Source organism: Streptomyces sp. NPDC107765 (genome assembly GCF_055657085.1).
In genome coordinates this window covers 170,854-285,950 of record NZ_JBVKBL010000010.1, presented here as the reverse complement: position 1 = coordinate 285,950, position 115,097 = coordinate 170,854, and the positions used below count along the sequence as shown (strand labels likewise).

Below are 115,097 nucleotides of genomic sequence, written 5' to 3'. Positions count from 1 at the left end.
CGCCGACGCCGCAGCAGATCGACGCGGCGGTGGCGGCGCTGGGCGAGCGGGACGCGGTGGTGGTGGCCACGTACAACGTGACCGCCGGCTCGCCGCAGCGGAAGCTGGTCGAGGCGCTGCTGGCCACCGGGAAGCCGGTGGTGCAGCTGGCGGTGCGCAATCCGTACGACATCGCGCAGCTGGGCGGCGTCAAGGCGGCGCTGGCGAGCTATTCGTGGACGGACGTGGAGCTGCGGGCGGCGGCCCGGGTGATCGCCGGGCGGCGGGATCCGGTGGGCCGGCTGCCGGTGGCGATAATGCGCGCCGACGTCCCGGACAAGGCGCTGTACCAGATCGGGCACGGCCTGTCGTACTGAGCCGGTGCGGGCGCGGCGCGCTCCCCGTGGTCGCGGGGAGCGCGCCGGCCCGTCGGCACGTCAGCCGGTGAGCCGGTCCGCCCGTCAGGGGCGGAGGATCGGCATCCGGCGGTTCTCCTGCTTGTCCAGCTTCTTGTTGTCCGGGGCCAGCGGGGCGGGGGTGCTGCCCGCGGGTGCCGGGACACCGGCCCAGTCGAGGAGTTCGGCGGTGGCCTTGGTGCGGTCGGCGTCCTTCAGCTTGGCGATGTTGGAGCCGTGGTTGCCGCCGGGGACGGTGAAGACGTACGCGTCACGGGAGCCCTTGCCGACCTCGAAGTGCTCCGAACTCCACGGGTCGTACTCGCCGTTGACGAACATCATCCGCCGGGCGTGGTGGCGCACCCAGCGGTCGATGTCGGGCATCGCGCGCTTGTCGAAGCGCATCGGGATGTCCTTCGGCACGAAGGTGCGGGAGTTGTTGATGCCCGGGTACTTCAGCAGGCCGGCCAGGTTCGGGTAGCCGTAGCCGGGCTCGCCGAGCTGGGTGCCCGCCTGGTAGTAGTACGGCAGGTAGGGCTCCATGCCCTGGTCGGTGTAGCTGTCGAAGCCGCCGACCTTGTCCATCCACTTCCACAGCTCGTCCGTGGAGGCGGTGGGCTTGGGGATCTCGGCGCAGGCGGTCTCGGCGGGCTGGTACTGCCAGAACCCGAACACCAGGTCCGTGACCATGACTTCGTAGGACCGGTCGGCGCTGCCGGTGTTCTTGAAGGTCTGCTTCTCCTTGTCGGCCCAGTCCTGGAAGCGCTTGACCATCTCCCCGCGGCGCAGCAGGGCCTCGCGTTCGACGGCCGCGAGGTCGGCGCGGCACTGTGCGGTGCCGACGTGCTGGAAGAACCGGTCGTAGGCGGAGTCCTCGTCGTTGTTCACGTCGTTGGGCGCGACGTAGGCGACGGTGCCGTTCATGTCGTGCGGGAAGAAGCGGCGGTAGTAGGTGGCGGTCATGCCGCCCTTGCTGCCGCCGGTGTCAATCCAGTTCTTGCCGTAGATGCGGTGCAGCGCCCGGAAGATGCGGTGCTGGTCGGTGGCGGCCTGCCGGATGTCGAGCTTCTTCCAGTCGGTGGGCGTGGGCCGCGACGGGGTGAAGTACCGGTATTCCAGGGAGACCTGGTTGCCGTCGATGATCTTGGTGGGTTCGCTGCGGGACGGTGTGGTGCTGACGTTGTAGCCGGAGGTGAAGAACACCGTCGGGCGGTCCACGGACTTGTGCAGCACGGTCAGCCGCTGCTGGAAGGTCCCCTTGGACGGGTGCTCGTGGTCGATCGGCTGGGTGTAGTTCAGGACGAAGTACCGGTAGCCGTCGACCGGCTTCTCCTCGACGAGGCTCATGCCCGGTATGGCGAGGATCCGGTCCTTGATGTCCTTGGTCGTCGGCTCGGCGGCGGTGGCCGCTCCCGCCTGGGCGCTGCCGGCTGTGGCCGTGCCTATGAGCACGGCGAGCGACAGCAGCCATCTGGTGGCCTTGCGCATGCACCCTCCCCTTGGGATTGCAAAGGTCGGGCTGAACCTATCTGCGCACCGGGGGCACCACCAGCCCCCGGGGGCCGTCCGGGGACCGGCGGCCGGGCGACGGAGGCTCGGGGTGCGGGGGCCGGCGGCCGGGCCAGGGGGCGCAGGGGTTACGGCGGCCGGGCCGCGTCGGGGCCGGCCGCCGCGTCGGGAGCCTTCAGGCCACCAGCTCCTCCTCGCCCTCGCCGGTGAACGTGCGCCACAGCTCGGCGTAGCGGCCGTCACGGGCGAGGAGTTGGTCGTGGCTGCCGTCCTCGACGATCCGGCCGCGGTCGAGGACCACGACCCGGTCGGCGCGGGCGGCGGTGGTCAGGCGGTGCGCCACGACCAGGGTGGTGCGGCGGCCGACGAGGCGGTCGGTGGCCTGGTTGACGACGGCCTCGGTGGCGAGGTCGAGGGCGGCGGTGGCCTCGTCGAGCAACAGCACGTCCGGGTCTACGAGTTCGGCGCGGGCCAGCGCGAGCAGCTGGCGCTGGCCGGCGGAGAGGTTGCGGCCGCGTTCGGCAACCTCGTGGAGGTAGCCGCCCTCCAGGGTGGCGATCATGGCGTGCGCCCCGACGGCGCGGGCGGCGGCCTCGACCTCGGCGTCGGTGGCGTCGGGGCGGCCGTAGGCGATGGCGTCGCGGACCGTGCCGGCGAAGAGGTAGGGCTCCTGGGGGACGACGCCGAGGCGGCGGCGGTAGCCGGTCAGGTCCAGCTCGCGCAGGTCGGTGCCGTCGACGCGGACCGCGCCCGAGGTCGGGTCGTAGAACCGCGCGACCAGCTTGACCAGGGTGGACTTGCCGGCGCCGGTCTCGCCGACGAAGGCCACGGTCTGGCCCGCGGGGACGGTGAGGCTGACCCCGGCCAGCGCGGGGGTGTCCCCCGTGCCGTACCGGAAGTGGACGTCGTCGAAGGTGAGCTCGCCGCGCAGCGCGGGCACCTCCCGGGGGCGTTCGGCGGCGGGGGTGGAGGTCGGCTCGCGCAGCAGCTCCTGGATGCGGCCCAGCGAGACGGACGCCTGCTGGTAGCCGTCGAAGACCTGGGAGAGCTGCTGGACGGGGGCGAAGAACAGGTCGATGTAGAGCAGGTAGGCGACCAGTGCGCCGGCGGTGAGGGTGTTCGCACTCACCCGGTCGGCGCCGACGATCAGCACCAGCGCCGCCGCGACGGACGACAGCAGCTGCACGAACGGGAAGTAGATCGATATCAGGAACTGGCCGTGGACCCGGGCCCGGCGGTAGGCGTCGCTGCGGGCGGCGAACCGCTCGGCGCCGCTGTGCTCCCGGCGGAACGCCTGGACGATCCGCAGGCCGGCGACGCTCTCCTGGAGGTCGGCGTTGACGGTGCTGATCCGCTCGCGGGCGAGTTCGTACGCCTTGACGCTCTGCTTGCGGAAGAAGTACGTGCCGATGACCAGGGGCGGGAGGGTGGCGAAGACGACCAGGGCCAGCTGGAGGTCGATGGCCAGCAGGGCGATGAGTATGCCGAAGAAGGTCAGCATCGAGACCAGGGCGGTGACCAGCCCGGTCTGCAGGAATGTCGACAAGGCGTCAATATCGGTGGTCATCCTCGTCATGATCTTGCCGGTCAGCTCGCGCTCGTAGTAGTCGAGCCCGAGGCGCTGCAGCTGCGCGAAGATCTTCAGACGGAGGGAGTACAGCACCCGCTCGCCGGTGCGGCCGGTCATGCGGTTGCCGCCGAACTGGGCGGCCCACTGGGCGAGGACCACGACGAGGGCGAGCACCGCGGCCGTCCACACACCGGCCAGCACCCCGCGGCGGACGCCGTCGTCGATGCCCTGCCGGATCAGGACGGGCAGCAGCAGGCCGGCGACGGCGTCGACGGCGACCAGGGCCAGGGCGACGGCCAGCGGGGCGCCGAAACCGTGCAGCAGCCGGCGCAGGCCGTAGGAGCGCTCGGGGCGGACGGCCCGGTCCTCGTCGATGTCCGGGGTGTCGGTGGCCGGCGGGAGCGCGGCGACCTGGTCGAGCAGGGTGGGGGTGGCGGGGAGGCCGGCGGTCGCGGCGGCCATGCCGGGGCCGGTGGCGGCCGCCGCGCGGGGCGCCATCCCGGCCGCGCCGGCCTCGGCGTCCTGTTCGCGGCGGACCCACAGCTCGGGGGTGATCTCGGGGGTGAGGGTGTCGTCGGCCGGCCCGGCGGTCTCCGGCTCGGCGCCCTCCGGCACGTCGGTACCGGGTGCGTACGCGTACTCCAGCAGCCCGCTCGCGGCGAATTCGCCGTCGAAGGCGCCGGCCAGCTCGCCCGCCGGGTCCCGCTCGACGCCGCCCAGCTCCTCCGGGTCGGTCAGCAGCGCGCGGTAGAGCGGACATCGCTCCGCCAGCTCCTCCTGGGTGCCGACGTCGACCAGCCGCCCGCCGTCGAGGACGGCGACCCGGTCGGCGAGCGCCAGGGTGGAGGCGCGGTGCGCGATGAGCAGGGTGGTCCGGCCCGCCATGACGCCGCGCAGCGCCTCGTGGATCTCGTGCTCGACGCGGGCGTCGACGGCGGAGGTGGCGTCGTCGAGGACCAGCAGCCGCGGGTCGGTGAGGATCGCGCGGGCCAGGGCGATGCGCTGCCGCTGGCCGCCGGAGAGGGTCAGCCCCTGCTCGCCGACCTCGGTGTCGTAGCCGTCGGGGAGCTCGGAGATGAAGCCGTCGGCCTGGGCGGCGCGGGCCGCCGCGCGGATCTCGGCGTCGGTGGCGCCGGGGTGGCCGTAGGCGATGTTGTCGCGGATCGAGTCGGAGAACAGGAAGCTGTGCTCGGGGACCAGGCCGATGGCGGCGCGCAGCGAGGCGAGGGTGAGGTCGCGGACGTCGTGGCCGCCGACCAGGACACGGCCGGCGGAGACGTCGTAGAAGCGGGGCAGCAGCAGCGAGACGGTGGATTTGCCGCTGCCGGACGTGCCGACCACGGCGACCGTCTCGCCGGGCTCGATGCGCAGGGAGAATCCGTCGAGGACCGGGCGGGCGCCGTCGCCCGTGCCGTAGCCGAAGGTCACCTCGTCGAACTCGACGGTGGCGGGGGCGTCGGCGGGCAGCTCGTGGGCGTCCGGCCGTTCCGTCAGTGCCGGTTCGGTGTCGATCAGCTCGTAGACCCGCTCGATGCCGGCCCGGGCCTGCTGTCCGACGGTCAGCATCATCGCGAGCATCCGGACCGGCCCGACCAGCTGCGCGAGGTAGGTGGAGAAGGCGACGAAGGTGCCGAGGGTGACCTGGCCGCGGGTGGCCATCCAGCCGCCGAGGGCCAGCATCGCGACCTGGCCGAGCGCGGGGACGGCCTGCAGGGCGGGGGTGTAGCGGGCGTTGAGGCGGACCGTGCGCAGCCGGCCGGCGAACAGCCGGCGGCCGGCCTCGCGGAGCTTGCCGGTCTCCTGCTCCTCCTGCCCGAAGCCCTTGACGACCCGGACGCCGGAGACCGCGCCGTCCACGACCCCGGCGACCTCGGCCGCCTGGCTTTGGGCGTACCAGGTGGCGGGGAAGAGCCGGGCGCGGCTGCGCTTGGCGATGAACCACAGGGCGGGCGCGACGGCCAGCGCGATGACCGTGAGCAGCGGGGAGAGCACCGCCATCACGACCAGGGAGATCACGAAGAGCAGGACGCTGCCGATCATCATCGGGAGCATGAACAGCAGGCTCTGGATCAGCTGGAGGTCGCTGGTGGCGCGGCCGACGACCTGGCCGGTGCTCAGCTCGTCCTGACGGCGGCCGTCGAGCCGGGATATCGCGCCGTACATACGGGTGCGCAGGTCGTGCTGGAGGTCCAGGGCGAGGCGTCCGCCGTAGAAGCGGCGGAGGTAGGTGAGGACGTAGACGACCACGGCGGCGGCGATCAGCAGGCTCGCCCAGGGGGCGAGGGCCCGCCGGTGGCTGACGATGACGTCGTCGATGATCAGCTTCGGCACGAGCGGGACCAGCGCCATCACCGCCATTCCGGCCAGCGAGGAGCCGAGGGCGAGCAGCACGTCCTTGCGGTACTGCCAGCAGTCCCTGGTCAGCCTCCGTGCCCAGCCGGCCTCCGCCGTCTGTGTATCCGTGCCCGTCCCCGCCACCCGATGCCTCCCGCGCCTCGACGTCTACCGCAAGGCACCAACACCGCCCGGTATGAATTTCATCCCGCTGCAACAAACCAGCGGTTGCGGGCCGGATCGTGCGCCGTGCGCGGCACGCCGTGCGCCGGCCGGCCCAGGGGGACCGGCCGGCGCGGGCCGTGCTCAACGGGGAGCCGTGATCAGTTCTGCCGCTGCACGGTCAGCTCCGAGATGCCCGGGTGCGGCCGGGGCTTCCCGTCGGCGGCCGGCGTGCGGTCGCCGTGCACCGTGACCCGGACGTACCGGACCGGGCCGTGGCCGGACGGGCCGGCCCCCGTCCAGTGCGTGCCGTCCCGCGACACCTGGACGAGGAAGGACTTCGGACGGGCCGAGGTCCAGTGCGGAGTGATCTTCCCGATCCGGGTGGCCCGGCCGAGGTCGACGGTGAGGGTGCCGTCCGCCGCGTTCGGCACCCAGCCCGTGGTGGCGTTGCCGTCCACCGCGCCGACCGCGTACATGCCGGGCTCCTCGGAGGTGGCGGTCGCCGGGGTGCAGCGGGCGGCGTTCGTGGTGGCGGCCAGGTCGGGCCGGCGGGTCTTGAGGACGGCCGGTACGCCGCGGCTGACGATCTGCTCGCCCTGGGGCGACTCGATCCGCATCGGCGCACCCGAGATCAGCCGCACGGTGGTCTGGTGCGCGCCGATGGCGATGTCGTAGGTCCGCCCCTGCCAGTGCAGCCCGCGCAGGGTGACGCCGTCGGCGAGCTGCGGCGGCAGCAGCGGGTCGAGGTACACCCGGTCCTCGCGCAGCCGCAGCCCGGTCAGACCGTTGGTGAAGGTCTGCAGGAAGCCGCCCTTGCCGGTGAGGAAGTCCTGTGCGGGCCGCCCGGCGTGCGGGTCGTCGGCGCCGGCCTTGTTGCCGCGCGCCTCGGAGAACTGCGCGAACGGGCCGCGCACGAACGGCTTGATGGAGCGGAGCAGGTAGGTGTACGTGGAGCAGCCGGCCTCGCCGATGCCCGCCGCGTCGATGGCGTGCACCGAGTCGGTCATGGCCGGGCCGTCCGGGTCGGTGTGCGCGGCGTAGAAGTCCAGCGTGCGGGCCGCCCGGGCCTGCGACATCGGCCATTCCAGCGGGTACATCAGCAGCACCGTGTCGGCCTGCTTGATGGTGGTGCCCTTGTACCCGGCGTACTGCTCGAAGACCTTCTTCTTCGCGTCGTAGGGGATGCGCAGCTTGTCGGCGATGGCGTTCCAGGAGGCCGGTGCCTTCTCCCCGAGGACGGCGGCGATCCGGGTGGCGTGGCGCAGGGCGGTGGCGGCGCCGGCGTTGGTGAAGACACCGTCGTTGACGCCGTTGCTGTACTCGTCGGGCCCGGCGACGTTCTTGATCGAGTAGCTGCCGTCGGCGTTGCGGGTGGCCCGGGAGGCCCAGAACTGGGCGATGCCCTTCAGGACCGGCCAGCCGCGCGACCGCAGCCAGGCGGTGTCCTTGGTGGCGAGGTAGTACTGCCAGGTGGCCAGGGAGATGTCGCCCATCAGGTGGTTCTGGGTCTTGCAGTGCGGCGGGTCCCAGCTGTGGCACTCGTTCCACAGGTCGCCCTTGCTGCCGCTGGTCCAGGCGTAGAACAGCCCCTTGTAGCCGAGCTTGCGGGCGTTCTCGCGGGCGCCGGCGCGGGTCTTGTAGCGGTAGTCGACGATCGACCTGGCGAGGTCGGGGTGGGTGGCGAGCAGGCCCGGGTACATCCAGGTCTCGGCGTCCCAGAAGATCTCACCGGCGTAGTTGTCGCTGGTCAGGCCGGTGGGACCGATGCTGTTGCGGCTGCCTGCGCGGACGCTGGACAGCAGGCCGTACTGCGCCGAGCGGACCCAGGTCTGCAGGTCGCGCTGCCCCTTGACCTCGATGTCGCTGCGCCACAGCTGCCGCCAGGCGGCGGTGTGCCGGGCGAACAGCTCCTGCCAGCCGCGGCGGGCGGCCCGCCGGGAGGCGGCGTCGGCGTCGGCGCGCGGGTGGCGGGAGGTCAGCGCGGTGTCCACGCCGACGTACTTGGCGAGTTCGTAACTGCGGCCGCTGCGGACCGGGAAGGTCAGCTGCTGGCGGTTGCTGAGGGAGGCGGTCCGGCCGGACCGGGGGGCCGTGGGGGGTGCGGGGGCCCGGACGCCGGGGCCGGGGCGCAGGGTGGAGGCCACCGCGCCCTCGGTGCGGGTGCCGTCCGTGCGGAAGCCGACGTCCATGGTCCCGCCGGCGCCGTCCGCGGAGGCAGAAGGGGTGCCGGAGGCCGTCATCCGGCGGGCGCCGCGGCCGTCGAGGGCGTCGGTGACGGTGGCGGCGCCGCTCCAGTGGGGCGTCATGCGCAGCCGTACGGCACCGGTGTGCGCGTCGGTGCGGTCGGTGAGCACGTCGTAGACCAGGTCGGTGCGGCGGCCGTCGGCGGCCGTCCAGGTCAGCGAGGTGCGGACGAAGCCGCAGCGCAGCGAGAGGGACTGGCGGTAGTGCGAGATCCGGCCGGGTGCGGTGGCCGAGGAGAAGGTGTCGGGGTGGGTGCCGCCGGTGCCGACGTTCAGCGTGGTCCAGGTGGGGAGCGCGGCGATGGCCTGGCGGCCCTGGACGTTCTTGGGACCCTTGGCGTACAGCCCGGAGACGAAGGAGCCGTCGTAGGCGGGCGTCTTCAGGGGCCAGCCGGTCTGGCCGCCGGGGGCCGCGTAGCCGGTGCCGTTGGGCGGTACGCGCTGGCCGAGGTAGCCGTTGCCGACGAAGGCGTGGTAGCTGTCCGCCGGGTCGATCTTGTCGGAGATGGCGGTCCAGCCGTCGCCGTCGTGGCCGGTCAGGCAGGGCCCGTGCGGGCCCGGGGCCGGTTCCGGTGGCGGCCCCCCGGACGGGGCGGCGGCCGAGGCGGAGACCGGTGCGAGGACCGCGACCAGGGCGGCCGCGAGGAGCGGCGCGAGGGTCTTGCGGGAGCGGCGGGCGGGGCGGCCGCGGCGGCCGGGAGGCTGCCCGGCCGGGTCCCGGGAGGGCAGAGGGGTGGGGAGACGCGTCGAATCTTCCATGGTTCTCCGTCATCCATGAAGAGCCCGTGCCGCGGGTCCGCGCCACGGGCACCACGTGAACATCATCAGGCCCCCGCCATGTCGGCACCCTAAGCCGAGTCCCCCGTTCGGGTCACGGCCCCAAGGGCCCGAAGTACCGCGCGCGTTCGCCAAATCTCTCCGATTGGTCATCCGATTGGTCAAAAGGGCCCCAGGTACGGCACACTTTTAGACTGACCAGTCAGACCAAATGGGGAGGGGTTGTGAACACCACCCGCAAGGGGGCGGCGGTCCACGCCACGGGCATAGGAGTACGGGGCCCACGCGGTTGGGCCTTCCGGGGCGTCGACATCACCGCCGAGCCGGGCTCGCTGATCGCCGTCGAGGGCCCCTCGGGCTCCGGGCGCACCTGCCTGCTGCTCGCCCTGACCGGCCGGATGCGGATCTCCGAGGGCTCGGCCACGGTCGCCGGCTTCCCGCTGCCCAAGCGGATGGGTACGGTCCGCAGCCGTACCGCACTCGCCCACGTCCCGGGCGTCGCCGATCTGGAACCGGCGCTCACCGTCGGCGAACACCTCAAGGAACAGGCCCTGTTGGGCCGCCGTCTCACCAACTCCCCGGCACTGCCCTGGGGCAAGCGCCACAAGGAGGCCACCCGGGCCCGGATCGACGCCGCGCTGGCGGCCGCCGGGCTCGACCCCGACACCCTCCCCAAGGGCCTGCGGACCTGTGTCCGCGACCTGGAACGGCTGGAGGCGCTGCGGCTGTCGATCGCGCTCGCGGTCATGCAGGACCCGCATCTGCTCGCCGTCGACGACGTCGACCTCAAGCTGTCCCCGGCCGAACGCGACCTGGCCTGGCAACTGTTGCGGGACCTCGCGCTGGCCGGCATCACCGTGGTGGCGGCCGGCAGCGACGCCCCGGCGGACGCGCTGATCGTCCGCACCACGGCTGCGAACACCGCACGGCCCGCGGCCACCGCACGGCCCGCCGCCCCCGCCCCGGACCGGGACGGCCCGAAGACCACCCCCCACACCACCGAGGAGGAAGCGGCGCATGCGTTCGCCGAAGCTGGCCGCGCTTGAGCTCAGGCGTTTCGGCCGGGGCAAGCTGCCCCGGATCGGGCTGGTCACCCTGATGCTGATCCCCCTGCTCTACGGGGCGCTGTACCTCTGCTCCTTCTGGGACCCCTACGCCCGCCTGGACAAGATCCCGGTGGCGCTGGTCAACGACGACCGGGGCGCCACCGTCGGCGGCAAGAAGATCACCGCCGGCGACGAACTGGCGAAGAACGTCAAGGACAGCAAGACCTTCGACTGGGAGGAGGTCAGCTCCGAGGACGCCGCCAAGGGCGTCGAGGACGGCACGTACTACCTCTCCCTGACCGTCCCGGCGGACTTCAGCAAGCGGATCGCCTCCAGCTCCGGTGACGACCCGCAGACCGGCGCCCTCCGGGTCCGGACGAACGACGCCAACAACTACGTCGTCGGCTCGATCTCCAAGACCGTCTTCTCCGAGATCCGCGCGAAGACCTCGGCGTCCTCGTCGCGGGCCATGCTCGACAAGATCTTCGTGTCGTTCTCGGACCTGCACGACCAGACCGCCAAGGCCGCCGACGGCGCCGGGAAGGTCGACGACGGCGTCGGCACGGCCAAGGAGAAGACCGGCGAACTGGCCGATGGGCTGGGCAAGCTGGACTCGGGCTCCGGCCAGGTCAGCAAGGGTGCCGGCCAGGTCAGCAAGGGCGCCGGCCAGGTCAGCGACGGCACGACGAAGGCCGCTTCCAAGGCCCGGCAGCTCAGCCAGGGCGCCGGTCAGGTCGCGGACGGCACCCAGCAGCTCGCCGAGAAGGTGCAGGGCGTCGCCAAGAAGGACCTGCCCTACCTCAGGGCGCACGGCAAGGAGATCGGCGAGAAGGCGCAGACGGTCGCCGACCTCACCCAGCGGCTGGACGAGGACCTCAGCAAGCTTCCGGGGGACTCCGCCCGGGCCGCCGGCCAGGCGCGCAAGAACGCCGACGACGCGGCGGAGCTGTACCGCGAGCGCTGTGGCGTCGTCGCCACCGACCCCGCCTGCCCCAAGCTCAAGGCCATCGCGGCCGGCACCGCCGTCGCGGCCGACGCGGCGGAAAAGGTCAACGACACCATCGGCCGCACCGACTTCGGGCAGCTGCACACCAAGCTCCGTGATCTGCACCGGGTCGCCGTGTCCGTTGCCGCCCAGGCACCGGGCATCGCCGACCGCGCGGACGCCGCGATCGAGAAGATCAACGCACTCAACTCCGGCGCCCACAAGGTCTCCCAGGGCGCGGGGCTGCTCGCCGACGGCATCAACACCCTCGCCGACGGCGCCGGCAAGGTCGCCGACGGTGCCGGCAAGGTCGCCGACGGCGCCGGCAAGGTCCACAGCGGTCTCGGCACCGCCGCGGACGGCGCCGAGAAGCTCACCGGCGGTCTGTTCAAGCTCAAGGACGGCACCAACGAGCTGGCCGACGGGCTGCACAGCGGCGTCGGCAAGATCCCCGACTACGACAAGAAGGACCGCGACGCGCGTACCGAGGTCATGTCCGACCCGGTCGCACTGGCCGCCAAGTCGCTGCACAAGGCGCCCAATTACGGCACCGGTCTCGCGCCGTACTTCATCCCGCTGTCCCTCTGGGTCGGCGCGATGGTCGCGTTCATGCTGCTGCAGCCGCTGGGCAAGCGCGCCCTGGCCGCGGGCGCCCCCGGCTGGCGGATCGCGCTCGGCTCCTGGCTGCCGGCCTTCGCCATCGGCGTCGTCCAGGTGCTGGCCCTGATGGCCGTGCTCCACTGGGGCCTCGGTCTTCAGATGGCCCGCTCGGCCGCCACCATCGGCTTCCTGGTGCTGGCCACGGCCGCGTTCACCGCCATCATCCAGCTGCTGAGCGCCTTCTTCGGCCCGGCCGGCCGGGTGCTCACCCTGGTCGTGCTGATGCTCCAGCTGACCTCGGCGGGCGGCACCTACCCGGTGCAGACCAGCCCCGGCTTCTTCGCCGCCCTGCACCCGTTCCTGCCGATGAGCTACGTCGTCGACGGGCTGCGCCGGCTGATCACCGGCGGCGACCTCGCCGTCGTACAGCAGGGCAGCGTGGTCCTCGCGGCCTTCACCCTCGGGGCCCTGGCCCTCACCGCCCTCGCGGCGCGCAGCCGCCAGGTCGTACGGATGAAGGACCTGCACCCGGAGCTCAGCCTCTAGGAACCGGTCCTTCGATCCCCGGGTGCGGTGCCGGTCCTCCGGCACCGCACCCGCGCGTTCGGGCCGTGCGGCCCCGCGTCAGGCCGGCAGGTGCGTCGGCGCGAACATCCGCAGCCGGGCCGGCAGGACGACGACCGAGGGGCCCGGGGCGGCGAGCGCCGCGGCCAGGTCCGCACCCAGCCTCTCGGGGTCGGTACGGACCGCGGGGACCCCGAACGACTCGGCCAGGGCGACGAAGTCCGGGCGGGTCAGTTCAGTGCCGGTGGCCTCGCCGAAGGCGTCCGTCATGTACTCGCGCAGGATGCCGTAACCGCCGTCGTCGACGATCAGCCAGGTCACCGGCAGGCCGTACTGGCGCGCGGTGGCCAGCTCGGCGATCGAGTACATGGCGCCGCCGTCCCCCGACACCGCCAGGACCGGCCGCCCCGGATCGCTGACGGCCACCCCCAGCGCCGCCGGGAAGCCGTACCCCAGACCGCCGGCGCCCTGCGCGGAATGCAGCGCGTTGGTGCGCCGCGGATCGAAGGCGGACCAGGCCCAGTAGGCCAGGATCGTCATGTCCCAGCAGCTGACCGCCTCTTCGGGCAGCGCCTCCCGTACGGCGGCCAGCACCCGCTGCTCCAGGCCGAGGTCCTGGGCGGCGAGCCGGTCCCGCACCCGGGCGAGCACCCCGGCCACCGCGGCCTCCGGCGACCCGGCCGCCCCGGGCGCGGGCAGCCCGACGGCCTCCGCGCCGGCCGTCTCCGCCACCAAGGCGGCCAGCGCCTGCCGGGCGTCCGCGTGGATGCCCAGCGCGGCGTGGTTGGACTCCAGTTTGCCGACGTCCGCCTCGATCTGGACGAGCCGGCCGCGCGGTCGGAACGTGTGGTAGTTCGAGGAGAGTTCGCCCAGCCCCGACCCGACGACCAGCAGGGTGTCGGCGTCCTCCAGGAAGTCGGTGGTGTGCCGGTCCTCCAGCCAGGACCGCAGCGAGAGCGGGTGCTCCCACGGGAACGCGCCCTTACCGCCGAACGTCGTGGCCACCGGCGCCCGCAGCCGCTCGGCCAGCGCCAGGAGCTCCGCCTCGGCACCGGCCCGTACGACCCCGCCGCCGGCCAGGATCACCGGGCGGCGGGCCCCGGTCAGCCGCTCGGCGGCCGCACGGACCAGCTCCGGCCGCGGCGCGGGGACCCGCGGGGCCACGGCGAGCGCGCCCACCGGCGGCACGTCGACCGGCGCCAGCAGCACGTCCTGCGGGATCTCCAGCCAGACCGGGCCGTGCGGCGCACTCAGCGCCGACTCCCAGGCGGCGGCCACCGCCGACGGGATCTGCGAGGCGGTGCGGACGGTGTGGACCGACTTGACCACATCGCGGAACGCGGCGCTCTGATCGGTGAGTTCATGCAGATAGCCGTGCCGGCCGCCGCCGATCCCGGCCAGCGGGACCTGGCTGCCGATCGCCAGCACGGCGGCGGAACCGGCCGCCGCCTCCTGCAGCGCGGGCAGCGTCATCAGCGCCCCGGGCCCGGTGGAGACCAGCAGCGGCGCGACCCCGTGCGTCGCCCGTGCGTAGGCGTCGGCCGCGAAGCCCGCGTTGTTCTCCACCCGGAGCCCCACGTACCGCAGCGCGGACCGGCGCAGCGCGTCGAACACCCCGAGCGCGTGCTGGCCCGGCAGCCCGAAGACGGTCCGCGCACCGAGCGCGGCCAGCGACTCGACGACCAGGTCGCCGCCGGTGCGCGGGGGGCCCGCCGGCGAGGGGGCGGGTGCGGGTGTGGTGGTGCTCATCGGCGGGTGACTCTCCGTCTGTTCCGAGGGTGTCGTCTGGGGATGCGGGTTCGTCGTGGCTTCGTCTCGTCGTGTGGCGCGGTGTCCGGTCAAGCGTCGGACGGGCTTGCCTGCAGCCGTGCCCGCCACACCGCGAGCACCGCCGCGTCCGTCGGCCGGGTGGCCAGGCTGACCGCCACGTAGGCCGCGAGGGAGGCGAGCAGGCCGTAGTAGACGGGCTCGTTGGCGAGGATGCCGTAGCCCGCCATCAGGCCGATGACCGCGAGGCCGCCGACCGTCACCGAGGCCAGCGCGCCCTGCACCGTGCCGCGCTTCCACAGCAGCCCGCCGAGGATGGGGACCAGGAGCCCGCCGACGAGCAGGTTGTACGCCACCGTCAGGGCCTCGACGACGTCGTTCAGCGCGATGGCCGTGCCGATCACCGCGAGGCCCATGAGGAGGATGAAGACGCGGTTGCCCTTGACCTCGTCGTGCTCCTCACCGGCGGGCCGTACCGCCCCCCGCAACCGCGACCAGATGTCGTTGTTGGCCACGGTCGCGCAGGCGATCAGCGCGCCGGACGACGTCGACATCACGGCGGCCAGCGCGGCCGCGAGCACCAACCCCCGTACTCCGACCGGGAGTTCGTCCTTGACGATGGTCGCGAAGGCGTCGTCCGGGCTGCCCAGCTTCGGGTACAGCACCTTGGCCGCCGTACCGATGACGGCGCCGGCGAGGGCGTAGGCGAGGCAGTACGTACCCGCGACCGTGCCGCCCCACTTCGCCGTCCGGTCGCTGCGGGCCGTGAAGACGCGCTGCCAGATGTCCTGCCCGATGAGCATGCCGAACGTGTAGATCAGCACGTAGGTGAAGATCGTCTCGCCGCCGATGCCCAGCGGGTCGAAGTACGAGGTCGGAAGCTTGGCCTTCATCTCGGCGAAGCCGCCCGCCTTGACCACCGCGATGGGCAGGAGCAGGAGCAGCACGCCGATCGTCTTGACCACGAACTGCACCATGTCGGTGAGCGTGATCGACCACATGCCGCCGAGCGTCGAGTACGCGACGACGATCGAACCGCCGAGGATGATCGCGACGGTCCGGTTCAGGTCGAAGAGCACGTCGAAGATCGTGGCGTAGGCGATGGTCGAGGTGACCGCGAGCATCAGCGTGTACGCCCACATGACGACACCGGAGATCACGCCTGCCCGGCCGCCGTAGCGCAGGTCCAGCATCTCGGAGACGGTGTAGACCTTCAGGCGGGCGATCCGCGCGGAGAAGAAGACCGACAGGGCGAGCAGTCCGAGGCCGATGGTGAAGACCATCCAGGCACCGGAGAGGCCGTACTTGTAGCCGAGGCCGACGCCGCCGATGGTGGACGCGCCGCCGAGGACGATCGCGGCCATGGTGCCGGAGTACATCGCGGGCCCGAGGCGGCGCCCCGCGACCAGGAAGTCGCTCTTCGACTTGGCGCGGCGCATGCCCCACCAGCCCATGGCCAGCATTCCGGCCAGATAGAGCACGATCACCGCATAGTCGACAGCCATGGGCCATCCCTTCCAGCTGTGCCGAGGGGAGAGGGGTGTGGGGGTGCAGGGGGGTGTGGGGGCGTAGGGGGTGTGGGGTGAGGGAGCGGGGAGAGAGGCGGGCGCGCACGGGGGAGAGCGGCCCGCCTCACGAGAGCTCGTCCTCGATGACTCACCTCGAAGGCTCGTCGTCCCGCGGACTCGTCTCGGGGGTTGACCCTAGGAGGCGGCGCGGCGACGCTGAAGTGTACGTTTCCTCCACTCATCGGCCGCCCCTGTGGAGGGTCCGCACATGCCGCCTCCTGTTCCGTCTCCGTCGGCCCCGGCGCCGCAACCGCCGGCCACCCCGTCGGCGACCACCGCGCCGTCGACTCCTCCGGTCCCGCTGGCCGCGCTCCTCGCGCGGGCGGATCTCGGGCTGCGCCAGCTCGCGGGGCCGCGGGAGGGCGTCACTCTCCACTGGGTGCACACCTCCGAGATGGCCGACCCGGTGCCGTACCTCCTGGGCGGCGAGCTGCTGCTGACGGCGGGCGTGCACCTGGCGGAGGTGACCGCGGGGGCCGCGGGCGAGGACGCGGACGCGGCCCTGGCCGCGTACCTCGACGGGTACGCGGCCCGCACGGTCGCGGCCGGTGCCGCCGCGCTCGGCTTCGGGATCGCGCCGGTGCACGAGGCGGTGCCGCCCGCGCTGGTGGCGGCCTGTGACCGGCACGGCCTGCCGCTGGTGGAGGTGCCGGCCGGCACCCCGTTCACGGCCGTGGAGAGCGCCGTGTGGCAGGCCGTCACGGAGGCCCGCCACCGGGAGCTGACCCGGATCGGCGAGGCGCAGCGCGCGCTGGCCGCGGCCGCCGCCCGGCCGGATCCGGCGCGCGCCGTGCTGCGCGCGCTGGCCCGTCACGTCCACGGCTGGACGGCACTGCTCGGCCCGGACGGCACGGAACACGGTTCCGCCGGGGCCCGCCCCACCGACCGGGTACGGGCCGCGGCCGGACGGCTCGCCCAGGTCGTCGGGGGCGGCGCGGGCGGGAGCGGTGCGGTAGGGGGCGGCGTCCTCGGGGGCGGCGTCCTCGGGGGCGGCGAGGTTGCCGGGCCCTCGGGCGGGGTGCGGGCCGCGGCCGGCGGGCCGTCCTCCGCCACCGACACGCTGCCGGGGACCCAGCTGTCCGCGTACGCCCTGACGGGGCGCGGCGCCGGGCGGGAGGCGTGCGCGCTGGTGGTCGCCGCGGACCCGGACGATCCGCCCGCACACACCATCGCGGGCGTCGCCGCGGTGCTGCTGTCGCTGATCACCGGCCCGGCCGCGGCCCGCGGTGCGGCCGACACCGGGCACGGTGCCGCCCTGGCCCACCTGCTCCTGGGTGCCCGGCCGGCCGACGTCGGCCCGCTGCTCGGCGCTCCCCTCTGGACCGTGGTGCACGCCGAGCGCCGTGGAGGAACCGCCGCTCCGGAGGCGGACGCGGCCGCACTGGCCGCCGCGCTGGGCACCACACTCGTGGCGCCGGAACCGGCGCGGGAACCGGCGCGGGAACCGGCGCGGGAGCCGGCGTCGGCATCAGCGTCGGAGTCGGCGCCGGCCTCAGCACCGGAACCGGCGGAGTCGGCGTCGGCGTCGGCATCGGCATCGTCCGTGCGACGGCTCCGGGCCCTGGTCCCGGCCGACCGGGAGATCGGCGCACAGCCCGGCTGGACCCTCGGCGTCAGCGCCCCGGTACCGGTCGAAGAGCTGCCCGCCGCCGATCGGCACGCCGCCACCGCACTGCGCCGCGCCCTCGCCCACCGCTCCGCCCTCGTCCGCCGCCCCTCCCCCGACCGGCCCGGCCTCACCGCCCTCGTGGACCCCGACGACGCCCACCGGCACGCCCGGACCCTGCTCGCACCGCTCGCCGCCTCCCCCGCCCTCGTCACCACGCTGCACAGCTGGCTCTCCCTGCACGGCAGTTGGGACCGTACGGCGACCGCGCTAGGCATCCACCGCAACACCGTCCGCCAGCGCATCGCCCGTATCGCCACACTCCTCGACACCGACCTGGACGACACCGACGTCCGCATGGAGCTGTGGTTCGCCCTGCGCTGCCTCGACCGCGCCGGCCCGGAGGCTTGAGCGCCGGCCGACCGAGGCCGTCGGTGACAGCGTTGTGACAGTCAACTCCTTGAAGAAACAAGGGAGTCGAGGACTAAACTTTGCGCCACGTTGTCCTGCATCTGCCGACGAGCGTGGGGAACGGGGGCCACAGATGGCCGGAGACGGACTACAGGCGGACATCCCGACACTGAAGTCAGGGGGACGGGACTTCACCAACGTCGGACAGCGTTACCAGTCCGCCGTGGAGAAGCTCAAGAACACCCTGACCGGCCTGGAAGGCCAGGACACCCCGCCGTGGGGTGACGACGACATCGGCGAGAAGTTCGGCGTCGTCTACGAGGGCCTGCGCGACGGCATGTACGAGTCGATGGGCCATCTGGCCGCCAAGCTCCAGGAGATCGGCGGCGCGCTGAACACCATGGCCGACAACCACCAGGCCGACGAGGACTTCAACGAATCGCTGATGAAGCAGCACGTCGCCAACGCCGAGGCGCAGAGCCAGCTGATCAGCAACTTCAAGGCGCCCCAGACCTAGCGGGCACGGACCTCCGCTCCCTCCCGTTCCGCCAGCTCCTTCTCTGCACGCGCGCCGTCATCGCTTGACCGCTTCCACGTACGGGGGATTGCCGCCATGTCGCTCATGCTGCCGGACTGGCTGGAGTGGGTCCTCGAAATGCTCGGCTTCGACTGGCCGACGGGCGACGAGGACAAGATGAACGAGTCCGCCAGCGCCTGGCGGGAGTTCGCCAACGCCGTCGAGCAGTTACAGTCCGAGGGCGTCACCGCCGCCGGCAACGTCCTCTCGGCGAACTCCGGCGACAGCATCGACGGCTTCAGCAAGACCTGGGAGAAGTTCTCCGGCAACGGCTCGGGCTACCTCGACGACGCGCGCACGGCGGCCGAGCTGATCGCCTTCGCGATGGACGCGGGGGCGGTGGTGATCGTCGGGATGAAAGTCGCGGTGATCGCCCAACTGGCGATCCTCGCCGCGGAAATCATCGCGGCACAAGCGGCGGCGCCCTTCACGCTGGGCCTGTCGGAGATCGGCGCGGCGGGCGCCACCCAAGCGACCAGATTGATCGTCCGGCGCATCCTCAAGGAGGCGCGGGAGGCGCTCGTCGAGGCGATCGTGGAGACGGTCAAGGAGCCCGCCGTCTCCGCGCTGGAGGCCATGATCTCCGACGCCATCGCCCAGGGCATGAACATGAACTTCGGGGCGCAGCAGGGCTTCGACGTCGGCCGCAGCCTCAAGACGGGCGCGGACGCGGGCATCGACGCGGCCAAGAACTCCGGCCAGACCTTCACCGAGGCGCTGCGCGACGGCGCGGGCGCCCGCGCCGGCCACCACGCCCGCGGCGGCCTGGACCACGCCGCCGGACACGGCGGGGGCCATGACGGCGGTGGCGGCGAACACGGAAGCGGCGACGGCGAGCACAGCGGGAACAACGGAGACAGCGGGCACAGCGGAGACAGCGGAGACAGCGGGAACAACGGCAGCGGATCGGGGTCGTCCAACGATGCGGCGGGCTCCGGGCACGGGTCGGGGAGTGGATCGGAGGGCGGATCGGGGAGCGGATCGGGGAGCGGGTCCGACTCCGGGTCGGGTTCTGGCTCAGGGTCGGGGTCGGGTTCCGGCTCGGGCTCGGGTTCGGGCTCGGGTTCAGGGGCTGGGAGCAGCTCCGTCTCGGGCTCGGGGAGCGGCTCCGGGAGTTCCGACTCAGGCCACTCCGGCGACGCTACGGGACCCACGCACAGCGACCCGGGCCGCAGCCCGGAAGGCGGCGGCCCGTCCACCACCCCGGACGGCTCCGCCCGTCCGGACGGCGACCACTCGACCCCCCGGGCCCAGCCGCTGCCGCCCCCGGACCAGCGCACCGCCTTCGACGAGGGCTACACGGGCGGCAACAGCCACAACCCTTACGGGAGTTCCCCCACACCAGGACCGGACAGCGGCCCCGCGCCGGGCTCCGGGCACATCCCCGACGCGGGCCCCACTCCCGGCTCCGGGCACACCCCGGACCCCGGTTCCGTAGGCACTCACCCGACGCCCGATTCCGGTCCGGTGGGCACCCACCCGACCCCGGACTCCGGTCCGGTGGGCACCCATCCGACCCCGGACTCCGGTCCGGTGGGCACCCATCCGACCCCGGACTCCGGTCCGGTGGGCACCCATCCGACCCCGGACTCCGGTCCGGTGGGCACCCATCCGACCCCGGACTCCGGTCCGGTGGGCACGCACCCCACACCCGACACCAGCCCCGGCACGACCCCCGACGCGACCCGGCCGCACCCCGGTCCGGACCCGGTCGGTACGCAGCCCACCCCGGGCCCGGCCGTCCACCCGGACGCCGCACCGGCCCACGACCCGGGCCCGGCCCCGCACGCCACACCCACGCCCGACTCCGGACCGGCGCCGCACTCCGCTCCGACACCCGACTCCGGACCGTCGTCCAGCCCGGCCCCGGCTCCGGGCCCGGCCCCCGACCACGCCTCCCCGGGGCAGCCGGCCGCCGCCTCCCACGACACCGGCAACTCCTCGGCCCCGTCTCCGTCCCCGTCCCCTCCCACCTCCACTCCCACCCCCGCGCCCCACTACAGCGACGGCGGCGGCACCCCCTCGCACGACGGAGGCGGAGACAGCTCCCACTCCGGTGCGGGCGGCGGACGTCCGACCACCCCGCACGTCAGCGTGCCCTCGCAGGGCGCGGGCGCGGGGGTGCCGCACGCACCGTCCGCCGGGCCGTCGCCCGCCGCTCACCGGGACCCCTCCGCCGGCGACCCCATGCCGCACTCCCGTGAGGACGACACCACCGTCACCACCCAGTCCGCCGACACCCTGACCGCCCCGCCGCCCACCCCGGCAGCCGATCCCGGGGGCCACTCCGCCACTCCGCCCCAGCAGTCACCGCAGGGCGGGCCGCAGTCGCCGGGACCGGTGGCCGGCATGCCCATCGCCGTGCCCCCGCAGGCCGGGCCGACGGGACCGAACGCGGCACCGCACCCCACCACGCCAAGCGGCACCGGCCGGCCGACACCGACCACCGCACCCCCGCACGGCTCCCAGCCGCCCGCGGGAACCCCGCGCACCACCCCGCCCAACCGCCGCCCGGACGGCACCCAGCCGGTCCACGACATCACCCAGCAGCGCCGCCCGGAGCGCCCCGCCCATGACCCCCGGCTCGACGGGCCGCGCCGCCCGGACGACCCGCGTACGCCCTCCGGCGGGCGCCCCGACCCGCGTCAGCAGCGCCCGGTCCCGTCCCCGCCGCGCCCCGACCCGACCCGCCCGGACACCACCCGGCCCGACACCACGCGCCCGGACCCGACCCGCCCGGACCCCCGGCGCCCGGAGCCGCAGCCGACCCGTACCGACCCGCCCCCGACCACCCCCGGCACCCCGAACGACCACCACGGCCCCGAGGCACCGAACAACCAGCAGAACCCGAACGACCACAACCAGCCCGGCCACGAGGCCCACAACGACACCGACAACACCTCCCACGACGGCCCCCACAACGCCCCCCACGACGATCCCCCCGCCGCCTCCGACACCCGTAACCGCGAGCGCCCCGGCGGACTGGACGGCCCCACCGACGAGCACCAGCAGCACGTCGAGGACGCCATCCCCAAGGACGACAACGGCGACCCGCAACGCCACCCCGACCCCCACGACAGCAACTGGGTCGGCACCATCAACCACCCCGGCCCCGACGCCCCCGGCCGCAACAACAACTGCGTCGACGCCGCCCTCGCCACCGCCGACACCTACGCCGGCAACCCCACCGCCGCCGCCCACCGCACCCCCGACACCCACCCCGACGGCACCCCCTCCGACCGCGGCGAAACCAACGGCCGCAACCGCATCGAAAACACCCTCGGCGCACCCTTCCACGACTACGGAAACGGCCCCGACGCCTTCCACCGCCTCGAAAACGACCTCCGCAACAACGGCCACGGCTCCCAAGCCGTCATCGTCACCCAGGACAACAACGGCCGCGCCCACGCCTGGAACGTCGTCAACCACCACGGCAACATCACCTACGTCGACGCCCAAACCGGCAAAACCAGCAACAAGCCGCTCCACGACGGCAACAACGGCGTCCACGCCATCCCCCTCGACGCCAACCGCCGTCCCACCGCCCCCACACCGGCCGAGCACCACCCCGGTGACCACGACCGCCCCACCGACCCCGGCCGTCGGCCCGCCGCCGAACCCGCCGGCGCCGGCGAGAAGCGCAAACACCCCGGCGAAGCATCCGACATCGAGCGCGACGACCAGCGGCATCCGGTGCACGGCGAGCGGCCCGGCACCCACCAGGACGGCCTGCCGCCGGACGACGCCCAGGACCGGCTCCGGGCGAACGAGAACACCCCGGTCCACCAGATCCAGCACGATGTCCTGGACCGCCAGATGCGGGACTGGGCCAACGACGGGAGCCTCGCCCAGGTCCTGCGGGCCGCGGCCGGGGACCAGCCCGGCGCGGACGGCCCGGTGCGGCTCAACGCCGGCCAACTGGCCGAGCACCTGGACGGGTTCAACAACCTGAACCGCGGTGAGCGGATGGCCGTGGTCGCCACCCTCGGCCGGCTCAGCCACAGCTTCCACCAGGAATACGGCGTCCACTCGAACCCGGTGAACGACGGGAAGAGCTCGGCCGGTGCCGAACTGCACGAGCGGGCCGCCGCCAACAGGATGAACGCGCTGCTCCGCAACGTCGAGAACCCCAGTGAAAACATCGGCAAACACGGTCCGGACCCGACCGGCCGGAATTACGCGGTCATCGAGGTGCACGGCCCCAACGGCGTCGAATACGTCGTGGATTCCTCACACCCGAAGCACGGGGACGAACCGGGAAAACACTCCGAGAAGAACCTCGGTACCTGGCTGAAGGAAGCGAACCGGCTCTCCGGGAACAAGTACACCCTGGCCGGCCTGTATACGGAACGCGAGCCCTGCGGCGACAAGAAGGGCGCACTCGGCAAGCACAACTGTTCCGACTACTTGATCAAACTGGCCAAGGAGCAAGGCGGTGGCCAGCAGGTTCCCGTCTACTACAGCACGGTCTACCGCACGGACGCGGACGTGGTGCAGGAGCGGAACCGGATCCGCCAGGAGGAGATGAAGGCGGCCCGCGAGGAACTGGGCGTACGGAAACTCCCCAAGGAAAGGCTGCGGGAAATCGACGAAGAGGTACGCGCCCGCGTTCCGGATTCACCGGCGATGGTGGAACAGGACCGCCAGTTCGAGGAGCGGATCGACCGCATGCGGAACCTGTGGAGCATCATTGCCACCCAGGTATGACCTCGGCCACCCGAGGTAGGTGCCATGGTGCCGGGCCGTCAGCGGGTCGTCAGCTCGTGGCGGACCGTCAGTAACTCGTCAGCTGGTGAAGGGACATGATGTCGAGCCCCGGGAATTCCTACGAGGACGTCCGTGCCGATGACGCCGTCGAGCGGATCCTCCGATGGTGGCGCGACGGGGAGCGGGAGCCGGTCACCGAACTGGTGGGGGCTCCGGAATCCGGCCGGACCGGGGTGCTCCGGCGGGTCCATGACGCCCTGCCGGCCGCGGTCTGGGTGGACGCCACGGGGCTCACCGCCGAGGAGGTCCTGCAGCGTGTGTTGTCGGCTGCCGGAGTCGATTCCCCGCCGCACCGCCGTGCGGGATGGCGCGGTGAGCTGCGCACGTCGGACCTCGGCGAGCGCCCGGTGTTCCTGGCCAACGCACACCGCGCGGGCCGCACCCGGACCTCCGCCCAGCCGGAGCGCGTGGTCCGCACCCTGGCACGCGACCTGGCGCTCACGGCCCGCACCAAGGTGATGGTGGAGGCCGATCCGCCGCCCCGGACACCCAGGATCCGGGGCCTGTTGGCGCTGCACCTGCAATCCGGGACACCGGCCGACGCTCCCTCTGCCTCCGTGCCGCCCGCCGTGGAGGCCCTGGCGCTCGCCGAGCTTTCGCGGACCCCATTGACCGTGTGGCGCGAGCTGGCCGAGGCAATCGGCGTCCAGCTCCCCTCCGATGACGACGCGTTGGCGGAATTCGCCGGGCAATTCTCCGACCTGCTCACCGTCGAGGGCGCCCGGGTCTCCTTCCTGGACGAGCGGATCGCCCGCCGGATCCGTCGGGGCCTCGACGAGGAGCGGTTCCGCGCGGCCGGCGGCCGACTCGTGGACCGACTGACGGACCGGCTGTCCGCGCCGGGACACCTCACCGGCCCGGTCGGGGAGTACGCCGCGCACGCCCTGCCGATGCACGCCGTACGGGCCGGCCGGTTCGACGACGTCCAGCGCACCGGCGAGGTGCTGGCGCACCTGGACCAGGTGGCGCTGCTGGACGCGGCGCATTACCGGTCGCCGCGCCCCCTCGACCGGCGCTCACCGGCCGGCGACGCCGCCAACCTGTGGCTGAGCGGGGTCGACTCGCTCCCCCAGGGCACCTGGGCGTCCTGGCTGCACCTGATGAGCACCGTACGGGGCGACAGCGAGGTCGCGGCCGGTATCGAGCGCTCGGGCGTCTCGCTCCCCTGGAAGGTCCGCTGGGCGCACTGGCGTCCACCAGGCGGTTGGGATCTCGCACACCTGCAACCAGGCCCGTTGCAGTCCCTCACCGACGTCACGGCCGAGGTGCCGGCCGCCGCCGGCCGGCACGTGGTCGCCGGCCGGGGCGCCTGGGACCGCCGGGTGCGGATCTGGGACGCCGCGACCGGTGAGCAGCTCGGCGGCCCCTGGAGCGACGGCATCCCGCAGCCGGGCCAGTCGGAACCGCTCTGGCCCCGCGACCGCGACCCGCAACTCACCCAGCCGTGGGTCCAGTTGACGAGCTACGGCATCGAACCCGAGCTGCTGACCGACGCCGTCCGCCTCGACGGCCCGGACGGCCCGGACGGCCCGGACGCGCTGGTGGTGGTCGCCGGCCTGGGCGGCATTTTCGCCGTGGAGCCCGCCCCCGCGGGTCCGGACCCGGACCCTTCCGGGAATCCGGCGGGTGCGGTTCCGCCACGGAGCCCGAGGGCCCTGGATGCCTTCGGGCCCCTCCACGGCGAGCCGTTCTTCGCGCCCTTCGGCCGGGTCGACGGCGGCACCGACTGGCCCGCACCCGATACCGCCGTGCTGGCGGAGCTGTTCGGGCCGGGCACCGTACAGCAGGTCCCGGCCGGCGCGCTGCCCGACGGGCTGCGGGACGAGGCGGCGCGCCGGCTGCTGACGGAGACCGGGCTGCCGGCGTTCCGCGGCGCGGAGATGCGGCTGACCGCGCTCGCCGAGGAGCCGCTCGCCGAGCTGTCGGCGGAGCAGGTCTGGGAGTTCACCGAGGACGAGGACGTGCCCGAGTCGGCCGGCCGGGGCGCGTACTACCGGCTCGGCGTCTGGGGCGGCTTCCCGCTCGTCGTCGACGGCGAGGGCGGCGGCGTCTACGCGGTCCCCGCCGAGGAGGGGTACGGGTATGAGCAGCCGCTCGTCGCCAGCAGCCTGCCCGCCTTCGTGGCGATGCTCCAGGGGTACGTCCTGGGGCGGTGCCTCCTCCCCATGGCCGCCGGCCGCGCCGAACGCGAACGCATCCGGCACCTCATCGAGACCGACCTGGAGGCGATCGACGAGGAGGGGGCGGAGTCCCCGGCCTGGACGGACACCCTGTACGACGAGACCGACTGACCGCGCCCTCGCTTCCACGCCCGACGCGGCCTCGCCGCCCGGGCGGAGGACGACGGACGGCCGGCCACCCGTGTGACCGGCCGTCCCGTCAGCGCGTATCCGGCCCGGGCTCAGTCCTGCCGCGCGGCGGCGATCTGCCGCGACATGATCGTGGTCAGCTCGTACGCGGTGTGCGAGGCGGCCACCGCCGTGATCTCGGCGTGGTCGTAGGCCGGCGCCACCTCGACGACGTCGGCGGAGACCAGGTTGCAGGAGGAGAGCCCGCGCAGGATCTCCAGCAGCTCGCGCGAGGTCATGCCGCCGGCCTCGGGGGTGCCGGTGCCGGGGGCGTGCGCCGGGTCCAGGCAGTCGATGTCGATGGAGATGTACAGCGGCCGGTCCCCGATGCGCTGCCGCAGCTGGTCGGCGACCTCGTCGGCGCCGCGCCGGTAGATGTCCGAGGACGTGACGATGCCGAAGCCCATCTTCTCGTCGTCGGTGAGGTCCTTCTTGCCGTACAGCGGCCCGCGCGTGCCCACGTGGGAGAGCGCCGAGGTGTCGAGGATGCCCTCCTCCACGGCGCGGCGGAACGGCGTGCCGTGGGTGTACTCGGCGCCGAAGTACGTGTCCCAGGTGTCGAGGTGCGCGTCGAAGTGCAGCAGCGCGACCGGCCCGTGCTTCTTGGCGACGGACCGCAGCAGGGGCAGCGCGACGGTGTGGTCACCGCCGAGCGTCATCATGCGCGCGCCGGTCCCGAGGAGATCGTCGGCGGCCGCCTCGATGGTCTCGACGGCCTCGTTGATGTTGAACGGGTTCGCGGCGATGTCACCGGCGTCCGCGACCTGCGCCAGCGCGAACGGCGACGCGTCCTGCGCCGGGTTGTACGGGCGCAGCAGCCGCGACGCCTCACGGATCGCGTTGCCGCCGAAGCGGGCACCGGGGCGGTAGGAGACGCCGCTGTCGAAGGGCACGCCGACGACGGCCACGTCGGCCCGGCCGCCGACCTCGTCCAGGCGGGGCAGGCGGGCGAAGGTGGCCGGCCCGGCGTAGCGGGGGATGCGGGAGGAGTCGACGGGGCCGACGGGCTCGTGGGAAGCGCTGGCTGCGGTGGTCATGAGGCGAGGGTAGGGACGGTGAGGGCTCCCCGCCCATGGACATTTTCGCCACCGGACAAGGTGCCGCTTCGACATTTCGTCCAGCGCGGCCGGTGTCCGTGCGCGCTTCCGTCCGGGGTACGGAACTCCCCCGCCCCGGAACATACGTCCGGGCACAATGGCGCTATGCCGATAGCCTCCGCAGCCGCCGTTCCGTCGCGCGCCGAACTCGTCGACCATCTCGTCCGCACCCGGATCGCCGGGGAGGTCGCCACCCCCCGGGAGAACAACCTCTCCCACTACCGCAAGCTCGCCAACGGTGACCGCTACTTCTGGTTCGGCCTGGAATTCGGCGACCGGTGGGCCGACGAGCAGGACGTCCTGGCCGTGATGGCGGAGCGCTGCGGGGTGAGCGACGACCCGCACCACCGGCAGGGCCAGGACACCATCGACCCCGAGCTGACGGTGGACGCGCTGGAGCGGGCGGCGGCGCTGCTGCGCAAGGCGGCGGCCGGCGAGCAGCGGGTGCTGTTCGCGACCGGCCACCCGGGCGGCCTGCTCGACGTGCACCGCGCGACCGCGGCGGCACTGCGCGCCGCCGGCTGCGAGATCGTCGTCATCCCGGACGGGCTGCAGGCGGACGAGGGCATGGTCTTCCAGTTCGCCGACGTGGCGATGCTGGAGCGCGGGGCGACGCTGTGGCACACCCACTCCCCCGAGCCGATGGCCGCGATCCTCGACGGGCTGGAGCGGGCCGGCCGCCCGCTGCCGGACCTGGTGGTGGCCGACCACGGCTGGGCGGGCTGCGCGGGCCAGCGCGGCCTGGACGCGATCGGCTTCGCCGACTCCAACGACCCGGCCCTCTTCCTCGCCGAGGCCGAGGGCACCCTCCAGGTCACCGTCCCCCTCGACGACCACGTCCGCAGCCCCCGCTACTACGACCCGCTGACGGCGTACCTGCTGGACGCGGCGGGACTGGCCTGACTCCTGCCGCGGACCGGCTCTCCGGCGGGGAGGTCCTCTTCGGCTGCCTGCTCCCCTCGGCGCTCAGGGGGCTGCGGGCGTCGCGCGCTGGTCGGTCCCGCAGTAGCGGCACTTGGCGGCACCCGTCGGAATGTCGTCGGCGAGACAGGCCGGGCAGGTGGTGGCCGGTGTGGGGTCACCGAAGACGGTGACCCCACGGCGCGCCTGGACGGCCTTGTACGGGACGACGATCAAGAAGTAGACGGCAGCCATGAAGATGACGAAGTAGATCACGGCGGAAAGGAACGCACCGAGATTCACATAGGTCGACGCGTTCCCGGGATCACCGAGCTGCCAGCCGAGCCCGACCGACCCACCTCCCTGCGCACGGGCGATGATCGGGTCGATGACGTTGTCGGTGAACGCCTTGATCAGCGTGCTGAGCGCCAGCGCGATGATCAGCCCCACGGCCACGACGACGATGTCACCGCGCATCAGGAAGTTCTTGAAGCCCTTGAGCATGGACGCTCCTCGTCTGCTTGCGGGACGGACCAACGCGTCTCGCACCCAGAACAGCCGATCTTGCCCCGGCCCGCAATCGGAACCTGCTCCATGCGGGCCAGCCGGCCGGCGGTGCCCTGAACGGTCCTACGACCGACGGGCCTACCCCTCCCGGGCCGCCGAGGTGAGGGACATGTCCGCGTAGCGCTCGCCCGCCACCTGCCCGGCGATCGGCTCCAGCAGGGCCAGCTGTTCGGCGGTCAGGGTGATCCGGGTGGCCGCGGCGTTCTCCAGCAGTCGGCTCCGCTTACGGGTCCCGGGGATCGGCACCACGGTCAGGCCGTGCACCTCGGCCCGCTGCTGCACCCAGGCCAGCGCGATCTGCGCCGTGGTGGCGCCGTGCTCGGCGGCGATCTTGTGCAGCGGCTCCAGCAGTGCGGCGTTCGCCTTGGCGTTGTCCCCGGTGTAGCGCGGCATCAACTGCCGGAAATCGCCGCCGGAGAGCTCCTTGCCCGCGTCGGTGAAGGCACCGGTCAAGAATCCCCGGCCGAGCGGCGAGTACGGCACGAAGGCGACCCCGAGCTCGGCGGCCGCGCCCACCGCGCTGCGCTCGACGTCCCGGCTGAAGACCGACCACTCCGTCTGCAGGGCGGTGATCGGATGCACGGCGTGCGCCTCGCGCAGCTCCGCACCGGTGACCTCACTCAGCCCCAGGTACTTCACCTTCCCCTCCCGCACCAGCTCGGCCATGGCCCCGACGGACTCGGCCAGCGGAACGGCAGGATCCCGCCGGTGCATGTAGTAAAGGTCGATGACCTCGACGTTCAGCCGGCGCAGACTCGCCTCGACGGCCTTCCTGATGTAGCCGGCATCGTTACGGATGGCCCGGTACTTCGGGTCGTCCGCCCGGTACTCGATGCCGAACTTGGTGGCCAGGGTGATCTCGTCGCGGTGCGCGGCGACGAACGGCGCGAGGAACTCCTCGTTGGCCCCGACGCCGTACATGTCGGCGGTGTCGATGAGCGTGACGCCCGCCTCGACGGTGGCCTCCAGGGTGTCCCGGGCCGCCGCGTCGTCCGTGTCCCCGTACGCGGCACTGATCCCCATGGCCCCGAAGCCCTGGACACCGACGAGGGGACCCCCGGCCCCCAACTCGACCTGACGAATCCGTTCGACGCCGTTGCTCGCAATGGCAGTGCTCGTGTTGTCGTTGCTCATGATGGCGCTCAGGCCCTTTCCGACGCCTCGGGGGCGCCCGCATAAAAGTCGATCTTGGCGTCGAGTACGGCAACGGTGTCCTGCAGCTCCGCCATCCGCGCGAGGACCTCGCGCCGGGTCCGTTCGAGGATCTGCCGCCGCTCGTCGAAGGTTTCCTCACCCCGCTGGACCAGCCGCGCGAAGTGCACCATGTCCGCGACCGGCATCCCGGTCAGCCGCAGCCTGCGCACGAAGGCGAGCCAGTCCAGGTCCCGGTTGCCGAACCGGCGCTGCCCGTTGTGCGACCGCGCCACGTCCGGCAGCAGCCCGATCTCCTCGTACCAGCGAAGGGTGGGCGCGCTGAGCCCGGTGTACGCCGCCACCTCACTGATCGTGTAACGGTCCTGGCCGTCGGGCCGCGGATGCTCCGTCCCCGCGACCACACAAACGTCCACGGGCGGGGATGTCACGGACGTGCTGTCGATCACCGTCATGCCGGCAACGTTAGGAGGTTCAAGTGCACTTGAAGCAAGCACGTTGCACGGACGCCGCGCGCCAACTCTCCGAACGTGCCCGCCTCGTGGCTCCGGCCGCGCTCCTGCCATGGCGCGAAGGTCGCCGTCCCGGTGGACGAAAAATCAGCTGGCACTCATTCCACGTTCAGGCCATTCACTTGCCCGGTCGCGCATCGAGCTGATCTTTCGCGACGCCTTGAGGAACGCATAGTCAACGTTCCCGTCGCCTGACCGCGACCGGTGATTGCCCTTATCCATGATCAGCTGTCGCGTCATCTCAGAGGCATCTTCGCCGAACAAATAGACAACGGCGTCGGCGTCCTCAGCGATCTTTCTGAAATAGACCAGTGCGGCCACGCGCTGCATCCACCTTCTGCTGCCGACGTCGCACGTAACGATAACTTGGACCGGCGGCTTGCCCAGGCGACCGGCCGGTGAGCCCCTCGGCCCACCCCCGCTCCGGGCTCAGCGCACGGGCCTGATCATCGCGGTAAGGACCGGTGAGGCCGCTGAGGGCTGGCTCCGGCCGATGTCCTCGTACCCCCAACCTTTGTAGAGGCGGTGCACCTTTCCGTCCCCGGCGAGGGCATTGACCATGAGACTGACGTACGGCTCGCTGCGCCCGGCGAGGAGGGCGTCATGAATACGCCGAGCTGTGCCCGTACCGCGCCAGGGGACGCGAACGCCGATTTCCTTGAGGGCTACGGCATTCCTGCTGGTGTATTCGGCCGGCGGGGCGGGCGTGACACGCTTCCACCAACGGTCTCCTGAATCCACGGAGTTGGCGTACGCATAGCCGATGGGTTCGTTCCCTTCATAGGCCAGGACCGCCACCCATCCTGGCTCCGTGGAATGGCGGTCGAGGCGCTCCGCGAAGGTAGCGACCGCATAGTTCGGCAGGTGCAGGAGGTCTGCGCGTACATCGGCATAGACGTCCAGAAGATGCTGCCGAGCCGGTCCGAGTGAGTGGAATGTGCGTAGCTCGATGGTGGACGTCATACCGATTCCTTCCCCATGGTGTGTGCGTGCTGATTCCACATTCGGGCGGTGGAGTTCTTTGGCGCCACGGCGGTGATCCTGGCGTTGAAGGCGTGGAGCATTCCGGCGACCCGGGGGTGATGAGCGGCGGCATCTGCCGGGACAGTCATGGCAGTCGAAACGGCCGCTTCCACGTCGCCTTGGCCGAGTTGGGCACACGCCAGGCGAGTGGTGGCAATGGCCTTCGATCGCCGCATGTGGGGACGGAGAGCGGCCAGACATCGATGCGCGTGCGCCTCGGCTGTCTCGTAGTCGCCCAGTGCGAGGTACCCCGTGAGCGCGAGAGAATCCAATTCCGCCTGGTCGTAGAACGAGGTCATCCACACGGGGCGATCAGCGGCAGGATCCGCGCGATTCATCGCGTCCTGGGCCTGGTCGAAGCTGCGTCGAGCAGCTTTGAGATTCCGGGCAAGGCCATGGATGGCGGCCTGCCTGGCGAGCCCCAAGGACGCGAACAACGGATCACGACGCGTGATGGACAGCCCTCGGGCGACGTCATTTGCAGCAATAGCTTCGCCGGGACGGCCCATGTGCCGGTACAACGTCCCGGCGTGTGACCAAATGCGGAATTTGATGGCCGGATCGGCTGCCAATTCGGCGAGTGCTTGCGCTTCCCGCATGTGGACGATCGCGTCGTCGCAACGGCGTCCGTCGATCGCCGCCCACATCGCCGAGGACCGGAAGGCCGCCGCGCATCCGTATACGTAGGCACGTACCCGCTGACTGGCACTCCCGGAGTTCTGCAGGGCCAGGGCCTCGTCGGCGAGCGACGTGGCTTGCTGCTCGATGCCGAGTCGGCCGCCATGGCGGTGGTCACTCGCGATGATCTCGGTGAAACGTTGTTGGAGCCGGACGACATCGCTTATTCCCACGCGGCGGTTGGCGGTTAAAGCTGGTGCGGCGGAGGCGGCAGCCACGGCCGTCCCGGCGGCGAGGAAGCGACGGCGTTCCACGGGGTCCTCCGGCGGTGGGGCGGGGGTGGACGACGGGGCCCGGCCCCGCGGTACGAACCCTAAGGCGGTGGCGGGCAGGCCGGTGACCTTCTCCAGCGCAACGCGGGTCGCGGACTTCGGCCACCGTACGCGGCCCGCTTTCCAGTCCCGGATCGATGAGCCGTCCAGTCCCCCGAATCTGCCGGTGAGGTCACCTACGGCCGAATTCACCGCCTCCGCCAGCGAATTGGAGCTGTAACCGTGCTCCTTCATCCATGCCTCAAGCGTCCTGTTCCGCGAGGAGTTCATGCACGCACGGTAACTCCACGCTCACCGTGCCGTCAGCTAAAGGAGTGGCCAAATCGCCCTAGGCGGCAGGCGAAACAAGATGCCTGATCTCCCTCAGGACACTGCCCTGTTGCCGCGTTAGCTGGTCATGCCAGCAGCGATCTGGAGGACTGACCACGATGCCGACTGCATCAAACGCTCACCGCACCCTCGCCGATACCGCTTCGCGCCCACGTACGGCATCCGCCGCCGTACGCACCGATGCAAGATCTCTTTCGTCCGAAGCCCGCGCATTTCGCCTCCGGCACGGCGACCCCATTGGCTGGGACTCCGGCGAGTGGGCCGCCTATCTCGGTCTGGGAGGTGCGTCATGACCACGGGATGGGACGCCGTTCCGGCCGCCAAGACATGGACGGTTGACGAGATCACTGGTAACGCCTGCCCCTGCTGTCACTGTGGCTACAGCCTGGCGCGGGAGAAGATCGCCGGTCCGGACGGCCTGCACGCGTGCCGGCCGTGCGCCGGCCGGCACGGTGTCTGCACGGAAGCAGAGGCCGTCCTGTGAATCCCGGAAATCCGAATCCCAGAAAGTTGCCAGGAGTTGGCGACGAGGTCGAGTACGCCCCGGGGCGGCTGGCCGTCGTCACCGATATCCGCAAGGGCGTCGTTTACCTGCGGAGGTCAGGAATCAGGGAGTGGCCGGTGGAGGACCCGGCTTCCCTGAGGGTGCGGCGGACCCGGGTCGAGCGGATCGCGGCCGGGGACTTCCACTGAGGTGGAGCCCGCCTTCCGGAGCCCACGGGTGGGTGGCGGGGGTGCCATGCCCTAAGCGGCCGATGGCATCCCTAGGGCCGTACGACCACGTCACAACGCAACCGCGGCCGCTGCCCGGCCGACGCCCGCCCCCACCCAGCGGTGCCGCCCGCGCGCCTACCCCCGCGGCACCCGCACAACCCCCTCTTGGATGACCGAGACCGCGAGTTGGCCGTCCTGGGTCCAGATGCGGGCCTGGCCCAGGCCGCGGCCGCCCGAGGCGGAGGGGGATTCCTGGTCGTAGAGGAGCCATTCGTCGGCGCGGAAGGGGCGGTGGAACCACATGGCGTGGTCCAGTGAGGCGCCGACGACGTCGCCGACGGCCCAGCCGCCGCGGCCGTGGGCGAGCAGGACCGAGTCCAGCAGCGTCATGTCGGAGACATAGGTGGCCAGGCAGACGTGCAGCAGGGGCTCGTCGGCGACCTTGCCGCCCGCCTTGAACCAGACCTGGGAGCGCGGGGCGCGCGGCTGCCCGACGGTGCCCCAGGGCGGGGTGTCCGCGTACCGCAGGTCGACCGCGGCGCGGGCCTCGACCAGCCGTTCGGCGATGTCCGCCGGGAGGTGGCGGGGCAGCATCTCGGCGGCCGTCGGCAGGGATTCCGGGTCGGGCGCGGCCGGCATGTCCGTCTGGTGGTCCAGCCCCTCCTCGTACTCCTGGAAGGAGGCGGAGAGGTGGAAGATCGGCTGGCCGTGCTGGACGGCGACGACCCGGCGGGTGGTGAAGGACCGCCCGTCGCGGATCCGGTCGACGGTGTAGACGATGGGCGCGCCGGGGTCGCCGGGACGCAGGAAGTACGCGTGCAGGGAGTGCGGCGGCCGGTTCTCGGGGACCGTGCGGCCGGCGGCGACCAGCGCCTGGGCGGCGACCTGGCCGCCGAAGACCCGGGGCACCAGCGCCGCCCGGCTCTGGCCGCGGAAGATGTCCTGCTCGATCCGCTCCAGGTCGAGCAGATCGAGCAGGGACCGGAGTGCGTCGTTCACGTGCCTGGGCCCCAACGGCCTTACAGGCCCATGGACTTGGCGATGATGGACTTCATGACCTCGCTGGTGCCGCCGTAGATGCGGTTGACGCGGTTGTCGGCGTACAGGCGGGCGATCGGGTACTCGTTCATGAAGCCGTAGCCGCCGTGCAGCTGGAGGCAGCGGTCGATGACGCGGTGGGCGACCTCGGTGCAGAAGAGCTTGGCGGAGGCGGCCTCGGCCGCGGTCAGTTCGCCGGCGTCCAGGGCCTCCAGGGCGCGGTCGGCAACGGCCTCGGCGGCGTCCACCTCCGCCTGGCAGGCGGCCAGTTCGAACTTGGTGTTCTGGAAGGACGCGACGGTCTTGCCGAAGACGGTGCGGTCCTGCACGTACTGCTGCGCGAACCGGACGGCGGCCTTGGCCTGCGCGTACGCGCCGAAGGCGATGCCCCAGCGCTCCGAGGGGAGGTTCTGGCCGAGGTAGTAGAAGCCCTTGTTCTCCTCGCCGAGCAGGTCCTCGACGGGGACCTTGACGTCGACGAAGGCCAGCTCGGCGGTGTCGGAGGTGCGCAGGCCGAGCTTGTCGAGCTTGCGGCCGATGGAGTAGCCCTCGGACGTGGTGTCCACGGCGAAGAGGGAGATGCCGTGGCGGCGGTCCTCGGCGGTGGGCGCGGCGGTGCGGGCGCAGACGATGACGCGGTCGGCGTGCACGCCGCCGGTGATGAAGGTCTTGGAGCCGTTGAGGACGTAGTGCGTGCCGTCCTCGCTCAGCTTGGCGGTGGTCTTCATGCCGGCGAGGTCGGAGCCGGTGCCCGGCTCGGTCATCGCCAGCGCCCACATCTCCTCGCCGCTGACGAACTTCGGCAGGTAGCGCTTCTTCTGCTCGTCGGTGGCGAGCATCTCGATGTACGGCAGGCCGAGGAGGACGTGCACGCCGGAGCCGCCGAAGGTGACGCCCGCGCGGGCGGTCTCCTCGTACATCACGGCCTCGAACTTGTGCGAGTCGATGCCGGCGCCGCCGTACTCCTCGGGCACGCGGATGCCGAAGACGCCCAGCTCGGCGAGCTTGTAGTAGAACTCGCGCGGGACCTGGCCGGCCGCGAACCACTCGTCGTGGACCGGTACGACCTCGGCCTCGATGAAGGCTCGTATGGTCTCGCGGAACGCCTCGTGGTCCTCGTTGAACACCGTACGGCGCATGGTTACGTCGCCTCCTCCAGGTCACCGGCCCAAATGCCGACCAAGCACCGTCTAAGCGCTTGCTCAGCGAAAAGCTACCGGCCGGTCACCTGGACTGTCCAGACCTCAACGACCAGGTGTGCGGCAGCGCACTACGCGCCCGCGGCCACCGGGCCCCCCGCCGCCGGCCCACCCGCCTCCGCCGCCCCGGCCACCGCACCGAAGGCCCCCAGCGCCAGCCGGTGCAGCAGCTCCGCCATCTCCGTGCGGCCCGGGAGGGAGCCGGGGCGGCCCAGGTGGGGGGTGGAGTTCAGCAGGCCGAAGACGGCGTGCACGGCGGCCCGGGCCTGGGACTCGGAGGGGCCCGGGTGGACCCGGCGGACGACCTCCACCCACAGCTCGACGTACTGCCGCTGGAGCTGGCGCACCCGCTTGCGGTCGGCCTCGCGCAGCCGGTCCAGCTCGCGGTCGTGCACGGTGATCAGCGGGCGGTCGTCCAGCGCGAAGTCGATGTGGCCGTCGATCAGCGCGTGCAGCACCGCCTCGGGGTCCTCGCCGCCCTCCGCGACCCGCATCCGGCCGCCCGCGAGGAGCCGCTCGCTGATCCCCACCAGCAGCTCGGCGAGCATCGCGTCCTTGCCCGCGAAGTGGCGGTAGAGCCCGGGGCCGGAGATGCCCACGGCCGCCCCTATCTCGTCCACGCCGACGCCGTGGAACCCGCGCTCGGCGAAGAGCCGGGCGGCCTCCTTCAGGATCTGCTCGCGGCGGCTGGTCGGGGCGGGGGCCTGCGCATTACTCATGCCGTCGATTGTAGACAGCCGGGTTAGTGGTCGTTAACCTGAAGGAAACGACGTTAACGCCCATTAACCCGGATGCCCGGCGGCCGCACACCGCGGTGGCCGGGCGGACGACCGAGCAAGGGGGCTCGTAGTGATGGAGCAGGCACCGGTGCTGGGAGGCGACGGGGCGTCCCTCGGCCGGAGTCCGAGGGACGATCCGGCCTCCGACTCCTGGCGGGCCAACGAGGCCGCACACCGCGAGCTCGCCGCCGAACTGCGCGAACGGCTCGCGGCGGCCCGCCTCGGCGGCGGCGAGAAGGCCCGGGCGCGGCACACCGCCCGCGGCAAGCTGCTGCCCCGCGACCGGGTCGACGCCCTGCTGGACGCCGGCTCGCCCTTCCTGGAGCTGGCGCCGCTGGCCGCGGAGGGGATGTACGACGGGGCCGCGCCGGCCGCCGGCGTGATCGCCGGCATCGGGCGGGTCTCCGGCCGCGAGGTGGTGGTCGTCGCCAACGACGCCACGGTCAAGGGCGGCACGTACTACCCGATGACGGTCAAGAAGCACCTGCGCGCCCAGGAGGTGGCCCTCGACAACCACCTGCCGTGCATCTACCTCGTGGACTCCGGTGGCGCCTTCCTGCCGATGCAGGACGAGGTCTTCCCCGACCGCGAGCACTTCGGGCGGATCTTCTACAACCAGGCGCGGATGTCCGGCGCCGGGATCCCGCAGATCGCGGCCGTCCTCGGGTCGTGCACGGCCGGCGGCGCGTACGTCCCCGCCATGAGCGACGAGGCCGTGATCGTCCGCAACCAGGGCACGATCTTCCTGGGCGGCCCGCCCCTGGTGAAGGCCGCCACCGGCGAGGTCGTCACCGCCGAGGAACTGGGCGGCGGCGAAGTCCACTCCCGTACCTCCGGCGTCACCGACCACCTCGCCGAGGACGACGCCCACGCGCTGCGCATCGTCCGCACCATCGTCTCGACACTCGGCGAGCGGCCCGCCCTGCCCTGGACGGTGCGGCCCGTCGAGGAGCCCGCGGTCGACCCGGCCGGGCTGTACGGCGCGGTGCCGGTGGACTCCCGGACGCCCTACGACGTGCGGGAGGTGATCGCGCGGATCGTGGACGGCTCGCGGTTCGCCGAGTTCAAGGCCGAGTACGGCACGACGCTGGTCACCGGCTTCGCGCACCTCCACGGCCACCCGGTCGGCATCGTCGCCAACAACGGCATCCTGTTCTCCGAATCCGCCCAGAAGGGCGCCCACTTCATCGAGCTGTGCGACCAGCGCGGCATCCCCCTGGTGTTCCTCCAGAACATCTCCGGCTTCATGGTCGGCCGGGACTACGAGGCGGGCGGCATCGCCAAGCACGGCGCGAAGATGGTCACGGCCGTGGCCTGCACCCGGGTCCCCAAGCTCACGGTCGTCATCGGCGGCTCGTACGGCGCCGGCAACTACTCCATGTGCGGCCGGGCCTACTCCCCCCGCTTCCTGTGGATGTGGCCCAACGCCAAGATCTCCGTGATGGGCGGCGAGCAGGCCGCCTCGGTCCTCGCCACGGTCAAGCGCGACCAGATGGAGGCCCGCGGCGAGGAGTGGAGCGCCGAGGAGGAGGACGCCTTCAAGGCCCCCGTCCGCGCCCAGTACGAGTCGCAGGGCAACGCCTACTACGCCACCGCCCGGCTCTGGGACGACGGCGTCATCGACCCGCTGGAGACCCGCCAGGTCCTCGGCCTCGCCCTGACCGCCTGTGCCAACGCCCCCTTGGGCGAGCCGCAGTTCGGCGTCTTCCGGATGTGAGAGGAATGCCCACGACCATGTTCGACAGCGTCCTGATCGCCAACCGCGGCGAGATCGCGGTCCGCGTCATCCGCACGCTCCGTACGCTCGGCATCCGCTCCATCGCCGTGTTCAGCGACGCGGACGCCGGGGCCCGCCACGTCCGCGAGGCCGACACGGCCGTACGGATCGGCCCGGCCCCGGCCGCCGAGAGCTACCTGTCCGTGGAGCGGCTGCTGGACGCGGCCGCCCGCACCGGCGCCCAGGCGGTCCACCCCGGCTACGGCTTCCTCGCCGAGAACGCCGCCTTCGCCCGGGCCTGCACCGAGGCGGGCCTGGTCTTCATCGGCCCGCCGGCCGACGCCATCGAGCTGATGGGCGACAAGATCCGCGCCAAGGAGACGGTCCGCACGGCCGGCGTCCCGGTCGTCCCCGGCTCCTCCGGCAGCGGCCTGGACAACGCCCAACTGGCCGCTGCGGCACGGGAGATCGGCATGCCCGTCCTGCTCAAGCCGTCCGCGGGCGGCGGCGGCAAGGGCATGCGGCTGGTCCGCGAGGAGGCGCTGCTCGCCGAGGAGATCGCCGCCGCCCGCCGCGAGGCCAGCTCCTCCTTCGGCGACGACACCCTCCTCGTCGAGCGCTGGATCGACCGGCCCCGGCACATCGAGATCCAGGTGCTGGCGGACGGCCACGGCACCGTCCTCCACCTCGGCGAGCGCGAGTGCTCCCTGCAGCGCCGCCACCAGAAGATCATCGAGGAGGCCCCGTCGGTCCTGCTGGACGAGGCGACCCGGGCCGCGATGGGCGAGGCGGCCGTGCAGGCGGCCCGCTCCTGCGGCTACCGCGGCGCCGGCACCGTCGAGTTCATCGTCCCGGGCAAGGACCCCTCGGCGTACTACTTCATGGAGATGAACACCCGCCTCCAGGTGGAGCACCCGGTCACCGAGCTCGTCACCGGCCTGGACCTGGTGGAGTGGCAGCTGCGGACCGCCGCCGGCGAGCACCTCCCGTACGCCCAGGACGACATCACCCTCACCGGCCACGCCGTCGAGGCCCGGCTCTGCGCCGAGGACCCGTCCCGCGACTTCCTGCCGACCGGCGGCACGGTCCGTTCGCTCCACGAGGTCGACGGGGACGGGGTGCGCACCGACTCCGGCCTCACCGAGGGCGGCGAGGTCGGCAGCCGGTACGACCCGATGCTCGCCAAGGTCATCGCGCACGGCCCGGACCGGGCGAGCGCGCTGCGCCGGCTGCGGGCCGCGCTGGCCGACACCGTCACCCTCGGCGTGACGACCAACGCCGGGTTCCTGCGGCGGCTGCTGGCCCACCCCGACGTGGTCTCCGGCGAGCTGGACACCGGTCTGGTGGAGCGGGAGGCGGCCGGCCTGGTCGAGGCGGGCGTCCCGGACGAGGTGTACGCGGCGGCCGCGGCGGTGCGGCAGGCCGCCCTCGCGCCCGCGGTGGACGCGGCCGGCTGGCGCGACCCGTTCGCCGCGCCGAGCGGCTTCCGGCTCGGCGGCCGGCCCGCCCCGGTGCGCCACTGGCTGCGGGTGCCGGGCCACGACCCGGTGGTCCGCGAGGTCCTGCCCGGCGGCCCCGAGGACACCGCCGAGGTCGCACCGGACCGCGTCCGGATCACCGTCGACGGGGTGGTGCACACCTTCCACCGCAGCGGCGACTGGCTCGGCAGGGACGGCGACGCCTGGCAGGTGGCCGACCACGACCCGGTGGCGGCCGCACTGCGCGGCGCCGCCGGGGCGCACGGCGCGGACACCCTGGCCGCCCCGATGCCGGGCACCGTCACGGTCGTCAAGGTCGCGGTCGGCGACGAGGTCACCGCGGGCCAGGGCCTGCTGGTGGTGGAGGCGATGAAGATGGAACACGTGATCTCCGCCCCGCACGCCGGGACGGTGACCGAACTGGACGTGACGGTCGGCTCGACCGTCGCCATGGACCAGGTGCTGGCCGTGATCGCACCCGTGGACAGCACCGACGGCACCGACGGCGCCGACGACACAGACGGCTCGGGCGGCGTCGACGGCGCCGACGGGGAGGTGGCGTCATGACCGTCACCGGACTGCCGATGGAGGTCGCCGCGGAGGGCCTGCCCGCCCGCGTGCGCATCCATGAGGTCGGCGCGCGCGACGGCCTGCAGAACGAGCAGACCGTCGTGCCCACGGAGATCAAGGCCGAGTTCGTCCACCGGCTCGTCGACGCGGGCCTGCCGGTGGTGGAGGCGACCAGCTTCGTGCACCCCAAGTGGGTGCCCCAACTCGCCGACGCCGAACGGCTGTTCCCGCTGCTGAGCGACCTCGACCCGCACCGGCTGCCGGTCCTGGTGCCCAACGACCGCGGGCTGGACCGCGCGCTGGCGCTGGGCGCGCGCCGGATCGCGGTGATCGGCAGCGCCACCGAGTCGTTCGCCAAGGCCAACCTCAACCGCACGGTCGACGAGGCGCTGGCGATGTTCGCCCCGGTCGTCGCCCGCGCCAAGGACGCCGGGGTGCACGTCCGCGGCTATCTGTCGATGTGCTTCGGCGACCCTTGGGAGGGCCCGGTGCCGGTCGCGCAGACGGTCCGGGTGTGCCGGGCGCTGCTCGACATGGGCTGCGACGAGCTGAGCCTGGGCGACACCATCGGCGTGGCCACCCCCGGCCACGTCCAGCACCTGCTCGCCGCCCTGAACGAGGCGGGCGTCCCCACCCCGAAGCTGGGCGTGCACTTCCACGACACCTACGGGCAGGCCCTCGCCAACACCCTCGCCGCGCTGCAGCACGGCGTCACCACCGTCGACGCGTCGGCGGGCGGCCTCGGCGGCTGCCCGTACGCCAAGAGCGCCACCGGCAACCTCGCCACCGAGGACCTCGTGTGGATGCTGCACGGCCTCGGTATCGACACCGGCGTCGATCTCGACCGGCTCACCGCCACGAGCGTGTGGATGGCCGGTGTCCTGGGCCGCCCGAGCCCCTCGCGCACCCTGCGTGCCCTCTCCCACAAGGAGTGACCATGTCACTGGACCACCGTCTGCCCGAAGAGCTGGAAGAACTCCGGCGTACGGTCGAGGCGTTCGCGCATGACGTCGTCGCCCCGAAGATCGGCGAGTACTACGAGCAGCATGCGTTCCCGTACGAGATCGTGCAGGAGATGGGCCGGATGGGCCTGTTCGGCCTGCCGTTCCCCGAGGAGTACGGCGGGATGGGCGGCGACTACCTCGCCCTCGGCATCGCCCTGGAGGAGCTGGCCCGGGTCGACTCCTCGGTGGCGATCACCCTGGAGGCGGGCGTCTCGCTGGGCGCCATGCCCCTCTACCGCTTCGGCACCGAGGAGCAGAAGCGCGAGTGGCTGCCCAAGCTGTGCAGCGGCGAGATGCTCGGCGCGTTCGGCCTGACCGAGCCGGACGGCGGCTCGGACGCCGGCGCGACCCGCACGACCGCGGTGCGGGACGGCGGGGACTGGGTGATCAACGGCAGCAAGTGCTTCATCACCAACTCCGGTACGGACATCACCGGCCTGGTGACGGTCACCGCGGTCACCGGCCGCAAGGCCGACGGCTCCCCGCAGATCTCCTCGATCATCGTGCCGTCCGGCACCCCCGGCTTCACGGTCGCCGCCCCGTACTCCAAGGTCGGCTGGAACGCCTCGGACACCCGGGAGCTGTCCTTCTCGGACGTCCGGGTGCCGGCCGGCAACCTGCTGGGCGAGGAGGGCCGCGGCTACGCCCAGTTCCTGCGGATCCTCGACGAGGGCCGGATCGCCATCGCGGCGCTGGCCACCGGCCTGGCACAGGGCTGTGTGGACGAGTCGGTGAAGTACGCGAAGGAACGTCACGCCTTCGGGAAGCCGATCGGCGCCAACCAGGCGATCCAGTTCAAGCTCGCCGACATGGAGATGCGGGCGCACACCGCCCGGCTGGCGTGGCGGGACGCCGCCTCCCGGCTGGTCCACGGCGAGCCGTTCAAGAAGGAGGCGGCGCTCGCGAAGCTGTACTCCTCCGAGATCGCGGTGGACAACGCCCGCGAGGCCACCCAGATCCACGGCGGGTACGGCTTCATGAACGAGTACCCGGTGGCCCGCATGTGGCGGGACGCCAAGATCCTGGAGATCGGCGAGGGCACCAGCGAGGTGCAGCGGATGCTGATCGCCCGGGAGCTGGGGTTCTAGATCCCGTAGGGGGCGGTCGAACAGATCCCGTAGGGGGTGCGAGCGCCCCCTGTGGGCCACAACGGGGTGGGCTCCGGCGGTATTCCGGGACCCACCCCGTGGTGGCGCACGTGACGCTCCGTATGGCGCGGCGCGCGCCGTACGTCGTGCCGCGCACCGCTACGACATGCCGAGCGCCGCTACGTCGTGCCGGGCGCCCTCACGTCGTGCCGCGCACCGCTACGACATGCCGCGCACCGCTACGTCGTGCCGCGCGCCCTCACGCCGTCGGCCAAGGGACTTCCGGTGAGCGGTAGTAGTGGATGCCCAGCGCGTCCCAGCGGGGGCCCTGGGCGGCCAGCCGGTGCTTGTAGGAGTCCCAGTCGTGGCTCGCGCGCGGGGACCAGCCGAGCTCGGCGATGCCGGGGAGCCGCGGGAAGGCCATGTACTCGATGTGCGCGGAGGTGGAGAGGGTCTCGGACCACAGCGGCGCCTCGACGCCGCGGATCGCCCCGCCGGGCGCGCCCTGGAGGTAACTCCCCGGGTCCCAGTCGTACGCCCGCCGGACGCCCACGTAGCCGGCCCAGTTCAGGCCGAGCGGGGTGTCCTTGTCGTACTTCATGTCGAGGTAGGCGCGGTCGGCGGGCGAGAGGATCAGCCCGGTGCCGTTCCGGGCCGCGTCGGTGACCTGCTGCCGCTCGGCCGCGCCGGTGGCGTCGTAGCCCCAGTACTGGGCGAGGGCGCCCTTCACCGGGTGCGCGCCGGTCAGCTGGTGCCAGCCGATCACGGTCTTGCCGTATTTGGCGACCACCGGCTGCACCTTGTCCATGAAGGCGACGTAGTCCGCGTGGCTGGTGGAGTGCGCCTCGTCGCCGCCGATGTGGAGGTACGGGCCAGGGGTGAGCCGGGCGAGCTCGCGCACGACGTCGTCGACGAAGTCGTAGGTCACCTTCTTGGGGACGCACAGCGAGCTGAAACCGACGTGGGTGCCGGTGTAGAGGGGCGGCGCGACGCCGTTGCAGTTGAGGTCGGCGTAGGAGGCCAGTGCGGCGTTGGTGTGGCCCGGCATGTCGATCTCGGGGACGACGGTCAGGAAGCGGTCGGCGGCATAGCGGACGATCTCGCGGTAGTCGTCCTGGCTGTAGTAGCCGCCCTTGCCGCCGCCGACCTGGGTGGAGCCGCCGTAGGTCGCCAGCCGCGGCCAGGAGCGGATGGCGATCCGCCAGCCCTGGTCGTCGGAGAGGTGCAGATGCAGCTTGTTGATCTTGTACATCGCCAGCTGGTCGATGTAGCGCTTCACCTGGTCGACGGTGAAGAAGTGCCGGGACACGTCGAGCATCGCGCCTCGGTAGCCGTAGCGCGGGGTGTCGGCGACGGTGCCGCCGGCGATCCTCCAGAGCCCGGCCTGCTCACGGCGTTCCCCGGCGGCCGGGGGCAGCAGCTGGCGGAGCGTCTGGACGCCGTGGAAGAGGCCGGCGGGCCGGCGGGCGCCGATCGTCACCGTGCGGCCGTCCACGCGCAGCCGGTAGCCCTCCGCGCCGAGGTCCGCGGTGCCCCGGCCGCCGAGCCGCAGCACGATGCCGTCGCCGCCCTTGGTGGTGACCGGCAGGGCGTAGCCGGTGGAGGGGCGCAGCAGGCCCGCCAGATAGCCGGCGATCCGCCGCGCGTCGCCGGAGCCGCCGGGCACCCGGATGCGGGTGCCGGCGCCGATCGTGTACGGGGTGCCGCCCTCGTGCACCGACGCCGGGGCGGGCACGACGTGGTCGAGGGGGACGGTGGGGGCGGCGGCCCGGGCGGCGGCCGGCGGTGCGGCGGCGGTTCCCAGCGCCGCCGCCACGGTCAGCAGCAGCGAGCCCAGTAGTCTGCGTCGTCTCATCGACGGTCCCTTCGGCGAGCGTCGGGCATGTCATGGCATGGAGCGACCGAGCGGTGACCATGCGTACCGCGAGCCTGGAACGCGGTCAAGGTGTAGACCACTTTCCCGCACCCAAATCGGGTACCTGCCCGATATCGGGCAGATTTCTTGCGAATCTTGGCGGCTCCCCGCAGTATCGACGGGTGCTCGAACGCCGGAACCGCGCGGATGCGCCACACGAAGACCTGGTGGACCACCTGGTGCGCAGCACACCGCTGCAGCGCGGTGAGGCCGCCCGGGTGGTGCTGGACGTGCTGGCGTACTTCGACGAGACGACGGAGGAGTTCGTCCGCCGGCGACATCGGGAGCTGCAGTCCCAGGGGCTGCGGAACGAGGAGATCTTCGAACGGATCCGCCACGAGATGCCGCACCGCGCCGTGGCCCCGCCCGATCTCTCCGCCCGCCAGCTGCGCCGCCTCGTCTACGGCTGACCGGTCCACCGCGACCGGTCACCGCCGACCGGGCCACGGCCGGCGCCCGGCAGGCACCGGGCACACCACAACCGACACACGTCTTTCTCGGAGGGTCACTGTATGTGCGGGATCGTCGGATATATCGGCAAACGCGATGTTGCTCCGCTGCTCCTGGAGGGCCTGGCCCGCCTGGAGTACCGCGGTTACGACTCGGCCGGCATCGCCCTCCACGCGAGCGGCACCGGCAAGTCCGCGGGCCTGAAGACCGCCAAGGCCAAGGGCCGGGTCCGGGACCTGGAGGCCCGGCTGCCGAAGCGGTTCGCCGGCACCACCGGCATCGCGCACACCCGCTGGGCCACCCACGGCGCGCCCACCGACGACAACGCCCACCCGCACCTGGACACCGAGGGCAAGGTCGCCGTCGTCCACAACGGCATCATCGACAACGCCGCCGAGCTGCGCGCCCGGCTGACCGCCGACGGCGTCACCTTCGCCTCCGAGACCGACACCGAGGTCCTCGCGCACCTCATCGGCCGCTCCCGGGCCGAGACGCTGGAGGAGAAGGTCCGCGAGGCGCTGCGGCACATCGAGGGCACCTACGGCATCGCCGTGCTGCACTCCGACTTCACCGACCGGATCGTGGTCGCCCGCAACGGCTCCCCGGTCGTGCTCGGCATCGGTGAGCACGAGATGTTCGTCTCGTCCGACGTCGCCGCGCTGGTCTCGCACACCCGCCAGGTCGTCACCCTCGACGACGGCGAGATGGCCACCCTGAAGGCCGACGACTACCGCACGTACACCACCGAGGGCTCCCGTACGACGGCGACGCCGGAGACCGTCGAGTACGCGGCCGAGTCGTACGACCTGGGCGGCCACGACACGTACATGCACAAGGAGATCTCCGAGCAGGCCGACGCGGTGGACCGCGCGCTGCGCGGCCGGATCGACGACCGGTTCTCCACCGTGCACCTCGGCGGCCTCAACCTCGACGCCCGGGAGGCCCGCACCATCCGCCGGGTCAAGATCCTCGGCTGCGGCACCTCGTACCACGCCGGCCAGATCGGCGCGCAGATGATCGAGGAGCTGGCCCGCATCCCCTCGGACGCCGAGCCGGCCTCCGAGTTCCGCTACCGCGACCCGGTCGTGGACCCCGACACGCTCTACGTCGCGGTCTCCCAGTCCGGTGAGACCTACGACGTGCTGGCGGCCGTCCAGGAGCTCAAGCGCAAGGGCGCACGGGTCCTGGGCCTGGTGAACGTGGTCGGCTCGGCGATCGCCCGGGAGACCGACGGCGGCATCTACGTCCACGCCGGCCCGGAGGTCTGCGTGGTGTCCACCAAGTGCTTCACCAACATGGTGGTCTCCTTCGCGCTGCTCGCCCTGCACCTCGGCCGGATCCGCGACCTGTCCGTCGCGGACGGCAAGCGGATCATCGAGGGCCTGCGCAAGCTGCCCGGCCAGATCGACGAGATCCTCAAGGGCGAGGACGAGATCAAGAAGCTGGCGGCGCGCTACGCGGACGCCAAGTCGATGATGTTCATCGGCCGGGTCCGCGGCTACCCGGTGGCCCGTGAGGCGTCCCTGAAGCTCAAGGAGGTCTCCTACATCCACGCCGAGGCGTACCCGGCCTCCGAGCTCAAGCACGGCCCGCTGGCCCTCATCGAGCCCGCGATGCCGACCGTCGCGATCGTGCCGGACGACGACCTGCTGGAGAAGAACCGCGCGGCCCTGGAGGAGATCAAGGCCCGCAGCGGCCGCATCCTGGCCGTCGCGCACCAGGACCAGGAGAAGGCCGACGACACCATCATCGTGCCGAAGAACGAGCCCGAGCTGGACCCGATCCTGATGGGCATCCCGCTCCAACTGCTCGCCTACCACACGGCGTTGTCCCTCGGCCGGGACATCGACAAGCCCCGCAACCTGGCCAAGTCCGTAACGGTCGAGTAGTCGCCCGTCGGCGACCGCGTCGCGCGCGTGCCACCATTACGCGCGCGACGCCGCCGCCTCCCCTGTGCCGGCGTCGCCCAAAACGCCGGCGGGATGCCACCGCCTGGGAACCGTCACCTCCCGGCCGGCAGCACGCAGTTGCCGTGCGCGCGGCCGCCGGGCCCGTGGTGCGGCGCGCCCACGTGACCGTTTTCTACCCTTCTTTGGCGCACAATCCACCTCTTCGGCTTCACAAGAGATGAGGAGGGTGCCGACCCGGTCCGTTCTTGACGCCTCCTCAACTGTGCACGGGAGGCGGGGAGAAGAAGCGATCCGTCAGGGGATCACGATGACCGGGCGCTGCGCCCGGCGCGCCAGTCGTCCCGCGACCGAGCCGAAGATCCGGCCGACGATGCCGTGCGTCGAGCCGACCACGATCGCGTCGGCCTCGTACTCCCGGCCGACCTCCTCCAGCTCGTGGCAGATGTCGCCGCCGCGCTCGACCAGGATCCAGGGCACCTCGGAGAGGTGGTCCGCGCAGGCCAGCTCCAGCCCGAGCACCTCGGTGCGGTGGTCCGGTACGTCGACGAAGACCGGGGGCTCGCAGCCCGCCCAGACCGTCGTCGGGAGCCGGTTGGCGACGTGGACGATGATCAGTCCGGCGCTGTGCCGCCGCGCGATACCGATTGCATACGCCAACGCGCGTTCGCTCGACATGGAGCCGTCGAAGCCGACCACGACGCCGTGCCGGAATGCCGGATCGCAGGAGTGGCGCGTCTTTTCCGCCGCTTCCAGGTCCGCCATCGGATCGGCGACCTGCTTGCGGTCCGCGGGTTCGGGGATTTCGTGACCGGCCATTGGTGTCTCGGCGAGGACGTCCTCTTGCGGAGGGGCGAACGGGGAACGGCGATTGACTTGATCCGGCAGTTGACTGAGCTGGCTCGATCGAGGCTCGGGAGCCATAGTTCAAAGAGGAACGATACGACTGGGAATCATCTTCCCAAGCCGATACCCCAAGAGTACGGCGCCACTCCCCCGCTGCCCAGAGCCCGCCGCGGGCACCGGGTGCCCGGACGAGGTGGACCGGGGGCCTCGAACGTTCCCCGGAGCATGCCGGAGCGTGGCCCGGATGGCAATGCCCCGTCCTGCCCCCGTACGTACCCCTCGCGGTGACCCAAGATCGTCGGTGACGTTGTAGTAGCAGCCCGCCCGAGGGGAGCACGAGGTGCCGTTGCCGCCCGACAGATCACCCGACCCAGTGAGCGACGTCGTGCGCTGGGGCGCGTTCAGCTGCGCCCTGGTCCCCTTCGTATTGATCATCAGCGGCGCCTCGTGGGCCGGCGCGGCCGGCACCGCCGCCGGTCTGGCCGCGGTGACCTGCGCCTGCCGCGCACTGTTGCGGCGGTCCGAACGGACCGCGGCCGGACTCCGCGGGCGCACCACGGGGCGAGAACGGGGCAGAAGCGGACGTTCTGGGGCGCGGGCGCGCAGGAGCGGGCGGCACGTCGAACGGCGTACGCCGGTCGACTGAGGCGTCTGCCAGTCCGCGCACGACCGTTTTCAGCCAACTTCCGGACAGGGCCCCCGCCTTGCCCCCGGCACCCCCCAACCCCGGTGTGAGCAGGGCGGAAAGGACCGCTGGGCATGGTTGTGTCCTCCTGCGAACGGGCAGAGCCGAGACGCGTACTTCCCTTGCAGGGCCGACGAGTGGAACGCTTCGTGATCGAATGCTTCGCGCCAAGTTGCCATATCGACATACCAGCGGGTGGTGAACTTGGCACTCCATCCTCACGGGACACAGTAGATTCGATCTTGGTAGTGACGGCGGGGGAACTGTGCAGGACCGCGAGGGCGAGACGACCGAGGGGGGCTTAAGTGCCATGAGCCAGGACTCCGCTGCCGTACCAGATGCCGCACGCAAGCTCGCCGCCCGACGGCGCCGCGAAATAGTCGCGGTGCTTCTCTTCAGTGGCGGCCCTATTTTCGAGAGCTCCATTCCGCTCTCGGTCTTCGGCATCGACCGACAGGACGCCGGGGTTCCGAGGTACCGGCTGCTTGTGTGCGCTGGCGAAGATGCGCCTTTGCGCACGACCGGGGGGCTGGAGCTGTCCGCCCCCTACGGGCTGGAGGCGATCTCCCGTGCCGGGACGGTCGTCGTACCGGCCTGGCGTTCCATCACCCAGGCCCCGCCGCCCGCCGCGCTCGACGCGCTGCGCCGGGCGCACGAAGAAGGGGCCAGGATCGTCGGGCTGTGCACGGGGGCGTTCGTCCTCGCCGCGGCCGGACTGCTCGACGGCCGGCCGGCCACGACCCACTGGATGTACGCGCCGACGCTCGCCAAGCGTTATCCGTCCGTCCACGTGGACCCGCGGGAGCTGTTCGTCGATGACGGCGACGTGCTGACCTCCGCGGGCACCGCAGCCGGCATCGACCTGTGCCTGCACATCGTGCGCACCGACCACGGCGCGGACGCCGCGAACGCGCTGGCCCGCCGGCTGGTGGTGCCGCCCCGGCGCACCGCCTCCGACCTCGGCCACCAGCGCTACCTGGACAGGTCATTACCGGAGGAGATCGGCGCCGACCCGCTCGCCGAGGTCGTCGCCTGGGCGCTGGAGCACCTCCACGAGCAGTTCGACGTGGAGACGCTCGCCGCGCGCGCGTACATGAGCCGGCGCACCTTCGACCGGCGGTTCCGCTCCCTCACCGGGAGCGCGCCGCTGCAGTGGCTGATCACCCAGCGGGTGCTGCAGGCCCAGCGGCTGCTGGAGACCTCCGACTATTCGGTGGACGAGGTCGCCGGCCGCTGCGGGTTCCGGTCGCCGGTCGCGTTGCGCGGGCACTTCCGGCGCCAGCTGGGGGCCTCGCCGGCCGCCTACCGCGCGGCCTACCGCGCACGCCGGCCGCAGAACGGTGCGCCCGAGCCCGCGCTCAGACCCGAGCGGGCCGAGCGCGCCGAGCGGCCGGAGCGCGAGCGGGCGGCGCTGGGGGCGGGCGCGGGGTTCTCCGCGACCGCGCTGGCCGGTCACGGCCTGGCGGAGGCGGCCGAGGCGGCCAAACCGCAGTCGGACGCCTATGTCCCCCGGATGCCGGAGACCGCGGTCGGCCGGGCTGCGGGCCGACCCGTGCTCCCCGGACAGCGCGAGCGCCCCGTAGGGTGAGATGTATGAACGATCGCATGGTGTGGATCGACTGCGAGATGACCGGTCTCTCGCTGGCGAACGACGCGCTCATCGAGGTGGCCGCACTGGTCACCGACTCGGAGCTGAATGTGCTGGGCGACGGGGTGGATGTGGTGATCCGCCCCCCGGCCGAGGCGCTGCGCACCATGCCGGAGGTGGTGCGCCAGATGCACACCGCCTCCGGGCTGCTGGCGGAGCTGGACGGCGGAACGACGCTGGAGGCGGCCGAGGCGCAGGTGCTGGCGTACATCAGGCAGCACGTGCCGGAGCCGGGGAAGGCGCCGCTCTGCGGCAATTCCGTCGGCACCGACCGTGGCTTCCTGCTGCGCGACATGCCGGCGCTGGAGAGCCATCTCCACTACCGGATCGTCGATGTGTCGTCCGTGAAGGAGCTGGCCCGGCGCTGGTTCCCGCGGGCCTACTTCAACAGTCCGGACAAGAACGGCAACCACCGGGCGCTGGCGGACATCCGTGAATCCATCGCGGAGCTGCGCTACTACCGGGAGGCGGTCTTCGTGCCGCAGCCCGGCCCCGACTCGGACACCGCGAAGGCCATCGCCGCCAAGCACGTGCTGCCGGCCGAGCCGGCACCGGCGTCCGCGCCGCCGGTCACGCCGGAGTCCGCGCCGCCGGTGACGCCGCAGTCCGCGCCGTCGTCGTGACCCACCCCGGGCCGTCTTCCGGGTCGTCGCCGCAGTCGCGGTGACCCGGAAGACACGCCCACGCTCCCCCAGCCGGAAACCTGGGCGCGAGCACCCCTGAAGACCCTGTACACTTTTTCTCAGCCGGTGGGGAAAAAGAACCACACAGCACCGGTCATGGTGGGTATAGCTCAGCTGGTAGAGCACCTGGTTGTGGTCCAGGATGTCGCGGGTTCAAGTCCCGTTACTCACCCCACTGAAAGGCCCCCGACCTCTGGTCGGGGGCCTTCGTGTTGCCCGGGCGGAAGCGGCGGGCCGCTCAGTAGCCGACGGTGAAGCGCTCGCCGATGTGCCGGGGCCGCTCGATCTCGTCGACGAGGGCGACCGCGTAGTCCTCGGCGGAGATCCGGCTGTCGCCCCCGGCGTCGGTGATCAGGTCGTCGGTGGCGGTGCGGTAGGTGCCGGTGCGCTCGCCGGGCGCGATGGTGGCGGCCGGGCTGAGGTTGGTCCAGCGCACATCGGAGACGGAGCGGTAGAGGTCCAGCGCGTCGCCGTGCGCGTGCATGATCTGGAGCAGGAACTCCGGCAGGCCCTCGGCGTCCCAGACCTGCTTGCCGTCCGGCGTGCGGAGCGAGCCGGCGCCGCCGACCGCGATCAGCCGGGGCGCCGCCGCGCCGAGGGAGCGCAGGCCGGCGACGAGGGACTCGGCGGCGGGCCCGATCGTGGCGAGGTGGCCCGGGCCGTCGCCGCCGCCGACCGCGCTGACCACGACGTCCTTGCCCTCGGCGACCGCGGCGACGGAGGCCGGGTCGAGGACGTCCCCGGTGGTCACGGTCAGGGCCGGATGGCGCGTGGTGAGCTTCGCCGGATCGCGGACGACCGCGGTGACCTGGTGACCGCGCCGCAGCGCCTCGTCGAGGACGCGGCTGCCGATCGTGCCGGTGGCGCCGTAGAGAGCGATCGTGGACATGGTGGTTCTCCCAGCTGTGCGGTGGACCGGGGGGCCGGTCGTACGGGGGCCGGTGCGGCCGGTGGGTCCGAGGTACGCGCCTGACATTTCGGTCAGCGGCCTCGTTGACCTCTCCTACGCTAGGGCCGCCGGCGGGAGGTTCCGGGGTAGCGAAGCGACCGCTTCGAGGCGGGCTTCCTGGACCCGGCGACCGTGGCCGCGGTCCGGATCGAGGACTGGTACGGGCCGCCCGTAGGGCATCCGCGGGGCGCGGTGGAGCGGGGGTTCACCCGCAGCCGACGGGTCGCCGGCTGCGCCCGTGCGCTGGGGTACGCGCCGCGCGCCCTGTCCCGGGCCACCGAGGCCACTGCCGGGGTCGGGGCGAAAAAGCTCCTCGACCGCCGGGTGGTGCTGGAGGCCAAGCGGCTGCTGGCACACGGCGACCGGTACGGGGCCCCGATCGTCTTCCGGGACACGGTACGGGGCGGGGCGCAGCGGGTGGGGGGAAGGCCCGCTGCGCCCCGCGTGAGGGGTGTCTCCTCCGTCAGCCCGGCGGGATCAAGGAGACACCCCCGAGGGGGCGGTGGTCCGGGTCGATCTGGGGGGCCGGACCGCCGGTGGGGGTCAGCCGGTGTAGGCGCCGAAGGCCCTGGTGAAGTCCAGCGGGCGCTGGGCGATGGAGCTGCAGGTCGGCTGGGCGGACGACCCGCCGCCCTCGCAGGGCTTGTCGCGGGTCGCGGACCACATCGACAGCCAGGCCAGGTGCTTGCTCTTGGCGAACGTCACCAGCTGGCTGGCGTCGTCGGTCTTGAAGACCTCGTTCTGGACGTCGTTGACGCCGATCATCGGGGTCACCGCGACGGTCTTCCAGGCGGCCGCGTCGCCGAGGCCGAGGGCCTTCTTGAGCTGGCCCTGGGTGGCGGTGGCGGCCTGGGTGGCGTAGGTGCCCATGTCGCCGTTGTAGGAGGAGCCGTAGTCCATCGCCATGATGTTGACGGCGGAGATCTTCACGCCGTTCTTCCTGGCGTCGGCGACCAGGTTCACGCCGTCCTGGGTCAGGCCCTCGGGCATGACCGGCAGGGTGAAGGAGACGTCCAGGCCCGGGTGGCTCTTCTGGAGGCGGGCGACGGCCTGGGCGCGGCGGGTGTTGGCGGCCGTATTGGGCAGCGCACCGCCCTCGATGTCGAAGTCGACCCGGGTGAGCTTGAACCGGTCGATGACCTTGCCGTACGCGGCGGCCAGCTGGTCGGCGGAGGTGCAGGCGACGCCGAGCTCGGAGCCGTTGGCGCCGCCGAAGGAGACCCGGACGTCGCCGCCGGCCTTGCGCAGCGCGGGTATCTGCTTCGCCACCGGGTCGTTGCCGAGGTCCACCACGCCGCCCCACTTGGGGGTACATCCGCCGCCGGAGGTGATGAAGGCCAGGTTGAAGTTCTTCACGCCGGTCTTCTGCGCGGTGCCGGCCAGGTCGTAGGCGGGCGTCAGGGAGGTGTCGACGTACGGGGCGAAGCCGGCCGCGGCCTTGGTGCGGGTGGGCCGCGGGGCCTTGTCGGCGAGTGCTGCGCCGGCGACGGCGAACGCGCCGCCGGCCGCGACCGCGGCGGCCGTGCCGGTGAGGATCAGCTTGGTGCTGCGGCTCTTGCGCCGGCGGTGTGCGGAGGAACTCATCTGGTCCTGCCTGTCGTCACGTGGGGGGTGGCTGGGGGTGGTGCACCGGGAGAAGTCGGTGTGCCCCGCACGCTAGCGACCGCGAAACGGACAAATGCCGGGATCGGTACGGACGTTGGGGGAATTATGGCGGCCTTAAGGAAGCGGAAGGCGGTGGTTAAGACCACCGGCCTATGCCCCGTGACGGGCGCTCAGGAAGCGGTGCGGGCGGCCCGCCGGCCGCCGGTGCGCAGTCTGCGGCGCAGCCGGTGGCCGCGGCGGGTGCCCCGCGGGCCGCGCCGGCCGTCCAGGGCGAGCCAGACGCGTACCTCGGTGCCGCCGAGGACGGAGCGGCCGATGCGGACGTCGCCGCCGGTGGACTCGGCCAGCCGGCGCACGATGTCCAGGCCGAGGCCGGTGGAGCCTTCGCCACCGCCGCCGTGGCCGCGGCGCAGTGCCGCCTCGGGGTCGGCGATGCCCGGTCCGGCGTCGGAGACCAGCACGATCACCGCGTCCTCGGCGTTGTGGACGTCGACGGCGAAGGCGGTGCCCTCGGGGGTGTGCCGGAAGACGTTGCCGAGCATCGCGTCGAGGGCGGCGGCGAGTTCGGGGCGGGCGACCGGGACGCGGACCGGGCGGTCGGCGCCGGCGACGCGGGCGGTGCGTCCCTCGTCCTCGGCGAGCGCGGACCAGAAGGCCATCCGCTCGCGGATCACCTCGGCGGCGTCGCAGCCGGCCGCGGCCGCCGCCTGCTGGGTGTGGGCCTTCTGTTCGCGGGCGGTGCGGATGATCTGGTCGACCTCGCGTTCCAGTTGGGCGACGGCGGAGCGGGTCTGTTCGGCGGCCGGGGTGTCGCCGAGGGAGGCGGCGTTGAGCCGGAGGACGGTGAGCGGGGTGCGCAGCCGGTGCGAGAGGTCGGCGGCCAGTTCGCGCTCGTTGGCGAGGAGTTGGACGACCTGGTCGGCCATGGAGTTGAAGGCGGTGGCCGCGGCCCGCAGTTCCTTGGGGCCGTCCTCCTGGACGCGGACGCCGAGCTGGCCGTGGCCGAGGTCGTGGGCGGCGCCGGCGAGGCGTTCGGCGGGGCGCACCATCCGGGTGCCGAGCCGGTCGGCGACCGCGACCGAGCCGATGACCAGTGCCAGTCCGACGCCGGCCAGCACGACCCAGGAGGTGGTGACGCCGTTGGTGAGGGCGTCGTCCGGGACGAACACCTCGACGACGGCGATGCCGGAGGCCACGGCGGTGGGCTGGAGCAGTGAAGTGCCGCCGGGGACCGGGGAGATGGAGGCCCGGCCGAGTTTGACGGCGGCGGCCACGTCCGCGGGGGCGGCGCGCCGGGTGCCTATTTCGGCGGGTTTGCCGTTCTTGCCGCTCGCCGGGACGTGGACGCCGATGCGGCCGCCGGGGCCGGTCTCGGCGCTGGCCACGGCCCGTTCGAGCTGGGTGCGGTCGGTGGTGATGGCGAGCACCGGGCCGATCGTGGCGGCCTGCCGCTCGGCGTTGGAGTACGCGCGGTCGCTGGCCATCTCCTTGACGACGAGTCCGAGGGGCACGGCGAACGCCACCACGACCATCGTGGTGACCGCCAGCGCCACCTTCACCAGGGCCCACCTCACAGCGCGCGGCCCTTCATCGCGGTGGCTCCAGTTTCACGCCGACACCGCGCAGGGTGTGCAGATAGCGGGGCTTGGCCGCGGTTTCGCCCAGTTTGCGGCGGAGCCAGGAGAGATGGACGTCGATCGTCTGGTCGTCGCCGTAGGACTGCTGCCAGACCTCGGCGAGCAGTTCCTTGCGGGGGACGACGACGCCGGGCCGCCCGGCGAGGAACGCCAGCAGGTCGAACTCCCGGCGGGTGAGGTCCAGTGCGGCGCCGTCGAGTTCGGCCTGGCGGCGCAGCGGGTCGATGGACAGCCCGCCGACCCGGATCACTCGTGAGGGGGGTTCCGCGCCGGCCGCACCGGCCCGGGAGCGGCGCAGTACGGCCGCCATCCGCGCCGAGAGGTGCTCCACGGAGAACGGTTTGGTGAGGTAGTCGTCGGCGCCGTCGTTCAACAGCCGCACGATGTCGGCCTCGTCGTCCCGGGCGGTGGCGATGATCACCGGGACGTCGGTGATGCCGCGCAGCATCTTCAGCGCCTCACCGCCGTCCAGGTCGGGCAGGCCCAGGTCGAGGATGACCACGTCGAAACCGACGTGCGCCACCTCGCGCAGCGCCTCCAGGGCGGTGCCGACGCTGCGTACCGTATGGGCCGCCTCGGTCAGATGCCGGATGAGGGCCGAGCGTACGAACTGGTCGTCCTCGACCACGAGCACACGTGCCATGGGCGGCACCGTACGCCATGGGGTGACGGTTTCTTACCGGAGGTTGACGCCGGGGCGGTGCGTTCCGCCCGCTTCCGCGGGCTGCGACGGGGGTGGCCGGTGGTGCAGTATGAGCCGAATGCAACGAGGACTGGTTCACGCGGCGGCCTGGACGCTGGCGACCGGCGCCGCGGTCACGCTGTCGTGGTTCGGCGTGCACACCGTGCTGTCCGGCACCGCGTACGACGCGCCGCGCGCGCTGCCCCTTTCCGACCAGGTGGCCTCCTCGGGGGCGCAGGCCGACGGCGGCGGAACGCCCCGCGCCTCCTCCACGCATCGCCCCAGACCGTCCACCCCGGCCCCCCGGCCGTCCGCCACCGCCCCGTCGTCGGCCCCCTCGCACACCGGCAGCACCCGCTCGAAGCGCCCGCCCACCACGGCGCCGGGCGGCCCGTACGGAACCTCGGACGGCCGGGTCAGGAGCTACGCCACCTCGGGCGGCCGGGTGGTCTTCGATCTGGGCGGCTCCGCGGCCGAGTTGGTGTCGGCGACGCCGAACTCCGGCTGGGAGATGCAGGTGTGGAAGCAACAGGGGTGGATCCGGGTGGACTTCACGGGCGGCGGCGGGCACACCTCGGTGATCTGCACCTGGAACGGCCATCCGCCGACGGTGGAGACCAGCAACAACGCGACCTGAGCCGGCCCGGCGGGCACCGCCCGCACGCCCCGCTCAGGTGAAGGTGCCGGCCGGCGGGGCCGGGGACGCGACGGCCGTGGCGTCGGTAACCGGGGCGGCGCCGCCGGTGAAGTCGACCAGCGCCCTGCCGTGTTCGACCCGTCCGGTCTGCGGGTCGGTGGCCGCGCGGCGGGTCAGCTCGGCGACCGGGAGGGCGGTGTCGGCGGCCAGCAGGACGGCGTTGCCGAAGCGCTTGCCGCGCAGCACCGCGGGGTCGGCGACCAGGCAGAGCTCGGGGAAGACCGTGTGGACGGTGGCGATCTGGCCGCGCAGGAACGAAAGCGGCGGGCCGTCGGCGAGGTTGGCCGCGTAATGGCCGCCGGGACCGAGCGCGCGGCGGACGTCCGCGACGAACTCGGTGCTGGTCAGGTGTGCGGGGGTGCGGGCCCCGCGGAAGACGTCGGCGATGACCAGGTCGGCCCAGCCGTCCGGGACCTTCGCCAGGCCCGCGCGGGCGTCGCCGCCGCGGATCCGTATCCGCCAGGTGCGGTCCCACGGCAGGTGCCGGCGGACGAACTCCACCAGCGGGGTGTCGATCTCCACGGCCTGCTGGGTGGAGCGCGGCCGGGTCGCGGCGACGTAGCGGGCGAGGGTCAGCGCGCCGCCGCCCAGGTGGACGACGCGCAGCGGCTGTCCGGGCGGTCCGGCGAGATCGGCGATGTGGCCGAGCCGCCGCTGGTACGAGAAGTCGAGGCGCCGCGGGTCGTCGAGGTCCACGTGGGACTGGGGGGCGCCGTCGAGGAGCAGGGTCCAGCCGCGCGGCCGGTCCCGGTCGGGCCGCAGCTCGGCGAGCCCGCCGTCCACCGTCTCGGTGACGGTCTCCACGCCGCCGCGCCCGCGCCTGCTCTTCGCCATGCGCTCAAGTATCGCCGGTGCCCCCGAGGACTCCGACGCAGGTCGGGCGGGGCGGACGGTGGAGAGGGGGAGTGGCGGACCACCCTAGACCGAAGTCAGGGGAGGTCCGCCGACTGCACCACGACCCGGGCCGGTCCGAGGTCCGTACGGACCGGCGGCCGGGTCACCTGTTGATACAGATGTTCCCGAATGCCGGGTTCAGCAGCGCGGCGATGTTGACGCTGTTGCCGCAGATGTTGATCGGGATGTTGATCGGAACCTGGACGTTGTTGCCGCTCAGGATGCCCGGGGAGTTCGCCGCAACACCATATGCGTTGGCACCGCCGTGGTGGCCGTAGGCGAAGCCATTGTGGTTGTAACGGTCATAGCCACGGTGGTGATGGTGGTGGCGGTGGTGGCCGTGACGGCCGTTGTGGCCGTTGTGGCCTTCCCCGCTGGCGGATGCGATCCCTGCGCTGCTGAGCACCAGCGCGCAGCTGGTCGCGGCCATCGCGGCGGTCGTGATAAACCGCTTCATCCCATTCTCCTTTCAGTTCGCGAATGGGGCACCGGTCACAACGAACGAAATACGTCAGAGATGCGGGCGTCCACCCCTACAGGGACTGGTTAACCCTATTGGCATAAAGATCGTTCCGCCATTTCAGTGCGGCATTCCGCCGTTCGGGATCACCGGCTCCACAGCGGGCGTGCCTGCCGCGGTTTCCAACATGATTTCTGTCAGAGTGCTCTCCTGTTTGACTGATAGACGTCGGAGAGGAAGACATGCGGAAGTCGATGGACCGCACCGGGCGCGGCCTCGGGTGCCCGCCGGCGGCATGGGCATTGCCGGCCGCCCTGTCTTCGGCGACGGCCGCGCCGGCCTTCCCCCGGGAATCCGCACGCCTTCCTTTCGCCGAGCGCTTCCACCCGACCCGGCACGGCGGGCTCGCCCGGGCGGCCAACTCCTCGATCACCTGCGCGGCCGGGGGGTGCGCGACGGCCCGGAAGGGCGGCGCCGGGGCCCACGGCCGGTACCGGACGGCGTACGTCGACGTCGACGGCGACCGGGCAGGCGGCCCCGACCGGCTTTCCGTGCAGGCCGGCCGGCACCGCCCGTACGCGGTGCACCACGCCGCCGATCCGGCGAACGACGGGATGAACTCGACCGTCACCGAATTCGGCCGGGAGTCGGCGCGGCAGCCGGCCTACCGCAACACCCTCGGTCCGGATTCCGATGCATTCGGCCTCCGGCCCGCCCTGCGGTCCGGCGGCGACCGGCTCACTTTCCGATTCTCCGCGCACCGGCCGGGATATCTGCTCGGCGCGCTCTTCGTGCAGACCGATACCCGGCGCTGAGCGGCGCGCTGCGGGAATTCCACGGCGAATTCCGCCGGAAAAGAGTTCTGTCGGCCCGGTGATCAGGGGAGCGGTGCGTGGCGGCGCAAAAGCTGAGGTCCCGTGAGCGGCCCACGGTGCTCCACGTTTCCCAGCCCGTCGACGGCGGGGTCGCCCGGGTCGTCGCCGACCTGGTGCGCGCCCAGGTCGCCGCGGGCCTGCGGACCGTGGTGGCCGCACCGCCCGGCGGCACGCTGCTCCGGGACGCCGCGGCGGCGGGCGCCGAGACGGCCCGCTGGCCGGCCCGCCGCGCCCCGGGCCCGGCGCTGCCCGGCGAGACCGGTCGGCTGGCCCGGCTGATCCGGCGGCTGGGTCCGGACCTCGTGCACGCGCACAGCGCCAAGGCCGGGCTGGCCGCCCGGCTGGCCGTCCGGGGCCGGATCCCCACGGTCCACCAGCCGCACGCCTGGTCCTTCGAGGCGGTCGGCGGGACGGCGGCGCGGCTGGCGGTCGGCTGGGAGCGGTACGCGGCCCGCTGGACGCACCGGGTGCTGTGCGTGAGCGAGGCGGAGCGGCAGCGGGGTGAAGCGGCCGGCGTGCCCTGCCGGTGGGCGGTGGTCCGCAACGGCGTGGACCTGCACCGCTGCTCCCCCGCGTACGACGACGCCGCGGCCCGCCACGCGCTGCGCCGCTCGCTGTCCGCCCTCGCCGGACTCGCGCCCCAGGCCCCGCTGGTGGTGTGCGTGGGGCGGCTGTGCCCGCAGAAGGACCAGCGGACGCTGCTGCGGGCCTGGCCGGCGGTGCGGACCGCGGTCCCGGACGCCGTGCTGGTGCTGGTCGGCGACGGCCCCGACCAGGCACGGCTGCGGACCGGGGCACCGCCCGGCGTGCGGTTCGCGGGCGCCGCGGCGGACGCCGTCCCCTGGTACCGGGCGGCCGATCTGACCGTTCTGCCGTCGCGCTGGGAGGGCATGGCGCTGACGCCGCTGGAGGCGATGGCCTGCGGCCGGCCCGTCGTGGTCACCGACGTCGGCGGCGCCCGGGAGGCCCTGCCGCCGGGCGCGGCGCCGCACTGCCTGGTGCCGCCCGGCGACCCCGCGGCGCTCGCGCAGGCGCTCCGCGGGCTGCTGATGCGGCCTCAGCTGCGTACCGAACTGGGCCGCCGGGCGCTGGCGCACACCCGGGCGACCGGTGACGTACGGCGCACCGCGGCCGCGGTCGTGGCGCTGTACCGCGAACTGCTCGGGGCGGCCGGCCCGGAGCGCGGGGAGCGGAGCGGACGATGACGACCGAGAGCGCGGACGCGCAGCCCTCCGCCCGGGTCCGGCCGCCCGCGGCGGCCCGCCCGGCGCCCGTGGTCCGCCCGCCGCGCGCCCCCCAGTGGCAGCCGCTGCCCCCGCCCCGGGCCGGCCGCGGCCGGCGGCGCAGGGTGGTCCCGCTGGTGGTCGTCGATGCGCTCGCCGTCGTCGGCGCGGCGCCGCTCGCCCTGGGCCCCGGCATCCGGCCGGCCGCGCTCGGCGCCCTCGTACCGGCGCTGCTGCTGCTCCACGTCCAGGCCGGTCTCTACCGCCCCGGCCCGGCCCCGAGCGTCCTGCAGGACCTGCCCGCGCTGCTGGGCCGGGCCCTGGTGTGCTGGTGCACGGCGGCCGGACTGCTCGCCGCCGTCACGCCCGGGCGGGCACTGCCGCTCACCACGCTCGGGTGCACGGTGGCCGCGCACTCCCTGCTGGTGTGCGGCGGCCGGTCCATGGTCCACCGGGCGCGCCGCAACCTGGCCCGCCGCCGGCCGCGCGCCACGCTGGTCGTCGGCCCCGATCCGGCCGCCCGGCAGCTGGCCGCCGCGCTGCTGGCGCACCCCGAGTACGGCATGCGCCCGGTGGGGCTGGTCCCGCCGGCCCCGGTGGTGCCCGGACCGGCCGAAGTGCCCACGGGCGGCCCGGCCCGTGCGCTGCCCCGCCTGACGTCCTTCCAGGACATCACCCGGTCCGTCATCGGCAACACCGTCCGCGACGCGGTGTTCACCGTGCCGCCGTTCGGCGATCCGCACACCGCCGCGCTGCTGCGCCGCTTCGTCGACCAGGGCTCGGCGATCTGGCTGGCCGGCGCCGCGGCGGGCCGGGAGGGCCGGCCGCCGGAACCGGGCACCGACCACCTGTGGGGATTCGCCTGCCGCCCGCTGGACACCACCCCGCCGCGGCCCGGCGGCCGGCGGAAGCGGGCCCTGGACCTGGCCCTCGCCGGACCGGCGCTGCTGGCCGCGGCCCCGCTGCTGCTGGGCTGTGCGCTGGCGGTACGGCTCGCCGACGGGCCCGGCGTGCTCTTCCGGCAGGAGCGGATCGGCCGCGACGGCCGCCCCTTCACCCTGCTGAAGTTCCGCACCCTGCGCCCGGACGCCGACCACGACCCCGCCACCAGCTGGACGGTGCCGGACGACGGCCGGACGAGCCGGGTCGGCCGGCTGCTGCGGCGCACCGCGCTGGACGAGCTGCCCCAGCTGTGGAACGTGCTGCGCGGCGACATGAGCCTGGTCGGGCCGCGCCCGGAACGCCCCTTCTTCGTGGAGCGGTTCAGCCGGCAGTTCCCCGAGTACGCGGCCCGGCACCGGATGCCGGCCGGGCTGACCGGGCTCGCCCAGGTGCACGGGCTGCGCGGCGACACCTCCATCCAGGACCGGGCCCGGTTCGACAACCTCTACATCGACAGCTGGTCGCTGGGCCAGGACCTGCGGATCCTGCTGCGCACCGCCGGCTGGCTGCTGCGGCGGGAGCGCGGATGAGCGCGGGCGCGGCGGCGACCGTCCCGGCCGGGCCGTGGTGCGCCGTGGACCGGGTCCGGACGGCGGCCCGGCACGGCGCGCCGCTGCTGCCCGCGCTGGCGACGGTCCTGCTGCTGTGCGCGCCCGCCGAGGCCGCCCGGACCACCCCGGTCGGCACTCTCACCCCGGCCGACGCCGCCTCCGCGGTCCTGGTGGCCGTGTGCGGGCTGCGGCTGCTGCGGCACCGCCCGCGTCCGCTCGGCCGGACCGCCGCACTGGTCCTGGGCGCGCCGGTCGCCGCGCTCGCGCTGGCCACCGTCACCTCCGCCGACCCGGCCGCGAGCCTGCCCGGTCTCGTCCGCCACCTGCAGGTCTTCGTCCTCGTACCGGGTGCGCTGCTGCTGACGCTGCGGGACGCCCGGGACTTCCGGGTGCTGGCCGGTGCGCTGGTGCTGCTCGCCCTGGTGCAGGGCGCGATCGGCACGCACCAGTACCTGACCGCGACCGGGGCCTCTTATATGGGGCGCGAGGTGCGGGCGGTCGGCACCTTCGGGCCGCTGGACGTCATGGGGATGGCCACGGCCGTCGGCCACGGCCTGACGGCGGCGCTCGCCCTGGGCCTCGCGCCCGGCCCGTGGGCCCCGCGCTGGCAGCGGCCGGCCGCCCTGGCCTCGGCGGCGGTGCTGACCGTGCCGCTCGCGGTGTCGTTCAGCCGGGGCGCCTGGATCGCCACGGCGGCGGCCGGCGCGGCCGTCCTGCTGACGGCCGGCGCCCGGGTCGCGGTACCGGCGCTGGCCGTGCTCACCGCCGCGGCGGTGGTGCTGGTCGGGGGCGGAGCCGGCTCCGATCTGCTCGGCGAACGGGTCGCCAGCATCGGCGCGGTCACCGACGCCCCGGACCGCTCGGTCACCGACCGCTATGCGCTCTGGGCCGCCGCGGCCGGCATCTGGCGCGACCACCCGCTGACCGGCGCCGGGCTCAAGCAGTTCCCCGCCGAACGGGACGGCCACGCCTCCCTGGGCCTGTCGTCCGGCGGCGACACCGCGGGCGCCGGGGTCGCCTTCCGGCGCGAGCCGCTGCTCTCGCCGCACAACATCTATCTGCTGGCGCTCGCCGAACAGGGGCTGATCGGCGCGACCGCGCTGGTGGGCGGCTGGGCGGTGCTGCTGGTGTGCGGGGTGCGGCGGCTGCGCGCGGCCCGGCGCACCCGCCGCGCCACGGACTGCGGCGCGGCCGCGACGGGACTGCTGGTCTGGCAGGCCGTCGACTTCCTCTCCGCCGACATCGGCGGCCCGTCGACGGTACTGACCGCGGTGGCGCTGGGGCTGGTCGGACGGTGGGCGCTGGCGCCCGGCCGGTGGCCGGTGCCGGGCGGCGGGACGGCGGCGCGGTGACCGGGGCCCCCGCCGCCGTACGCCGGGGCGGCACGCCGGCCGCGCCCGGTGCCACCGCCCCGCCCGGCCGCTCCCTGGCGAGGGCCGCCGCGCTCACCGCCGGGCTGACCGCCGCCGGTGCGCTGTGCGGTCTGCTGCGCGACCGGACCCTGGCCCGGCTGTTCGGCGCGGGCAGCGCCACCGACGCGTTCCTGGTGGCCTGGACGGTGCCCGAGACGGCGGCCACGCTGCTGATCGAGGACGCCATGGCGCTGCTGCTGGTGCCCGCGTTCAGCCGGGCGCTGGCGGCACGGGCCGCGGCCTCCGATGGGCCGGACGGCGGCGCCGACCCGGTCCGGGCCCTGCTCGGCGCCACCCTGCCCCGGCTGTCCGCCGCGCTGGCCGGCGGCTCCGCGCTGCTCGCGGCCGGCGCACCGCTGCTCGTCCGGCTGCTGGCGCCGGGGCTCGCCGACCCGGCCGCGGCGGTCGACTGCACCCGGCTGACCGCGCTGACCGTCCTCACCTTCGGCGTCGCCGGCTACCTCAGCGCGGCGCTGCGCGCCCACCGCCGCTTCGCCGCGCCCGCCGCGATCTACGTGGCGTACAACCTCACGATCACCGGCACGGTGCTGGCGCTGCCCGCCGACCGGGGGGTGCGGGCCGCCGCGGCCGGGGTCGCGTTCGGCGGCGCCCTGATGGTGGCGGTCCAACTCCCGTCGTTCGTACGGGTGTTGCCGCCGCGGCGTGGCCGGCCGGCCGTCCGTGCGGCGGCACTGCCGGTGCCCGGACTGCCGGTGGCCGGGCTGCTGGCGCCGGTCGTCTGCTTCACCGCCGGGCGGCAGACGCAGGTCCTCGTCGAGCGGTTCCTCGCCTCCGGTCTGCCGGCCGGGGCCATCTCGCACCTCAACTACGCGCAGAAGGTCGCCCAGCTGCCGATGGTGCTGTCCCTGATGATCTGCACCGTCACCTTCCCGGTGGTCGCCCGGGCGGTCGCCGACGGAAAGACCGCGCGGGCCGGCCGCCGGATCGCCCGGGACCTGACGCTGGCGGGGCTGGTGGTGCTGCTGGGCGCCGCGTACGTGGCCGCCTGCGCCCCGCAGATCACCGCCGTCCTCTTCGAACGCGGGGCGTTCACCGCCGCCGACACCGCCGCCACCGCGGCCGTGATGCGGGTGTACGCCCTCGGGCTGCTCGGCCACAGCCTGACCGGGGCGCTGATCCGGCCGTTCTTCGCGGCCGGGCGGCCCACCTGGTACCCGGTCGGCGCGATGGCCGCCGGGCTGCTGGTCACCGCCGGGGCCGGGCTGCCCGCGGTCCGCTGGTGGGGGGCGCCCGGCCTCGCGGCCGCCAACGCCGCGGGCATCACCACCACCGCCGTACTCCTGCTGCACGGACTCGGCAGCCGGGTCGTCGCCGTCCGGGTCCGCCGGATCGCCGCCGGGCTGGGCCGGCCGGCCCTCGCCGCCGTCGCGGCGGTCGCGGTGGGCGGCCCGCTCGCCGCGCTGCCCGCCGACCCGCTGCTCGGCGCGGCGGCCGGTGCGCTGCTGGTGCCGGCCGTGTTCGCCGGCACCGCCCTCGCCGTTCGGGCCCCCGAGGTCCGGCACCTGCTCGCCGCCGTCAAAGGAAGGCTCGCCGATGCCCGTTGAACCGCCGCCGCAGCGCGCCCCCGCCCCGCCGGCCCCCGGCCGCACCGCCGTCCGCCGCCGCCCCGGCCGCGGCGGCCCGCCCTGGATCCTGATGTACCACTCGGTCACCGACACCGCCGGCCGCGCGGACGATCCGTACCGGATCACCGTCTCCCCCGGCCTGCTGGACCGTCAGCTGCGCTGGCTGCGCGAGCGCGGGCTGCGCGGGGTGGCGGTCGGCGAGCTGCTGCGCGCCCGGGCCGCCGGGCGCGGCACCGGGCTGGTCGGGCTGACCTTCGACGACGGCTACGCCGACTTCCTCACCCACGCGCTGCCGCTGCTGCGCCGCCACGACTGCACCGCCACGGTGTTCGTGCTGCCCGGCCGGGCCGGCGGGCTCAACTCCTGGGACCCCAGGGGCCCGCGCAAACCGCTGCTGACCGAGGACGGCATCCGCGCGGTCGCCGCCGCCGGCATGGAAGTCGGCTCGCACGGGCTGCTGCACCAGGACCTCACCACCGCCGACCCGGTCACCCGGGAGCGGGAGACGGCGGTCAGCCGGGCCCGGCTCGCCGAGCTCACCGGCCGGGCCCCGGACGGCTTCTGCTACCCCTACGCCGCGGTCGACGCCCGGGCCGTCGCGGCGGTGCGCGCGGCCGGCTACGACTACGCCTGCGCCGTGGACCCCGGCCCGCTCACCGGCCGGCACGCCCTGCCGCGGGTGCACATCGGCGCCGCCGACACCCCCTGGCGGCTCGCCCTCAAACGGGCCCTGCACCCGCTGCGCCGCCGCGCCCTGCCCCCCGACGAAACCCTCTTGCCCCAGCCCGCGACGCCGTCCGGGCCGGGCAGCACCAACAACCCGCAATCCCCGGCCGCTACCGCTACCCCTGGAGGCACCCGGTGAAAGTCCTGCACGTCATCACCGGCCTCGACGTGGGCGGCGCCGAGCAGCAGCTGCGGCTGATGCTGCGCCGGCTGCCCGCCGCGTGCGAGGTCGTCACCCTGACCGACCCCGGCCCGGTCGCCGCGGGCATCGAGGCCGACGGCACCCCCGTCACCCACCTCGGCATGACCGGCAACCGCGATCTGACCGCCCTGCCCCGGCTGGCCCGGCTGATCCGCGCGGGCGGCCCCGACCTCGTCCACACCCATCTCTACCGGGCCTGCGTCTACGGCCGGATCGCCGCCCGGCTGGCCGGGGTCCGGGCGGTGGTCGCCACCGAGCACTCCCTCGGCGACGCCGTCATCGAGGGCCGGCGGCTCACCCGGAGCGTGCGCGGGCTGTACCGGGCCACCGAGCGGCTGGGCTCGGCGACCGTCGCGGTCTCGGACACCGTCGCGGCCCGGCTGCGCCGCTGGGGCGTGCCCGGGGAGCGCATCCACGTCGTCCCCAACGGCATCGAGGCGCACCGGTTCGCCTTCGACCCGGCCGCCCGGGCGCTGGTCCGCACCCGGCTCGGGCTGCCGGTGGACGCGTTCGTGGTCGGCGGGGTGGGCCGGCTGGTGCCCGGAAAACGGTTCGACGTCCTGGTCCGCGCGGTGACCCAACTCCCCGGAGTGCACCTGCTGCTGGCCGGCGAGGGGCCGGAGCGGGACATGCTGCGGCGGATGGCCGAGCAGTTCGGCTCGGGCGACCGGATCCACCTCCTGGGCGCGCGGGACGGGGCGTTCGACGCACTGGCCGCGGGCCGGGCCGACGCCTGGGCCCGCACCGGCGGCACCGACGCCGCACCGCCCGGCGCGCGGCCGGACATCCCCGGGCTGCTCTCCGCCATCGACGTCTTCGTCTCCCCCTCCCCCGAGGAGGCGTTCGGCCTGGCCGTCCTGGAAGCGCTGGCGTCCGGGCTGCACGTGCTGTACGGCAGCTGCCCGGCGGTCGACGAACTGCCCGAGGACCAGGCCCCCGGCGCCCGCCGCTTCAGCCCCGGCGTACACGAACTCGCCACCTCGCTGCGGGAGTTGAGGCGGCAGGGACCGGGCCGGCTGCCGGTCCCGCCGGTGGTGCGCCGCTACGACATCGCCCGCAGCGCCGAGGCCCTGATGGCCGTCTACGAGGAGGCCCTGGCCACCGCCGCGGCACGGTGGCGTGCCGCCGCGCCCGCACCGGGCCACCCCTCCGGGGTGGTCGCACTGCCGGACCCGTCGCCGGCGTCCGCCCCGTCCACGCTCACCAACCGGTAGGCGGCGCCGTGCACGGAACCGTGGACCACGCCCCCACCGGCCGGCCGCGGGCCGCGCTCGGCCGGCTGCGGGACCGGGCGCGCCGGCTGCCCCGCTGGTGGCCGGTGCCGCTCGCCGCCCTGCTCGGCGCGGCCGGCGGGGCGGTGTACCAGGCGGTCGAACCGCCGCGCTACGCCGCGACCGGCTACGTCGTCGTGGTGCCCGGCAAGGGCGCCGACCCGGCCGCCGCGCTCGGCTTCGCCCAGGCGTACGGCCGGATCGCCACCAGCGGCGCGGTGCTGGCCGCCGCGCACCGGGACTCCGGTCTGCCGCTCGGCACGCTGCGCGGCGGCATCCGGGCGGCGACCTCACCGGACGCCCCGATGATCGAGATCACCGGCACCGCACGCACCCCGGCCGCCTCCGCCGGCCTCGCGAACGCGGTGACCCGCGCGCTGGCCGGGACCGGCAACCGCACCGCCGCCCGCACCGGCGCCCACCTGCTGGTCCTCGCCCGCGCCGCGGCCCCGGACGAGCCGGTCTCGCCGTCCGCACCGCTGGCCACCGCGGTCGGCGGCGCGGCGGGCGGCCTGCTGGGCGGGCTGGTGCTGCTGGTCCGGCCGCGCGACCGGCACCCCGCGGTACGGGCCGGCGGATCGGTCCCGGCCCCGGCCCACGCCGCGGTGGAGGCGGGCGCCGTACCGGCCGCCGAGGACGCGGTGCGATGACCACGACGCTCTGCCGCGACCCGGCCGCGTTCGCCGCGCTGGCCGCCGACTGGCGGGCGCTGCACCGCCGCTGCCGGGCGGCCACCCCGTTCCAGAGCCACTCCTGGCTGCACTCGTGGTGGCTGTCGTACGGGACGCCGGGGCGGCTGCGGATCGTGCTGGTGCACCGCGGCGGGCACCTGGTGGCGGCGGCGCCGCTGATGCTGACGTACCGTCCGCTGCCCGTCCTGGTGCCGCTCGGCGGCGCCATCTCGGACTTCTCCGACGTCCTGCTGGACGACTCCTGCCCCGGCCCGGCGGCCGCGGAGCTCGCCGCCGGGGTGCGCCGGGCGGCCCGCGGCGCGCTGGTGGACCTGCGCGAGGTGCGGCCGGGCGCCGCCGCCGAGCACCTTTACGCGGCCTGGCCGGGCCCGCGCCGCCGGCTCGACGACTCGGTCACCCTGGAACTGCCCGGCATGCCGATGGACGACCTGCTGAGCCGGCTGGCCGGCCCCCGGGCCCGCCGGGTCCGCGCCAAGCTCCGCAAGCTCGACGCGCTGGGCATCGAGGAACGCACCGTCCCGGCCGGGGACGTGCCCTCCTCGGTGCGGAACATGCTGCGGCTGCACGGCCTGCAGTGGCAGGGCCGGGGCGTGACGCCGGAGCACCTGCGGCCCCGGTTCGCCGCCCATCTGGCGCGCGCTGCCCGGGAGATGGTCGGCAGCGGCGACGCGGTGCTGACCGAGTACCGGATGGACGGCCGAGTGATGGCCGCCGACCTCCTGTTGATGTCCGCCGACCTGGCCGGCGGCTACCTCTACGGCGCCGACCCCGAACTCCGCGACCGGAAGGTCGACATCACCACCATGCTGATGCGCCACGACGCGCGCCACGCGGTGGACACCGGCCGCGGCGCGCTGAGCCTGCTGCGCGGCACCGAGCCGTACAAGCTGCACTGGCGGCCGGTGCCGGTGACCAACCAGCGGCTGCTGCTGGCCGGCCGCGCGCAGGCGCCCGCCCTCGGGCTGTACGCGGCCCGGATCACCGGCCGGGCGCTGGCCGCCCGCCTGGCCCGCGAGCGGATGACCTCGCTGCGCGGCCTGCGGGCCCGGCGGGGCACCGTACCCGCGAGGGGTGCCGGCCGGCCATGACCTCCCCGAACCAGCGCTTACCCGACGGGCCGCGCCGGCCCGGGCGGCGGCGTCCCGGTAGGCCCGGCCGCGTCCGGCACGCCGTGGAACACCCGCCGGTACGCCTGTGCGGCGCGCGGGTTGGCCCGGCACTGCCACACGCCGTGCGGGCAGTAGTCGGTGATCGTCTGGTAGAGCGGCGGGTGCCGCGCCATCCAGTCCAGCATGCGGGTCACGAAGACGGGGTTGTCGCCGTTGCGGAACAGCCCCCACTCCGGGTACGAGATCTGCTTGCGGTGCGCGGCCGCGAAGTCCACCTGCGCCTGAAGCCCGTACGGTTCGCGGACCATCGCGTCGAAGGTCTCCCCGGCCGGCTGGTCGTAGGAGTCCATGCCGAGGACGTCCACGACGTCGTCGCCCGGGTAGCAGAGGGTCCAGCCGATCGCGTCCCGGCCCCGGCTCGGCGCGAAGTCGAACCGGAACCGCTGCCCCGGCACCGACCGCATCACGGCGACGATCCGCCGCCAGTACGCCTTCCAGGCCCCGGGGTCGGGCGCGCAGCGGTGGGTGTAGGTGATGCCGTTCATCTCCCACCCGAGGGTGAGCACGGTGTCCGGCAGGCCCGCCCCGACCAGGCGCCGGGCGAGGGTGCGGAAGTGCCCGTCGAAGCCGCCCGCCGCTGCCGTGCCGAGCAGCCGGCGCACCTCGGCGTCCGGCAGCCGCGCCTCGTCGGGCGCCATCATCGGCACGTTCAGCACGAACAGCCGGCCGGGCGCCCCCTGCCGCCAGACCGCCCACGGCCACAGGAACACCGGATCGCCCTCGATGTCCGACCAGTTGTTGCCGGGCAGGTAGGTGTGGCCCACCCGGACGTCGGCGCCGCCGAGCCACTGCCCGAGCGCCGCCATCCGCCGCACCCCCCGGGCGTCGGACCCCAGGAACGCCCCCATCGGCACCGGGGGCGGCGGGCCGGCCGCGGACACCACCGGGGCGGCGGCCAGCAGGCACGTCAGCAGCGCGCCGGCCGCGGTGGCTGCCGCCCTCCGCCGGTTGCGCTGGGACATGGTGCCTCCGGTGGCTCGGCCGCGGACGCCCGCGGTCCGGTGCGCTGACCCATGACGGCCGTCCGGGACGCCTCCCGGGACGGCACCAAGGAGATAGCCCGGACGCCCCGCCGGAACGCATCCCGGTAGCCCATTGGCGACCTCCGGTCCCCCGCACGGTCCATCGAAGGCCCCTTCCACCACGTGTTCCACCACGTGCCGGCCCCGCCCCTGAGGCGCCGCACGCTTCGCACGTCTCCGCACCGCACCGCAGCGCACCGCACTGCACGACCAGCGACCGACGACCAGCAACCAGAAAGAGCAGGAAGACACCCATGTACGACCTCGTGGTGGTGGGCGCCGGCCCCTACGGACTCTCGATCGCCGCACACGCGGCGGCGGCCGGACTACGGCTGCGGGTCGTGGGCCGGCCGATGGCCTCGTGGCGCGACCACATGCCCGCCGGCATGCTCCTCACGTCCGAGCCCTGGGCCTCCAGCCTCTCCTCCCCCGCCGGCGGCCACACCCTGGCCGACTACTGCGCCGCCCACGACCTGACCGCCGAGCACGGCGTCCCGCTGCCCCTCGACACCTTCACCACATACGGCAGCTGGTTCGCCGAACGGGCCGTCCCGCGGATCGACGAGACCACCGTCACCGCGGTCCGCCCGGACAGCGACGACGGCTTCCAGGTGGCGACCGACACAGGCGAACTGATCGCGGCCCGCACCGTCGTCCTCGCCGTCGGCCTGCCGCCGTTCGCCCACCGCCCCTGGCCGCTGCTCGACCTCCCCGCCGCACTCGCCTCGCACAGCAGCGACCACCGCGACCTGTCCCGCTTCACCGGCCGGCACGTCACCGTCATCGGCTCCGGACAGAGCGCCCTGGAGACCGCGGCCCTGCTCGCCGAACAGGGCGCCCGGGCCCAGGTCGTCGCCCGCGCCGACCGGCTGCGCTGGAACGCCCCGCCGCAGCCCCTCGACCGCGGCCGGCTGCGCGCCCTGCGCGCCCCGCACAGCGCCCTCGGCACCGGCTGGCCGAACTGGGCCTGGTCCCAACTCCCCGGCGCGGTACGACGGTTGCCGGCGCCGACCCGGGTACGGCTCACCGAGACCGCGCTGGGCCCGGCCGGCACCTGGTGGCTGCGCGAACGCTTCGAATCCGCCGTACCGCTCCTGCTCCACCACCGGCTCCGGGCCGCGGTCCCGCACGGCGACGGCGTGCGGCTCCATCTCACCCATACGGAGGGGAGTACCGAAACCCTCGACACCCACCATGTGGTGGCCGCCACCGGCTTCACCCCTGACGTGGGGCGGCTGCGGCTGCTGCACCCCCGGGTGCGCACCACCCTGCGGACCGTCGGCGGCAGCCGGGCCCCCGAACTGAGCGCCGGTTTCGAGTCCTCCTGGCCCGGCCTGTTCTTCGCCGGCCTGCTGACCGCGCCGTCCTTCGGCCCGTCGATGCGCTTCGTCCACGGCGCGGCCTTCACCGCGGCACGGGTGGTACGCGGCGTCCGGCGCAGGCTCGGCGACCGGCCCGCCACCGCCACCATCCCCCGCCCGGCCGGGGCCACCACCCCGGCCCCCGCGGGCGGCCCGGCCCCGGACGCCCCGGCCGACGAGCCCGCCGTCTAGGCAGGACCGCACCCGGGGCACCGGAACGGCACACCGAAGGGGCCGCCCGGCACCTACCGGGCGGCCCCCGCACGTCGTTCTGTCGCCTCCCGGCGGGCGGTCACTGACAGCGGTCGACCGCCGCGATCGTCCGCGCCGCCTCCCCGAGCGCCGCCCGCAGCACGACCGGGTCCGTGGCGGCCGCCCCCGCGCCCTCCGGCGACACCAGCCAGCCGGTCCCGGTCACCGGCGGCTCGGCCGGCACCCCGTCACCGCCCGCCGCACCCAGCACGATCCCCCGGCCGTAGGTCTGGGTGCAGGCACTGCCCGGCACGTCCCAGCCCGCGGCCGTGCCCGGCGGTACGAGGAAACCGAGGGTGTCGCAGGCCCCGTCGTGCAGCACCGGGCCCACACCGTCCCGCAGCCGCAGGATGTCCACGGCCTCCAGCCCCTGGCGGGCGGGCACCGTCACGAGGTCGCAGGGCTGCGCCGGAACGGCGGGCGTCCCGCCCGGCACGACCTGCCTCCGCCGACCGCCGGCCTGGCCCGCGGACCCGTTGCCGCCCCTGCTCACGCCGGTCTCCCACACGGAAAACCCCTCCTCCTGCAGCCGCAGTCCCTTTACACCGAATTCAACGGTCGGGCGTGTCAACAGCTACGGCGGCGTAACGCTGCAAAGGATGGCAGTTCATGGCAGATCACGCGTGAGATATCCGATTTGTAGCCAAACTGTGCGTATCGGTGCCGTCACAGCCGGTACGGTCGTCCCGCCGCACCGCCAGGACGCGGCATCGCCACACAGATGGCACGGAGAGGGCACGGAGAGGGTCCGCCATGGCGTCGCCAGCAGCACGATCAGCGTCGTCCCGTACCGTACCCGCCCGCCCGAACACCGCCTTCCGACAGCTGCGCGGCCGGCTGTCCCCGGGCGAGTTCGCGGCGGCGGTCCGACGGTCCGCCCGTGAGATCGGTGAGCAGGTCTCGTGCGACGCCCGCTATGTGGGGCGCGTCGAGTCCGGGGAGATCCGGTGTCCGAACTACGCCTACGAGCGGGTGTTCCGGCACATGTTCCCCGGGTTGACGCTGCCCGACATGGGCTTCGCGCCGCGCGAGGCGGTACGCGGACGGGGGGCGCGTACGGCGGCGGTCAGCGCCGCGCCCCTGGCAACCGACCCCGACCACCGCGATACCCGTATCCAGATCTGCGAGGAGAGCGACGTGCTGCGTCGCGCGTTCATCACCGGCGGCCCGGCGGCAGCCCTGGGCTTCGCCGCCCTGCACCCCATCGAAGCCGCTGCCGCCGCCGCATCCGACCGGGTGCCCCCGCCCCGCCCACCCGCCGGCGGCCGCGCCGGTGCGGCCGAGGCCACCGCCGTCGAACAGGCCGTCCGGCACATCCGGCTGCTGGACGACCGGCACGGCGCGGAGGGCATCTACCACCGCGCCACCCAGCCGCTGCGCGCCGCCTACGACCTGCTGGAGGCCGACGTCCGGCACCGTTCGGTCGCCGACCGGCTGCACGCCGGCGCCGGTGAACTCGCCATCTCCGTCGGCTGGCTGGCCCACGACTCCGGCCGCTTCGACGACGCCCGCTCCCACTACGCCGAGGCGCTGGCCACCGCCCGGGTCTGCGGCGACGCCGCCCTGGAGGCGCACGCGTTCTGCAACACCGCCTTCCTCGCCCGCGACGCCGGCCGCCCGCGCGAGGCGGTACGCGCCGCACAGGCCGGGCAGCAGGCCGCCAAGCACCTCGCCTCGCCGCGGCTGCTGTCCCTGCTGGCGCTGCGCGAGGCGGGCGGCTGGGCGGGGCTGGCCGATCGTTCCGGCTGCGAACAGGCCCTGGCCCGCGCCGAGCGGCTGTTCGCCGCCGGGCCGCGGGACGGCGACCCCGAGTGGATGACGTTCTACGGCGAGGCCGAACTGTCGGGCCTTGAGGCGCAGTGCTGGTCGGCCCTCGGCGACGCCGGACGCGCCGCCGAGCACGCGCACCGCGCGGTGGCCCTCCAGGACCCGCACTTCACCCGCAACATCGCGCTGTTCACCGCGGAACTGGCCGCCGACCTCGCCGCCGACGGCGCCCCCGAGGAGGCCGCCGCGGCCGGCCTGCGCGTCCTGACCCTCCTCACCCAGGTCCGCTCCGCCCGCATCCGCACCCTCCTCGCCACCACAGCCCACACCCTCCGCCCCCACCACACCCTCCCCCCGGTCGCCGACTTCCTGTCCCGGCACGCGGCGGCGGGGGAGGCTGAGCGCAGGGGTGCGGGGGAACGGGAGGGTGAGGCGGTGGGGGCGATGGGCCCGATGGGCGCAGTCGGCGTGGACTAGCGGGCCGGGGGGAGCCGGTGTGCGGGCCGGCCGTCGGGTCGACCGGCGGTCGGGTCCGAGGTGACCCGGTCCGAGGCGATCGGGTCCGAGGTGATCGGGTCCGAGGTGACCGGGGTCAGCCCAGGTGGCCCGTGTCGTTCCAGCGCTCGATCGCCGGCTCCCCGTAGGCCCAGCCGAGCACCGACAGGGACGTCGGCTCCAGCCGGATGCGGGCGCCGAACGAGATGTCCAGGCCCAGCCAGCGGGCGCCGAGGGCGCGCAGGATGTGCCCGTGCGCGAAGACCAGCACGTCCCGGTCGGCCGACCGCGCCCAGGCGACGACCTCGTCCGCCCGCGCGGAGACCTCGGCCAGCGACTCGCCCTCGGGCACGCCGTCCCGCCAGATCAGCCACCCCGGCCGTGCCGCCTTGATCTGGGCGGGCGTCAGCCCCTCGTACGCGCCGTAGTCGATCTCCATCAGCGCGTCCCACTCCTGCGCCCGGTCACCGAAACCGGCCAGCTCGCAGGTCTCCTTCGCGCGCACCAGGGGGCTGGTACGGACCTCGACGCCCGGCAGGCCGTCCCAGGGCGCATGGTGCAGTCGCTCCCCCAGCAGCTTCGCGCCGCGACGGCCCCCGTCCAGCAGCGGGATGTCCGTACGCCCGGTGTGCCGGCCGGAAACGGACCACTCGGTCTTCCCGTGCCGGGCCAGGATTATGCGCGCTGCCATGGGTCGCACCTTTCGCCGATCACTCGGCCACTCACTCATCATCGTTCGGCGCGGGCGGCATTGACCGCGGGCTTTCCATCATCGCCCATGGGGCGTTTTGTCCGCGCTCGGGGGCGGGGCACATCGGGCTCGCGAACCGGGGGGACCTCGGCGACCCAACCGGGGAACCTCAGCCACGGGGGACCGCACGCCCACCCGGAGCCCCTCGCGCATCCAGGGACCCTCGCGCACCAGGGGGTCCCTCGCGCACCCGGGGGGAGGGGACCCTCGCCCACCCCGGGGGCCTCGGCCACCGGGGACCCGACGCCGACCCGCGGGCCCCACGCCGACCGGCGGGCCCGTCGCCCACCGGCGGACCCCACGCTCACCGGGGCCCCCTCGCCCCCCCCGGGGGCCCTGGCCCCCCGGTGGGCACTCGCTGCGCCTCCGCTTCCCCCCACCCCCGAACCCACCCCCCGCCCCCTCCCCCGAAGGGGGAGAGGGGGAGGGGGCGGGGGAGACCTCCGGCCCCGCCCCGTCCCGCGCCAGCCCTTCGTCGCGCCAGCCCCGTACCCGATGCCCGTCCCGGATGTCAGTCCCGGATGCGAGACTTCGGCAGGTGAACGTTTTCCGCGACAGTCGAGCCGTGGCGACCGGTCCTCCGGCGGGGCAGGCGCTGCCGTCTTCGAGCCTGCGTCAGAGGCTCAGCGAGTTGCGCGGTCCCGGCGTACGCCCCCGGTCGCTCGATGCCCGGGCGCTCGCCGCGCTGGCCGCCAATCCCGGCTGCCGGCGCCGGGCCTTGCTGGACGGTGCGGGCGTCGACAAGGGCGCGCTGGCCGGGGCCCTCGGTTCGCCGGCGGGGTACGGGCAGTCGCAGTTCGCGTTCGTGCGGGGCAACGCCTTCGAGGCCCGGGTGAAGGCGGACGGCGGCGCGGAGCTGCTGCGGCTGGTGCGGGAGCGGCTCGACCCGGGGAGCCCGCCGCCCGAGCCGGAGGAGCCCGGGGCGGCAGCCGCGCCGGACCTGTCCGCGGCGGGGCCGGAGGGCCGCGCGGCGCGTACGGCGCTGGCGCTGCGCGAGGCGACCGCGGCCGGCGGGTGGACGCTGCTCGACCATCCGATGCTGGCGGTCGACGTGGCCGGCTCGCCCGCCTATGTGGAGCCGGATGCGGTGGTGGTGCATCCGGACGGCAGCTGGACGGTCGTGGAGATCAAGTCCTTCCCGATGATCGACGGTTCGGCGGACGCCGCCAAGGTGGGCGCCGCGGCCCGCCAGGCGGCGGTGTACGTGCTCGCCCTGGAACCGGTCGCCGCGCACGCCGCCGCGCACACGGGCCGCGCGGTGCGGGTCCGCGACCGGGTGCTGCTGGTGTGCCCCAAGGACTTCTCGAACCTCCCCACGGCCGCGGCCGTCGACGTCCGCAAGCAACTGTCCACGACCCGGCGGCAGTTGGGCCGGCTCACCCGGGTCGAGGAGATCGCCGCCGCGCTCCCGGAGGGGACCACCTTCGATCTGCGGATGGCGGACGACGGGAAGACCCCGACCCGCCCGGCGAAAGAGCTGGCCGCGGCCGTGGGTGCGGTCGGCGCGGCCTACGCCCCCGAGTGCCTGGCCGCCTGCGAGCTGGCCTTCCACTGCCGGAAGCAGGCCCGCCGGGAGGGCGCGGTGGAGGCGCTGGGCCGCGGTGTCCGGGGCGAGCTGGGCGGACTGCGCACCATCGAGGAGGTGCTGGCGGCGGCCCGCCCCGGGGACCCGGCCGGCGACCGGGGCGACGACCCGACCGGCCCCGACGATCCGGCCGTCCTGGCCCTGCGCCGGGCCGCCGCGCTGCGCGCCGAAGCACTGGCGGCCGCCGCCGTACCGCAGACACCGGCGGCCGCCCCCGTACCGCAGACACCCGCGGAAGGGCCCCACGTACCGCAGACACCGGCGGAAGAGCCCTGTGTGCCCCGTCCGCGAGCGGAGGAGGCGTAGATGTCGCTGATCGAGACGCTGGCCCGGATGGAGGCGGTGGCCGCCGGGCGCGCCCGCCCGCGCTGCACGGTCCGGCACCGCCACCTCTCCGAAAACCCGCTGGTCCTCGTGCCGTTGACGACCGCGGGTGAGGCCGGTGCCCCGCTGGGCGCGCTGGTCGGCACGGACCGCGAGAAGCCCGCCCTGCTGGCCGTCCCGCAGCCGCGCAACCGCGATCTGCGGTTCGCGTTCCTGGCCGAGCTGGCCGAGACCGTGCTGCCGTACGTGGACGGCTTCGCCGACGCCGTGGAGTGGGAGGAGCGCAAGGAGACCGACCCGGAGACCGGCAAGAAGGTCCCGGTGCAGGTCGAACTGTGCGCGGACGCACCGCAGTTGATCGTCCCCAGCGCGGCCGGCGTGGAGTACGTCCGGCTGCTGGGCCGCTCGATGCGGTTCCGGCGGACGGCCGAGCAGGATCCGGAGGCACCCCATCCGGCGCCGCCGCACGTCCCGCTGCTGGGCCGCTGGCTGACGCATTTCGGCGAGCGCGCGCGGGTCCCCGGCGCCGGTCTGCTGCTGCCCATGACGGGTCTGCTGGCCCGCCATTGGGCGACCGGCCAGAGCGTGCTGGAGGACCAGCACCTGGGGGCGCTGCTCGCCTGGATCGACCCGCCGCCGGGGAGGTCCGGCCAGGAGGCCGCCGAGTTCGCCGAGTCGGCGCGCGACGCGGACGGCCAGCTGCGGTGCCCGCCGGCCGGGCCGGCCACGGACCCGGCGTTCGACAACCGCCTGCTCGCACCCGCGATGGCCCGTTACGACGCCGGTCTGCCGGGCGCCGAGGAGGAGCTGCGCGCCCTGCTCGAAGGCCAGTTGCGGCCGACCTGGGACGCCGTGTGGCGCGGCATCGACCTGCTGCGGGCGCTGCCCGAGGGCGCCCGGGTCGCCGACCGCTGGAAGCGCGACCGCTGGTCGTACACGGCGCACCGCGACCGGGTGCGGGCCGGTGAACCCCCGCAGCCCCGGCGGGACGACGCGGTCACCGCCGCGCAGAAGCTGTCCGCCCGGGAGACCGCGCAGGCGCAGCTGGAGGCCCAGGAGGCGCTGGACGACCCGCTGGTGATGGCGGGCCGCCGGCTCGCCGGGGAAGCGTTCGAGGGCACGGTGACCGCCGTGGAGATGGCGATGTCCGAGGGCAAGCGCCCGATGCCGCGCCCCCTGGTGACGCTGCGCACCGCCGACCGCCCCCTGTTGTCCGGCGGCGCCAAGCTCTACCGCCCGCTGGCCGACGGCCGGACCCAGCCCGCCGAGTTCGTGGCGTACGCGCCGGGCGAGCCGGAGGTGCTGGTGGTGCGGCTGACCGGCGGGATGGGCCGGGGCCGCACCCCGGAGCCCGGCTCCGTGCCCGAGCCCGCGGACCGGGTCTGCTGGACGCTGTTCGAGCACGCCCCGCGCGGCGGCCCGGAGCTCCCGGACCCGGAGGACATCCCGTGGACCCACGGCGGACCGCCCTCCGCCACCACGGACACCCCGTCCGAGACCGCCGACCCGGTGACCCCGGAGGACTTCCTGTGACCCGCACCCGCACCCGCCCCCGGACCGACCCGTCCGCCACGCCTTGGGAGGTCACCGCGGAATGACGGCCCTTCAGGACCCGCCCCCCACCGCCGCCGGCGCCCGGGACGCCGATCCCTCCGTGGCGGCCGCGGCGGCCACCGACGCGATCCTGCGCGACACGCTGCACGGCACCCGCCGCGGCGTCGTCGTCGACTCCCCGCCGGGTGCCGGCAAGTCCACCCTGGTCGTCCGCGCGGCCCGCGAACTGGCCGCCGCCGGGCGCCCGTTGATGATCGTCGCGCAGACCAACGCGCAGGTCGACGACCTGGTGCTGCGGCTCGCCGAGAAGGACCCCGAGCTGCCGGTCGGCCGGCTCCACAGCAGCGAGCCCGGCGCGTTCGACCCGGCGCTGGCCGAACTGCCGGCGGTCCGCACGTCCGCGAAGATCGCCGATCTGGCCGGGCTGGACGTCGTGGTCTCGACGGCCGCGAAGTGGGCCTACACCAAGGTCGAGGAGCCGTGGCGGCACGCCATCGTGGACGAGGCGTACCAGATGCGGTCGGACGCGCTGCTGAGCGTGGCCGGGCTCTTCGAGCGGGCGCTGTTCGTGGGCGACCCCGGCCAGCTGGACCCGTTCAGCGTGGTCGGCGCCGAGCAGTGGGCCGGGCTGACGTACGACCCGTCGGCCAGCGCCGTCTCCACCCTCCTGGCCCACAACCCCGACCTGCCGCAGCACCGCCTGCCGGTCTCCTGGCGGCTGCCCGCCTCGGCCGCGCCCCTGGTCTCCGCCGCGTTCTACCCGTACACGCCGTTCCGCAGCGGCACCGGGCCCGGTGAGCGCCGGCTGGCGTTCGGGGTGCCGGGCGACGGCTCGGGCGTGGACCGGGTCCTGGACGAGGCCGCCGAGTCCGGGTGGGGCCTGCTGGAGCTGCCCGCCCGCCGTACGCCGCGGACGGACCCGGAGGCGGTGCGGGCGGTGGCCCTGGTGGTGCGGCGGCTGCTGGACCGCGGCGGCGCGGCGAGCGGTGAGCACGCGCCGGAGCCGACGCCGCTGACCGCCGCCCGGATCGCGGTCGGCACGGCCCACCGCGACCAGGCCGCCGCGGTCCGCGCCGCCCTGGCCGAGCTGGGCGTGTCCGACGTCACGGTGGACACCGCCAACCGCCTCCAGGGCCGCGAGTTCGACGTGACGGTGGTCCTGCACCCGCTCTCCGGGCGCCCCGACGCCACCGCGTTCCATCTGGAGACCGGCCGGCTGTGCGTGCTCGCCTCCCGGCACCGCCACGCCTGCATCGTGGTCTGCCGGGCCGGCGTCGCGGACCTCCTCGACGAGCACCCCTCGACCGAGCCGGTCAGCCTGGGCGTCACGGTGAAGTTCCCGGACGGCTGGGAGGCCAACCACGCCGTCCTCGCGCACCTTCAGGAGCACCGGGTGGCCTGGCGGCCTTGACACCCGGTGTCCCCTCCGTGCACCTCACGCCCCAGGGCGCACTTGCGCGAGGCGGGACAATGGAATGCGGCACACGATCTGGAGGTACGTACATGTCCGAGCCGCGACCGGCTCCCGACCCCCGTGGTACGGCACCGAGGCCACGGCGCATGAAGCCCGCGCAGCTGCTCTTCGAACCACCCGAGGCCGTTGCCGACCCCGAGCACTTCTTCGACCTGGAGTCGATAGAGGACCCGCGCGAGCTGCTCAGCCGCGCGACGGAGCTGACCCTGGCCTTCCGTGCCGCGGCCGACCGCGCCACGGAGTTCCAGGCGCTGGCCGCCGCCCAGCTGGCCGACCCGAGCCGGTTCGACCGGTTGCCGCTGGCCGTGCTGGCGGAGCAGGCCGAGTGGACCGAGGACTACGCGCAGAAGATGATCGAGTTCGGCCGCAGCCTGATGCGGAGCGGCAGCACGCTGCTCGGCGACATGGACTGACCCTGCCCCTGTCCCTGCCCTGATTCCGCCCGTCGACCGACCGTCGCGGACCGACCCGTCCGCTCGTTCACATCCACCACAGACGCCCCACGACGGCTCATGGTCACCAACCATGAGCCGCTGGCATATGCGAAGGGGCAAGGTACCGGGTCCTGTGCCGCGCTGTCCCGATTTCCGGCAATCAGCCGAGCCGGTAAGGGCCGTATCGGTAGACCTGTCCCCATGAGTGACCGGCTGCCCGACCTCCCGCGCACCCCCGCCCACCACGCCACGTCGTACGTCACCCTCGCCGGCGCCGACTGGCTCGCCTCGGCCAGCCCCCACCCGGACGACATGCACGCCCTGTGGGCGCTGCACCCGGACGCGCCGAGCGTGCTGCCGTGCGGGACGGCCTTCGACGTGATCAACGCCCCGGCGCTGTTCGGGCGGCGGATGGTGGACCGGCTGTGGTCGGCCGGCCCCGGCTCCGGGCCGGTGGCCGCGCACCGCGGGCGGATCCTGCTGTTCGCGGCGCCGGGCACCGCCCAGCGGCTGCCGGCGCTGCTGGTCTGGGAGGAGTGGGCGGCGGCCGTCCCGCCGCTGCTGTGCCACGGCAGCGGGGACGCGGTGACCATCCCGCCGCTGCACCCGCACCCCGCCCCCGCCGCCCGTACGCGCCCGCGTACCGCGCCGCAGCCGATCACCGCGCCGGCCGACGACGACTCCGTCGCGGGCTCCCGGTGGCTGGTGGCGCCGGACGTCCGCCGGCCCTGGCTGCCGGGGCCGGACGTGCTGCTGTGGGCCTGTGTCCGCGCGGCCCGCCCGACGGCCGGGGAGGCAGCGGAAGCCGCAGGTCAGCCCCGCGATTCGGGGTCGGCCCAGGCCCGTGGGAAACCGATTTTTGTCCTCCCCGATCAGGATGCTAATGTTTTCCCCGTCAGCAGGCGCCGCTAGCTCAGTTGGTTAGAGCAGCTGACTCTTAATCAGCGGGTCCGGGGTTCGAGTCCCTGGCGGCGCACAGACGGTCGAAGGCCCTCACCTCAGGTGGGGGCCTTCGTCATGGGCCGGGGCCGATGCGCCCGGCCGTCAGCCGTGGCCGATCTTGACCGCCCAGTCGCCGTCGCCGGTCCGTCCGGCCACCTGGATCCGTACGCCGTCCCGGGCGTCGTCCATGCTCTCCCCCACGCCGAGGGGCGCGTCCGCGAGCGGTGGGTAGACGGAGGTGCCCCAGCAGGCGGAGGTGGCGGGATGGCCGTCGAGGACGTGGACCGGGCCCGAGCCGGAGGCGATCGCGCTGTCGACGCGGTAGGCGAGGACACCCTCGCTGCACAGGGCGCGGTCGTTGCCCTGGGCACTGCGTGCCTCGATGGCCAGCGCGCTGTCGGGGCCGGTACGGAGCACCAGCAGCCGCGGGCGGCGGTGGCCGCGGGGTTCGAGGGGGGCGGTCAGGGTCCGGAGCGAGTACAGGCCGGGGCGCGCGAGGTCGACGCAGTCAACCTGGTTGTCGGCGATCCAGCCGAGCTTCCACTTGTGCCAGGCGAAGGGGTCGGGCGCCAGTCCGAACTGGCTGCCCATGAGGTCCCAGTCCCCCACATAGGTGTCCCAGTCACCCTTGCCGCCCTGCGGCCGGTGGTACAGATCGGGCAGGTCGAAAACATGACCGGTCTCGTGCGCGAGGACGTTGCGGTCCGGCGGGCTCTGCTCGAAGACGGTGACGAACCGGCGCAGCTCGTGATCGTCGGCGTGCATCGGCTGATCGAGGTTGACCACTTTGGTGGCGTCCGAATCGACGCCGGGCGCTTCCGGATCGGCGACGAAATAGACCACGTCGTAGCGGCCGAAGTCCACCGAGGGATCGGCGGCGGCGACCGCGTCGCGCAGATAGGCCGCGCGCCGCCCGGCGTCCCAGTCGCGCCGTATGCCGTACGCGACGGACGAGCGCGGCATCCGCACCCAGGGGTGGTGGACGTGCGGGCGCAGCCGGAAGCGGCCGTAGGAGGCGCGCTCGAAGAAGGCGGAGGTGGCGGGGAAGTAGTCGCGGGCCAGCGCCTGCGGGGTGGCGGCCGGCCGGGAGTCGGGGAAGGAGAGGTAGATCATCACCGCGTCGAGCGGGCGGTCCGGGCGGGTGTACGAGCCGTTCCAGTTGTCCAGGCCCTCGGAGTGATGGGCCTCGCTGCGGCCCAGCGCACAGGGGAGGGCGGCCTCGGAGGCGGTGGCGGGCCCGGCGACGATGGACGTGGCGATCAGTGCGCTCAGCGAGGTGAGGATCGCCGCCAGGCGCCGCAGGCGACGGCGGTCGCCCCCGTCGGGCATCCGGGCGCGCGGCACTCGTACCTCCAGGGACGGATTCGGGGACCTCATCTACCCTGTGGCGATTTAATGCTATTCGTCCTGTTTCCGGGGCCCGGACGAGTGACCGGCGCGTCTCCGCCGTGCCGTAACGGACAGTCACAATCGACCAACAGGGCAATCGCCGCGAACAGAGCCGGGCAGAAATGGCTGAAGTTCCGTCATGTGGGCCGGGGAGCACGGCTGCGTCGCTGGATCGGCCCTCGTGCCAGCCTCTATGATCGCCACACTTTCCAGCGCGGGATCCCCCCTCCATCACGAGACAAGCGCCAAGCGGGAGCGAGCAGTGAGCGGACACCCCGACGGCCCGGGCCGCACGCCCGGAGCGACGCTGCCCTCAGTGACGGAACGTAACGGCACCCCCAAAGAATCCGGCGACGCCCGGCCCGCCGCGGCCGGCCGCCACGACGACTCCGCCGCCTCCCTCGGCGACTACCGCGCCGCCTTCCACGCGGGGCGCCTGGCGATGGCCGTGCTCAACCGCGACGGACTGGTCCTGGCCGCCAACCCCGCCTTCGGCGAGCTGGTCGGCGCCGACCCCGCCGACCTGGTGGCGGCGACCGCGGCGGACCTCACCGACCTGGGCGCCGACCCCCGGGTGTGGACCGCCTACCGCGAGGTGCTGTGCGGCCGCAGCGACCGGCTGCGCTGCACCCGGCGCCTCAAACACCCCGAGGGGCACTCCGTATGGGTGGAGGTGACGGTCGAGCCGCTGACTCCGGAACCGCTCAGCGGCGAGGAGCGGATGCTGCTGTCGGTCGCCGACATCAGCGACCGCCACGACCTGCTCGCCCGGCTGCGGCACCTGCAGATGCACGACCCGGTGACCCGGCTGCCCAACCGGGCGCTGTTCTTCGAGCGGCTCGCCGCCGCCCTGGAGACGGCCGCCTTCGACGCGACCGGCACCGGCCGGATCGGGCTCTGCTACCTCGACCTGGACGGCTTCAAGGCCGTCAACGACACCCTCGGGCACCGGGTCGGCGACCGGCTGCTCAGCGCGGTGGCGCAGCGGCTGATGCGCTGCGCGGAGACCGACGACGACCGCGGTGCGGGCCGCCCCGGCCATCTGGTGGCGCGGCTCGGCGGCGACGAATTCGCCCTGTTGGTGGAGGACTCCACCGGCACCGACCAGCTGGCCGAGCTGGCCCAGTGCGTGCTGGACGCGCTGCAGCGCCCGTTCGACCTGGCCGGGCAGCGGCTGTCGGTGTCGGCCAGCATCGGCGTGGTGGAACGGGCCGCCGGCGGCACCACCGCGACCGGCCTGATGCAGGCCGCGGACACCACGCTGTACTGGGCCAAGGAGGACGGCAAGGCCCGCTGGACCCTCTTCGACCCCGAGCGCAACGCCCACCGGATGACCCGGCAGGCCCTCTCCAGCACCCTGCGCCCGGCCGTCGACCGCGGCGAATTCACCCTGGAGTACCAACCGCTGGTCGGACTGGGGGACGGCCGGGCGCAGGGCGTCGAGGCGCTGGTGCGGTGGCGGCACCCGCAGTTCGGGACGCTCTCGCCGAATCGGTTCATCGCGCTGGCGGAGGAGAACGGCGCGATCGTCGAACTGGGCCGGTGGGTGCTGGAACGCGCCTGCCACCAGGCCCGCGCCTGGCAACTGGCGCACCCCGGCGGCCGGCCGCTGTTCGTCAGCGTCAATGTGGCCGTACGTCAGGTATGGGACTCCGACCTGGTCGCGGACGTGGCCGGGATCCTCGCCGAGACCGGGCTGCCGCCGCACCTGCTCCAGCTGGAACTGACCGAGTCGGCGGTGATGGGCTCCGCCGGCCGCCCGCTCCAGGCCCTCCAGGCGCTGAGCGACATGGGCGTACGGATCGCCATCGACGACTTCGGCACCGGCTACTCCAACCTCGCCTACCTCAGCCGCCTCCCGGTTTCCGTATTGAAGCTCGACGGGTCGTTCGTCCGCGGGTTCCGCTCCCAGGAACACCCCAATCCGGCCGACGAGATGATCGTCGAGGCCCTGGTGGCACTCGCCCACCGCCTCGGGCTCACGGTCACCGCCGAATGCGTCGAAAGCGCCGAACAGGCGGAGCGGCTCCGCCGCATCGGCTGCGACACGGGGCAGGGGTGGCTCTACTCCAGACCCGTAGCGCCGGATCGGGTCGCGGCGCTCTTCATTTAGCGCCGCACGTTGTCGGCTTTCCCGCCGCGGGGGTTGCTGTCCGCAAGGGCCGGGTTCGGCCGCGCCCGAGGCGCGGCCGAACCCGGCCCTCAACCCCTCCCCGGGCGGGGGCGCCCCACCGGACGCAAGGGTGCGGCCCGGAGGCGCCTGTTGTGTGGACGTAAAGCGTCAGCAGTCCACACAACAGGCGCCGGAGGGCCGAACCCGAAACCCACCACCCACCAGGCGCCCCCGGCCCAACCCCCACGCCCGCCGAAGGCGGAAGAACAGCAACCCCCACGGCGGGCCAGCCGACAACGTGGGAGGCAGCCTCAGCCGGCGAAGCCGTACGCGTCGGCGATCAGCTCGTACGAGCGGACCCGCGCCGCGGGCCCGTGCGCGTTGGACGTGATCATCAGCTCGTCCGCGCCCGTGCGCTTGGCGAGGTCGTCGAGGCCCTGGCGGACCGCGTCGGGGGTGCCGTGGACGACGTTGGACAGCCAGTTGTCGACGAAGCCGCGCTCCAGCTCGTTGAAGGAGTACGCCTCGGCCTCCTCGGGGCTGGGGACGAGGCCGGGGCGGCCGGTGCGCAGCCGGACCATCGCCAGCGCGCCGGTCATGACCTGGCGTCGGGCCTCCCGCTCGTCCTCGGCGGCCAGCGCGGAGACGCCGATCAGCGCGTACGGCTCGGCGAGGACCTCGGAGGGGCGGAACGAGGCGCGGTAGAGGTCGAGCGCGGGAAGGGTGTTGGCCGCGGAGAAGTGGTGCGCGAAGGCGAACGGCAGGCCGAGCGAGCCGGCGAGCCGGGCGCTGAAGCCGGACGAGCCCAGCAGCCAGAGCGGCGGGCGGTGCGGGGACTGGACGCCGCCGGGCGAGGTGGCCTGCACCGGGCCGGGGACCGCGTGGATCCGCGCGTACGGGTGGCCGTCGGGGAAGGAGTCGTCGAGGAAGCGGGTCAACTCGGACAGCTGCTGCGGGAATTGATCCGCATCCTCGTGCAGGCCGTCGGAACGCCGCAGGGCCGCGGCGGTGGCGCCGTCCGTGCCCGGTGCGCGGCCCAGGCCCAGGTCGATCCGGCCGGGGGCCATCGCCTCCAGGGTGCCGAACTGCTCGGCGATGACCAGCGGGGCGTGGTTGGGCAGCATGATGCCGCCGGAGCCGAGCCGGATGCGTTCGGTGTGGGCGGCGAGGTGGGCGAGCAGCACCGCGGGTGAGGAGGAGGCCACACCGGGCATGGAGTGGTGCTCGGCGACCCAGTAGCGGTGGAAGCCGCGGCGTTCGGCCGTACGGGCGAGGTCGACGGCGGTGCGGACGGCGCCGGCGGCGGTGTGCCCGGCGCCGACCGTCACCAGGTCGAGCACGGACAGCGGCACGGGGGCGCTGCCGCGGGCCGTGCCGCGTATTCCGTCGCCGTCGTCGTGCTGCGTCGGGCCGCCGGTCCGGTTGTCGTCTTCGCCGCTCACGGTGCGGGTCCTCTCCTCGTGTCGCCGGGTCTGCCGCAGCGACAACCGGAGAGCAACTCCAGTTATTCCGCCGGCCGCGCGAACAGCGTGCCCAGGGCCGGGCGGCACAGCTGCCGGTCCAGCAGGCGCAGGCCCTCCCAGGCCGTGACCTGATTGGCGGTGAGCACCGGTTTGCGCAGTTCCGCTTCGAGGGCGGGCAGATGGGCGGCGGTGTGCAGGGCGGTGTCGGGGAGCAGTACGGCCTCGGCGTCGGGGTGGTCGCCGGCGCGGGCGAGCGCGAGGACCTCCTCGCTGCCCCAGGTGCCGACCTCGGCGGCGGTGATGATGCCGCTGCCGCGGGTCGAGACCACCTCCGCACCGGCGGACTTCAAGAACGCCCGGAAGTACTCGGCGACGTCGTCCGGGTACGTCGCGGCGATCGCCACCCGGCGGGCGCCGAGCGCCGTCAGGGCGTGCGCGAAGGCGAAGGACGTACTGGAGGCGGGCAGGCCGGCGGTGGCGGACAGTTCGCGGACCTGGTCGTGGGCGCCCTCCCAGCCGTAGATGAAGCTGGCGCTGGTGCAGGCCCAGACGACGGCCTGGGCGCCGCGTTCCTTCAGCTCGTCGACGCCGGCCGCCAGCCGGGTCGCGGAGCCCATCTCCAGCAGCGCGTCGGCCCGGTGGGCGTCCTCGCCGATGTCGGTGTGCACGAGCGGCAGGCGGACCGCGCCGCCCAGGAGCGTTTCGAGCCGGGGGTAGTCGTCCTCCGCCGAGTGGCCGGGGTAGAGGAAGCCGACCGTTGCCATGCGGGTCTCCCTTGCGTGTGCGGCTGCGGGTGCCGGGTGGTGCGCGGGGTCGGGGCGGGCGGTGAGCCGGGGCAGGAGCGCGGCCGGCGCCACGGGAGTCGCCGGCGGCATCCTCGGCACGGTGGTGGGCCGGGTTCGGACCGACCTCAAACCGGGGGCAGCAGGCCCGGATCCTCGGGCGGCAGATGGGGTGGCTCGACGCCGTCCGGTTCGCCGTCGGGGGGTGCGGGCGGTCCGGCGAACGCGGCCTCCGGGGTCGCCCGCGGCCCGCCGTCCGGCGCACGCGGCGGCTCCCAGCCGGTCATCGCGGCCGGTCCGCGCCGCGCCACCGGATCGAGCAGGGCCTGGTACGGTCCCACCGCCGGCACCCCGATGGCGCGCAGCGCCGCCCACATCGTCACCTGGTTGGCGGACAGCACCGGCATCCGCAACTCCGCCTCCAGCTGCGGGATGACGTCGTACGTCGGCAGGTTCGTGCAGCTGATGAAGAGGGCGTCGGCGGAACCGACGACGGCCGCCCGGGCCATGTCGACGACGTCGCGGTAGGGCACCTTCCAGATGTGCCGGGTCAGGCCGAGGTAGGCGCGGCCGGTGACCGTGATGCCGCCCTCGCCGAGGTAGTCCTCCAGGGAGTCGGTGACCGATTTCGTGTACGGGGTGACCACGGCGATCCGCCGTGCGCCGATCTCCCGCAGCGCCTCCAGCAGTGCGCCGGAGGTGGTGAGCGAGGGCACGTCGCCCGCCTGTGCCATGGCGGCGCACATCGCCCGCTCGCCGGCCAGTCCGCCGACGAAGCTGCCGGAGGTGCAGGCGTAGCAGATGACCTGCGGGGACACCGCGCACAGCGCCTGGACGGCAGCGTCCAGCGTTTCGTGCTCGCTGACCAGCCGGGCCAGATCGAGGCTCACCTCGACGGGCACGAAGGGGGTTCGGGTGAGGTGGAGGGACACGTCGTCGGGCACCCAGCGCCACAGCTCGCGGTCGAGCGCGAAGTCAAAAGGGGCGACAACGCCCACACCGAGCTGAGGCTGGGGGCCACCCAGAAAAGAGACGTCCATTGAAGGCCCCTAGAAGCAACGAAGGGCTGGAATGACCAGGCCGGTGGCCGTGGTGGAAGTGCAGCCGGAGCAAGCCGGGACGTCGGGACAGAGCCGTTGTTGACACGGTAGATACGACTTCTTAGCGTGGTCAATCCTCGCATCTCAGGCATCTGTCGGCGCCCTGTTCCAGTGAAGTGGGCACTCGTTTCGAAACGGTTTCCTGACCATGTCCGAAAGCACCGTCCTCGTCCTCGGATCCGACCCGCCGCCCGCGCTCGACCGGCTGACCGGCCGAGCGCGGGTGATCTTCACCGACGAGGCCGGGCTGGCCGGCCGACTCCCCACCGCCGACGTGCTGTTGGCCTGGGACTTCACCTCCGAGGCCATCCGCGAGGCGTGGCCGGAGCGGGGCCCGAAACCGCGCTGGGTGCACACCGCGAGCGCCGGCGTGGACCAGCTGCTGTGCCCGGCGCTGGTCGCCGACGACACGGTGGTGACCAACGCCCGGGGCGTCTTCGAGCAGCCCATCGCCGAGTACGTCGCCGGCCTGGTGATCGCCATGGCCAAGGACTTCTACGGAAGTTGGGAGCTCCAGCGGCAGCGGCGCTGGCAGCACCGCGAGACGCTGCGGCTGGCCGGCACCCGTGCCGTGGTGGTCGGCTCCGGGCCGATCGGCCGGGCCATCGGCAGCACCCTGCTGGCACTGGGTGTCAAGGTCGATCTGGTCGGCCGCCGCGAGCGTCCGGACGATCCGCACTTCGGGCTCGTGCACGCCGGTGAGGCGCTCAACGGGCTGCTGCCGCACGCGGATTGGGTGATCTGCGCGGCGCCGCTGACCGACGCCACCCGGGGCCTGTTCGGCAAGGCGGCGTTCGACCTGATGCCGCCGCGGGCCCGGTTCGTCAACGTCGGGCGCGGGCCCCTGGTCGTCGAGCCGGACCTGATCGCGGCGCTGCGCGAGTGGCGGATCGCGGCGGCCGCGCTGGACGTCTTCGAGAACGAGCCGCTGCCCGCGGACAGCCCGTTGTGGGACGTGCCGCACCTGATCGTCTCGCCCCACATGAGCGGCGACACCCTGGGCTGGCGGGACGCGCTGGCCGAGCAGTTCCAGGACAACTTCGACCGCTGGGCGGCCGGCGAGCCGCTCGCCAACGTGGTCGACAAACGGCTCGGGTACGTGCCGGTGCAGTGACGGCGCGGGCCGCCCGCCGCCCGGCGCGGCCGGCCCCGCCCCCGCCCGCCGTCCCACCGGGGGCGGCCGACGCTCGGAGGACGGATGACCACCGAACCGACCCACCTCGCCGACCTCACCGCCACCCGTCTGACGGCCAGCTACGCCGCCGGCGAGTTCACCCCCGTCGAGGCCGCCCGGGCCGCCCTGGAACGCGCCGAGGCCGCCCAGGCCGCCACGAACTGCTTCACCCGGATCGACGCGGAACCGGCGCTGGCGGCGGCCGCGGAGTCGGCGGAACGCTGGCGCCGCGGGGCGCCGGCCGGGCCGCTGGACGGGGTGCCGGTCACCGTCAAGGACCTGATCCTGACCCGGGGCACCCCGACGCTGCGCGGTTCGCGGACGGTACGGGCCGAGGGGCCGTGGCGGGAGGACGCGCCGTCGGTGGCCCGGCTGCGGGAGTCCGGCGCGGTGTTCCTCGGCAAGACCACCACCCCGGAGTTCGGCTGGAAGGGCGTCACCGACTCGCCGCGGCACGGGGTGACCGGCAATCCGTACGATCCGCGGCGCACCTCGGGCGGGTCCAGCGGCGGCAGCGCGGCGGCGGTGGCGCTGGGCGCCGGGCCGCTGAGCCTGGGCACCGACGGCGGCGGATCGGTGCGCATCCCGGCGTCGTTCTGCGGGATCTTCGCGCTGAAGGCGACCTATGGGCGGGTGCCGCTGTATCCGGCGAGCCCGTTCGGGACGCTGGCGCACGTCGGGCCGATGACCCGCGACGCGGCCGACGCGGCGCTGATGCTGGACGTGATCAGCGGCGCGGACTGGCGGGACTGGTCCCAGCTCGGGCCCGCCACGGGCTCGTTCCGGGCGGCGCTCACCGGCCCGGTCGCCGGACTGCGGGTGGCCTACAGCCCGACACTGGGCTGGGACGTGCCGGTGGCCCCCGAAGTGGCGGCCGCGGTCCGGTCGGCCGTGGAGGTGCTCGCCGGGCTCGGTGCGCACGTCGAGGAGGCCGACCCGGGCATCGCGGACCCGGTGGCGGCCTTCCACGTCCTGTGGTTCAGCGGGGCGGCCCGGGTCGTCGAGCACCTCGACGAGGCGGACCGGGCGCTGCTCGACCCGGGCCTCGCCGAGATCGTGGCGCAGGGCGCCGGATACAGCGCGCTGGACTATCTGGCGGCGGTCGACATGCGGATGGCGCTGGGGCAGGCGATGGGCCGCTTCCACGACACCTACGACCTGCTGGTGACCCCGACCGAACCGATCACCGCCTTCGAGGCGGGCGCCGAGGTGCCCGCCGGGTCCGGCCACACCCGCTGGACCGGCTGGACGCCGTTCACCTACCCGTTCAACATGACCCAGCAGCCCGCGGCGACCGTGCCGTGCGGGGTGGACGGGGACGGGCTGCCGATCGGCGTGCAGCTGGTCGGCGCACGGCATGCGGACGCGCTCGTGCTGCGCGCCGCGCACGCCCTCTACGAGGCGGGAGCCGCGGCGATCCCCGCACCCCCGGCCCCGTAGGAGCGCCGGCCTGCGACGGTCCCTCAGGCGCGCCGGAAGGAGAGGGTCTCCCCCAGGGCGCCGGCCCGCCACAGGTCCTGGCAGGCGTCCGCCATCCGGTCCAGGCCGTCGACGACGCTGCCCCACACGATGCCCGGCACCCAGCCCGCATCACCGTTGATCAGCAGGTTGTTGCGCTCGTAGAACAGCGCCAGGTCGACGACGGTGGCGCGGCCGCGGTGCTTGGCCCCGCGTTCGTACCCGTAGGAGGCGGTGGCCAACTGGGTGTCGCTGAAGGTGAAGTAACACAGGTCGCCGGGGATCGGGGTGATCGTCGGGTTCTCCAGCGGCGGCTCCTCCGGCGCGAACGGCTCGACGAGGGCGTAGATCTCGTTGCGGGCGTACTTGGCGTGGTAGACGTCGCCGCCGAGCGGGAGGGCGTCCCACACGGCGTCGCAGGTGATCGGAGCGCGGTCGTCGAGCAACTTGGCCGTGCAGCTGACGCCGCGCTTGTCCAACGAGACTTCGATGAAGCGATCGGTCATGCTCAGATCGTAGGGGGGCAATACCGGCGTACGGAACAGTTGGGACCAGCAGCGAACATGAACGGACACGCCCCGGACGGGCTTGCATCAAGGGCCGGAAACGATCGGCATATCTGCCGGGCGTTCGGGTAGCCGCGCGCCCATGGCTCCACCACCATGGAACACCTCAAAAATGACCGGCACATTGCCACGCGGCATCCGCCGCCGATCGCTGCTCGCGGGGGTGGCGGCGCTCGGCGCGGGTGCCCTCGGAGCGACCACGGGCTGCTCCCGGGTCGACATCAGCGGCGCGACCGACGGCGGACACCTCCTCGACGACCTGCGCAGCAAGGGCACCGTCCGGATGGGTATCGCCAGTGAGCCGCCCTACGCCTCCATCAACAGCAAGGGCCAGCTGACCGGCGAGGCTCCCGCCGTCGCCAAGACCATCTTCCAGCGGCTCGGCGTCCGGCACTTCGAGCCGGTGCCCGTCGAATTCGGCGCCCTGGTGCCCGGACTGCACTCCTTCCAGTACGACGTGATCGTCGCGGGCATGTTCATCAACAAGGCCCGCTGCGCGGCCGTGCTGTTCTCCGACCCGGATTACGAGTCGAAGGACGCCTTCCTCGTCGCCAAGGGAAATCCGCACAAGATCAAGGACTATCCGGACGTCGCCAAGCGCGGGCTCCGCATGGGCACCGGAATCGGCTACGCGGAAATCGACTACGCGGTCGGCAACGGCGTACGGAAGGGCGACATCCAGACCTACGGCGACCAGATCGCCGGCATGGAAGCCCTGGAGGCCGGCCGCATCGACTGCTTCGCCGGCACCGCCCTGACCATGATCGAGGCGCTCAAGACCGGCCAGCACCCCAAGGTCGAGATGACCCCGCCCTTCACCCCGAAGGTCGACGGCAAACTCCAGCGCGACGGCGGCGGCTACGGCTTCCGCATCGGCGAGACGAAACTCCGCGACGCCTTCAACCGCGAACTTCACAAGATGAAGAAGAGCGGCGAACTCCTGCGCATCGCCAAACCCTACGGATTCACCGAGGAGTTCATGACCGACCTCACGGCGAAGGAGCTCTGCAAAAAGTGACCTCTGCGCTGTGGGAACTCTTCCTGAAAGGGCTGTGGATCACCATCCAGCTGATGGTCTACAGCGCCGCCCTCGCCGCCGCCGTCGCCTTCGGCATCGGCCTCGCCCGCACCTCCCGCTTCTGGATCGTGCGCTTCCTGTCCGGCGTCTACGTCGAATTCTTCCGCGGCACCTCGGCGCTGGTGCTGATGTTCTGGCTGTTCTTCGCGCTGCCCCTGCTCGGCTGGCAGCTCGCCGGCATCTGGGCGGGCACCCTGGCGCTCGGCCTGTCGTACGGCGCGTACGGCTCCGAGATCGTCCGCGGCGCCGTTCAGGCGGTGGCGCCCGCCCAGCGGGAGGCGGCCATCGCGCTGAGCTTCTCGCCCTGGCAGCGGCTGCGGAAGGTGATATTGCCGCAGGCCGTGCCCGAGATGATGCCGCCGTTCAACAACCTGCTGATCGAGCTGCTCAAGGGCACCGCGCTGGCCTCGCTGCTGTCCATCGGTGAGCTGACGTTCCAGGCCAAGCTGGCCCGGCTGTCGACCGGCCAGAGCGCCCAGGTCTACGGCATCATCCTCGTCCTGTACTTCGTGGTCGCGTTCGTGGTGACCCGGATCATGCGGCTGCTGGAACGCCGCGCCAAGGCCTCGGTCGGCCGGGCGGTGCCCCGCGGCGAGGGCTGGTTCTCCCGCAAACTGCCCGTCGAACAGCAGGGACCCGAGGCGCTGGCCACCGGAGGAAAGCCGTGAACAACTGGTCATGGAGCTACGTCGGCGACATCATGCCCGACCTCCTGGCGGGCCTGTGGATCACCGTCCAGGCGACGATCTACGGCTCGCTCGTCTCGTTCGCCCTCGGACTGGTCTGGGCGCTGCTGCTGCGCTCCGGCAGCCGCTGGGTGACCTGGCCGGTCAGCATCGTCGTCGAGTTCATCCGCAACACCCCGCTGCTGGTGCAGCTGTTCTTCCTGTTCTTCGTGCTGCCGAGCTGGGGCCTGACGTTCGCGCCGCTCACCACCGGCGTGATCGGCCTGGGCCTGCACTACTCGACGTACACCTCCGAGGTCTACCGCGCCGGCATCGACGGCGTCCCGCCCGGCCAGTGGGAGGCGGCCACGGCCCTGAACCTGCCGCGCCGGCGCACCTGGATCGCGGTGATCCTGCCGCAGGCCTTCCGCCGGGTCGTCCCCGCGCTCGGCAACTACGTCATCGCGATGTTCAAGGACACGCCGATGCTGGCCGGCATCACCGTCGCCGACATGCTCTTCCAGGCGAACAGCATCAGCGCCACCACCTTCGACTACCTGGAGCCGATCACCGTCGTCGGCATCCTCTTCGTGGTCATCTCCTACCCCACCTCCCTCCTCCTGCGAGCCCTGGAGCGTCGTCTTGTCCGCTGACCGCACACCGCCGAACGACCAGGCCGGCCCCGCGGACGGGGGCCCCTCCCGCACGCAGACCGGGACGGACGCCGAACTGATCCGCTTCGACAGCGTCACCAAGCGGTTCGGCACCCACACCGTGCTCGACTCGCTGGACATGACCGTCTACTCCGGCAAGCACGTCACCCTCATCGGCCCGTCCGGATCCGGTAAGACCACGATCCTGCGGCTGCTGATGACGCTGCTGAAGCCGGACGAGGGCACCATCAAGGTCGGTCCGCACTTCCTGACCCACGAGGAGAAGGCCGGCAAGCTCGTCCCCGCCGGGGAGAAGCACATCCGCGAGGTACGCAAGAACATCGGGATGGTCTTCCAGCAGTTCAACCTCTTCCCCAACATGAAGGTGCTCCGGAACATCACCGAGGCACCGGTGCACGTCCTCGGCCTCGACAAGGACGCCGCCGAGGAGCGCGCCCGCGAACTGCTCGACCTCGTCGGCCTGACCGAGCACCTCGACAAGTACCCCACCCAGCTCTCCGGCGGCCAGCAGCAGCGGGTCGCGATCGCCCGCGCCCTGGCGATGCGTCCCCAGGTGCTGCTGCTGGACGAGGTCACCTCGGCCCTCGACCCGGAACTGGTGGCCGGGGTCCTGGACGTGCTGCGCGACATCGCCCACACCACGGACATCACCATGCTGTGCGTCACCCACGAGATGAACTTCGCCCGGGACATCTCCGACTGCGTGATGATGTTCGACTCCGGCCGGGTCATCGAATTCGGCCCGCCGGAGCAGATCTTCAGCGAGCCGGAACACGAACGCACCCGGGAATTCCTGAGCGCCGTGCTGTGACCGCGCTGCGCACCGCACCGGGAGGTTTTGTGAAAACCCGGTGACCGGCGCCGCCTTCAGGTGGTGTGCCCCGTATCTCCGGGGCGCACCACCTTTCCCATTTCCACCCACCGGCACCCTTGCCCGCCGAATCCCGCAATATCGCCCGGGCCGGCCCGGCGCGCTCGGCTCAACAGTTCCTCAAGTCCCCGGCCTATGGCCGAAAACACGTCTAACGTCTACCGTTCCAGCACTGCCTGCGGACGCACCTGACGCCACCCCATGACCAGGGTGGACGAACGGAGTCGGTCCGTCCCAGGTGTCTGTCCGCAGAAATTGCGACGGGGTCCCTTTTGCATGGGAAGGACAGTGGAGACGTGGACGTCTCATTTCTCGCCACATCAGTCGGCGGCCGGCGAAGAACATCCGGCACGACCCGCCCCGCCCGGCCCGATTTCCCTCCTGGTGCATTCCCGAGGAGCTGATGTGAGCACGCACACCCAGGAGCCGCCGGTCCGCCACCCGGACGCCTACGCGGTGGTCGTCGCCGACACCGTCGACGACGTCGAGCACCTCAACGAACTGCTGCACAGCAATCTGCCGGTCCTCCTCGTCCGCGACCTGGACCAGGCCAGACGCCTGATGGACGGCGAACCGCAGGCAAGCGCGCCCCGGCGTCCGGCCCCGCTCCGGGCCGGCCATCTGGAGATCCGGCCGGACGAACAACGGGCGCTGTGGCACGGCGTCCCGCTGGCACTGACCGCCCAGGAGACCGGGCTGCTGGCCCGCCTCGCCCGCGAGGGCACCGGCGTGGTGTCGTTCCCGCAACTCGTCAGGGACGTCTGGGGAGCGTCCTGCGGGGTGGACACCACGGTGATCCACAGTGCGGTACGCCGCCTGCGCCGGAAGCTGGAACAGGCCGGCGTCGACGTCTGCATCGCCTCGGTCCGCGGCTACGGCCTGCGGCTCGCGCCCCCGGCCCGGAATCCGTCAGCGAACTGACATCGACCCGACATTGGCCACCTCGCCGGTCTGTCCAAGACTGAAGGCGATTCACCGGCGGGGACGCCGCCGAGGGAATTCCGGACCCCTACCGGGATTTCCTCGTGCGGCTCGTCCCCGTCCCGGCCGACGAACAACCGAAGGGGGATACAGATGCGCGTTCACCAGGCAGCCCGCGCACTCCTCGTGAGTGCCGCCACCGTGAGCATTCTGGGGACGACGGGAATGGCGTCGGGCACCGCCCTTGCCGCGGACCACGGGGCCGCGGTGCAGAAGAAGAACTGCAAGGTCTCCGCCTACACCGACCGGGTCGACCGGAAGACCGACAAGTTCGGCAGCGGCGCCATCAAGTGCAACTACAAGCCCGCCTACACCAAGTTCACCGTTGCCCTCTACAAGGGCAAGAAGAAAATGGCGACGGCGCATTGCGAGAGCCACGGCAGGTCCTGTTTCAAGTCGACCCGCGAGGTCAAGGACGACATGCCCGTGCAGAAGTGGCGCACCAAGGTCACCGCCTCGTGGGGCAAGGGCCTGCACAAGACCGTGTGGAGCAAGCCGCTCTACGGCTGAGCCCGCCGCGGCGCACGACCCGGCCACCGGCCACCGGCCGCTGACCACCGACTGCCGACCAGCACCTCACGAACTGCCGACCACCACCTCACGACCAGCAAAGGCAGATACGCATGCGCAGGATCATCGCGGGCACCGCGGGGGCCGCGCTCGCCGCCACCGCCCTGGTGGGCGCCCTGCCGGGCGCCGCCTCGGCCACCGGCAGCGACGTCCACGCCCAGAAGAAGGTCTACAGCCAGAAGGCGAAGCCGACGGGCCGGTCCACCAAGTTCGACCCCTACTGCAACACCGTCTCGAACGGCCGGAAGCAGGCGGGCATGGCCTGCTTCCGGGCGAAGGGTGACCGGGTCTGGATCAAGGACACCCTCAAGGACGGCCTGCGGGTCGAGGTCCGCGGCACGGTCAACTCCAACGGCCAGCCCGGCTACCGCTGTTACGGCAACTACAAGGGCGGCTGGCAGGTCTGCAACTTCGACCGCCAGATGGCCGAGAAGCACGTCTTCCTGTGGTACGTCAGCACATGGAAGGGCAACAAGATCAAGTGGACCAGCGACGAGAAGATGCTCAGGACCTCCTGAGCACCTCGCCGGCCCCGCCGGTCCGACGGGCCGGCGGGGCCGCCTGACGCCGCGTCGGGCACCCCCGCCGCACCGCTGACGGCCCCGCCGGCCCGCTCCGCCCCGCCTGTGGCCTGCAACGAACCCTCAACCGGCCATGAGTTGGCCGAATACCATCGCTCTCCCCGCGCTCCCGGGGCCCTCCCCCGCCGGCCCCGGGGGTGACCGGGCGCCACCGGGACGATCCCACCCCGGGGGCTCGGCTTCGTGACCTTGGCATATGCCAGAGTCTCAAGCCGCAGTACAGAAAACCGAAGCCCGGCTCTTTTCGGTCAAGACCCCCTCCGTCGAGGGCCGTTGACCGCTATCGTGATAGCACCCCGTTGTCCGGGACCGGTCGTCCATGACGTCGTCCGGCCTGCCGACGGCGGTGACGACGCAAGCGGTACCAACCTGCTAGGGGGACACCGTGGCGCTGAAGCCCGAGCCGACCGCGCCGTTCCATTCGGTGCAGTACGCCCTGCGCGTGCTCGAAACGATCTCCAGGCACGCCGACGGCGTGACCGATGTGCAGATCGCCCGGGAAACCGGACTGTCCCCGGGCCAGCTGGCCCACCTCCTGTCGATGCTGCGGCGCGAAGGCTACGTCGAGCAGGTCACCGACGGCGCGTACGTCGTCGGCGAATCGCTCCTGCTGCTGGGATCCGGCGGCAACCGCGAGCAGGCACTGCGCGACAAGCTGCAGCTCACCCTCGACCAGCTGCGGGACTCGGTCGGTGCGGCGGTCTACATCAGCCGGTACATCGACGGCGAGGTCAAGATCCTGCACTACGCCGACGGGCCGCTGGCGCCGAAGGTCAACGAGTGGGCCGAGTTCCGTCGCACGGCACACGCCAGCGCGGTCGGCAAATGCCTGCTCGCGCAGCTCGACCACGACGGCCGCAAGGACCACCTCTCACGCCACAAGACCGCGCGGCTCACGTCCCGGACGATCACCAACGAGAAGGTGCTCTTCCACAAGCTCGACAGCCAGCCGCCCACGGTCCCCGTCCTGGACCTCCAGGAGTACGCCGTCGGCACGGTCTGCGCCGCCGTACCGATCACGGCCGGTTCGACGGTGGGCTGCCTCGCCCTGTCGATGCCCCTGGAACACGCCCACCGCCTCCGCCAGGCCGCCGACACCCTCAACCGCAAGGCCGCGCCGGTCCTGCTGTCGTTGGCGATTTGATCGGGGTGGGGCACTCTCGGCAGGTGGTCATGAGCACCCCTCTCGACCAGGTAGTATTTCTTTCGTCAGCGCGCGCCGCTAGCTCAGTTGGTTAGAGCAGCTGACTCTTAATCAGCGGGTCCGGGGTTCGAGTCCCTGGCGGCGCACGTAGGAAGTGGGCGCCCTCGGTTTCCGAGGGCGCCCACTTCGTTATGCCCACGGACGACGGGTGGCGGGTGGCGGGCTACGGACGGCGGCGGCGCGTGCACCCGGGGGGGGCGGCGGCGAGACGGTGAGCGCGCAGCCGAGGGTGACCGATGGCGATGTGAGTCGAGTCACGCGTACGGGTGGCGGCCGATGAGCCCGACACACGGAGCCGCGCACCGCCTCGCACCGCCCCGCCGGCGGGTAAGGGGGCATCCCGTCCGGTCACCACTCCAGCAATGCCAGCCGGTCGTGCTCGCGATAGACATCCAGCAGCGCGTCCTGGTCCTCCGCCGTGAACCTCCGGTATTCCAGGTGACCCAGTTCTCCCGGCCCGGCCGCGCCCTCCCCTCTTGCGCTCCGCGCCATCGGCCTCCACCACACCGGGTCAGGGCAGCGGAATCCGGCACGGCGCAGTGCCACGCGGTGGATCTTGTTCGTGGCGGTGACCGGCAGCGCTGCCACCGTCCGTACGAACCGGGGCGCCATCTTCGTCCCGAGGTCGGGTTGCGCGGCGAGGAAGGCCGCGAAGTCCTCCCGGTCGAAGCCGGTCCCGTCGCGTAGCGCGAGGGCCGCCATCACCTGGTCGCCGGCCACCGGGTCGGGCACGGCGTACACCGCGACCCCGGTGGCCGGGGCGTAGCGGGCGAGGATGTTCTCGATCATCGCGGCGGCCAGGTTCTCGCTGTCGACCCGCAGCCGGTCGTCGGTCCGCCCGGCGAAGTGGAAGAACCCCTCGGTGTCCCGGAAGAAGAGGTCACCGGTCCAGTACCAGCCCGCCCCGATCCGCTCTCCCGTCGACCGGCCGCGCATGCGGTCCGCGGTCGCCTCGGGATTGCGCCAGTACCCCTCGAAGGAGCTGCGGCCCCGGTTGACCAGCTCGCCGATCGCCTCCTCCCCGTTGAGCAGCCAGCCGGCCGCGTCGAGGCGGGCACGGGGCAGTTCCGCGCCGGTCTCCGGGTCGACGACGGCAAGATCGTCGCCGGGGGCGGGCCGGCCGATGGCGCCGGGCGGAGTGTCCGGGGTGCGCTGGATCGCCGCGCCGCCCTCGGACGAGCCATACCCCTCTATCAGGCGCACGCCGAACCTCTCCGCGAACCGGGCGACATCGACGGCACCCGCCTCGGTGCCGAACCCGGTACGCAGCGGGTGATCACGGTCGTCGGGGGCGGGCGGGGTGGCGAGCAGATATTGCACGGCGCGGCCCACGTAGGTGAAGTACGTGGCGCGGTAGCGGCGCACGTCGGGGAGGAACGCGGAGGCCGAGAAGCGGCGGCGCAACGCGATGCCCGCACCGCCGGCCAGCGCGGGGGCCCAGCCGGCGATCACGGCGTTGCCGTGGAACATCGGCATGCAGAGGTAGTGCACGTCGTCCGGCCGCACTCCGAGGAATCCGACGAGCGAACGGCCGGCGGCGGCCAGCCGGCCCTGGGTGCAGAGCGCGGCCTTGGGCGCGCCGGTGGAACCGGACGTGAAGTAGAGCAGCATCCGCGTCCCCGGCTCCACGCCCCTCCGCCCCGCAACCGCGAGGGTGTCCATGGGCGAGGCGCCTTCGTACGGGCGCAGCAGCTCCTCATAGGCGGGGTCATCGACGATCAGGACTCGCCCGGAGAACGGAATGCCGAGATCCAGTCCGGCGAGCATCGGCACGTAGACACGTTCGGTGATCAGCAACGCGCAGTCGGTGTGCCGGATGTCGCGCAGGAGCTCCGGACCGCGTCGCGTGGGGTTGATCCCGGCCACGGCGGCTCCGGCGAGGGCCGCCGCGCTCAGCCACAGCGGATACTCGAGGACGTTGTCGAGCAGCACCCCGATGTGCGGTTCCGCCCCGCGCGGCAACAGCTCCCCCAGCAGCGCGGCCCGCGCCGCGGCACCCCCCGCCAGCTCGTGGTGCGTCAGCGCCCGCCCCTCGCACTGCGCCCCGACCCGACGATCCCCCCACTGCCCCAGCACCAACTCGGCAACGGTCCCCGCCCCGCGACCGCCCTCCGCACGCCCCCTGCTGCCACTCGTGCCCTTGCCCTTGACCTTGACCTTGCTCTCGTTCTTGCCCTTGCCCTTGCCCTTGCCAGTGTTCTTACCCTCGCCTTTGGCCGCCGTCATGCCGCCGGACTGTAACTGACGTACCGTCAGCTTCCCACCCCCCTATTGGCCCGCGCGACCACATCAAGCGGCCCACTCCTCCCCTCCCCACCCCCGGGCTCCACACCGACCTCAACCCGTGGTACCAACCCGCACCCCCTCACAACCAACCCGTGGTGTGACGCCACCAATCCCCCGCCTCCGTAACGTAATTAACGCCTCCCCGGGAGAAGTCGGGGAGGCGTTAAGGGTAGGAACGCCCGAATCGAGATGGGGAGAGAGGGAGGTCAGAAATGGCAGCCGGTCAGGAGGAGAGGGAGAGGCAGCTCAGGACAGGTCGACGTCCGAGCAGGCGTAGAAGGCATTGCCGGTGTCGGCGATGTTCCAGACCCCCAGGATGAGATGGCGGCCCGACTTCTGCGTGGGGATCGTGCCCTGATGCTGAACGGTCTCACCGGGCCGCGCTCCGCCCATAGGGACCGTCATGAACGGCTCGGGTTCGAGATCCGCGCGGGTGAGGGGCTTGGTCGGGTCGTAGCTGTCCTTGGTGATGAAGTACTCGAAGTCCGTGGTGGCGTGCCGCGCGGTGAGCCGCCAGGTGAAGGTGTAGCCCTGCCCCGGAGTGAGCTTGGTGCCGGGCCACTTGCCGCCACGGGGGTCGTCGAGCTGGGCGAAGTTATCGTGACCCGCTGAGCAGATCTTGCCGTCCGCGGGACCTGCGGCGGGGAAACCCTTGGGCCCCTCGACACTCTGCGGCTCGTACTGAATCGCACCGCAGTCCTTGACGGTGCCGTTGGCACAGAGCGCCTGCCGACTCGGGGGTGCATCGCTGTAGCCGTGACTGGACGCACTGCCCGTCGAGAACAACGAGACACCGACGACCCCGAGCCCGATGACGGCAGCACTGATCTTTTTACGCATGCTTCGCTCCTGAAGAACGTGGGGGAGTTCCATGAGCTGAGTGAAGTGCCGTGCGGTCTAGACCAAGTCGCAGACTAATAAGGCGCGTTGGGCATGTCCAGACCAATGCCATGACTGGATCCATACGGTCACCGGATCAGAGCGGGCGGTGACCGGATCGATGCGGGTGGCGGGCCGATACGGGTGTCGGAGACGGCGCGGGTGGCGGACAGATGCGGGCATTGGAGGCGGCGCGGGCGGCAGATCGGCGCGGGTGCCGGGCATGCGGGCGTCGGAGAAAGCACAGGGTGCTGGGCCGATGCGGGCGATGGAAGCAGTGTGAGCGACAGATCGGCTCATGCGGCGGATCGACGCGGGTGCCGGCGACGCGGCTGCCCGATCGACGCGGCCGTCCAGCCGACGTGGTGACTGTCTCGACGCGGTCACCAGATCGACGGCGTGTCCGGACCGATGTCCAGACCAAGTCCAGACCAATGTCCAGATTAAGGGGGTGGGGAGGGGCGGGGGCGGGGGGGCGGGGGGCAGGGGCGGGGCAGGCCCGGGGGAGGTTCGGGGACAGGGGTGGGACGAACCGACGAGAAGGTTCGGGACGGGGTCGGGAGGAGCCGAGGGGGCGCGGCCAGGGGCCAGGACGAGCCGAGGGAGGTTCGAGGACCAGGGGCAGGACGAGCCGAAGGGGAGGTACCGGGACCCGGGGCCGGGACGGGCCCAGGGAGGCTTTGGGGCAGAAAGGCGGGCGGCTGGAGGGAGGGGTGGGTTAGGCCGCTGTGGGGAGGGGGGTGGTGGGGCGGGCGGCGGTGTGGACCAGGGCGGTGTAGGTGCGGCGTAGGGCGATGAGGGATTCCTGGGCCTCGCGGTAGACGGCGGCGTCGGGGCCACCGCGGTGGGCGAGGGTGCGTACGGGCGCGCAGTGTCGGTCCATCGCACTGAGCCAGGCGCGGTGCTGGGCCGGGAGATGGCGGCGCAGGAGTTGGCGGCGGCCCTCACCCATGCGGCGGCCGCCGATGCCCAGTACCGCGTCGGCGGCCTGGAGTACGGGCGGCTCCAGGGCACCCTGTTCGACGAGCGCAGCGAGCACCGCGCGCTGCTGCGGAGTGGCCGGCGCAGCCGCCAGGTGCGCCGCCTCCGCGTGGAGTTGGGCGCGCAGTGCGTGCTGGACCCGGACCAGGCGGCGGAGGGCCGTCGGCGTGGAGGAGTCGTCGGGCGAACGGCCCGCGAGGGTCTCGGCGAGCCGCAGCAGCCAGATCCCGTGTGCCTCCAGGCGGGTGGCGGCGAGCATCAGCCGGTCCAGACGGCTGAGCGGTTGCCCTTCGGGGGCCCAGCGCACGATGGGCACGAGCTGTTCGGTGCGGGCCAGTTGGTCGATGGGGATGTGGCGGCGGGGCTTGCGTTCGGGGGCCCAGTTATGGAGGGCGAGGGTGGGCAGGGCGACGAACTGGTCGTGGTCGATGCGGTGCGCGATGGCCGCCCACAGTTCGAGGAACGCCTCGTCGGCGACCTCGCGTGCGGCCGGCGCCTGCGGGTCCAGTCCGCACCAGCCGCACGCCACCGCGATCACGGCGATGCGCATGGCCGCGGCTTCCGCATTACGCGGCGAGAGGCGGGAGACCCGCTGCCGCAGGGCGGACAACACGTCGTCGTGATGGGCACGTTCAACGAGTGCGACGGCGGTCTCGCGGTCGGGGGCGGTCGCGGCGGAACGTGCCATGGCGTCCAGCCGGCTCCACGTTCCGATCATGGAACGGACGGGTGGCCGCTCGGGCAGGAATCCGTGTAGGCGGGGGTCGTGGCCCGCGCTCTGCTGGGCCTGGCCGCCGGTGCCGCCAGTACCGCCGGTGCCGCCGGTGCCGCCGGTGCCGCCGGTGCCGCCGGTGCCGCCGGCCGACGTGTCCGCTTCCGTTCCGCGCCGTGCCGCCGGTACGGAGCGGGGGGCGGGTCGGGGGTCAGTGCCGGTGGCGTCGGTGAGGGTAGCGGGGGCGGCATCGTCGGCGACAGCGGTGGCGGTGGCGTCGGCAGGGGTAGCCGGGGCGGCGGCGGTGGCGGAGATGCCTGCGCTGCGTCCGGATGAGTTGGGGGGCACTGTCGGCACGTGGGTCGCTGGCGTCTCGGACTGCCCGGGCGTCACCCCCGTCCCGGCAGCCGCACTCCGAGCCGTCCCTGTCTTGGCGGTCCCCGTTCCTATCTTGGCGGCAGCCGGTCCTGTCTTGGCGGCATCCGACATCGCCCCCGTCCCCGCTGTCCTCAGAGCCGCTCCCGTCTCGGCCGTCCCCGGAGTCGCCGCCGCCCGAGCAGTTGCCGTCCCGTCCGCCCCGGAAGCCGACGTCACGGCCGCCGCAGGTGTCGCTTGCGTACCTGGAGTCGCTGCCGTCACTGCCGTAGCCCCGGCCGCTGCCCTCACTTCGGCAGCCGTATCCGTCCGCACCGCTGCACTCGTCCGCGCAACTGCATCTGTCCGGGCCGCTGCAGGCGTCCCCGGGGCATCGCTCCCCCGCACCGTCCCCGTTGCCGCTCCCGTTGCCGCTCCTGTTGCGGTCACTATGGCCGTTCCCGTTACCGCCGTCGTGGTCCTGATCGTCGTCTCCCCCATCAGCCTTTCAGCCCTCCCTAGCTTTTCCCCGTGAGCAGCCGGGCCAGGTGCATGTCCATGTCGAGATAGCGGCTCTCGTCGCCCGGTGGGACGATCGCCGCGGTCTGCTCCAGCCAGGCGGTGAGCTCCGCGGCGCGCACCGTCAGCTCACAGACGCTGTCGTCGGTGGTCAGCTCGATGTGCACCCGACGCTGCTCGCCCGGCCGGCGGAACGGCCACACCCGTACGTCGCCCTCACCGGCCTCGTCGTACAGCCCGACCAGCAGCAGGTCACGGGCGAAGACCCAGGTGGCGACCGTGCGGCCGCGGCTGATGAAGGCCACCTCGACCTCGTACGGGCGGTCGCTGCGGTAGCTGAACCGGCCGGCCACCGGAACTGCTTCGTCCGGTCCGAGGAGGAGCCGCATCTCGAGGGTGCGTTTGGCTGTCGACACCACGACGATCAACCTTTCCGACAGAGGGGCGAGTCCCGGGTGCCCGGTCCGGGGCGCGCGTCCTGGCAGACGTTGCTGTGGAGGGTGGGGTTGCGGGATGCGAAGGAGGAGTGACGGACGCCATGGCCGCCTCCCTCTTCGTGTGCTCGTTCCGTTCGCCTTGGCTCTTGGCTGCAGCCTCTCAACCGCCAGGACATATCGCATGTTGACGGGGCAACTGCTGCGCTACGGCCACGGGATCGGTGAACTCGATCTTCACAGAGCACATCGAGCGGCTCGGGAGTCGAAGGTCCCAAGATCAGGGGACTTTCGACCCGTGGGGTGGGTGGGGTTTGCCGCGGTAGCGGGCGGTGGAGGGCGGCCGGGAGGGGGCGGACGCCGGACGCTTCGGGTGGGGCGGGTGGCGAGGAGGAGTGCAGGCCAGTGGGAGGAGCTGCGGGGTGGCGAGAACAGGCGGGAGTGGCCGGGATCACATGCGCGGGGTGCGTGAGCTGGGCTGTCCGGGGTACGGAGCACCGCCCGAGGTCGTGTAGAGTTCTTCACGTCAGCAGGCGCCGCTAGCTCAGTTGGTTAGAGCAGCTGACTCTTAATCAGCGGGTCCGGGGTTCGAGTCCCTGGCGGCGCACTGTAGGACTGAGGCCCCTCGCCAATGGCGGGGGGCCTCAGTCGTGTCCTCAGTGGTACGTGGGTGTGGGCTGTCGGCTGTGAACCGTGGGCTATGGGCTGTGGGCTGTGGGCCGGACTATCGGGGCACGCGGGCGGGGCGCTTTTCGGCCCGCCAAGGCGGGCCAGACCCGCCGGCCGCCGTCCCCCAGGAGGAGCAGCGCTCGGACGGTGGCCCCGAGAGGATCATGCCCGCGCTCTGCGGCGGGCCCGTCGCGCTCCGTCCCGAAGCCTCGCACTGCCGTGCCGTGCCACCGGGCTCATGACACCGAGGGCTGGCTGCTCTGGAAGCCGGCCGGGAGGGCCCCAGCTCCCGTCCACCCAGCAGGCCCGACGCGGCGGCCCGGTGATCGCCGTGGCGGTACCGACCATGGCCGCGGCGGCGATCGTCCGCAGAACGGAGATCGTCCGCAGGACGCCGAGGGGCCGGGTGCTGCCGGCGGGCAGGGTGCGGCTGGGCGAGCTGGACCTCGACATCGGAGCGGCGTGCGGTGCGGACCGCGCCTCACTCGGGCCGCTCTGGCGCGTAGGCGACGAGCGAGGGCGCGACATGCCGGAGCCGGGATGCTCCGGAGACCCGCGCACGGAAGGTGGCGGGGAACGTCCCGGGAGGTGGACGGCCTAGTCAGCTTCCGGCGTGGAGCGGCTGACGCTGTCCGTGCGTTCGACGTGGTGCACGGCGATGACGGGCAGCTCCTTGCTGACATGGCCGGTGCGGACGATCCGGGTGCCGCTGGGGGCTGCGAGCCGCGAAGCGCCTTGGGTACGGCGATGGGAGCCGGGGCTCGGCCTGGTGTGATCATTGCGTCCGGCGTACGGGAGTCATCCGTTTGCGCCCCGCACTCGTCCCTTCGTACGCCACCACCCTCGGGGCGTGTGCCACCGTCGCCCGGTCGTGCGCCGCCAGCCGCCCGGTCGTGCGCCGCTGATGTTCCTTCGTGCGCCGGTTCGGGCCGATGCCTCCGCATGCGGTGAGTGCGCCCCGTCGAGTGCCAGCTCGTACGCACGCCGTGCGGGGATCCGGCCGGACCGGGCACGGTGGGTCGGCCGCGTATGTTCGCCACTCGCCAGCAGCGGTTATCGGCCACCCCCGTCAAAAGAGCGCGCCAAGTGAGCATTTTCGGGCGGTAACGGGCTCGGGTGATGTGCGCTCCGCCATACACCGTCCCGCATGGCACAGCCTTGCCCGTATCCCCCTTGGAGTGTCTTGTGATCAAGGGATCCGGTTCGGGACCCTGACCTGGGAACTCGGCCGAAAAGTGGCTGGGTTCCAGGGAGTTGGGGACTAAGGGATACGTCGGCTGGCGTGATGTGGACGCCGGGGAACCCGTGGCTCGGAAGAGCGGCCGGGGGCGCCCGTCACACCGCCGTAAACGGCCGCCGCCGCCCGCCGGCGCGGCGGCCCGACACCAACGAGCCCGAGTCGGTCGAGGGGGACCGGGGAATCGGGCCATCAGGAGATACGGCACGCAGCAGGGCTGCGTGCGGGGGGATGGACTCATGACGTCGCCGTCTGACGACGTCCGGCCGCAGCATTCGCGCGGTCCGGACCCGGACAATCCGCTTCCACACGATGACGGGCCGCCGGCCCACGATCCGCCGCCGTACGACTCGCCTCCACACACCAGGCTTCCGCACCACGCACCTCCGCACCACGTACCTGCACAAGGCGCGCCTCCCCACCACGCGCCTCCGCACACCACGCTTCCGCACCACTCACCTCCACAGGACGCGCCCCCGCCTCCACAAGGCACGCCCCCACACCACACGCCACCACACCACGCACCTCCCCACCCCACACCTCCGCACCACGCGCGCACAGACACTCACCCGCACCACTCGCCCCCCGTTCCCCCACCGCCACCCACCACCGCCCGGCCGCGCCTGCGCCTGCGCCTGCAGCAATCGCCGCAGTGGCACCCCATGCAGCCGGAGCGTCAGCACGAGCCACAGGACAATCCGCAGCACGAGCGGCAGGACGAGCGGCAGGACGAGCGGCAACAGGGTCAGCACCAACAGAATCGGCAGCAACAGCGACAGCAACGGCGCGACTCGCAGCAGGGGCTGCCGCGTTATGACTACGAGCACCACAGCCGGCTGGCCGGGCCGCTCACCCAGCCCGAGCCGGGGCGCCCGTACCGGGTGCGTTATCGGTCGCTGCTCGCCGGGGAACCGCACCGGGTGCGTGCGGCGTTGTTGCTGGGGGCCGCGCCATTGCTCTCGCTGGGGTTGCTGACGTGGCTGCTGCAGCCCGGGCACTGGACGCATCGCGACTATCCCGCACACGCCTTCCTGCCGGCGCTCGACTCCGTGATGCTGGTTTCGATCGGGCTGATCGAGTTCTTCCGCTGCATGAACGTGCTCTCCAACGCGCACGCCACGCTCGTCGCCCGCGACCCCGTGCCGGTCGTGCCCGAGAGCGGCACCCGGGTCGCCTTCCTCACCTCCTTCGTGCCCGGCAAGGAACCGCTGGCCATGGTGACGAGGACGCTGGAGGCGGCGGTCCGGGTGCGGCACCGCGGGCCGGTGCACGTCTGGCTGCTGGACGAGGGGGACGACCCCGAGGTCAAGGAGGTCTGCCGGCGGCTGGGGGTGCGCCACTTCACCCGTAAGGGCATCCCGAAGTGGAATCAGACCAAGGGGCCGCATCGCGCCAGAACCAAGCACGGCAACTACAACGCCTGGCTGCAGGCGCACGGCGACGACTACGACTTCTTCGCGTCCGTCGACACCGACCACGTGCCGCTGCCCAACTACCTGGAGCGGATGCTGGGCTACTTCCGCGACCCGGACGTCGGGTTCGTCATCGGCCCGCAGGTGTACGGGAACTACGACAGCTTCGTCACCAAGGCCGCCGAATCACAGCAGTTCCTCTTCCACGCGCTGATCCAGCGGGCCGGCAACCGTTACGGCGCGCCGATGTTCGTCGGCACCTCCAACGCCGTACGCATCAGTGCGTTGCGGCAGATCGGCGGGCTGTACGACTCGATCACCGAGGACATGGCCACCGGCTTCGAGATGCACCGCGCCAAGAACCCGTTGACGGGGCGGAAGTGGAAGTCCGTCTACACCCCGGACGTGCTCGCCGTCGGTGAGGGGCCCACCGCCTGGACGGACTTCTTCACCCAGCAGCTGCGCTGGTCACGCGGGACGTACGAGACGATCCTCAAGCAGTTCTGGAAGGCGCCGTTCACGCTGTCCCCGGGGCGGCTCTTCAACTACACCCTGATGGTCATCTTCTATCCGATGTCGGCACTGAACTGGCTTCTGGCGGCACTGAGTTGTTCGCTGTTCCTGGGGTTGGGCGCCTCGGGCGTCAACATCGATCCGACCGTCTGGCTGATGTTGTACGGCAACGCGTCGGCGCTGCAGATCGGGCTGTACGTGTGGAACCGGCGGCACAACGTCTCGCCGCACGAGCCGGAGGGGTCGGGCGGGGTGGCCGGGATGGTGATGTCGGCACTGTCGGCGCCGATCTACGCGCGGGCGCTGTGCGATGCGGTGCTGCGCCGCAGGAGCCGGTTCGTGGTGACGCCGAAGGGAGATGCGTCGAGCCCGGACACATTGCTGGGGACGTTCCGGGTGCATCTGTTCTTCCTGGTCGTCTTCGGGGGATCGCTGGTGGCCTCGTTCGTCCTGGGGCACAGCCATCCGGCGATGATCGTCTGGGCCGTGCTGGCGATGCTGATCGCGATCGCGCCGATCGTCGCCTGGCAGCTGTCCGTACGCGGGGAGAAGCGGCAGTGGCGGCGGCAGCGGCAGCAGGTCGGGGCGGCCGACGGGCGCGCGCCGTACGTCCTCCCCGGCCACGCCACCGGCTCCCCCGCCGACCCCCCACAGACCGGGCCGCACGACGGACACAACGAAGACGGCTCACGCATCGATCACACCGAACACACGGAACACACGGAACACACCGACCATGCCGACCCCACCGACCGCACCCACCTCACCGGGCAGATCCAGCACACCGCTCACTCCGATGAGACCCTGCGGACCGCTCTTGGGGGACGTCACTCATGAAGTACCGTCCGAGCCGGCGCCTGCGTCGACTGACGATCGCGACGGCGGTGGTGCTCGCGCTGGCCGGGGTGAACGGGCCGGTTCTCTACGGCTTCGCCTCGGAGGAATACCACCAGTACAAGATCAACCAGCCCAAGTACAAGGCGGCGAACGGCCACTGGGAGGTCGTCGACGTCCCCGCGGCGTACCGCATCAACACCATCCACGCGGCCCTGCTGCACACCGGCAAGGTGCTGCTGGTCGCCGGCTCCGGCAACAACGCCGCGAACTTCCGCGCCAAGTCGTTCCGCACGGTCTTGTGGGACCCCGTGAAGAACACCTTCACCAACATCCCCACGCCCAAGGACCTCTTCTGCTCCGGGCACACCCAGCTGCCGGACGGCAAGCTGCTGGTGGCGGGCGGCACCCAGCGCTACGAGAAGCTGAAGGGGGACGTGAAGAAGGCCGGCGGGCTCATGATCGTCTACAACGAGGATCCGGACGGGCCCCGGACGTTCCCGGCCGGCACGCTCTTCACCGGCCGGCAGAACGGCAAGACCTTCGCGTCCAAGGACCCGGTGGTGGTGCCGCGGGCGAAGAAGACCAAGGATCCCCTGACCGGCCGGGTGACCGTGACCCACAGCGAGGCGCGGATCTACGTCGAGGCCCTCAAGAACGGCCGGAAGTACGCCACCGGCGCGCAGGACAACTACCGCATCCACGGCCTGACCGGCGTCGATGCCCGCAACTTCTACGGCATCGCGCAGAAGCTCTCCTTCGACAAGAAGGACTTCCAGGGCATCAAGGACGCCTTCGAGTTCGACCCGGTCGCCGAGCGCTACCTCCGCGTCGACCCGATGAACGAGGCCCGCTGGTACCCGACGCTGACCACGCTGCAGGACGGCACGGTGCTGTCCGTCTCCGGGCTGGACGAGATCGGGCAGGTCGTGCCCGGCAAGCAGGAGATCTACGACCCGGCGACGAAGAAGTGGCACTACCTGCCGCAGCGGCGCTTCTTCCCCACCTACCCGGCGCTCTTCCTCGCCGACCGGGGCCGGATCTTCTACACGGGCTCCAACGCCGGTTACGGCCCCGACAACGTCGGCCGTAAGCCCGGGATCTGGGACCTGCCGTCGAACTCCTTCCGGCCGGTGCCCGGGATGAGCGACCCGGACCTCCTGGAGACGTCGATGTCGGTGCTGCTGCCGCCCGCCCAGGACCAGCGGTACATGGTGCTGGGCGGCGGCGGGGTCGGCGAGGACCCGCGGTCCACGGACCGGACCCGGATCGTCGACCTGCACGACCAGGCACCGCGCTTCCGGGACGGGCCGCGGCTGTACGCCAAGGCCCGCTACCCGAGCAGCGTGATCCTGCCGGACGACACCGTGCTCACCACCAACGGCTCGGGTGACTACCGGGGGCGCAGCGACTCCAACCTCCTCAAGGCGGAGCTGTACGACCCGGCCGCCGGCACCGCCCGGCCGGTGGCCGACCCGCTGGTGGGCCGCAACTACCACTCCGGTGTGCTGCTGCTGCCGGACGGCCGGGTGATGACCTTCGGCTCCGACTCCCTCTACGGCGACAAGGACAACACCCGGCCGGGCGTCTTCCAGCAGCAGATCGACCTCTACACACCGCCGTACCTCTTCCGGCCCTCGCGCCCGCAGCTGGTGGACACCGGTCCCGCACCCCGGACGGTCCGGCTCGGCGGTACGGCCACCTACCGCGCCCCGCACGCCGCGGCGATCAGGAAGATGCGGCTGATCCGTCCCGGGTCGTTCACCCACGTCACCAACGTCGAACAGCGGTCGGTGGCACTGGACTTCCGCGTGACCAAGGGGGGCGACGGGGTGACGGTGACGCTGCCGTCGGACCCGTCACTGGTGCCGCCCGGGTGGTACATGCTGAACGCGGTCGACCAGGCGGGCACCCCGTCGAAGGCGGTGTGGGTGAAAGTCCCTCCGGCGGGAGGGAGTTGAGCCGTGTCGGAAGGAAACGAGTTGAGGTGAGGTGACGTGAGGTACCGGTCCGTGGGGCCGTTCATACGGCTCCCGGGCCGGCTCGGCGATCGTGTCAGCGGACGTTGCGGGCGTTACGGGTGTTGCGCTCGTTGCGGGCGAGTTCGAGGGCGTAGGCCGGCCACCAGTTGCCTGCCTTCGGGCCGCCCTTGCAGGTGCCGTCGGATTCCCCGGGGCGCTTGATCCAGAGGTAGCCGGATATCAGGGGGTCGCCGGTCCGGGTGGTGGGCGGGGTGCCCAGGGCGCGGCCGGGTGGGTTGCACCAGCTCTCCCGGTCGTCGCCGCCCGGGGCCGGGCCGTTGCCGTTGCGGCTGGTGTCGATGACGAAGGGCTTGCCGCCGACGAGGGCGGAGAGGCGTTTGCCGTAGGCGCTGTTCTCCTTGGTGGTCTGGTAGTTGGAAATGTTCAGTGCGAAGCCGTCGGCGCGGTCGATACCGGCCCGTTTGAGGGGCTCGGCCATTCGGCCCGGGTCCTTGATCCAGTGCGGATTGCCGGCGTCCAGATAGACCGTGGTGTGCGGCAACGCCTTGAGCTTGCCGACCGCCTCCGTCAGCAGGGCGTAGCGCTCCTCCTGGAACTGCGTCGGGGTGCATCCGTCCGCGAGGTGCGGCAGTGCGTCCGGCTCCAGGACGACCGTCGCGGCGCGGTCGCCGATGCCCTTGAGGACGCCGTCCAGCCAGGCGCGGTACGCGTTGCCGTCGGCGGCGCCGCCACGGGAGTAACTGCCGCAGTCGCGGTGCGGGATGTTGTAGAGGACCAGCAGTGCCTCACGGCCGGCCCGGTCGGCCGCCTCGGTGAAACCGCGGGCCTGGCCCTGCGGGTTGTCGACGCCTATCCATTCGGCGACCGGCTGCCTGGCGATCCGGTCGACCAGCCGGGCATCGCCGGCCCTGTCCTCCTTGCCGTAGGCGGCCACCTGGCGGGCGGCCGTACTGTCCGGATTGACCCAGTACGGCGTCACGGACCGGGGGCGCTGGCCTGGCCGGCCGGGCGCGGAGGCGTCGCCGCCGCTGTCGGGCGACGAACAGCCCGTGAGCAGCAGCATCACCGCCGCGAGTGGCGCCACCCCTTTCGCGGCGGACCGCCGTAGTTTGCCGTACATCCTCTCCCCCTCGGAGAACGAAACGCATGGACCAGACAGAACAGATGGAATAGATGGGACAGATGGAACAGAGGTAATGGATGGAATGGATCGAATAGACGGAACGGGCAGACAGAAGAAGAGGCAACGGACGGAAGACGCCGGCGTGCGACCGGCACAAGACCGGCAAATGTCCGCCGGCCGAAGCCATCGTGGCACACCGCAACCCTGTCGAAGTCGGCCTGTGGACAACCTGTCCACAGGCCCTGCCGCGGCGGGGCGTAGACACGGCGTAGGCAGTGGCGTAGCGCGTCAGTGGCGGGGTGCGCCGGTTGGCTGATAGCCCGTCAGACAGGCCGAGATGACCACCACGCCCCTGCCGTCGGGGGCCTCGCCGGTCAGTCGGAGTTCGGCGCGGCCGGGGTCGTGGGCGGCGTAGGCCGTACGGGCGTCGAAGTGGGCACGGTCGTAGCGCTGGACGTCCTCGACGGTGAACCGGAGCGTGCTCCCGTCGGAGCGCAGGACGTCGACACGCTGTCCTGGTACGAGACCGCCGAGCGACGGACGGCGGCTCCCGCTCGTGCCGCCCCGGCCGCCGGTCACGCCATCCCGGCCACCGGCTGACTCCGCGCCACCACTCCCACTCCCGCTCCCGCTCCCGCTCCCGCTCCCGCTCCCGCTCCGCAGGCTGAGCAGCGCCGCGCCCGCCACTCCGGGCTGCGGCCCCCGGGCGTACCACCGGATCGCCACGTCGGACATCCCCAGTGCGGCAATGCGGAGCCGACTCGGCAGTACGGTGGCGGGGGCCGGGACCGGGTCGTGGGCCTGAGCATGGGCGTGGATGTGGGCGTGGCCGTGGGCGTGCGGGGGCGCCTGGCGGCCCAATGGGCGGCCGACGGCGGCGACATCACCGGTTGTGGTGAGCAGGGCGGGCGCGCCGCCGGACAGATCGCGGCCCCACAGCCACAGCCCCAGCAGCAGGGCCGCCCAGACCACTCCGGCCAGCAGCTGTCCGGGGCGGCCGTGGCCGATGGTCACGGCAGGCTGCTTGTCCGCCGGGGATGCCTCGTCCGCCGGGGATGCCTCATCCGCGCGAGGGCCTTCGTCCGCGTGGGCGCTTTTGCCCGCCCGTGGCCCCTTGTCCGTCCCGGGCCTCTCGGCCACCCGGGGCCCCTTGTCCGTCCCGGGCCCCTCGGCCACCCGGGGGCTCTCGCCGGCCCAAGGGCCCTCGGCCGCCCGTGGCCCCTCGGTCGCCCGGCGCTTCTCCTCAGCCTTCATCCGCCTCGCCCTGCCGTTCGCGGCGTAGCCGCAGCCGGAGCCGCAGCAGCTGGCCCGCGATGACCAGGACGGCGCCGCCGGCCAGCACCAGGCCGACGGCCGAGGTGCTGCTCAGCTCGCGACGCGGGGCGGCGTGCAGGGTCGGGCGGAGTGGTGTCGGCGCGGACACAGCGGCTGCAGCCGCTAGCCGGGCGGGCGCGAGCCGGGTGGGCGCGGGGTGCGTGCTGCCGTGGACGGCCGGTGGGCGGGTGACGGAGACCGTGTCGGTCCGGGCGCCGTACGGATCCGCCGCGTACGCGGGCGCCATCGTCACCGCGGCAGCCGCGACCGTGGCGCAGAGAGCGAGTTGCGGTGAGCCCATGCTGAACCTCCGATGCCTCTGAAGGTCCGCCCCCACGGGCCCGCCCGCATCCGGTGCGGGCCGAAGCTGCGCCGTTCGGGTGGCGGGTCACCTCCCGGAAGCGGGATCCGCTCCTCGGCGGCATCCCCTCCGGCTCCGCCCTCGCGCAGAACGCGCAGGGCGTCACCTGCACCAGCACGATCACGTCCGGGTCGGACACGTTCACGGCGATGGTCGACGACAGGAACCTCACCGCCCGCGCCTGCGTGACCATCCAGACCGCCGGCCAGGCGTGCACCGGCTATCACTGAGCCGACCGGGGGTGCACCGAGTATCGGTTATCCGTGAGTCGGCCGTCCGTGAGGCGGGTGTCCCTGAGGCTGCCGTCCCTGAGGCTGCCGTCCAGTAGCCGGCCGTCCCCGAGGCGGCTGTCCGTTCGGCGCGAGCCGACTGCCGCTGGCTGGGAATAGCCCTCACCCCCGCCGGGTTGTGGCCCCCGAGGGGGCGCTTGCGACCCTTACGGGATCTGTTCGACCGTCCCCTAGGGTGAGCCGAAGGTCCCGCCACCCCCAAGTACCCCACGCGCCCCAAGCACCCCACGCGTCCCCCGGGCGAGCCCGAGGTGGGCGACCCGGCGGCCCCGCGCCGGGCGCCCATCGTCGTCTCCCCGGCGTCCCGCAGCCATCTCCCCGGCCGCCCATCCGGCCTCCGCCCGGCCGCCCATCAGTCATCTCCCCGTGATGGCGTACCGGCCGGAGCTGCTCGTACGGTAGGACCATGACCGAGCGTAAGCCCATCGAATCCTGGCTCACCGACATGGACGGCGTCCTGATGCACGAGGGCGTTCCCGTGCCGGGGGCCGATCGCTTCATCAAGAAGCTGCGCGATTCCGGCCGGCCCTTTTTGGTGCTCACCAACAATTCCATCTACACGGCGCGCGATCTGCACGCCCGGCTGAACCGGATCGGGCTGGAAGTGCCGGCCGAGAACATCTGGACTTCCGCTCTGGCGACCGCCACGTTCCTGAACAACCAGCATCCGGGCGGTACGGCGTACGTCATCGGCGAGGCGGGGCTCACCACCGCGCTGCACGACGCCGGTTATGTCATGACGGACCTGAACCCGGATTTCGTGATTCTGGGCGAGACGCGGACGTATTCCTTCGAGGCGCTGACCAAGGCGATCCGGCTGATCAATGACGGTGCCCGTTTCATCGCCACGAATCCCGACAACACCGGCCCCTCTCCCGCGGGCGCCCTGCCGGCGACCGGATCGGTGGCGGCGCTGATCACCAAGGCGACGGGCAAGGAGCCGTACTTCGTAGGGAAGCCCAACCCGCTGATGATGCGCAGCGCGTTGAACGCCATCGGTGCCCACTCCGAGTCCTCCGCCATGATCGGCGACCGGATGGACACCGATGTGCTGGCGGGGCTGGAGGCCGGGATGGAAACCTTCCTGGTGCTGACGGGGCTGACGAGCCGTACCGACGTCGATCACTACCCGTACCGCCCGACCAACGTGGTGGACTCCATCGCGGACATCGTCGACCTGGTCTGAGCCCGCAGCGCCGTGACGCGGGGTGGCCCCCGCGTCACCGCGAAGGGTCCGACCGGCCGCGGCGGTGGCGGTGGCGGCCGGCGTGGAGTCGCTGCACGCGCCGCGGGTGTGGCCGGAGTGTCTTCGCCAGCTTCTCCCCCGCCGGCCTCGCCCGTCAGTCGCCCTGGCTGGTCTGCCGTACGGGCCGGTGGCCGCCGAAGAGCGGGGCGAGCACCAGCTCCGCCGCGCCGTCGGCGACCGTACGGGCGCCGCCGGGGGCGAGCGCCACGGACACCGCGGTACGGGCGCCGGGGCCGGCGCTGCCGCGGGTGCGGGCCTGGGCGGCGAGCGCCCGTGACACCCCGCCCAGGAACTCCTCGGGGTGGTCGAGCACGGTGCGCCCGCCGAGCAGGACCCGGTCGATGTCGAGGAGTTCGACGAGGTTGGCCGCACCCACGCCCAGCGCCCGTGCCGCGCCCGGGAGATCACCGCGGGCGACCGCCGCCAGGCACAGCGCCTCTATGCAGCCCTGCTGCCCGCAACTACAGCGCGGGCCGTCCAACTGGACGATCTGGTGGCCGAATTCGCCGGCGCCGGTGCGCGGGCCACGGTAGAGGCTGCCGCCCAGGACGAGCCCGGCGCCGAGGCCGGTGCCCAGGTGCAGATAACCGAAGGAGCCGGCGCCCGCGGGCATGCCCTGCGCCAGCCCGAGCGCCGCGGCGTTGGTGTCCTTGTCGAGGACGGCGGGCAGGCCGAACCGCGCGGCGAGGACGTCCCGCAGCGGGAAGCCGTCCCACTCGGGAGCGCCGGTGACGCGGTGCAGCACTCCTGCCGTGTGGTCCAGCGGACCCGGGCAGGCCACTCCGACGCCCAGGACCGGCGGGCCCGCGTCCTCGGCGAGCAGCGCCGCGACCTCCCGTTCGACCGTACCGAGCACCTGCTCCGCGCCCGCGGCGAAGGCGAGCGGGGCGTGCCGGACGGCGACCGCGCGGCCGGCGAGGTCGACGCGGACGGCGGTGAGCTCGTCGCGGTCCAGGTGCAGGCCGAGGGCATGCCGGGCGCCGGGGACCAGCCGCAGGACGGTGGCAGGTTTGCCGCCCGTCGAGGCGCGGCGGCCCGCCTCGGCGGCCAGGCCCTCGGTGCGCAGCCGCGCGGTGATCTTGCTGACGGCCTGCGGGGTCAGCCCGGTCTGCGCGGCGAGCTCCAGCCGGCTGACCCCTGCTCCCCCGGCCGCCCGCAGCAGGCCCAGCACCAGCGCGGTGTTGTGCCCGCGCAGCGCGGGGAGGTTGGCGCCCACAGAACCGGCGACACCGCCGAGAGACGGGAAATCGTTGCTGGTCACGCCCCCATTGTCCGACAAGGCTTGCACTTAGGCAACAGCGTTGCTTAAGTGGTGGGTATGAGTGAGACGAGCGAGAAGAGCCCGATCGGCGCACCTCAGCGGAACGGCGACTCCCCCGGCGTACCCCTGCGGGTCGGCCTGCTCGGCTACGGCCTGGCCGGCTCCGTCTTCCACGCCCCGCTGATCGCGGCCACCGACGGCCTGCTGCTCGACACCGTCTCCACCAGCAGCCCGGAGCGGCAGGCACAGGCCCGCGCCGAGCATCCGCAGGTGCGCACGGTCCCCACCGCCGAGGCGGTCCTCGACCGCGCCGCCGAGCTGGACCTGATCGTGGTGGCGTCGCCCAACAAGACCCATGTGCCGCTCGCCACCGCGGCGTTGGAGGCCGGCCTGCCGGTGGTCGTCGACAAGCCGCTGGCCGCCACGGCCGCCGAGGCCGACAAGCTCGCCGCGCTCGCCGCCGACCGCGGCCTGCTGCTCTCCGTCTTCCAGAACCGCCGCTGGGACAACGACTTCCGCACCGTCCGCAAACTCGTCGAGGAGGGCGCCCTCGGCGACGTCCAGCGCTTCGAGTCCCGCTTCGAGCGCTGGCGCCCGACCCCCAAGGGCGGCTGGCGCGAATCCGGCGACCCCGCCGAGATCGGCGGACTCCTCTACGACCTCGGCAGCCACCTCGTCGACCAGGCGCTGACCCTCTTCGGCCCGGTCGTCTCCGTCTACGCCGAGTCCGACGTCCGCCGCCCGGGCGCCGAGGCCGACGACGACACGTTCATCGCCCTGACCCACGTAGGCGGCGTCCGCTCACATCTCTGGGTGAGCGCCACCGCCGCCCTGCTGGGCCCCCGCTTCCGGGTACTGGGCAGCAAGGCGGGCTACACCAAGCACGGCCTCGACCCCCAGGAGGCCGCCCTCCGCGAAGGCCGGCGCCCCGGCGACGAGGGCATCGATTGGGGCGTGGAACCGAAGTCCTGCTGGGGCCGGCTCGGCGCCGGGGCCTCCCCCCGAATGGGCGGCGGCGATCCCG

90 protein-coding genes and 4 tRNA genes (2 of these 94 only partly in view) are annotated in these 115,097 nt (G+C 73.0%); 55 read left to right on the top strand and 39 right to left on the bottom strand.

The features are described from left to right. A protein-coding gene (locus ACZ7MX_RS24845) for a glycoside hydrolase family 3 protein (RefSeq protein ID WP_472135432.1) crosses the window boundary here: on the top strand, positions 1-356 show its 3' end. The gene continues 1,471 nt to the left of window position 1, outside the view; 356 of the gene's 1,827 nt are visible here — the last part of the coding sequence; its start codon lies beyond the left edge, outside the window; it ends in the stop codon at positions 354-356. An 84-nt stretch (positions 357-440) separates the two neighbouring features. Here the strand turns inward: ACZ7MX_RS24845 and ACZ7MX_RS24840 are convergent, their stop codons facing one another. The 3 genes from ACZ7MX_RS24840 to ACZ7MX_RS24830 form a co-directional block, all read right to left on the bottom strand. Then, positions 441-1,862 carry a S28 family serine protease gene (locus ACZ7MX_RS24840; RefSeq protein WP_472135431.1) on the bottom strand — a complete coding sequence of 474 codons (1,422 nt, stop codon included), beginning with the start codon at positions 1,860-1,862 and terminating at the stop codon, positions 441-443. Positions 1,863-2,058: 196 nt separating this feature from the next. Next, positions 2,059-5,931: an ABC transporter ATP-binding protein gene (locus ACZ7MX_RS24835; protein WP_472135430.1), complete on the bottom strand. Its 3,873-nt coding sequence runs from the start codon at positions 5,929-5,931 to the stop codon at positions 2,059-2,061. Between the two features lie 179 nt (positions 5,932-6,110). After that, entirely contained in the window at positions 6,111-8,954 is a 2,844-nt protein-coding gene (locus tag ACZ7MX_RS24830) for a discoidin domain-containing protein (protein WP_472135429.1), read from the bottom strand. A gap of 242 nt (positions 8,955-9,196) precedes the next feature. Between ACZ7MX_RS24830 and ACZ7MX_RS24825 the strand changes: the two genes are divergently transcribed. Both ACZ7MX_RS24825 and ACZ7MX_RS24820 read left to right on the top strand, forming a co-directional pair. Further along, positions 9,197-10,018 carry an ATP-binding cassette domain-containing protein gene (locus ACZ7MX_RS24825; protein WP_472135428.1) on the top strand — a complete coding sequence of 274 codons (822 nt, stop codon included), beginning with the start codon at positions 9,197-9,199 and terminating at the stop codon, positions 10,016-10,018. After that, entirely contained in the window at positions 9,990-12,149 is a 2,160-nt protein-coding gene (locus ACZ7MX_RS24820) for a YhgE/Pip family protein (protein WP_472135427.1), read from the top strand. Before ACZ7MX_RS24825 ends, ACZ7MX_RS24820 begins: the two co-directional genes overlap by 29 nt. A 78-nt stretch (positions 12,150-12,227) precedes the next feature. Here ACZ7MX_RS24820 and ACZ7MX_RS24815 read toward each other — a convergent pair whose 3' ends face one another. Continuing rightward, positions 12,228-13,916: a thiamine pyrophosphate-binding protein gene (locus ACZ7MX_RS24815; RefSeq protein WP_472135426.1), complete on the bottom strand. Its 1,689-nt coding sequence runs from the start codon at positions 13,914-13,916 to the stop codon at positions 12,228-12,230. An 89-nt stretch (positions 13,917-14,005) separates the two neighbouring features. Then, positions 14,006-15,439, bottom strand: a complete 1,434-nt coding sequence (locus ACZ7MX_RS24810; protein ID WP_472135425.1) for a sodium:solute symporter family protein — start codon at positions 15,437-15,439, stop codon at positions 14,006-14,008. A gap of 271 nt (positions 15,440-15,710) precedes the next feature. Between ACZ7MX_RS24810 and ACZ7MX_RS24805 the strand changes: the two genes are divergently transcribed. From ACZ7MX_RS24805 to ACZ7MX_RS24790, 4 genes are all read left to right on the top strand, one after another. Beyond that, positions 15,711-17,519, top strand: coding sequence for a helix-turn-helix domain-containing protein (locus ACZ7MX_RS24805; protein ID WP_472135424.1), 1,809 nt, complete (start codon positions 15,711-15,713; stop codon positions 17,517-17,519). A gap of 133 nt (positions 17,520-17,652) precedes the next feature. Next, a complete protein-coding gene (locus tag ACZ7MX_RS24800) occupies positions 17,653-18,036 on the top strand; it encodes a WXG100 family type VII secretion target (protein ID WP_472135423.1) in 384 nt (127 codons plus the stop codon). A 96-nt stretch (positions 18,037-18,132) separates the two neighbouring features. Continuing rightward, the gene (locus ACZ7MX_RS24795; protein ID WP_472135422.1) at positions 18,133-22,803 is read left to right on the top strand and encodes a toxin glutamine deamidase domain-containing protein; all 4,671 of its coding nucleotides are present in this window, start codon (positions 18,133-18,135) and stop codon (positions 22,801-22,803) included. 95 nt (positions 22,804-22,898) lie between these two features. Then, positions 22,899-25,154 carry an SUKH-4 family immunity protein gene (locus tag ACZ7MX_RS24790; protein WP_472135421.1) on the top strand — a complete coding sequence of 752 codons (2,256 nt, stop codon included), beginning with the start codon at positions 22,899-22,901 and terminating at the stop codon, positions 25,152-25,154. A 110-nt stretch (positions 25,155-25,264) separates the two neighbouring features. Here the strand turns inward: ACZ7MX_RS24790 and speB are convergent, their stop codons facing one another. Continuing rightward, positions 25,265-26,248 (bottom strand): agmatinase, encoded by a 984-nt coding sequence (speB, locus tag ACZ7MX_RS24785; RefSeq protein WP_472135420.1) that lies wholly within the window; start codon positions 26,246-26,248, stop codon positions 25,265-25,267. A 165-nt stretch (positions 26,249-26,413) separates the two neighbouring features. Here speB and ACZ7MX_RS24780 point away from each other — a divergent pair, with 165 nt between their 5' ends. Beyond that, entirely contained in the window at positions 26,414-27,211 is a 798-nt protein-coding gene (locus ACZ7MX_RS24780) for a phosphatase (RefSeq protein ID WP_030806590.1), read from the top strand. A 63-nt stretch (positions 27,212-27,274) separates the two neighbouring features. Here the strand turns inward: ACZ7MX_RS24780 and ACZ7MX_RS24775 are convergent, their stop codons facing one another. The 6 genes from ACZ7MX_RS24775 to ACZ7MX_RS24750 all read right to left on the bottom strand — a co-directional run bounded on the left by ACZ7MX_RS24775 (position 27,275) and on the right by ACZ7MX_RS24750 (position 31,682). After that, a complete protein-coding gene (locus ACZ7MX_RS24775) occupies positions 27,275-27,712 on the bottom strand; it encodes a large conductance mechanosensitive channel protein MscL (protein WP_472135419.1) in 438 nt (145 codons plus the stop codon). A gap of 141 nt (positions 27,713-27,853) precedes the next feature. Further along, positions 27,854-28,909, bottom strand: a complete 1,056-nt coding sequence (locus ACZ7MX_RS24770) for an aldo/keto reductase (protein ID WP_472135418.1) — start codon at positions 28,907-28,909, stop codon at positions 27,854-27,856. A gap of 8 nt (positions 28,910-28,917) precedes the next feature. Continuing rightward, entirely contained in the window at positions 28,918-29,382 is a 465-nt protein-coding gene (locus tag ACZ7MX_RS24765) for a MerR family transcriptional regulator (RefSeq protein ID WP_472135417.1), read from the bottom strand. A gap of 144 nt (positions 29,383-29,526) precedes the next feature. Further along, positions 29,527-29,760, bottom strand: coding sequence for a hypothetical protein (locus ACZ7MX_RS24760; protein WP_472135416.1), 234 nt, complete (start codon positions 29,758-29,760; stop codon positions 29,527-29,529). 108 nt (positions 29,761-29,868) lie between these two features. Continuing rightward, positions 29,869-30,402, bottom strand: coding sequence for a GNAT family N-acetyltransferase (locus ACZ7MX_RS24755; RefSeq protein ID WP_472135415.1), 534 nt, complete (start codon positions 30,400-30,402; stop codon positions 29,869-29,871). Next, complete coding sequence (locus ACZ7MX_RS24750; RefSeq protein WP_472135413.1) at positions 30,399-31,682, bottom strand: XRE family transcriptional regulator; 1,284 nt, start codon at positions 31,680-31,682, stop codon at positions 30,399-30,401. The genes ACZ7MX_RS24755 and ACZ7MX_RS24750 overlap by 4 nt, the downstream gene beginning before the upstream one ends. A gap of 349 nt (positions 31,683-32,031) precedes the next feature. Between ACZ7MX_RS24750 and ACZ7MX_RS24745 the strand changes: the two genes are divergently transcribed. Together ACZ7MX_RS24745 and ACZ7MX_RS24740 are read left to right on the top strand one after the other, a co-directional pair. Then, entirely contained in the window at positions 32,032-32,226 is a 195-nt protein-coding gene (locus ACZ7MX_RS24745; RefSeq protein ID WP_472135411.1) for a hypothetical protein, read from the top strand. A 26-nt stretch (positions 32,227-32,252) separates the two neighbouring features. Then, positions 32,253-32,435, top strand: a complete 183-nt coding sequence (locus tag ACZ7MX_RS24740) for a hypothetical protein (RefSeq protein WP_472135409.1) — start codon at positions 32,253-32,255, stop codon at positions 32,433-32,435. 156 nt (positions 32,436-32,591) lie between these two features. Here the strand turns inward: ACZ7MX_RS24740 and ACZ7MX_RS24735 are convergent, their stop codons facing one another. The 3 genes from ACZ7MX_RS24735 to ACZ7MX_RS24725 form a co-directional block, all read right to left on the bottom strand. Further along, positions 32,592-33,455 carry an acyl-CoA thioesterase gene (locus ACZ7MX_RS24735; protein WP_472135407.1) on the bottom strand — a complete coding sequence of 288 codons (864 nt, stop codon included), beginning with the start codon at positions 33,453-33,455 and terminating at the stop codon, positions 32,592-32,594. A gap of 20 nt (positions 33,456-33,475) precedes the next feature. Beyond that, entirely contained in the window at positions 33,476-34,633 is a 1,158-nt protein-coding gene (locus ACZ7MX_RS24730; protein WP_362149151.1) for an acyl-CoA dehydrogenase family protein, read from the bottom strand. Between the two features lie 131 nt (positions 34,634-34,764). Next, positions 34,765-35,412 (bottom strand): SACE_7040 family transcriptional regulator, encoded by a 648-nt coding sequence (locus ACZ7MX_RS24725; RefSeq protein ID WP_030414056.1) that lies wholly within the window; start codon positions 35,410-35,412, stop codon positions 34,765-34,767. A 133-nt stretch (positions 35,413-35,545) separates the two neighbouring features. Here ACZ7MX_RS24725 and ACZ7MX_RS24720 point away from each other — a divergent pair, with 133 nt between their 5' ends. The 4 genes from ACZ7MX_RS24720 to ACZ7MX_RS24705 are packed head-to-tail and all read left to right on the top strand — an operon-like array spanning position 35,546 to position 41,329. After that, positions 35,546-37,189 (top strand): carboxyl transferase domain-containing protein, encoded by a 1,644-nt coding sequence (locus ACZ7MX_RS24720; RefSeq protein WP_472135405.1) that lies wholly within the window; start codon positions 35,546-35,548, stop codon positions 37,187-37,189. Positions 37,190-37,194: 5 nt separating this feature from the next. Next, positions 37,195-39,234 (top strand): acetyl/propionyl/methylcrotonyl-CoA carboxylase subunit alpha, encoded by a 2,040-nt coding sequence (locus ACZ7MX_RS24715; RefSeq protein ID WP_472135403.1) that lies wholly within the window; start codon positions 37,195-37,197, stop codon positions 39,232-39,234. Then, complete coding sequence (locus tag ACZ7MX_RS24710; protein WP_472135401.1) at positions 39,231-40,172, top strand: hydroxymethylglutaryl-CoA lyase; 942 nt, start codon at positions 39,231-39,233, stop codon at positions 40,170-40,172. Before ACZ7MX_RS24715 ends, ACZ7MX_RS24710 begins: the two co-directional genes overlap by 4 nt. A 2-nt stretch (positions 40,173-40,174) precedes the next feature. After that, positions 40,175-41,329 carry an acyl-CoA dehydrogenase family protein gene (locus ACZ7MX_RS24705; protein WP_393569014.1) on the top strand — a complete coding sequence of 385 codons (1,155 nt, stop codon included), beginning with the start codon at positions 40,175-40,177 and terminating at the stop codon, positions 41,327-41,329. Between the two features lie 259 nt (positions 41,330-41,588). On the opposite strand, the gene ACZ7MX_RS24700 is transcribed toward ACZ7MX_RS24705, so the two are convergent. After that, positions 41,589-43,184, bottom strand: coding sequence for a beta-N-acetylhexosaminidase (locus tag ACZ7MX_RS24700; RefSeq protein WP_472135399.1), 1,596 nt, complete (start codon positions 43,182-43,184; stop codon positions 41,589-41,591). Between the two features lie 182 nt (positions 43,185-43,366). Here ACZ7MX_RS24700 and ACZ7MX_RS24695 point away from each other — a divergent pair, with 182 nt between their 5' ends. Together ACZ7MX_RS24695 and glmS are read left to right on the top strand one after the other, a co-directional pair. Beyond that, a complete protein-coding gene (locus tag ACZ7MX_RS24695) occupies positions 43,367-43,654 on the top strand; it encodes a hypothetical protein (protein ID WP_030414050.1) in 288 nt (95 codons plus the stop codon). A gap of 102 nt (positions 43,655-43,756) precedes the next feature. After that, complete coding sequence (gene glmS / locus ACZ7MX_RS24690; RefSeq protein ID WP_472135397.1) at positions 43,757-45,583, top strand: glutamine--fructose-6-phosphate transaminase (isomerizing); 1,827 nt, start codon at positions 43,757-43,759, stop codon at positions 45,581-45,583. Positions 45,584-45,898: 315 nt separating this feature from the next. On the opposite strand, the gene ACZ7MX_RS24685 is transcribed toward glmS, so the two are convergent. Further along, positions 45,899-46,420 (bottom strand): universal stress protein, encoded by a 522-nt coding sequence (locus ACZ7MX_RS24685; RefSeq protein ID WP_030414048.1) that lies wholly within the window; start codon positions 46,418-46,420, stop codon positions 45,899-45,901. Positions 46,421-47,442: 1,022 nt separating this feature from the next. On the opposite strand from ACZ7MX_RS24685, the gene ACZ7MX_RS24680 reads away from it, so the two are divergent. The 3 genes from ACZ7MX_RS24680 (at position 47,443) to ACZ7MX_RS24670 (ending at position 49,638) form a co-directional block, all read left to right on the top strand. Beyond that, positions 47,443-48,720: a helix-turn-helix domain-containing protein gene (locus ACZ7MX_RS24680; RefSeq protein WP_310724784.1), complete on the top strand. Its 1,278-nt coding sequence runs from the start codon at positions 47,443-47,445 to the stop codon at positions 48,718-48,720. 5 nt (positions 48,721-48,725) lie between these two features. Further along, complete coding sequence (gene orn / locus ACZ7MX_RS24675; protein WP_051798459.1) at positions 48,726-49,403, top strand: oligoribonuclease; 678 nt, start codon at positions 48,726-48,728, stop codon at positions 49,401-49,403. Between the two features lie 159 nt (positions 49,404-49,562). Continuing rightward, a tRNA-His gene (locus ACZ7MX_RS24670) sits at positions 49,563-49,638 on the top strand. A gap of 63 nt (positions 49,639-49,701) precedes the next feature. Here the strand turns inward: ACZ7MX_RS24670 and ACZ7MX_RS24665 are convergent. From ACZ7MX_RS24665 to ACZ7MX_RS24650, 4 genes are all read right to left on the bottom strand, one after another. After that, positions 49,702-50,352, bottom strand: coding sequence for an NAD(P)-dependent oxidoreductase (locus ACZ7MX_RS24665; protein WP_472135395.1), 651 nt, complete (start codon positions 50,350-50,352; stop codon positions 49,702-49,704). Positions 50,353-50,955: 603 nt separating this feature from the next. Further along, on the bottom strand, positions 50,956-51,996 hold the full coding sequence (locus ACZ7MX_RS24660) for a chitinase (protein WP_472135393.1): 1,041 nt from the start codon (positions 51,994-51,996) through the stop codon (positions 50,956-50,958). A 191-nt stretch (positions 51,997-52,187) separates the two neighbouring features. After that, positions 52,188-53,591 (bottom strand): sensor histidine kinase, encoded by a 1,404-nt coding sequence (locus ACZ7MX_RS24655; RefSeq protein ID WP_472135391.1) that lies wholly within the window; start codon positions 53,589-53,591, stop codon positions 52,188-52,190. Between the two features lie 13 nt (positions 53,592-53,604). Further along, positions 53,605-54,297, bottom strand: coding sequence for a response regulator transcription factor (locus ACZ7MX_RS24650; protein WP_030414041.1), 693 nt, complete (start codon positions 54,295-54,297; stop codon positions 53,605-53,607). Between the two features lie 109 nt (positions 54,298-54,406). Between ACZ7MX_RS24650 and ACZ7MX_RS24645 the strand changes: the two genes are divergently transcribed. Then, the gene (locus ACZ7MX_RS24645) at positions 54,407-54,973 is read left to right on the top strand and encodes a hypothetical protein (RefSeq protein ID WP_472135389.1); all 567 of its coding nucleotides are present in this window, start codon (positions 54,407-54,409) and stop codon (positions 54,971-54,973) included. A 33-nt stretch (positions 54,974-55,006) separates the two neighbouring features. On the opposite strand, the gene ACZ7MX_RS24640 is transcribed toward ACZ7MX_RS24645, so the two are convergent. After that, positions 55,007-55,867: a spermidine synthase gene (locus ACZ7MX_RS24640; RefSeq protein WP_472135388.1), complete on the bottom strand. Its 861-nt coding sequence runs from the start codon at positions 55,865-55,867 to the stop codon at positions 55,007-55,009. Between the two features lie 163 nt (positions 55,868-56,030). Continuing rightward, positions 56,031-56,384, bottom strand: coding sequence for a chaplin (locus tag ACZ7MX_RS24635; RefSeq protein WP_472135386.1), 354 nt, complete (start codon positions 56,382-56,384; stop codon positions 56,031-56,033). Positions 56,385-56,629: 245 nt separating this feature from the next. Here ACZ7MX_RS24635 and ACZ7MX_RS24630 point away from each other — a divergent pair, with 245 nt between their 5' ends. The 9 genes from ACZ7MX_RS24630 (at position 56,630) to ACZ7MX_RS24590 (ending at position 66,955) form a co-directional block, all read left to right on the top strand. Beyond that, on the top strand, positions 56,630-57,202 hold the full coding sequence (locus ACZ7MX_RS24630) for a hypothetical protein (protein WP_472135384.1): 573 nt from the start codon (positions 56,630-56,632) through the stop codon (positions 57,200-57,202). A 77-nt stretch (positions 57,203-57,279) separates the two neighbouring features. Continuing rightward, positions 57,280-58,467, top strand: a complete 1,188-nt coding sequence (locus ACZ7MX_RS24625; RefSeq protein ID WP_472135382.1) for a glycosyltransferase family 4 protein — start codon at positions 57,280-57,282, stop codon at positions 58,465-58,467. After that, positions 58,464-59,957 (top strand): exopolysaccharide biosynthesis polyprenyl glycosylphosphotransferase, encoded by a 1,494-nt coding sequence (locus ACZ7MX_RS24620; RefSeq protein ID WP_472135380.1) that lies wholly within the window; start codon positions 58,464-58,466, stop codon positions 59,955-59,957. Before ACZ7MX_RS24625 ends, ACZ7MX_RS24620 begins: the two co-directional genes overlap by 4 nt. Then, complete coding sequence (locus tag ACZ7MX_RS24615) at positions 59,954-61,330, top strand: O-antigen ligase family protein (RefSeq protein ID WP_472135378.1); 1,377 nt, start codon at positions 59,954-59,956, stop codon at positions 61,328-61,330. The genes ACZ7MX_RS24620 and ACZ7MX_RS24615 overlap by 4 nt, the downstream gene beginning before the upstream one ends. After that, positions 61,273-62,955 carry a lipid II flippase MurJ gene (locus ACZ7MX_RS24610; RefSeq protein WP_472135376.1) on the top strand — a complete coding sequence of 561 codons (1,683 nt, stop codon included), beginning with the start codon at positions 61,273-61,275 and terminating at the stop codon, positions 62,953-62,955. Before ACZ7MX_RS24615 ends, ACZ7MX_RS24610 begins: the two co-directional genes overlap by 58 nt. 91 nt (positions 62,956-63,046) lie before the next feature. Then, positions 63,047-63,841: a polysaccharide deacetylase family protein gene (locus ACZ7MX_RS24605; RefSeq protein WP_472135479.1), complete on the top strand. Its 795-nt coding sequence runs from the start codon at positions 63,047-63,049 to the stop codon at positions 63,839-63,841. Continuing rightward, positions 63,838-65,118, top strand: coding sequence for a glycosyltransferase (locus tag ACZ7MX_RS24600; protein ID WP_472135374.1), 1,281 nt, complete (start codon positions 63,838-63,840; stop codon positions 65,116-65,118). Before ACZ7MX_RS24605 ends, ACZ7MX_RS24600 begins: the two co-directional genes overlap by 4 nt. 8 nt (positions 65,119-65,126) lie before the next feature. Beyond that, positions 65,127-65,825: a YveK family protein gene (locus ACZ7MX_RS24595; protein WP_472135372.1), complete on the top strand. Its 699-nt coding sequence runs from the start codon at positions 65,127-65,129 to the stop codon at positions 65,823-65,825. Next, the gene (locus tag ACZ7MX_RS24590; protein ID WP_472135371.1) at positions 65,822-66,955 is read left to right on the top strand and encodes a GNAT family N-acetyltransferase; all 1,134 of its coding nucleotides are present in this window, start codon (positions 65,822-65,824) and stop codon (positions 66,953-66,955) included. Before ACZ7MX_RS24595 ends, ACZ7MX_RS24590 begins: the two co-directional genes overlap by 4 nt. A 17-nt stretch (positions 66,956-66,972) precedes the next feature. Here ACZ7MX_RS24590 and ACZ7MX_RS24585 read toward each other — a convergent pair whose 3' ends face one another. Next, positions 66,973-67,998, bottom strand: a complete 1,026-nt coding sequence (locus tag ACZ7MX_RS24585; RefSeq protein ID WP_472135369.1) for a glycoside hydrolase family 26 protein — start codon at positions 67,996-67,998, stop codon at positions 66,973-66,975. Positions 67,999-68,312: 314 nt separating this feature from the next. Here ACZ7MX_RS24585 and ACZ7MX_RS24580 point away from each other — a divergent pair, with 314 nt between their 5' ends. Further along, positions 68,313-69,611 carry an NAD(P)-binding domain-containing protein gene (locus ACZ7MX_RS24580; protein WP_472135367.1) on the top strand — a complete coding sequence of 433 codons (1,299 nt, stop codon included), beginning with the start codon at positions 68,313-68,315 and terminating at the stop codon, positions 69,609-69,611. 100 nt (positions 69,612-69,711) lie between these two features. Here the strand turns inward: ACZ7MX_RS24580 and ACZ7MX_RS24575 are convergent, their stop codons facing one another. After that, positions 69,712-70,179, bottom strand: coding sequence for a hypothetical protein (locus tag ACZ7MX_RS24575; protein ID WP_472135365.1), 468 nt, complete (start codon positions 70,177-70,179; stop codon positions 69,712-69,714). Positions 70,180-70,424: 245 nt separating this feature from the next. Between ACZ7MX_RS24575 and ACZ7MX_RS24570 the strand changes: the two genes are divergently transcribed. Beyond that, positions 70,425-71,915 (top strand): tetratricopeptide repeat protein, encoded by a 1,491-nt coding sequence (locus ACZ7MX_RS24570; protein ID WP_472135363.1) that lies wholly within the window; start codon positions 70,425-70,427, stop codon positions 71,913-71,915. A 115-nt stretch (positions 71,916-72,030) separates the two neighbouring features. On the opposite strand, the gene ACZ7MX_RS24565 is transcribed toward ACZ7MX_RS24570, so the two are convergent. Beyond that, on the bottom strand, positions 72,031-72,624 hold the full coding sequence (locus ACZ7MX_RS24565; protein ID WP_472135362.1) for a histidine phosphatase family protein: 594 nt from the start codon (positions 72,622-72,624) through the stop codon (positions 72,031-72,033). Between the two features lie 598 nt (positions 72,625-73,222). On the opposite strand from ACZ7MX_RS24565, the gene ACZ7MX_RS24560 reads away from it, so the two are divergent. From ACZ7MX_RS24560 to ACZ7MX_RS24535, 6 genes are all read left to right on the top strand, one after another. Further along, on the top strand, positions 73,223-74,575 hold the full coding sequence (locus tag ACZ7MX_RS24560; RefSeq protein WP_472135361.1) for a hypothetical protein: 1,353 nt from the start codon (positions 73,223-73,225) through the stop codon (positions 74,573-74,575). Further along, positions 74,576-76,126 (top strand): hypothetical protein, encoded by a 1,551-nt coding sequence (locus tag ACZ7MX_RS24555; protein ID WP_472135359.1) that lies wholly within the window; start codon positions 74,576-74,578, stop codon positions 76,124-76,126. It abuts the gene before it with no gap. Between the two features lie 61 nt (positions 76,127-76,187). Then, positions 76,188-77,558 carry an AAA domain-containing protein gene (locus ACZ7MX_RS24550; RefSeq protein WP_472135357.1) on the top strand — a complete coding sequence of 457 codons (1,371 nt, stop codon included), beginning with the start codon at positions 76,188-76,190 and terminating at the stop codon, positions 77,556-77,558. A gap of 92 nt (positions 77,559-77,650) precedes the next feature. Beyond that, positions 77,651-78,034 (top strand): hypothetical protein, encoded by a 384-nt coding sequence (locus ACZ7MX_RS24545; RefSeq protein ID WP_030414020.1) that lies wholly within the window; start codon positions 77,651-77,653, stop codon positions 78,032-78,034. A gap of 222 nt (positions 78,035-78,256) precedes the next feature. Further along, positions 78,257-78,967 (top strand): bifunctional DNA primase/polymerase, encoded by a 711-nt coding sequence (locus ACZ7MX_RS24540; protein WP_472135355.1) that lies wholly within the window; start codon positions 78,257-78,259, stop codon positions 78,965-78,967. Beyond that, a tRNA-Lys gene (locus ACZ7MX_RS24535) sits at positions 78,958-79,031 on the top strand. The genes ACZ7MX_RS24540 and ACZ7MX_RS24535 overlap by 10 nt, the downstream gene beginning before the upstream one ends. Before the next feature lie 68 nt (positions 79,032-79,099). On the opposite strand, the gene ACZ7MX_RS24530 is transcribed toward ACZ7MX_RS24535, so the two are convergent. Continuing rightward, positions 79,100-80,374, bottom strand: a complete 1,275-nt coding sequence (locus ACZ7MX_RS24530; protein WP_472135353.1) for a M6 family metalloprotease domain-containing protein — start codon at positions 80,372-80,374, stop codon at positions 79,100-79,102. Between the two features lie 328 nt (positions 80,375-80,702). On the opposite strand from ACZ7MX_RS24530, the gene ACZ7MX_RS24525 reads away from it, so the two are divergent. After that, a complete protein-coding gene (locus tag ACZ7MX_RS24525; RefSeq protein ID WP_472135352.1) occupies positions 80,703-82,499 on the top strand; it encodes a putative bifunctional diguanylate cyclase/phosphodiesterase in 1,797 nt (598 codons plus the stop codon). A gap of 311 nt (positions 82,500-82,810) precedes the next feature. Here ACZ7MX_RS24525 and ACZ7MX_RS24520 read toward each other — a convergent pair whose 3' ends face one another. The 3 genes from ACZ7MX_RS24520 to ACZ7MX_RS24510 form a co-directional block, all read right to left on the bottom strand. After that, complete coding sequence (locus tag ACZ7MX_RS24520) at positions 82,811-83,941, bottom strand: LLM class flavin-dependent oxidoreductase (RefSeq protein ID WP_472135350.1); 1,131 nt, start codon at positions 83,939-83,941, stop codon at positions 82,811-82,813. Between the two features lie 62 nt (positions 83,942-84,003). Further along, the gene (locus ACZ7MX_RS24515) at positions 84,004-84,726 is read right to left on the bottom strand and encodes a maleate cis-trans isomerase family protein (RefSeq protein WP_472135348.1); all 723 of its coding nucleotides are present in this window, start codon (positions 84,724-84,726) and stop codon (positions 84,004-84,006) included. A gap of 146 nt (positions 84,727-84,872) precedes the next feature. Next, positions 84,873-85,784 (bottom strand): maleate cis-trans isomerase family protein, encoded by a 912-nt coding sequence (locus tag ACZ7MX_RS24510; protein ID WP_472135346.1) that lies wholly within the window; start codon positions 85,782-85,784, stop codon positions 84,873-84,875. A 208-nt stretch (positions 85,785-85,992) separates the two neighbouring features. On the opposite strand from ACZ7MX_RS24510, the gene ACZ7MX_RS24505 reads away from it, so the two are divergent. Then, positions 85,993-86,958, top strand: a complete 966-nt coding sequence (locus ACZ7MX_RS24505; protein ID WP_472135344.1) for a D-2-hydroxyacid dehydrogenase — start codon at positions 85,993-85,995, stop codon at positions 86,956-86,958. An 84-nt stretch (positions 86,959-87,042) separates the two neighbouring features. Continuing rightward, complete coding sequence (locus ACZ7MX_RS24500; protein WP_472135342.1) at positions 87,043-88,458, top strand: amidase; 1,416 nt, start codon at positions 87,043-87,045, stop codon at positions 88,456-88,458. A 23-nt stretch (positions 88,459-88,481) separates the two neighbouring features. Here ACZ7MX_RS24500 and ACZ7MX_RS24495 read toward each other — a convergent pair whose 3' ends face one another. Further along, the gene (locus ACZ7MX_RS24495; protein WP_472135340.1) at positions 88,482-88,982 is read right to left on the bottom strand and encodes a DUF3830 family protein; all 501 of its coding nucleotides are present in this window, start codon (positions 88,980-88,982) and stop codon (positions 88,482-88,484) included. A gap of 172 nt (positions 88,983-89,154) precedes the next feature. Between ACZ7MX_RS24495 and ehuB the strand changes: the two genes are divergently transcribed. From ehuB to ACZ7MX_RS24450, 9 genes are all read left to right on the top strand, one after another. Continuing rightward, positions 89,155-90,060, top strand: coding sequence for an ectoine/hydroxyectoine ABC transporter substrate-binding protein EhuB (gene ehuB / locus ACZ7MX_RS24490; RefSeq protein WP_472135338.1), 906 nt, complete (start codon positions 89,155-89,157; stop codon positions 90,058-90,060). Beyond that, entirely contained in the window at positions 90,057-90,788 is a 732-nt protein-coding gene (gene ehuC, locus ACZ7MX_RS24485; protein WP_472135336.1) for an ectoine/hydroxyectoine ABC transporter permease subunit EhuC, read from the top strand. Before ehuB ends, ehuC begins: the two co-directional genes overlap by 4 nt. Before the next feature lie 32 nt (positions 90,789-90,820). Continuing rightward, positions 90,821-91,438 carry an ectoine/hydroxyectoine ABC transporter permease subunit EhuD gene (gene ehuD, locus ACZ7MX_RS24480; RefSeq protein ID WP_472135478.1) on the top strand — a complete coding sequence of 206 codons (618 nt, stop codon included), beginning with the start codon at positions 90,821-90,823 and terminating at the stop codon, positions 91,436-91,438. After that, a complete protein-coding gene (gene ehuA, locus ACZ7MX_RS24475) occupies positions 91,428-92,270 on the top strand; it encodes an ectoine/hydroxyectoine ABC transporter ATP-binding protein EhuA (protein WP_472135334.1) in 843 nt (280 codons plus the stop codon). Before ehuD ends, ehuA begins: the two co-directional genes overlap by 11 nt. A gap of 465 nt (positions 92,271-92,735) precedes the next feature. Continuing rightward, positions 92,736-93,251 (top strand): winged helix-turn-helix domain-containing protein, encoded by a 516-nt coding sequence (locus ACZ7MX_RS24470; RefSeq protein ID WP_472135332.1) that lies wholly within the window; start codon positions 92,736-92,738, stop codon positions 93,249-93,251. Between the two features lie 153 nt (positions 93,252-93,404). Continuing rightward, on the top strand, positions 93,405-93,821 hold the full coding sequence (locus ACZ7MX_RS24465; protein ID WP_472135331.1) for a hypothetical protein: 417 nt from the start codon (positions 93,405-93,407) through the stop codon (positions 93,819-93,821). 113 nt (positions 93,822-93,934) lie between these two features. Next, positions 93,935-94,399: a hypothetical protein gene (locus ACZ7MX_RS24460; RefSeq protein WP_472135329.1), complete on the top strand. Its 465-nt coding sequence runs from the start codon at positions 93,935-93,937 to the stop codon at positions 94,397-94,399. 448 nt (positions 94,400-94,847) lie between these two features. Beyond that, positions 94,848-95,606 carry an IclR family transcriptional regulator gene (locus tag ACZ7MX_RS24455; protein ID WP_030414003.1) on the top strand — a complete coding sequence of 253 codons (759 nt, stop codon included), beginning with the start codon at positions 94,848-94,850 and terminating at the stop codon, positions 95,604-95,606. A gap of 72 nt (positions 95,607-95,678) precedes the next feature. Further along, a tRNA-Lys gene (locus tag ACZ7MX_RS24450) sits at positions 95,679-95,752 on the top strand. 262 nt (positions 95,753-96,014) lie between these two features. On the opposite strand, the gene ACZ7MX_RS24445 is transcribed toward ACZ7MX_RS24450, so the two are convergent. The 4 genes from ACZ7MX_RS24445 to ACZ7MX_RS24430 form a co-directional block, all read right to left on the bottom strand. After that, a complete protein-coding gene (locus tag ACZ7MX_RS24445; protein WP_472135327.1) occupies positions 96,015-97,892 on the bottom strand; it encodes an AMP-binding protein in 1,878 nt (625 codons plus the stop codon). A gap of 306 nt (positions 97,893-98,198) precedes the next feature. Beyond that, positions 98,199-98,792, bottom strand: coding sequence for a lytic polysaccharide monooxygenase auxiliary activity family 9 protein (locus ACZ7MX_RS24440; protein ID WP_388967226.1), 594 nt, complete (start codon positions 98,790-98,792; stop codon positions 98,199-98,201). Positions 98,793-99,549: 757 nt separating this feature from the next. Continuing rightward, complete coding sequence (locus ACZ7MX_RS24435) at positions 99,550-100,872, bottom strand: hypothetical protein (RefSeq protein WP_472135325.1); 1,323 nt, start codon at positions 100,870-100,872, stop codon at positions 99,550-99,552. Positions 100,873-101,396: 524 nt separating this feature from the next. Then, positions 101,397-101,816 carry an SsgA family sporulation/cell division regulator gene (locus tag ACZ7MX_RS24430; protein WP_030816293.1) on the bottom strand — a complete coding sequence of 140 codons (420 nt, stop codon included), beginning with the start codon at positions 101,814-101,816 and terminating at the stop codon, positions 101,397-101,399. Positions 101,817-102,364: 548 nt separating this feature from the next. Here ACZ7MX_RS24430 and ACZ7MX_RS24425 point away from each other — a divergent pair. The 3 genes from ACZ7MX_RS24425 (at position 102,365) to glxA (ending at position 108,457) form a co-directional block, all read left to right on the top strand. After that, positions 102,365-102,438: transfer RNA gene (locus ACZ7MX_RS24425), tRNA-Lys, on the top strand. Between the two features lie 1,961 nt (positions 102,439-104,399). Then, positions 104,400-106,499: a glycosyltransferase family 2 protein gene (locus tag ACZ7MX_RS24420; protein ID WP_472135323.1), complete on the top strand. Its 2,100-nt coding sequence runs from the start codon at positions 104,400-104,402 to the stop codon at positions 106,497-106,499. Beyond that, positions 106,496-108,457: a radical copper oxidase GlxA gene (gene glxA / locus ACZ7MX_RS24415; RefSeq protein ID WP_472135322.1), complete on the top strand. Its 1,962-nt coding sequence runs from the start codon at positions 106,496-106,498 to the stop codon at positions 108,455-108,457. The genes ACZ7MX_RS24420 and glxA overlap by 4 nt, the downstream gene beginning before the upstream one ends. Positions 108,458-108,551: 94 nt before the next feature. Here the strand turns inward: glxA and ACZ7MX_RS24410 are convergent, their stop codons facing one another. From ACZ7MX_RS24410 to ACZ7MX_RS24400, 3 genes are all read right to left on the bottom strand, one after another. Continuing rightward, positions 108,552-109,598 carry a glycoside hydrolase family 6 protein gene (locus tag ACZ7MX_RS24410; protein ID WP_472135320.1) on the bottom strand — a complete coding sequence of 349 codons (1,047 nt, stop codon included), beginning with the start codon at positions 109,596-109,598 and terminating at the stop codon, positions 108,552-108,554. A 291-nt stretch (positions 109,599-109,889) separates the two neighbouring features. After that, positions 109,890-110,615, bottom strand: coding sequence for a sortase family protein (locus tag ACZ7MX_RS24405; RefSeq protein ID WP_472135318.1), 726 nt, complete (start codon positions 110,613-110,615; stop codon positions 109,890-109,892). 229 nt (positions 110,616-110,844) lie between these two features. After that, positions 110,845-111,216 (bottom strand): hypothetical protein, encoded by a 372-nt coding sequence (locus ACZ7MX_RS24400; protein ID WP_472135316.1) that lies wholly within the window; start codon positions 111,214-111,216, stop codon positions 110,845-110,847. Positions 111,217-111,269: 53 nt separating this feature from the next. Between ACZ7MX_RS24400 and ACZ7MX_RS24395 the strand changes: the two genes are divergently transcribed. Next, positions 111,270-111,506: a hypothetical protein gene (locus ACZ7MX_RS24395; RefSeq protein ID WP_472135314.1), complete on the top strand. Its 237-nt coding sequence runs from the start codon at positions 111,270-111,272 to the stop codon at positions 111,504-111,506. A gap of 466 nt (positions 111,507-111,972) precedes the next feature. Further along, entirely contained in the window at positions 111,973-112,752 is a 780-nt protein-coding gene (locus ACZ7MX_RS24390) for an HAD-IIA family hydrolase (protein WP_472135312.1), read from the top strand. Positions 112,753-112,906: 154 nt separating this feature from the next. Here the strand turns inward: ACZ7MX_RS24390 and ACZ7MX_RS24385 are convergent, their stop codons facing one another. Next, entirely contained in the window at positions 112,907-114,073 is a 1,167-nt protein-coding gene (locus ACZ7MX_RS24385; RefSeq protein ID WP_472135310.1) for an ROK family transcriptional regulator, read from the bottom strand. Between the two features lie 57 nt (positions 114,074-114,130). Between ACZ7MX_RS24385 and ACZ7MX_RS24380 the strand changes: the two genes are divergently transcribed. Continuing rightward, on the top strand, positions 114,131-115,097 hold the 5' portion of the coding sequence (locus ACZ7MX_RS24380; protein ID WP_472135308.1) for a Gfo/Idh/MocA family oxidoreductase. Its footprint extends 164 nt past the window's final position; only the first 967 of its 1,131 coding nucleotides appear in the window; the start codon lies at positions 114,131-114,133; the stop codon falls past the right edge of the window.

Excerpts from the sequence above, each read along its gene's own strand:
- ACZ7MX_RS24840 (WP_472135431.1), bottom strand. The coding sequence starts at position 1,862 with ATGCGCAAGGCCACCAGATGGCTGCTGTCGCTCGCCGTGCTCATAGGC.
- ACZ7MX_RS24830 (WP_472135429.1), bottom strand. The coding sequence starts at position 8,954 with ATGGAAGATTCGACGCGTCTCCCCACCCCTCTGCCCTCCCGGGACCCG.
- ACZ7MX_RS24820 (WP_472135427.1), top strand. The coding sequence starts at position 9,990 with ATGCGTTCGCCGAAGCTGGCCGCGCTTGAGCTCAGGCGTTTCGGCCGG.
- ACZ7MX_RS24815 (WP_472135426.1), bottom strand. The coding sequence starts at position 13,916 with ATGAGCACCACCACACCCGCACCCGCCCCCTCGCCGGCGGGCCCCCCG.
- ACZ7MX_RS24810 (WP_472135425.1), bottom strand. The coding sequence starts at position 15,439 with ATGGCTGTCGACTATGCGGTGATCGTGCTCTATCTGGCCGGAATGCTG.
- ACZ7MX_RS24805 (WP_472135424.1), top strand. The coding sequence starts at position 15,711 with ATGCCGCCTCCTGTTCCGTCTCCGTCGGCCCCGGCGCCGCAACCGCCG.
- ACZ7MX_RS24800 (WP_472135423.1), top strand. The coding sequence starts at position 17,653 with ATGGCCGGAGACGGACTACAGGCGGACATCCCGACACTGAAGTCAGGG.
- ACZ7MX_RS24795 (WP_472135422.1), top strand. The coding sequence starts at position 18,133 with ATGTCGCTCATGCTGCCGGACTGGCTGGAGTGGGTCCTCGAAATGCTC.
- ACZ7MX_RS24790 (WP_472135421.1), top strand. The coding sequence starts at position 22,899 with ATGATGTCGAGCCCCGGGAATTCCTACGAGGACGTCCGTGCCGATGAC.
- speB (WP_472135420.1), bottom strand. The coding sequence starts at position 26,248 with ATGACCACCGCAGCCAGCGCTTCCCACGAGCCCGTCGGCCCCGTCGAC.
- ACZ7MX_RS24780 (WP_030806590.1), top strand. The coding sequence starts at position 26,414 with ATGCCGATAGCCTCCGCAGCCGCCGTTCCGTCGCGCGCCGAACTCGTC.
- ACZ7MX_RS24775 (WP_472135419.1), bottom strand. The coding sequence starts at position 27,712 with ATGCTCAAGGGCTTCAAGAACTTCCTGATGCGCGGTGACATCGTCGTC.
- ACZ7MX_RS24770 (WP_472135418.1), bottom strand. The coding sequence starts at position 28,909 with ATGAGCAACGACAACACGAGCACTGCCATTGCGAGCAACGGCGTCGAA.
- ACZ7MX_RS24765 (WP_472135417.1), bottom strand. The coding sequence starts at position 29,382 with ATGACGGTGATCGACAGCACGTCCGTGACATCCCCGCCCGTGGACGTT.
- ACZ7MX_RS24755 (WP_472135415.1), bottom strand. The coding sequence starts at position 30,402 with ATGACGTCCACCATCGAGCTACGCACATTCCACTCACTCGGACCGGCT.
- ACZ7MX_RS24750 (WP_472135413.1), bottom strand. The coding sequence starts at position 31,682 with ATGAACTCCTCGCGGAACAGGACGCTTGAGGCATGGATGAAGGAGCAC.
- ACZ7MX_RS24745 (WP_472135411.1), top strand. The coding sequence starts at position 32,032 with ATGACCACGGGATGGGACGCCGTTCCGGCCGCCAAGACATGGACGGTT.
- ACZ7MX_RS24730 (WP_362149151.1), bottom strand. The coding sequence starts at position 34,633 with ATGCGCCGTACGGTGTTCAACGAGGACCACGAGGCGTTCCGCGAGACC.
- ACZ7MX_RS24725 (WP_030414056.1), bottom strand. The coding sequence starts at position 35,412 with ATGAGTAATGCGCAGGCCCCCGCCCCGACCAGCCGCCGCGAGCAGATC.
- ACZ7MX_RS24720 (WP_472135405.1), top strand. The coding sequence starts at position 35,546 with ATGGAGCAGGCACCGGTGCTGGGAGGCGACGGGGCGTCCCTCGGCCGG.
- ACZ7MX_RS24715 (WP_472135403.1), top strand. The coding sequence starts at position 37,195 with ATGCCCACGACCATGTTCGACAGCGTCCTGATCGCCAACCGCGGCGAG.
- ACZ7MX_RS24710 (WP_472135401.1), top strand. The coding sequence starts at position 39,231 with ATGACCGTCACCGGACTGCCGATGGAGGTCGCCGCGGAGGGCCTGCCC.
- ACZ7MX_RS24705 (WP_393569014.1), top strand. The coding sequence starts at position 40,175 with ATGTCACTGGACCACCGTCTGCCCGAAGAGCTGGAAGAACTCCGGCGT.
- ACZ7MX_RS24700 (WP_472135399.1), bottom strand. The coding sequence starts at position 43,184 with ATGAGACGACGCAGACTACTGGGCTCGCTGCTGCTGACCGTGGCGGCG.
- glmS (WP_472135397.1), top strand. The coding sequence starts at position 43,757 with ATGTGCGGGATCGTCGGATATATCGGCAAACGCGATGTTGCTCCGCTG.
- ACZ7MX_RS24685 (WP_030414048.1), bottom strand. The coding sequence starts at position 46,420 with ATGGCCGGTCACGAAATCCCCGAACCCGCGGACCGCAAGCAGGTCGCC.
- ACZ7MX_RS24680 (WP_310724784.1), top strand. The coding sequence starts at position 47,443 with ATGAGCCAGGACTCCGCTGCCGTACCAGATGCCGCACGCAAGCTCGCC.
- orn (WP_051798459.1), top strand. The coding sequence starts at position 48,726 with ATGAACGATCGCATGGTGTGGATCGACTGCGAGATGACCGGTCTCTCG.
- ACZ7MX_RS24665 (WP_472135395.1), bottom strand. The coding sequence starts at position 50,352 with ATGTCCACGATCGCTCTCTACGGCGCCACCGGCACGATCGGCAGCCGC.
- ACZ7MX_RS24660 (WP_472135393.1), bottom strand. The coding sequence starts at position 51,996 with ATGAGTTCCTCCGCACACCGCCGGCGCAAGAGCCGCAGCACCAAGCTG.
- ACZ7MX_RS24650 (WP_030414041.1), bottom strand. The coding sequence starts at position 54,297 with ATGGCACGTGTGCTCGTGGTCGAGGACGACCAGTTCGTACGCTCGGCC.
- ACZ7MX_RS24645 (WP_472135389.1), top strand. The coding sequence starts at position 54,407 with ATGAGCCGAATGCAACGAGGACTGGTTCACGCGGCGGCCTGGACGCTG.
- ACZ7MX_RS24640 (WP_472135388.1), bottom strand. The coding sequence starts at position 55,867 with ATGGCGAAGAGCAGGCGCGGGCGCGGCGGCGTGGAGACCGTCACCGAG.
- ACZ7MX_RS24635 (WP_472135386.1), bottom strand. The coding sequence starts at position 56,384 with ATGAAGCGGTTTATCACGACCGCCGCGATGGCCGCGACCAGCTGCGCG.
- ACZ7MX_RS24630 (WP_472135384.1), top strand. The coding sequence starts at position 56,630 with ATGCGGAAGTCGATGGACCGCACCGGGCGCGGCCTCGGGTGCCCGCCG.
- ACZ7MX_RS24620 (WP_472135380.1), top strand. The coding sequence starts at position 58,464 with ATGACGACCGAGAGCGCGGACGCGCAGCCCTCCGCCCGGGTCCGGCCG.
- ACZ7MX_RS24615 (WP_472135378.1), top strand. The coding sequence starts at position 59,954 with ATGAGCGCGGGCGCGGCGGCGACCGTCCCGGCCGGGCCGTGGTGCGCC.
- ACZ7MX_RS24605 (WP_472135479.1), top strand. The coding sequence starts at position 63,047 with ATGTACCACTCGGTCACCGACACCGCCGGCCGCGCGGACGATCCGTAC.
- ACZ7MX_RS24590 (WP_472135371.1), top strand. The coding sequence starts at position 65,822 with ATGACCACGACGCTCTGCCGCGACCCGGCCGCGTTCGCCGCGCTGGCC.
- ACZ7MX_RS24585 (WP_472135369.1), bottom strand. The coding sequence starts at position 67,998 with ATGTCCCAGCGCAACCGGCGGAGGGCGGCAGCCACCGCGGCCGGCGCG.
- ACZ7MX_RS24580 (WP_472135367.1), top strand. The coding sequence starts at position 68,313 with ATGTACGACCTCGTGGTGGTGGGCGCCGGCCCCTACGGACTCTCGATC.
- ACZ7MX_RS24570 (WP_472135363.1), top strand. The coding sequence starts at position 70,425 with ATGGCGTCGCCAGCAGCACGATCAGCGTCGTCCCGTACCGTACCCGCC.
- ACZ7MX_RS24565 (WP_472135362.1), bottom strand. The coding sequence starts at position 72,624 with ATGGCAGCGCGCATAATCCTGGCCCGGCACGGGAAGACCGAGTGGTCC.
- ACZ7MX_RS24555 (WP_472135359.1), top strand. The coding sequence starts at position 74,576 with ATGTCGCTGATCGAGACGCTGGCCCGGATGGAGGCGGTGGCCGCCGGG.
- ACZ7MX_RS24550 (WP_472135357.1), top strand. The coding sequence starts at position 76,188 with ATGACGGCCCTTCAGGACCCGCCCCCCACCGCCGCCGGCGCCCGGGAC.
- ACZ7MX_RS24545 (WP_030414020.1), top strand. The coding sequence starts at position 77,651 with ATGTCCGAGCCGCGACCGGCTCCCGACCCCCGTGGTACGGCACCGAGG.
- ACZ7MX_RS24540 (WP_472135355.1), top strand. The coding sequence starts at position 78,257 with ATGAGTGACCGGCTGCCCGACCTCCCGCGCACCCCCGCCCACCACGCC.
- ACZ7MX_RS24530 (WP_472135353.1), bottom strand. The coding sequence starts at position 80,374 with ATGAGGTCCCCGAATCCGTCCCTGGAGGTACGAGTGCCGCGCGCCCGG.
- ACZ7MX_RS24515 (WP_472135348.1), bottom strand. The coding sequence starts at position 84,726 with ATGGCAACGGTCGGCTTCCTCTACCCCGGCCACTCGGCGGAGGACGAC.
- ACZ7MX_RS24510 (WP_472135346.1), bottom strand. The coding sequence starts at position 85,784 with ATGGACGTCTCTTTTCTGGGTGGCCCCCAGCCTCAGCTCGGTGTGGGC.
- ACZ7MX_RS24505 (WP_472135344.1), top strand. The coding sequence starts at position 85,993 with ATGTCCGAAAGCACCGTCCTCGTCCTCGGATCCGACCCGCCGCCCGCG.
- ACZ7MX_RS24500 (WP_472135342.1), top strand. The coding sequence starts at position 87,043 with ATGACCACCGAACCGACCCACCTCGCCGACCTCACCGCCACCCGTCTG.
- ACZ7MX_RS24495 (WP_472135340.1), bottom strand. The coding sequence starts at position 88,982 with ATGACCGATCGCTTCATCGAAGTCTCGTTGGACAAGCGCGGCGTCAGC.
- ehuB (WP_472135338.1), top strand. The coding sequence starts at position 89,155 with ATGACCGGCACATTGCCACGCGGCATCCGCCGCCGATCGCTGCTCGCG.
- ehuD (WP_472135478.1), top strand. The coding sequence starts at position 90,821 with ATGCCCGACCTCCTGGCGGGCCTGTGGATCACCGTCCAGGCGACGATC.
- ACZ7MX_RS24465 (WP_472135331.1), top strand. The coding sequence starts at position 93,405 with ATGCGCGTTCACCAGGCAGCCCGCGCACTCCTCGTGAGTGCCGCCACC.
- ACZ7MX_RS24460 (WP_472135329.1), top strand. The coding sequence starts at position 93,935 with ATGCGCAGGATCATCGCGGGCACCGCGGGGGCCGCGCTCGCCGCCACC.
- ACZ7MX_RS24445 (WP_472135327.1), bottom strand. The coding sequence starts at position 97,892 with ATGACGGCGGCCAAAGGCGAGGGTAAGAACACTGGCAAGGGCAAGGGC.
- ACZ7MX_RS24440 (WP_388967226.1), bottom strand. The coding sequence starts at position 98,792 with ATGCGTAAAAAGATCAGTGCTGCCGTCATCGGGCTCGGGGTCGTCGGT.
- ACZ7MX_RS24420 (WP_472135323.1), top strand. The coding sequence starts at position 104,400 with ATGCAGCCGGAGCGTCAGCACGAGCCACAGGACAATCCGCAGCACGAG.
- glxA (WP_472135322.1), top strand. The coding sequence starts at position 106,496 with ATGAAGTACCGTCCGAGCCGGCGCCTGCGTCGACTGACGATCGCGACG.
- ACZ7MX_RS24410 (WP_472135320.1), bottom strand. The coding sequence starts at position 109,598 with ATGTACGGCAAACTACGGCGGTCCGCCGCGAAAGGGGTGGCGCCACTC.
- ACZ7MX_RS24400 (WP_472135316.1), bottom strand. The coding sequence starts at position 111,216 with ATGGGCTCACCGCAACTCGCTCTCTGCGCCACGGTCGCGGCTGCCGCG.
- ACZ7MX_RS24390 (WP_472135312.1), top strand. The coding sequence starts at position 111,973 with ATGACCGAGCGTAAGCCCATCGAATCCTGGCTCACCGACATGGACGGC.